This is a genomic window from Salmonella sp. NW38, from assembly GCF_051807745.1.
Taxonomy (GTDB): domain Bacteria; phylum Pseudomonadota; class Gammaproteobacteria; order Enterobacterales; family Enterobacteriaceae; genus Salmonella; species Salmonella enterica.
Window position 1 is genome coordinate 172,707 of sequence record NZ_JAMMTO010000003.1, and the last position, 115,343, is coordinate 288,049.

The window sequence follows — 115,343 nt, forward strand, 5'->3', positions numbered from 1 at the left end:
TGAGACAACGGAGCCGCTTGCGGCGACGGCCCGAAGGGCGAGCGAAGCGAGTCATCCTGCACGACCCACCAATGTAATAAGGCGCCCTAAAGGCGCTTTTTTGCTATCTGCAATATGGAAGATTCGAACCTGCAGCAGGTTTGGGTCTTGCCTGATGCGCTGCGCTTATCAGGCCTACAGACGGCACCGCTCACGTAGGCCAGATAAGACGTTACGCCGCCATCAAACACGGGCTACGTAATTATTGTGACTTTCCTTATTGAATCAGCTATCTTGTTTAGCATATAAAACAAATTAACCGATTGTGGCGTTTATTACGCTTTCATTCGGTTGTTTCGTTAAGTCAGTAAAACGAGAAACCACGATGAGCGTAATGTTTGACCCACAAGCCGCAATCTACCCGTTCCCGCCGAAACCAACGCCGTTGAACGACGATGAAAAGCAATTTTATCGTGAGAAAATCAAACGACTCCTCAGCGAACGGGATGCGGTGATGGTGGCGCACTACTACACCGATCCGGAAATTCAACAGTTGGCAGAAGAAACCGGCGGCTGTATTTCCGACTCGCTGGAAATGGCCCGTTTCGGCGCGAAGCACGCCGCATCCACGTTACTGGTAGCGGGCGTACGGTTTATGGGGGAAACCGCCAAAATCCTCAGCCCGGAAAAAACCATTCTTATGCCTACCCTGGCGGCGGAATGTTCGCTGGATTTAGGCTGCCCAATAGACGAATTTAGCGCTTTTTGTGATGCGCATCCTGACAGAACCGTAGTGGTCTATGCTAACACCTCGGCTGCTGTTAAAGCGCGTGCGGACTGGGTTGTGACCTCCAGTATCGCCGTAGAACTGATTGAGCATCTGGATAGTTTGGGGGAAAAAATTATCTGGGCGCCGGACAGACACCTGGGGAATTACGTGCAAAAACAGACCGGGGCCGATGTACTGTGTTGGCAAGGGGCGTGTATCGTGCATGACGAGTTTAAAACCCAGGCGTTGACCCGTTTAAAAAAAATCTATCCCGATGCCGCTCTTCTGGTTCACCCTGAATCGCCGCAGTCCATTGTCGAAATGGCCGATGCGGTGGGCTCCACCAGTCAGCTTATTAAGGCGGCAAAAACGCTGCCGCACAGACAGCTTATCGTGGCGACCGATCGCGGCATCTTCTACAAAATGCAGCAGGCGGTGCCTGAAAAAGAGCTGCTTGAAGCGCCCACGGCTGGCGAGGGGGCGACCTGCCGTAGCTGCGCGCACTGTCCGTGGATGGCGATGAATGGCCTGAAAACCATTGCTGAAGGGCTGGAGCAGGGAGGCGCGGCGCATGAAATACAGGTTGATGCGGCGCTACGCGAGGGCGCATTACTGCCCCTCAACCGAATGCTGGATTTTGCGACTACACTTCGGGCGTAAAGACGGAAATCTTTGGGGGAGAGAATGGATTTTTTTAGTACGCACAACATACTGATTCATATTCCGATTGGCGCTGGCGGGTACGATCTCTCGTGGATCGAAGCGGTAGGGACCATCGCCGGCCTGCTCTGTATTTGGCTTGCCAGTCTGGAGAAGATCAGCAACTACTTTTTTGGACTGGTTAACGTCACCCTGTTTGCGATTATTTTCTTTCAGATCCAGCTTTATGCCAGCCTGTTGCTGCAACTCTTTTTCTTTGCCGCCAATATTTATGGCTGGTATGCGTGGTCGCGGCAAACAAAGGATAATCAAGCCGAGCTTAAAATCCGCTGGCTGCCGTTGCCAAAAGCAATGGCATGGCTGGCGATATGTGTGATAGCTATCGGTTTGATGACGCGATATATCGATCCCGTATTCGCCGTCCTGACGCGCGTGGCCGTCGCCATTATGCAGATGCTGGGGTTACAGGTGACAATGCCCGTACTGCAACCGGACGCTTTCCCGTTCTGGGACTCTTGCATGATGGTGCTGTCTATCGCGGCGATGATTCTGATGACACGCAAATATGTCGAAAACTGGCTCCTGTGGGTGATAATCAACGTGATCAGTGTGGTGATTTTTGCTTTGCAGGGCGTCTATGCGATGTCGCTGGAATATCTGATCCTGACATTTATCGCCGTGAACGGTAGCCGCCTGTGGATAAACAGCGCGCGGGAGCGAGGATCGCGCGCTCTTTCCCGTTAATGGTGATGAACATGCCCGGATGGCGTCTGATTCAGATGACAGTCCGGGCCGTGGCACACTTGATACTCCATTTGAATCGTAGCGTGCGCAATATGGTATTCGTGCATCAGGAAATCCTGGATACGTTCCAGCAGCGCATCATGGTCGTGTGGCGGAATGACCTGAGCGTGCAATGTCATGACCGGTTTTTCGCCGACCATCCAGACATGCACATGGTGTACGTTGCGGACTTCGGGGATTTCCCGGCTTAAATGGCGCTGTAAGGCATTAATATCCAGTGAAACCGGCGCGCCTTCCAGCAATTCGTTGACGCTATCTTTTAACAAACGCCAGGCGCTGCGTAACACCAGTACCGAAACCAGAATAGAGAGAATCGGGTCCGCTGGCGTCCAGCCCGTCCAGATAATGATCAGCGCGGCGACTATTGCGCCGACGGAACCCAGCAAATCGCCCATCACATGTAGCGCGGCAGCGCGCACGTTCAGGTTTTTTTCATCGCTTCCCCGATGGAGAATCCAGAACGCAAACAGGTTCGCCAGCAGACCCGCGACCGCAATCACCATCATCAGATTACCCGCCACCGGACGTGGCGTGTAAAAGCGCTCTATCGCTTCCCAGACAATGAGAAGGGTAATGACCACCAACGCAATGGCATTCACAAAGGCCGCCAGTGTGGTGAGTCTTAGCCAGCCAAAAGTGTGGCGAACAGTCGGGGGGCGACGGGAAAATTGAACCGCCAGCAGCGCAAAGAGAAGGGCCGCCGCGTCGGTGAGCATATGTCCCGCATCCGCCAACAACGCCAGAGAGCCGGAGAGTATCCCGCCCACCACCTCAAGGAGCATAAATCCGGCAGTGACGATAAAGGCGAAAAGCAGGCGACGAGCATTATTATCTTTCGGCAGGTGTGAATCGGCATGAGAGTGTGAGTGCGCCATAACGTCATTCCTTTGTTATTCTCATCAATACTGTAGACATCATACTGATTTTTCGCTGACAAAATAAAAAGGAGAGCGAAAGCTCTCCCGTTATCAGACTTTTTTCTGCATTACTGTGTGGTACCGTCGGTTTTGGTATTCACGTCATTATTGACGCCATTACCGGTTTCCACTTTTTTATTAATATCCGGGCAGCGACCGTCTTTACACATGGTATTTTTATGCTCTTCATCCTTGGTCATTCCGTCATGATTCATGGTTGAACCGTCTGGATGCTGCATCGTGCTGTTAGTATTGCCGTTGGTATTGATGTCGTTGTTATTCACATCATTCGGCGCTACATTCTGGCGGGCGTCCGGGGCAACCTGACCGGCATTTGCCGCCGAGTTCGCCTGGCCATTACTGGATTGCGCGTTAGATTCAGCAGCTAACGCTGCGCCGCTGGCAAGGCCGAGGGTAGCGGTGAGTAAAAGCGTAGTCAGTTTTGTCATTTTCATAAGATGCTCCTGTTATGGTGGATATGTCGGATAACCTCTTCCAACAGTGCACGTGTCAGTCAAATCCTCAAATAAGGGATAAAAAGCGTTCGCCGCCGCGGGTTAACGCAGCAGAGAATCTTGCAATAATTCATAAACAGAGTGGTTACAGTTAAAAAGTGTAGGTTAGATCCCATTTTTCGCTACATTTGTGCGTTTTTTTCCTGAATTCCAGGATTATTCCGTTCAAAGTGTAAAAGCCCGTTTACACTATTTAATTGAAGAGATAGATTGGAGGGATTGCATTCATTGGGATAAGTACGGCAACACTGGAATAAACATGAATTATCAGAACGACGATTTACGCATTAAAGAAATCAACGAGTTATTACCTCCGGTCGCGCTGCTGGAAAAGTTTCCCGCCACGGAAAATGCAGCAAATACCGTTGCTCACGCGCGCAAAGCCATCCATAAAATTCTCAAAGGCAATGACGATCGTCTGCTGGTGGTGATCGGTCCTTGTTCAATTCATGATCCGGCAGCGGCGAAAGAGTATGCCGCCCGTTTGCTGGCGCTACGTGATGAGCTTCAAGGCGAGCTTGAAATTGTCATGCGCGTCTATTTTGAGAAACCGCGTACCACCGTCGGCTGGAAAGGGCTGATTAACGATCCGCACATGGATAACAGCTTCCAGATTAACGACGGTCTGCGTATTGCGCGCAAACTGCTGCTGGATATTAACGACAGCGGCCTGCCTGCCGCCGGCGAATTCCTCGATATGATCACGCCGCAATATCTGGCCGATCTGATGAGCTGGGGTGCCATTGGCGCGCGGACTACTGAATCCCAGGTTCATCGCGAACTGGCGTCTGGCCTCTCTTGTCCGGTCGGTTTTAAAAATGGTACTGATGGCACGATTAAAGTCGCCATTGACGCCATCAACGCCGCCGGCGCGCCGCATTGCTTCCTCTCCGTCACTAAATGGGGTCATTCGGCGATTGTGAATACCAGCGGCAACGGCGACTGCCATATCATTCTGCGCGGCGGTAAAGCGCCAAACTATAGTGCGCAACATGTTGCTGAGGTGAAAGAAGGCCTCACCAAAGCGGGACTGACGCCGCAGGTCATGATCGATTTCAGCCATGCCAACTCCTGTAAGCAATTTCAAAAGCAGATGGAGGTTTGCGCCGATGTCTGCCAGCAGATAGCGGGCGGTGAAAAAGCGATTATTGGCGTGATGGTAGAGAGTCATCTGGTAGAAGGAAACCAGAGTCTGGAAAGCGGTCAGCCGCTGACCTACGGTAAAAGCATTACTGACGCCTGTATTGGCTGGGAAGATACCGATGCGCTGCTTCGTCAGTTGTCGGCAGCGGTAAAAGCCCGTCGTGGTTAATCTTCATTACGTCTTAAACCGGCCCGTAAGGCCGGTTTTTTATTTGGAAACCGGTGAGATAGGCCACCGTGTCATCAATCGAAATATAAATAAATATATAACGAAATAATTCGGCGCTATAATTCTCCTCTGATTAATAACGTAGCCCGAACCATGACCTGTCAGGACAAATCACTTTTAGCCCCCGCTCTCGCTTCCACGCCCGTCATTCCGCGCTATCGCCAGCTCATACGCAAACGGGCCGTGCTCATGTTAGCTATTGCGCTGGCGATGATGGCTTCACTGATGGTGGATGTAACCTGTGGGTCTTCTGGTTTACCGCTCAGTGCGCTGTGGCAGGCCCTTTTCCAGCCGGAAAAGGTGAATGCGGGCATACACGTTATTGTCTGGGATATTCGTTTACCCTATGCCCTGATGGCGCTGCTGGTAGGCATGGCGTTAGGGTTAGCGGGCGCCGAAATGCAAACCATTTTAAATAATCCGCTGGCGACGCCGTTTACCCTTGGCGTATCGTCCGCGGCGGCTTTTGGCGCTGCGCTGGCGATTGTGTTGGGGATCGGTATTCCCGGTATTCCAGCCACTTGGTTTATCCCGGCCAATGCGTTCATCTTTGCACTTTTATCCGCGTTACTATTGGACGGTATTACCCGTTGGACAGGCGTCGCCGCATCCGGAGTGGTGTTGTTCGGCATTGCGCTGGTATTCACCTTTAACGCGTTGGTCGCCATTATGCAGTTTGTGGCTGATGAAGATACGCTGCAGGGGCTGGTATTCTGGACGATGGGGAGCCTGGTCCGTGCGTCGTGGGAAAAATTGGGCGTACTGGCCGTGGTGTTTATTGCTGTGCTTTTTTGCGCGTTACGAAGCGCCTGGCAACTCACGGCATTACGTCTGGGCGAAGAGAGGGCGATGAGCTTTGGGATTCATGTCCGCCGTTTACGCCTGCTGTCATTGTTGCGTATCAGCTTGTTATCAGCGCTGACGGTAGCTTTCGTCGGGCCGATTGGTTTTATTGGTCTCGTTGCACCGCACATTGCGCGAATACTTTTGGGGGAAGATCACCGTTTCTACCTTCCGGGCAGCGTGCTGATAGGCGGGCTGGTGTTATCGCTGGCCTCTATTGCGGCGAAAAATAGTGTTCCGGGCGTCATGGTGCCGGTGGGGATTGTCACCTCGCTGGTCGGGGTTCCGTTCTTTTTAAGCATTGTATTGCGACATCGGGGGAGTCTCTGATGCGCGGGTTAATGCTCCGCTCATTTAGCGCCGGCTATTCCACTCAGCCGGTTATTACAGATCTCAACGTTCCCTTACTGCCGCGCGGGAAAATTACCATTTTGCTGGGGCCGAACGGCTGTGGTAAATCGACGTTACTACGTTCGCTGGCCGGGCTGAATAACGCCGACGGCGAGGCGCTGCTTGATGGCGAAGATCTCATGTCGTTATCGTTTGCCGAGCGGGCGCAGAAAGTTGTGTTTTTGCCGCAGTCATTACCGCAGGGCGTACATCTGCATGTTCTGGAGTCGATTATCGTGGTACTGCGGGCATCAGGCGGCAGAGACAATGCGCAGGGCAGATCGCAGATACTGGCTATCCTTGAGCAATTGGGCATAACGCATCTGGCGTTGCAGTATCTCGACCAGCTTTCCGGCGGTCAGCGGCAGTTAGTGGGTCTGGCGCAATCACTGATTCGTCGCCCTGAACTTCTGTTGCTGGATGAGCCGCTCAGTGCGCTGGATTTAAACTATCAGTTTCACGTAATGGATCTCGTGCGTCGGGATACCCAGGCGCAAAATAGGGTGACTATAGTCGTGGCGCATGACATTAATATTGCACTGCGTCATGGTGACCATGTACTGATGCTAAAAGACGGCAGGCTGGTCGCCAGCGGCGCGCCGGAGACGGTGATTACTGCGGAGCGTCTGGCTGAAGTGTACCGGGTACGAGGACGCGTGGAGCGCTGTTCGCAGGGGAAATTGCAGGTGGTGCTGGACGGCGTGATCGCTGTTTAAGACGTATTGCCTGATGGCGCTGCGCTTATCCGGCCTACCCATTGCTCGTAGGCCGGATAAGGCAGTTATACCGCTATCCGGCAAAGGTGATTACTTCGCTTTACCCTGATTCGCCACGGCAGCCGCTTTCGCAGCGATCTCGTCAGCGTTGCCCAGATAGTAATGTTTGATCGGCTTGAAGTTTTCGTCGAACTCATACACCAGCGGCACGCCGGTCGGGATGTTTAACTCAAGAATCTCATCTTCACTCATGTTATCCAGGTATTTCACCAGCGCACGCAATGAGTTACCGTGAGCGGCGATGATCACGCGCTCACCGCTCTTCATACGCGGCAGGATGGTGTCGTTCCAGTAAGGAATAACGCGGTCGATGGTCAGCGCCAGACTTTCGGTCAACGGCAGCTCTTTCTCGCTCAGTTTGGCATAACGTGGATCGTGACCCGGATAACGCTCATCATCTTTGGTCAGTTCCGGCGGCGTCACGGCAAAACCGCGGCGCCACTGTTTAACCTGCTCGTCACCATATTTTTCTGCCGTTTCCGCTTTATTCAGCCCCTGCAACGCGCCATAGTGACGTTCATTGAGTTTCCAGGATTTTTCCACCGGCAGCCACGCCTGATCCAGTTCATCCAGTACGTTCCACAGCGTATGGATAGCGCGTTTCAGTACGGAAGTGTAGGCAAAATCAAAGCTGAAACCTTCTTCTTTTAGCAGTTTACCCGCTGCTTTTGCTTCGCTTACGCCTTTTTCAGACAGGTCAACATCATACCAGCCGGTGAAACGGTTCTCTTTGTTCCATTGACTTTCACCGTGACGTACCAGAACCAGCTTAGTTACAGCCATACTCTCACTCCTATAAATCATATGTAATGATAATAATTCTCATTATATTGCCGCGAGATGTTGGCGGCAATGCTTACGCATAACCATAGCGAAAATAGTGGCGCAGTGTAAGGTTCTTGTGAACTCAGAGTTGCGATTTTGTCTTTAAGTGGTGGAGGTTTGAGCAGGGCAATGGCGCGTAGGCCCGATAAGCTTGCGTCATCGGGCATGTAGCGGCATATCGTTAGAACGGAATAAACTGATACTCGGTCAGGCTGGCGTACTCCTCGCCAGGGCGAAGGATACAGTCAGGCTGCGGCCATTCAGGATGATTCGGACTGTCCGGCAGCAGTTCGCTTTCCAGCGCCAGCCCTTGCCAGTCGGCATAAGGTTCCGGTCCGCGGGAAGGTGTACCCGCCAGATAATTGCCGGAATAAAACTGTAGCGCCGGGGCGGTGGTGTAAACCATCATTTGTAGCTTTCCATCCTGTGACCACAGACGGGCCGCCGGCTTTTTGCCATCACCCTGCGTCTGTAGCAGGAAAGCATGATCGTAGCCTTTAACCTTGCGCTGATCGTCATCGGCGAGAAATTCACTGGCAATGACTTTTGGCATCCGGAAGTCAAACGAGGTATTGGCTACCGATTTTAGTCCCTGGCGTGGAATACCGGATTCATCTACCGGCAGATACTCATCCGCCAGAATTTGCAGCTTATGTTGGCGCACGTCGGTCCGATCGCCGTCCAGATTAAAATAGACGTGGTTGGTCAAATTCACCGGACAGGGTTTATCGACCGTCGCCCGGTAGGTGATGGAGATTCTATTGTCATCGGTCAGACGATATTGCGCCGTGGCGCAAAGATGGCCGGGAAAGCCCTGGTCGCCGTCATCAGAGGTGAGGGCGAATAATACCTGGCGATCGTTCTGGTTCACAATTTGCCAGCGGCGCTTGTCAAAGCCTTCCGGTCCGCCGTGTAGCTGGTTCTCGCCCTGGCTTGGGCTTAACTGTACGGTTTCGCCGGCAAACGTATAGCGGCTATTGGCGATACGGTTCGCGTAACGGCCAATAGAGGCGCCGAGGAACGACGTCTGTTCAGGGTAGTGTTCCGGGCTGGCGCAGCCCAGTAATGCTTCCCGAACGCTGCCGTCAGACAGCGGAATACGGGCGGAAAGAAGAGTGGCTCCCCAGTCCATCAGCGTTACCACCATCCCTGCGCTGTTGCGCAGGGTTAGCAGGCGGTACGGTTGACCATCGGGGGCCAGTGCGGGCGTTTCATTTAGCACTGTCCTGCTCCTTGTGACGGTTTGCATACATAAAAGGTTTCTTTGATTCCGGTTTTCGCTTCGTACTGTTGCGCAACGGCCTGCTGCACAGCGGGAACCAGATCTTCCGGGATCAGCGCGACAACACAGCCGCCAAAGCCGCCGCCGGTCATGCGCACGCCGCCTCGATCGCCGATGGTCGCTTTGACAATGTCTACCAGCGTGTCTATCTGCGGGACGGTAATTTCGAAATCATCGCGCATTGAGGCATGGGACTCCGCCATCAGTTGGCCCATACGTTGCAAATCACCTTTCTCCAGCGCGCTTGCCGCTTCAACGGTGCGCGCATTTTCGCTCAATACATGGCGAACGCGTTTTGCGACTACCGGGTCCAGTTCGCTGGCAACGGCATTGAACGCCTCAAGGCTGACATCGCGCAGGGCCGGCTGCTGGAAGAAACGGGCGCCGGTTTCGCACTGTTCACGGCGGGTATTATACTCGCTGCCCACCAGAGTGCGCTTAAAGTTACTGTTGATGATCACCACGGCGACACCTTTCGGCATGGAAACCGCTTTGGCGCCGAGCGTACGGCAATCAATCAGCAGCGCATGATCTTTTTTGCCGAGCGCAGAGATGAGCTGATCCATAATGCCGCAGTTACAGCCGACAAACTGGTTCTCGGCCTCTTGTCCGTTGAGCGCAATTTGCGCGCCGTCCAGCGGCAGGTGATAAAGCTGCTGGAAGACGGTGCCCACCGCCACTTCCAGCGAGGCGGAGGAGCTTAACCCGGCACCCTGCGGCACATTGCCGCTGATGACCATATCCACGCCGCCAAACGCGTTGTTACGCTGTTGCAGATGTTTCACTACGCCGCGCACATAGTTAGACCACTGCTGGCTATCGTGGGTCACGATCGGCGCATCCAGTGAAAATTCGTCCACCTGATTGTCGTAATCGGCGGCAATCACCCGTACGGTACGATCGTCGCGCGGCGCACAGCTAATTACGGTCTGGTAATCGATAGCGCAGGGCAGAACAAAACCATCATTGTAATCAGTGTGCTCGCCGATCAGATTGACGCGGCCTGGCGCCTGAATCGTGTGGGTGGCAGGGTAGCCGAAAATTTCAGCAAACAGCGCGCGCGTTTTCTCTTTCAGATTCATTTTTATACTCCGGATTCGCGAAAATGGATGTCGCTGACCGCGCGCAGGCGTTCAGCCGCTTGTTCTGCGGTTAAATCACGCTGGGTTTCCGCCAGCATTTCATAGCCGACCATAAATTTGCGGACGGTCGCAGAGCGCAGCAGCGGCGGATAAAAGTGCGCGTGCAACTGCCAGTGTGCGTTTTCTTCACCGTTAAACGGCGCGCCGTGCCAGCCCATTGAGTAGGGGAAGGAACACTGGAACAGGTTATCATAACGACTGGTCAGCTTTTTCAACGCCAGCGCCAGAGAGTCGCGCTGCTCGTCGTTTAAATCGGTAATGCGCAGGACATGCGTTTTGGGTAACAGTAGCGTTTCGAACGGCCACGCCGCCCAGTAAGGCACCACCGCCAGCCAGTGTTCGGTTTCGACCACGGTGCGGCTGCCGTCCGCCAGTTCCCGCTGGACATAATCCACCAGCATTGGCGAGCGCTGCTCGGCGAAGTAGGCTTTTTGTAAACGATCTTCGCGTTCGGCCTCATTCGGCAGGAAGCTGTTGGCCCAGACCTGTCCATGTGGATGCGGGTTCGAACAGCCCATCGCTGCGCCTTTATTTTCAAAGACCTGCACCCACGGATAGGTTTTGCCTAACTCGGCGGTCTGCGTCTGCCAGGTTCTGACGATTTCCGTCAGCGCGGGCAGGCTCAACTCCGGCAGCGTTTTACTGTGATCGGGAGAAAAGCAGATCACGCGGCTGGTGCCGCGCGCGCTCTGGCAGCGCATCAGCGGATCGTGGCTGTCCGGCGCATCCGGCGTGTCGGCCATTAGCGCCGCGAAATCGTTAGTAAAGACGTAAGTCCCTTTGTAATCGGGATTTTTATCGCCGGTGACACGCGTATTGCCCGCACACAGGAAGCAGTCCGGATCGTGGGCCGGCAGCATTTGCTGAGACGGCGTTTCCTGCGCCCCCTGCCAGGGGCGTTTTGCGCGATGCGGCGAAACCAGAACCCACTGGCCGGTAAGCGGGTTATAACGGCGATGCGGATGATCGATGGGATTAAATGGGGTCATAACAACGTCCTTAATCTGGGTATCCCTGCGGATGGCGTGACTGCCAGTGCCAGGTGTCCTGCGCCATTTCGTCAAGCGTGCGGGTGACGCGCCAGTTCAGCTCGCGATCGGCTTTGCTGGCATCCGCCCAATACGCCGGGAGATCGCCGTCGCGACGCGGCGCGAAGTGGTAATTAATGGGTTTACCGCAGGCTTTACTAAAGGCGTTGACCACATCCAGGACGCTACTGCCGACACCCGCGCCGAGGTTATAAATATGTACGCCGGATTTGTCCGCCAGTTTTTCCATCGCCACGACGTGCCCGTCGGCTAAGTCCATAACGTGAATGTAATCGCGTACGCCGGTGCCATCCTCGGTCGGGTAATCGTTGCCGAAAACGGCGAGCGATTCGCGACGACCCACTGCGACCTGGGCGATATAGGGCATCAGGTTATTCGGAATACCTTGCGGATCTTCTCCCATGTCGCCCGACGGGTGCGCGCCGACCGGGTTGAAATAACGCAGCAGCGCAATACTCCACTCCGGCTGGGCTTTTTGCAGATCGGTGAGGATCTGTTCTACCATCAATTTACTTTTGCCGTAGGGGCTTTGCGGCGTGCCGGTAGGAAAACTTTCGACGTAAGGAATTTTGGGCTGATCGCCATAAACGGTGGCGGAGGAGCTAAAAATAAGGTTTTTAACGTTGGCCGCACGCATGGCGCTGACCAACCGTAGCGTACCGTTGACGTTGTTGTCATAGTACTCCAGCGGCCTGGCGACCGATTCGCCGACGGCTTTCAGGCCGGCAAAGTGAATCACGGTATCAATCGCGTGATCGTGCAGAATTTCGGTTATAAGCGCTTCGTTGCGAATATCGCCTTCGACAAAGGTCGGGTGCTTACCGCCCAGACGTTCAATAACGGGCAGCACGCTGCGCTTGCTGTTGCAGAGGTTATCGAGGATGACGACGTCATGACCATTTTGCAGCAATTGTACGCAGGTATGACTTCCAATGTAACCGCTACCACCTGTAACCAATACTCTCATAATTCGCTCCGTTAAGCCTATGGTATGGAATAACCATAGCATAACAAAGATGCGAAAAGTGTGACATGTAATAAATTAGTGGAATCGTTTACACACTGGTGATTTTACGCATTTATATCAATTAAATGATTACAAATCATCTGGCTTGAGAATGCTTCTGCTTTTTATCCGAAAAAAAGGCGCGTTACGCGCCTGGGAATGAAACGGACGGGGCAGGAGCTGTCAGTCTTTTTTACGTGAGAGTAGCTTCCTGGCGAGCGCCCCGACAGCGACGACGCCGATGGCGGTCACTTTCCAGAATTTAAGTAACGCGATACCGAGCATAGCAAGCAGTCCTACTTTCTTGGCCGCGATACCGCCAATCAGCGCGGCGAGCCCATACTCCGCTATTTTGTCCGTTGATTCGTTGAAGTCAGCGTAGCGTTGTCCAGAGTTGAATTTGACGGAACTGAGAATTCTTTTCGCCAGAGGGATTTCATGGTCAACAGAACCTCTGTCGGTCACCAGATTTAAAGAAAAATAGCCTTCACGTCCCAGCAGATAGGTGTTGTAGTTCACGCCTTGTTCATTCAGTGGTTCGTTGGTGCCGATATCCTGGATGGCGGCGGACCAGATCAGACGATGATTGGTTGCATCGTAGGTAGGCTTCTCGATCCAGCCAATAATTTCTATCGGCTCAATGCCTTTTGCAATACGATCTTTATTCGCTTCTTTTGTTCCTTTACGCAGGTTATCCATTAATTCATCGGCATCCCAATTTTTTGCATCATCATCTTTTACATAACCAGAATCATCATATTCGATAGAAATAAATCCATTCATTTCCTTTTTAAATACGAGACCGTAAAAATATTCATCGTCAACATAGTTACCAATTTCACGCATAAATACCGCCGCTTCTTTTGCGGGTATCCAGGTAAATCCTTCCGGCAGATTAAGCGTGGCTTTATCACCTAAACTAATTTTTGTCGGACCCGCAACGGCGGCGCGACTCATGCCTTCAACAGCGACCTCAACGGCGGTTTTACGCGCTTCCTGCGCAGCGGTCGGCTTTTGCTCAGCATAACTGCCGGGGCAAAATAACATGGCTGCCAGTAAAAATAGTATTATTTGTGGAAAACGAAAAGCCATAATGAATCCCTTATATTCACATACGACATCATTGTCGAAAATTACAGGATTATTATGACAATGAGGCGGTCAGCGATTCAAGAGATAGTAAGCTTATCGACCGTTATTATTATTCTTAATAAAAGGAGAGTGGTTCCAGAATGGCGCGCGGCGCCATTCTGATAATACATTTAATTATTGCATCGTCCGGAAACATACTTATAACGTTCGCCCTCTGGTACAAATTCCAGTCGGTGGGTAATACAGGCAGGCGCATCCTCTGCATGATGGGAAACGAACAGCAGTTGGGTCTCTCCCTGGCGAATTAATACATCCACAAAACGGCGTACCAGTTGGCGATTCAGCGGATCCAACCCTTGCAGCGGCTCATCCAGAATCAACACTGTCGGATGTTTAACCAGCGCGCGCACGATCAGCGCCAGCCGCTGCTGTCCCCAGGAGAGACTGTGGAAGGGGGCATCCGCCGTACGCTTATCGATTCCCAGAATATCCAGCCACTGTTGCGCCAGTTTTCGTTGCCTGTCTGAAACGGCCTGGTAAATGCCGATAGAATCGAAAAAGCCGGAGAGAATGACATTGCGCACCGTGGTACTGACGCGGTAATCCAGATGTAAACTGCTGCTGACGTAGCCGATATGTTTTTTGATATCCCAGATTGTTTCGCCGCTTCCTCGCCGCCGCCCGAACAGCGTGAGATCGTTGCTGTAGCCTTGCGGATGATCGCCAGTAATAAGGCTAAGCAACGTAGACTTACCCGCTCCGTTAGGACCGACGATCTGCCAGTGTTCGCCCGGATTGACTCGCCAGCTTAGGTGGTGGAGGATAGGGCGATCGTTATACGAGACTACGCCATCGTTAAGTACGATCCGTGGTTCGCCATCGGGTAACGCATGGCGGGCGGAAGGTTCGTCCGGTTCGGGTAATTGTACGTCGGTCAGACGCTCGCTGTGCGCGAGTTGAGCGACCAACGCCCGTTGCAGCAACTCTGCCGTCGTTCCGGTCTCCGCCAGCGTACAGTCGGCAAGCACGCCGGCAAACTGCACGAAGTCCGGGATTTCATCAAAACGGTTGAGTACCAGCGCCAGGGTCATACCCGCCTGGTTCAACGCCGTCAGGCGTTGCGCCAGTTGTTGACGGGCGGTCACGTCAAGCCCGTCGAACGGTTCATCAAGGATCAATAACTCCGGCTCAGACATCAGCGCCTGACACAGCAGCGCTTTTCGCGTCTCGCCGGTAGAAAGGTATTTAAAACGCCTGTTGAGTAAAGCGGAAATGCCGAACTGCTGCGCCAGCATCGCACAGCGGGCAGGATGGTGAACTTCATCCTGAATAATTTCCGCGGTAGTGCGCCCGGTATCGTCTTCGCCAGGACTGAGCATATCGGTGTTATTACGTTGCCACTCATCGCTGACCAGCTTTTGCAATTGTTCAAAGGACAGACGAGTAATGCGGGTAAACCGACACTGGCGCTCGCCTGTTAATAACGGCAGTTCACCCGCCAGCGCGCGGGCGAGCGCCGACTTCCCGCTCCCGTTAGCCCCAACGAATGCCCAGCTATCGCCCGCATTGAGCGTCAGCGAATCCAGATGAAGTGTTTTTGTATCGCTCAGACGAAACGTGCCTTGCGAAATTTGCAACGATGACATTTTGCATCCCATTTTTTGCAGCGATGAATGACAGGGATACGTCTTTCGGCAACGGATGTCAATGTGCTTAGCACAACGTTGCAATAATCACTCTGTCCGCATTAAACCAGGCAATCACGTCATCGCCTTCCTTTAACGTGGCGGCATCTGAAGTCGGTATCGTGGCGCACAGCGTCTGGCCGTCCGGCAGCGCCATCAACACTTCACACTGTTCCGCGCCGCGCTCGATATGGCTGATCGTTCCCGACAACTGATTGTCAGCGGCGCGCGCAACGGCTGCATCCCGGGTAATGCCAACCCACGGCGCTTTTAGCAGGATCAGCACTTCTTTACCTTCCTCCAGGCCGAGACGCTCGCCGCTTTGCGCCGTCAGCGCGACTTTAAGCCGCGTTTTGCCGTCGGCCAGCAGCACATCGACATGCTGTTGCACCTGATCGCGATCGCGGGCGGTAATGGTGCCGAACCACTGATTTCGGGCGCTGGTTTGCAGTGAAAAGCGGGAAATAGCGGCCAGCAGACTGTCAAGCGGCAGGGCGTCATCGTCGCTTAACACATCGAACGCTTTTTGCTGAATTTGGCCCAGCAAATCGTAAAGCTGGATCAGACGCTGACCATAGCGGGTTAATACCGCGCCGCCGCCGCCTTTGCCGCCCGTTGCGCGTTCAACCAGCATATGTTCACTAAGCTGGTTCATGTCGTTTATCGCATCCCAGGCGCTCTTATAGCTGATTCCCGCGTCTTTCGCGCCCTGACTAATCGAGCCGGAAAGCGCAATGTGTTTCAGCAGAGAGATACGTCGGGGATCGGCAAAAAGCTTTTGCTGAAGTTTCAGGGTAAGAAGGATTTCGGCCTGCATAACCAGCTCCTGGTAAAAAGACTATTGTGACTGAAAAGCGCGTCAGCGCAAAGCCGACCGCACAAAAGGGGAGTGCTTTTCTGTGTGATGCGGTTAAAATACAAAAAGGACTATATCTGGAGTTGCCCATGTTAGAGTTATTAAAAAGTCTGGTATTCGCCGTCATCATGGTACCGGTAGTGATGGCCATCATCCTCGGTCTGATTTACGGTCTGGGTGAGGTGTTCAACATTTTTTCCGGTATCGGTCAGAAAGACCAGTCCAGACAGAACCGCTGATTTCCCCAAACGCCCGCTCAGTCGGGCGTTTTTGTTACTCAAGATCCTGCTTTTCCTGCCGATATTTTCTGTGTTTAATCGTTAATGGGTATGAATAACCGCTGGGAAACCCCTGAGATTATCGTTATATTGTCGTTTACATAACGAAACGCACAAGGAGTTACAGATGGCGCATTCCTGGTTACGCCTGGTCGCAGGGGCGACATTATCTTTCGTCATCGCTGGTCATGCGCTGGCGGATGAAGGCAAGATCACCGTATTTGCCGCCGCGTCGCTAACGAACGCGATGCAAGACATTGCGGCAGAATATAAAAAAGAGAAAAATGTGGATGTGGTCTCCTCATTCGCCTCCTCTTCAACGCTGGCGCGCCAGATAGAAGCGGGCGCGCCGGCGGATCTGTTCATCTCTGCTGACCAGAAATGGATGGATTACGCAGCCGATAAAAAAGCGGTGGATACCACGACGCGCGAAACATTGCTTGGCAATAGCCTGGTGGTGGTGGCGCCGAAAGCCAGCGAGCAAAAACCGTTTACCATCGACAACAAAACGGACTGGATTCGTCTGCTGAACGGCGGACGTCTGGCAGTGGGCGATCCGCAACACGTACCGGCGGGAATTTATGCCAAAGAAGCGCTGCAAAAGTTGGGCGCATGGCAAACGCTTGAACCGAAACTGGCGCCGGGCGAGGATGTGCGCGGCGCGTTGGCGCTGGTCGAACGTAACGAAGCGCCTTTGGGCATTGTATACGGTTCTGATGCGGTCGCCAGCAAGGGGGTCAACGTGGTGGCGACGTTCCCGGAAGATTCACATAAAAAAGTGGAATACCCCATCGCTATCGTGGAGGGGCATAAAAATGCGACCGTCAGCGCGTTCTATGATTACCTGAAAGGACCGCAGGCCTCGGCAATCTTTAAACGTTATGGATTTACGACGAAGTAATGATACTGACCGATCCAGAATGGCAGGCTGTCCTTCTTAGCCTGAAAGTGTCTTCCCTGGCCGTGCTGTTTAGCCTGCCGTTTGGGATCTTTTTTGCCTGGTTACTGGTGCGATGCCGGTTTCCGGGCAAAGCCTTACTTGATAGCGTCCTGCATCTGCCGCTGGTGCTGCCGCCGGTGGTGGTCGGCTATCTGCTGTTGGTGTCGATGGGGCGACGCGGGTTTATTGGCCAGTGGCTGTATGACTGGTTCGGTCTCACGTTTGCCTTTAGCTGGCGCGGCGCCGTGCTGGCGGCGGCGGTGATGTCCTTCCCGCTGATGGTGCGGGCCATTCGGCTGGCGCTGGAGGGGGTGGATATCAAGCTTGAACAGGCCGCCAGAACGCTGGGCGCCGGGCGCTGGCGCGTTTTCCTGACTATCACCTTACCGCTTACCCTGCCGGGCATTATTGTCGGTACGGTGCTGGCGTTTGCCCGTTCGCTTGGCGAATTTGGCGCGACCATTACCTTTGTTTCCAATATTCCGGGCGAAACCCGCACCATACCTTCCGCCATGTATACCTTGATCCAGACGCCGGGCGGGGAGAGCGCGGCGGCGAGGCTGTGCGTGATTTCGATTGTATTAGCGCTGATTTCGCTGTTGATTTCTGAATGGCTGGCGCGGATTAGCCGTGAACGGACGGGGCGCTAACCATGCTGGAGCTTAATTTTTCCCAGACGCTGGGAACGCACTGTTTAACCCTCAACGAAACGCTGCCAGCCAGTGGGATCACGGCTATCTTTGGCGTCTCCGGCGCGGGAAAAACCTCGCTGATTAATGCCATCAGCGGTTTGACTCGCCCGCAAAAAGGACGCATCGCGCTGAATGGCCGGGTGTTGCATGACGCGGAAAACGGTATCTGTTTAACGCCGGAAAAGCGCCGCATCGGTTATGTTTTCCAGGATGCGCGCCTGTTCCCCCATTACAAAGTACGCGGCAATTTGCGCTACGGCATGGCGAAAAGCATGACCGGTCAGTTTGATAAGCTGGTGTCGCTGCTGGGAATTGAAGCGTTGCTTGATCGCCTGCCGGGGAGCTTGTCCGGCGGAGAAAAACAGCGCGTAGCGATAGGCCGGGCATTGCTCACTGCCCCGGAGTTGCTGCTGTTGGACGAACCGTTGGCCTCGCTGGATATCCCGCGAAAACGCGAATTACTGCCGTACCTGCAACGGCTGGCGCGAGAAATCAATATTCCCATGCTGTATGTCAGCCATTCTCTCGATGAAATTCTCCACCTGGCGGATAAAGTCATGGTGCTGGAGGATGGACAGGTTAAAGCGTTTGGCCCGCTGGAGGAGGTCTGGGGAAGCAGCGTTATGCACCCGTGGCTGCCGAAAGAGCAACAGAGCAGTATTCTGAAAGTCAGCGTGCTGGAGCATCACCCGCATTATGCCATGACCGCCCTGGCGCTTGGCGACCAGCACCTGTGGGTAAATAAACTCAATCAGCCGCTGCAATCCACACTGCGTATTCGTATACAGGCGTCGGATGTCTCGCTGGTACTACAGCCGCCGCAGCAGACCAGTATCCGCAACGTATTGCGGGCAAAAGTGGCAAATTGCTATGACGATAACGGACAGGTGGAAGTCCAGCTTGAGATAGGCGGCAGAACGCTGTGGGCGCGAATCAGCCCGTGGGCCAGGGATGAGCTGAATATCAAGCCTGGCCTGTGGCTTTACGCGCAGGTGAAAAGCGTTTCTATCACCGCCTGACTATAGCAGGTGGGTGTAAATAAATTTGGCGATGCTATCGGTAGTGTTATCGCCGATCACAACGTCAGCGCGCGCTTTCACCGTCTCATCGGCGTTGCCCATCGCAACGCCGGTGCCTGCCGCCTCCAGCATACTGATGTCGTTGTAGTTATCGCCGAAAGCGATCACATTTTTCATTGACCCTCCCTGCGCTTCTATCCACTGGGTAAGGCGCTTGCCTTTACTGTTGCCTTTGCGCGCGATATCCACCTGATCGTGCCATGACCATTCGCACTCCAGATCAAGCGCTTGTTCAACATGCTGACCGAACCGCTGTAGCCTGGGAATATCTTCATCGGTAAGCGCAAACTTCCACACGGCATTCACGTCGCGCGCCGCCTGCGCTAACGAAGAAACCTGTGTAAAGGTCGGACGTTGCTCCGGCGGCAAGGTCTGCGCCCACCGGGAGGTACGCACGACGTGACCGGTTGGGTGTTCGTAAAGCATAGCGTCATCAACATACATCAGGCCGTGAATCTGATGCTCATCCAGTAAATCAATCAACTGCAACGCCTTATCCACGGGCATAGGATCGGCATCCAGGACAGTTTTAGCTTGATAATCATACAAATAGGTGCCGTTGCAGCAAATAGCAGGTGTTTCCAGCGCCAGCGCCTGATAAAAAGGATGAATAGCAACGTGATGGCGACCAGTGACAATGATAAGTTGAAAACCCGCCTCTTTGGCGCGTGATAGCGCGTCAAGCGAGGAGGGGAGTAAGGTTTTATGCGGGGTTAATAATGTTCCGTCTAAATCGAGGGCAATCACGCGTGCAGTCATAATTTTTTCCAGATTAAGAGTAATAATTCCGTCTGTCGGCATGGTACACCGGGACGGTAAGCAGACAAAATTCTGCGTCTGAATTCAGCATTCGCCGTCAAAAGCGACTACGTTAAGCTGTGTCCTGTTATTGCAGCTACATGCCATATGCAAAGGAGTATTCATGAAACAAACAGTCTATACCGCCAGCCCTGAGAGCCAGCAAATTCACGTCTGGAGCCTGAACCACGAAGGGACGCTGACGCTGGTGCAGGTCGTGGATGTGCCCGGTCAGGTTCAGCCGATGGTGGTCAGTCCGGATAAACGCTACCTCTATGTCGGCGTGCGCCCGGAGTTTCGTGTCCTGGCGTATCGTATTGCGCCAGATGATGGCGCGCTGACGTTTGCCGCCGAATCCGCCCTGCCGGGTAGCCCGACCCATATTTCTACCGATCATCATGGTCGTTTTGTCTTTGTCGGATCGTATAACGCCGGTAATGTCAGCGTGACGCGCTTACAGGATGGCCTGCCGGTTGAGCTGGTGGATGTGGTGGAAGGGCTGGACGGCTGCCACTCGGCAAATATTACGCCTGATAACCGTACCCTGTGGGTGCCTGCGCTAAAACAGGATCGCATTTGTCTGTTTACGCTAAGCGATGACGGCCATCTGGTGGCCCAGGAGCCGGCGGAAGTAAATACAGTCGAAGGGGCAGGCCCGCGTCATATGGTCTTCCACCCGAATCGACAATATGCGTATTGCGTCAATGAACTGAACAGTTCGGTGGATGTCTGGCAGCTTAAAAATCCGCATGGTGAGATAGAGTGCGTACAAACCCTGGATATGATGCCCGCCGATTTTTCCGATACCCGCTGGGCGGCGGATATTCATATTACGCCGGATGGACGGCATTTGTATGCCTGTGACCGCACCGCCAGTCTGATTACCGTCTTTAGTGTCTCCGAAGACGGCAGCGTACTGAGCGTTGAAGGCTTCCAGCCGACGGAAGCCCAACCGCGCGGCTTTAATATCGACAATAGCGGGAAATACCTGATTGCTGCGGGTCAAAAATCACATCATATCGCGGTCTATGAAATTACGGGCACTCAGGGGTTGCTGACGGAAAAAGGCCGTTATGCCGTCGGCCAGGGGCCGATGTGGGTTGTGGTGAACGCGTACTAAAGCGCTGTGTGCCGGAGGGCGGCGGGATGCCTGATTAATTTCAATAAACATCGCTTGCAGTAAAACCACGGGCCGCCACATCTGCTGCGGCGGCCCGTTTATAAGCCTGAACCGGAACGGCGATTACTGCTTAGGTTCCGCCACCACTTTACTGCCTACACCGCGGTTGTTGTATTCCCACATGCGGTTGTAGTTAGTGTCGTTCAGATTACGCTGCACCTCGTCTTTGTCATCCACGGTTCCCGTATTTCCGGCAAACGGACGTTTCGAGATGACCGCGTCGGCCCACGGTTTGGCAACGTTGAAGCCCTCGTTAATCACGCTGTCGCGGATCACTACCTGACCGTTGGTGTTGGCGTCGACATCCAGCGAGCGGCCAAGCTGCGCAACGCCATCGCCGGAGGCGTTAAAGCGGCTGTTGATCGCCAAAAAGCCATAGTAAATATTGGACAGCGTCGCCGGGGCGAAAACGTAGGCTTCCTGCTGTGTGCGGGAGTTGACGACCTGGAAGTTGGTGTTATCGAACACCACGGCGCCGCGTCCGGAAACCATGTCCACATCGCCTTCAATATAGCTGTTCGTCACCAGCGTACGTGGCTGGCGATCGGTTTGCAGACGGTTCTGCACGCCGCTGTTGGTCACAAAGAAGGTGTTCTGGCGGCCAAGGATATTGACCTTGTTAATCTGGACTTTGTCGCCATCGGTACGCAACGCCACCGCCGGATGGTTTCCGGCATCGACGCTGTCGCCCAGCGTGTTCTCGATGGTCAGATTTTGTAGCTGCAGACCGTTATTCTGCGACCAGAACGCGGCAGAACACATTACACCGATCGTCGCGGCGTGTTTGCTTTGGCAGTTATCGAACATATACCAAGCGGGTTTACCAGGCATATATTTCCCGCCGGGATTCACCGCGCGGCGCCAGTCAGCGACACTCATTTCACCATCAATCGCCATCCCAATTTTCACATCGATCGGTTTTTCACCGGTCCCGTACAGGGTCAGACTTCCCGGCGCGGCGGGAACATACACGGTCCCCTGATAGTCGCCCGGCATAATAGCAATGTACTGGCGTTTGTTCGTGCGTTTAACCATTGCCGCATCGACCGCGGCCTGAATCGAGGTGTGCGTAACGCCTGGCGTACCTGCCGGCCCCACCACAAAGTCAGGCTGTGCGGGCAGGGTAATCGGCGACGGCGACCACGGGGCGGTATTCGGCGTCAGGGAGGCAAAATAGTGCGCCGCAACGAAGTTTTTCGCTTCATTTGCCGACAGAATGGGGCGCGAGGCGGTGCCAGGCGCGGTTTGATCGGAAGGGATCTGATCGGGTGGCGTAGAGCTACAGGCGCTCAGCGTCACGCCAAAAGCCAGTGCCAGCGCCAGACGGGAAACCGATAATGTATTCACAGGTTGCTCCGGGCTTGAAAAAGTTAAATGACATCCATTGAAGCCTGCTTTTTTATACTAAGTTGAACGAAACGGGAAGGCGAAAAGGTAAAAAGTTCCTTTTCAGGCTGGAAACACCTGTAGCATCAGATAGTTTTATCACAATTAAGCAACAACTTTCGCGCTTTGAGTTGACAACCCGGAGCAGAAAGAAAATAAATGTCTATACAACTCATGACAGGCAAGAGAGCGACAGGAATGCGGCAACTTTTACCGGGCGATACTGTCTGGCGAAACATCAGGCTGGCGACAATGGACCCGCAGCGGCAAGCCCCGTACGGGCTGGTGGATAACCAGGCGCTGATTGTACGCGGAGGGCATATTTGCGATATCGTGCCAGAGACGCAGCTTCCTGTCAGCGGGGACAATATCCATGATATGCAGGGACGACTGGTAACCCCGGGACTTATCGATTGCCACACGCATCTGGTGTTTGCCGGTAACCGCGCCGCAGAGTGGGAACAGCGGCTTAACGGCGCGTCATACCAGCATATTAGCGCTCAGGGTGGCGGCATTAACGCGACGGTATCAGCAACCCGCGCCTGTGCAGAAGAGACGCTCTACCTGCTGGCGCGCGAACGCATGATGCGCCTTGCCAGCGAAGGCGTTACGCTGCTGGAGATTAAATCCGGCTATGGTCTGGAGCTGGCGACAGAAGAAAAGCTGTTGCGCGTCGCTGCAAAACTTGCCGCCGAAAACGCTATCGACATTAGCCCCACGCTACTTGCCGCTCATGCTACGCCAGCGGAGTATCGTGACGACCCGGACGGCTACATCACTCTGGTCTGCGAGACGATGATTCCGCAGCTCTGGCAAAAAGGGTTATTTGATGCGGTAGACCTCTTTTGCGAGAGCGTCGGCTTTAATGTGGCGCAGAGTGAGCGCGTATTGCAGACGGCGAAGGCGTTAGGTATTCCCGTTAAAGGCCATGTTGAGCAGCTTTCGCTGTTGGGCGGCGCGCAGCTGGTGAGTCGTTATCAGGGTTTATCGGCGGATCATATCGAATATCTTGATGAAGCGGGCGTCGCGGCGATGCGTGACGGCGGTACTGTCGGCGTGTTGTTGCCCGGCGCGTTTTATTTTCTGCGCGAGACGCAGCGCCCGCCGGTCGAACTGCTGCGCCGCTATCAGGTGCCTGTCGCCGTCGCCAGCGATTTCAATCCCGGCACCAGCCCGTTTTGCAGTTTGCATCTGGCGATGAATATGGCCTGCGTACAGTTTGGTCTGACGCCGGAAGAGGCATGGGCGGGCGTTACTCGCCATGCCGCTCGCGCGCTGGGAAGACAGGCGACGCATGGGCAGATCAGGGCCGGCTACCGGGCGGATTTTGTGGTATGGGATGCTGAACAGCCGGTAGAGATAGTGTATGAGCCGGGGCGTAACCCTTTATATCAGCGGGTATACAGAGGAAAAATCTCATGACGCAATGGTATCCGGCTTCTCCGGCGCTTTGGCAGGGGCGCGATGACAGTATAGAAGCGCCGGATGCGCGGCGTCTGTTTCAGACCGTCACGCGCAGCGAGACCTTTTCCCCCGAAAACTGGCAGCAAAAGATCGCGTTAATGGGATTTGCCTGCGACGAGGGGGTAAAACGCAATGCAGGGCGTCCCGGCGCGGCAGGCGCCCCGGACGCGTTGCGTAAAGCGCTGGCGAATATGGCCAGCCACCAGGGACATGAACGGCTGGTGGATTTAGGCAATTGGGTTGCGCCGACGCCCGATCTGGAAGGCGCGCAGCAGGCCTTGCGCGATGCGGTAAGCCGCTGCCTGCGGGCCGGGATGCGCACGCTGGTGTTGGGCGGCGGGCATGAAACCGCGTTTGGACACGGCGCGGGGGTGCTGGACGTGTTTGCGCAGGAAAGCGTAGGGATCATTAATCTTGATGCGCATCTGGATCTCCGTCAGACCGACCGGGCAACATCCGGTACGCCGTTTCGTCAACTGGCGCAGCTATGCGACGCGCAGAGCCGCGCGTTTCATTATGCCTGTTTCGGCGTGAGCCGTGCGGCCAATACGCAGGCGTTGTGGCGGGAAACGCAGTGGCGGAATGTTACCGTGGTGGAGGATCTGGACTGCCATGACGCGCTGGCGCAGATGACGCAGTTTATCGACAAGGTGGATAAAATTTATCTGACTATCGATCTCGACGTATTGCCTGTCTGGGAAATGCCGGCCGTCTCCGCTCCCGCAGCGCTGGGCGTGCCACTGATACAGGTTCTGCGTTTAATTGAGCCGGTTTGCCGCAGCGGAAAATTACAGGCGGCGGATCTGGTTGAATTTAATCCACGCTTTGATGAAGATGGCGCAGCGGCGCGCGTGGCGGCGCGGCTTGGCTGGCAAATCGCGCACTGGTGGCGTTAATCTGTCATCCGGAAAACACTATCCGCATAAGGAAGGCTTCACGCATGTATTCATCCCGCTCCCGTTCTGCGCCTGCGCCTTTTTACGAAACGGTGAAACAGGACATCTGTAAAAAAATAGCCGACGGCGTCTGGCAGCCGCACGATCGCATTCCGTCGGAAGCTGAACTGGTCGCGCAGTATGGCTTTAGCCGAATGACCATCAACCGGGCGCTGCGTGAGCTGACGGATGAAGGGTGGCTGGTGCGTTTACAGGGCGTGGGGACGTTTGTCGCCGAACCAAAAGGCCAGTCCGCGCTGTTTGAAGTCCGCAGTATCGCCGAGGAGATTGCCGCCCGCCGTCATCAGCATCGTTGTGAGGTGCTCACGCTGGAGCGCGTGCGGGCAAACGCCATCCAGGCCAGCGCTCTCAACGTCAATGAGAGCGATGTCATTTTCCATTCCATCATGGTGCATTATGAAAACGATCTGCCGGTACAAATTGAAGATCGCTGCGTGAATGCGGATATTGCCGTGGATTATCTGACGCAGGATTACCGTCAGACCACGCCGCACGCTTATTTGTCGCGGATCGCGCCGCTAACGGAAGGGGAACATATTGTGGAGGCGGTGCGCGCCACGGCGCAAGAGTGCGCGTGGTTAACTATCAAAGAGCATGAGCCTTGTCTGCTCATTCGTCGTACAACCTGGTCCGCGTCGCGGATTGTTTCTCACGCCCGCTTACTTTTCCCCGGGTCGCGCTACCGGCTACAGGGACGATTTATCTCCTGAGCGGACTGCTGCCGGAAAACGTGATTGCTGACACAATATAACAAAATTGTATTATTTTTGTTAATTCTATTCTTGTGCTTACTTGTATAGACAAGTATATGTCTGATTCTTATCTGTGGGTCTGCGGCGGTGCCTGATAGTGGCGTTTTAGCGTTATTTGGCGATGGCAGATCGATAATAATGAGGAGTCATTGCTATGCCTGAAAGCAAGTATCGTCAGCAGACTATCCGCGCGCCCAGAGGCACGGTATTAACGGCGAAAAGCTGGCTGACAGAAGCCCCGCTGCGGATGTTAATGAATAATCTCGATCCTGACGTGGCGGAAAATCCGCATGAGCTGGTGGTCTACGGCGGGATTGGTCGCGCCGCGCGCAACTGGGAATGCTATGACGCTATTGTTGATGCGCTCACCCGGCTGGAGGCGGACGAAACGTTGCTTATTCAGTCTGGCAAACCGGTCGGCGTATTTAAAACGCACGACAACGCGCCGCGGGTATTAATCGCCAACTCCAACCTGGTTCCCCACTGGGCGACATGGGAACATTTTAACGAACTGGATGCGAAAGGGCTGGCGATGTACGGTCAGATGACGGCCGGAAGCTGGATCTATATCGGCAGCCAGGGAATCGTGCAGGGAACATACGAAACCTTTGTCGAGGCGGGGCGTCAGCACTATAACGGCACGCTGGCGGGACGCTGGGTGCTGACCGCCGGGCTGGGCGGCATGGGCGGCGCGCAACCGCTAGCCGCGACGCTGGCCGGAGCGTGTTCGCTGACGATTGAATGCCAGCAAAGCCGTATCGATTTTCGTCTGCGTACTCGCTACGTGGATGAGCAGGCCGCCACGCTGGATGACGCGTTGGCCCGCATTACGCGCTACACCCGCGAGGGGAAAGCCGTGTCCGTCGCCCTGTGCGCGAACGCGGCGGATATCCTGCCGGAACTGGTTAATCGCGGCGTGCGCCCGGACCTGGTGACCGATCAGACCAGCGCCCACGATCCGCTACATGGCTATTTACCCTCCGGCTGGCGCTGGGAGGAGTATCAGAAAAACGCGCAATCCGATCCCCACGGGACGATGCAGGCAGCGAAACGTTCCATGGCGGCGCATGTTCGGGCGATGCTGGCGTTCAGTCAAATGGGCGTGCCGACCTTTGACTATGGCAACAATATTCGCCAGATGGCGAAAGAGATGGGGGTGGAAAACGCCTTTGATTTTCCGGGATTTGTGCCAGCCTATATTCGTCCGCTGTTCTGTCGTGGCATCGGGCCGTTTCGCTGGGTGGCGCTGTCCGGCGATCCGCAGGATATCTATAAAACCGATGCCAAAGTCAAAGAGATAGTGGCTGAGGATAAACATCTGCATCACTGGCTGGATATGGCGCGCGAGCGCATTCATTTTCAGGGGCTACCGGCGCGTATCTGCTGGGTAGGTCTGGAGTGGCGGCAAAAACTGGGGCTGGCGTTCAACGAAATGGTGCGTTGCGGTGAGGTATCCGCGCCTATTGTGATTGGCCGCGATCACCTGGATTCCGGTTCTGTCGCCAGCCCTAACCGTGAAACCGAAGCGATGCGCGACGGTTCCGACGCGGTTTCCGACTGGCCGCTGTTAAATGCGTTGCTGAATACCGCCAGCGGGGCGACATGGGTATCGCTCCATCATGGCGGCGGGGTGGGGATGGGGTTTTCGCAACACGCCGGTATGGTGATTGTCTGTGATGGCACTGACGAGGCCGCCGCGCGTATTCGCCGCGTGTTACACAACGATCCGGCGACGGGCGTCATGCGCCATGCCGATGCCGGATATGATCTCGCGGTGGAATGCGCTGTTGAGCAAGGTCTGAATTTACCGATGGTTGCGGCGACGCAGGGGAAAGGCTGATATGAACACCATAACACTCACTCCGGGGCAGTTAAGCCTCTCTCAACTGTACGATGTCTGGCGTCATCCGGTACAGCTTCGGCTGGACGCCAGCGCCATTGACGGCATTAACGCCAGCGTCGCGTGCGTCAATGATATCGTTGCCGAAGGGCGTACCGCCTACGGCATCAACACCGGTTTCGGCCTGCTGGCGCAGACGCGCATCGCTGATGAAGACTTGCAAAATCTACAGCGATCGTTGGTGCTGTCTCACGCCGCGGGCGTAGGCGACCCACTGGATGACGCGATGGTGCGTCTGATCATGGTATTGAAAATCAATAGTCTGGCGCGCGGGTTTTCCGGGATTCGGTTGAGCGTGATAGAAGCGCTCATCGCTCTGGTGAATGCCGGCGTGTATCCGCTGATTCCGGCAAAAGGGTCGGTTGGCGCGTCGGGCGACTTAGCGCCGCTGGCGCATCTGTCGCTGACGCTGCTTGGCGAAGGAAAAGCGCGCTGGCAGGGCGAATGGCTTCCGGCGCAGACGGCGCTAAAAAAGGCCGGACTGGAGCCTGTCGCGCTGGCGGCCAAAGAGGGGCTGGCGCTGCTTAACGGCACCCAGGCGTCGACGGCCTTCGCGCTGCGTGGTTTGTTTGAGGCACAGGAGTTATTTGCCTCCGCCGTTGTCTGCGGCGCGCTGACTACCGAAGCCGTACTAGGATCGCGCCGTCCTTTTGATGCGCGCATTCATGCCGCGCGCGGACAACAGGGGCAAATTGACGTCGCGCGGTTGTTCCGGCATCTGCTGACCGATACCAGCGCCATTGCTGAATCACATCACCACTGTCATAAAGTTCAGGACCCGTATTCCCTTCGCTGCCAGCCGCAGGTAATGGGCGCTTGTCTGACCCAGTTACGTCAGACGAAAGAGGTACTGCTGGCTGAGGCCAACGCGGTGTCCGATAATCCGCTGGTCTTTGCCGATGCGGGGGAGGTGATCTCCGGCGGTAACTTCCATGCTGAACCGGTTGCCATGGCGGCGGATAATCTGGCGCTGGCGATAGCGGAAATCGGCGCGCTATCGGAGCGGCGCATTGCGCTGATGATGGATAAACATATGTCGCAGTTACCGCCGTTTCTGGTGAAAAATGGCGGCGTTAATTCCGGTTTTATGATTGCCCAGGTCACCGCCGCAGCGCTCGCCAGCGAGAATAAAGCGCTGGCGCACCCGCACAGCGTGGATAGCCTGCCGACCTCGGCGAATCAGGAAGATCATGTCTCAATGGCCCCGGCGGCAGGACGGCGACTCTGGGAAATGGCGGCGAATACCCGCGGCATCATTGCCGTGGAGTGGCTGGCTGCCTGTCAGGGGATAGATTTACGGGAAGGGTTAACCTCCAGCCCGTTACTGGAACAGGCGCGGCAGACACTACGCGAGCGGGTGGCGCACTATACGCAGGATCGTTTTTTCGCACCCGATATTGAGTGTGCGACGGCGCTGCTGGCGCAAGGCGCATTACAGCGTCTGGTGCCGGACTTTATGTGAATGCTGCCGGATGGCGAGGCGCGTATTCGGCTTACCCAACCCGTTGGCAGGATAAGACGTTTACGCCGCCATCCGGCACAGCGTTTAACTGAACATCGCCGTGATCGAGGCGCTGGCGAGCGAATGGAAATGCACGTTAAAGCCGACCATCGCGCCGCTGGCGTCTTCATCAACCTCAAGACGCTCGACGTCCAGCGCGTGAACCGTAAAGATATAGCGGTGCGTTTCCCCTTTAGGCGGCGCCGCGCCGCCGTAGCCCGCTTTACCGAAATCGGTACGCGTCTGAATGACGCCGTCTGGTACGGCCACCAGGCCTGAGCCGAACCCCTGGGTCAGTACGCGCGTATCCGCCGGGAGGTTCACCACCACCCAGTGCCACCAGCCGGAGCCGGTCGGCGCGTCGGGATCGTAACAGGTCACGACAAAACTTTTGGTGCCCATCGGCACGTCGTCCCAGGCCAGATGCGGCGAAATATTATCGCCATCATAGCCCATACCGTTAAAAACGTGGCGATGAGGAAGTTTATCTCCATCGCGCAAATCGTTGCTGATAAGTTTCATGCGCTCTCCTTTTGACTCACCAGAAGTGTAGCCAGAAGCAGCATCGCTTACCGCTGATTAATGGCTAAAAAATGTTTCATTGTGTACCGCGTCATTGACCGCCTGGGTCAAACAGCGCAGTTGATCCGGACGAATAATGTAGGGCGGCATCAGGTAGATTAGCTTGCCGAACGGCCTGATCCAGACGCCTTGCCCGACGAAGAAGCGTTGAAGCGCCGCCATATTGACCGGATGCGTGGTTTCAACCACCCCAATCGCGCCCAACACCCGCACATCCGCCACCCAGGGAGAACTTTGCGCGGGGGCTAACTCAGCGTGTAACTGAGACTCGATAGACGCCACCTGCTGACGCCATTCGCCGCTTTCCAGCAGCGTCAGGCTGGCGCAAGCGACGGCGCAGGCCAGCGGATTCCCCATAAACGTCGGGCCATGCATAAAACACCCCGCCTCGCCGTTGCTAATAGTCTCTGCAACCTGGCGTGTCGTGAGCGTTGCCGAGAGGGTCATGGTGCCGCCGGTTAAGGCTTTGCCGAGACACAGAATATCCGGCGCGATCCCGGCGTGCTCGCAGGCGAACAGTTTGCCGGTACGGCCAAACCCGGTGGCTATTTCATCGGCAATCAGCAGAATGCCTTCGCGATCGCACATGTTACGAATACGCCTGAGCCATTGTGAATGATATATGCGCATCCCGCCCGCGCCCTGAACGATAGGTTCCAGAATCACGGCGGCGATTTCATGGCGATGCGCGGCCATCAGGCGGGCAAATGGCGCGATGTCGCTTTCATCCCATTCGCCATCCATCCGGCTTTGCGGCGCCGGCGCGAACAGATTTTCCGGCAGATAGCCTTTCCACAAGCTGTGCATGGAGTTATCCGGATCGCACACCGACATCGCGCCGAACGTGTCGCCATGATAACCGTGGCGAAACGTCAGAAAACGCTGACGCGATTCGCCCCGCGCCTGCCAGTACTGCAGCGCCATCTTCATGGCCACTTCTACCGACACCGAACCGGAGTCGGCCAGAAAGACACACTCCAGCTGCTCAGGCGTTATCGCGACCAGCTTACGGCACAGATTCACCGCAGGTTGATGGGTTATGCCGCCGAACATGACATGCGACATGGCGTCAATTTGCGCTTTCATCGCCGCGTTCAATTGCGGGTGGTTATAACCATGAATGGCCGCCCACCAGGAGGACATCCCCTCAATCAGGCGTTCGCCCGAGGCGAGAACCAACTCGCAGCCTTCGGCCCGCTCAACGGGATATACCGGCAGCGGCGAGGTCATGGAAGTGTAAGGATGCCAAATATGGCGTTTATCGAAGGCCAGATCGTCCGTTGTCATAATCGACTTGTAAACAAAATTAAAAAGATTTAGGTTTACGAGTCTACACCATATCAAAAACAAACAACATATTTTGGAGAAGCCCGATGGCTCGCCACCCACGCTGGACACTGTCGCAAGTAACCGAATTATTTGAAAAACCACTGCTGGAATTGCTGTTTGAAGCGCAGCAAATTCATCGCCAGCATTTCGATCCGCAGCAGGTACAGGTTAGTACGCTGCTGTCCATCAAAACCGGCGCCTGCCCGGAGGATTGTAAATACTGCCCGCAGAGCTCGCGCTATAAAACCGGGCTGGAAGCCGAGCGTTTAATGGAAGTGGAGCAGGTACTGGACTCCGCCCGTAAAGCGAAAAACGCCGGTTCGACCCGCTTCTGTATGGGGGCGGCCTGGAAGAATCCGCATGAACGCGATATGCCTTATCTGGAGCAGATTGTACAGGGCGTCAAAGCGATGGGGCTGGAAACCTGTATGACGCTCGGTATGTTGAACGAGAGCCAGGCGCAGCGTCTGGCTAACGCCGGGCTGGATTACTACAACCACAACCTCGATACCTCGCCGGAGTTTTACGGCAATATCATCACTACCCGTACCTATCAGGAGCGCCTCGACACGCTGGAAAAAGTCCGTGAAGCAGGGATTAAAGTGTGCTCCGGCGGCATTGTGGGTCTGGGCGAAACGGTTACCGATCGCGCCGGACTGTTGTTGCAGTTGGCGAACCTGCCGACACCGCCGGAAAGCGTGCCAATCAACATGCTGGTGAAGGTGAAAGGCACACCGCTTGCGGATAACGATGACGTGGATGCGTTTGATTTTATTCGTACTATCGCCGTGGCGCGCATCATGATGCCGACTTCATACGTGCGTCTTTCCGCAGGACGTGAACAGATGAACGAGCAGACCCAGGCGATGTGCTTTATGGCCGGGGCGAACTCGATTTTCTATGGCTGCAAATTGTTAACTACGCCAAATCCGGCAGAGGACAAGGATCTGCAGTTATTCCGTAAGCTGGGGCTGAATCCGCAGCAGACCAGAGTGCTGGCGGGCGATAACGAGCAGCAGCAACGTCTGGAGCAGACGCTGATGACGCCTGACACCGATGATTATTACAACGCGGCAGCCTTATGAGTTGGCAACAACGCGTCGACGATGCGCTGACGGCGCGTCGGGCGACGGATACGTTGCGCCGCCGCTATGTGGTGTCGCAGGGCGCCGGACGCTGGCTGGTAGCGAACGGGCGACAGTATCTTAACTTCTCCAGCAATGATTACCTCGGCTTAAGTCAACACCCGCAGATTATTCGCGCCTGGCAACAGGCAGCGATGCGTTTTGGCGTCGGCAGCGGCGGGTCGGGTCATATCAGCGGTTATTCCGTGGCGCACCGGGCGTTAGAGGAGGAACTGGCGCAATGGTTAGGATATCCGCGCGCGCTACTGTTTATCTCTGGCTTTGCGGCGAATCAGGCGGTCATTACCGCCTTAATGAAAAAAAATGACCGGATTGTGGCCGACAGGTTGAGTCATGCTTCCCTGCTGGAGGCCGCCAATCTGAGTCCGGCGCAGCTTCGCCGCTTTATCCATAACGATACGCAGCATCTGTCGCGTTTACTGCAATCGCCCTGCGTGGGTCAGCAACTGGTGGTGACAGAAGGTGTATACAGCATGGACGGCGACAGCGCGCCGCTGGCGGAAATCCAGCACATTGCCCGCAGGCATCATGCCTGGCTGTTGGTTGATGATGCGCACGGCATCGGCGTGACTGGCGATGAGGGGCGGGGCACCTGCTGGCAACGGGGGGTGAAGCCTGAGTTGCTGGTGGTGACTTTCGGTAAGGGGTTTGGCGTCAGCGGCGCAGCGGTGCTCTGCTCGGAAAGCGTCGCGGATTATCTGCTGCAATTTGCCCGCCATCTGGTTTACAGCACCAGTATGCCGCCCGCCCAGGCGCAGGCGTTAAGCGCCTCGCTGGCGGTGATCCGTAGCGATGAAGGTGGTGAACGGCGCGAAAAACTCGCCGCTCTGGTTCAGCGCTTTCGGGCCGGCGTTAACGCGTCCCGATTTACGCTACTGAATGCCCATAGCGCCATCCAGCCGTTAATCTTGGGCGATAACAGCCGTGCATTGCGCCTGGCGGAGGCGCTACGTCAACAAGGATGCTGGGCGACGGCGATTCGTCCGCCGACGGTGCCTGTCGGTACGGCGCGCCTGCGCTTAACGTTAACGCAGGCGCATGAAGCGTGCGATATAGACCGTCTGCTGGAGGTGCTGCATGGCGCAGGTGAATAAGCAGGCTATTGCGGCGGCGTTTGGCCGGGCCGCATCGCAATATGAACAACACGCCTCTTTGCAGCAACACAGCGCGGATGCGCTGCTGACGCTGTTGGCAGGCCGCCAGTTTGCCAGTGTGTTGGACGCAGGCTGCGGCCCTGGACGTATGAGTCGTTACTGGCGAGAGCGGGGGAGCGAAGTGACCGCCCTGGATCTTTCGCTGGCGATGCTGCAACAGGCGCGCGATCGTCAGGCGGCGCATCACTATTTGCTGGCGGATATCGAAGCGATTCCCCATGACGCCGAAGTTTTTGACCTGGCCTGGAGCAACCTGGCGGTCCAGTGGTGCGGCGATTTACGTGATGCGTTGAGCGAGTTGTATCGGGTTGTACGGCCCGGCGGCGTGGTGGCGTTTACCACCTTGTGCCAGGGGTCGTTGCCGGAGCTGCGTCAGGCATGGCAGGCCGTCGATAATCGCGCTCACGCGAATAGCTTTTTGCCGGAAGAGGCAATTGACCACGCGCTGCGCGGCTGGCGGGCGTCTCGTCATACTCAGGCGATGACATTGTGGTTTGAGGATGCCCTGAGCGCGATGCGCTCGCTTAAAGGCATTGGCGCCACCCATCTTCATGAAGGGCGGGAGTCGGATGTATTAACCCGCGCCCGGCTTAGACAGATTCAACTGGCATGGCCGCAGCGGCAGGGGAAATATCCGCTGACGTACCATCTTTTTATGGGAGTGATTGAACGTGACTAAACGCTATTTTGTGACCGGTACTGATACTGAAGTCGGTAAAACGGTTGCCAGTTGCGCCTTATTGCAGGCCGCAACGCAGTTAGGTTATCAAACCGTAGGCTATAAGCCCGTCGCTTCCGGCAGCGAAATGACAACCGACGGGCTACGCAATAGCGATGCCCTGGCCTTGCAGCGTAACAGCAGCCTGCCGCAACCTTATTCCGCTATCAATCCTTATACTTTTGCCGAGCCTACCTCTCCCCACATCGTTAGCGCCGACGAAGGCCGGGCGATAGACGCGGCGGTGTTATCACGCGGATTGCGAACGCTGGAGGCGCAGGCAGACTGGGTGTTGACAGAAGGGGCGGGCGGCTGGTTTACACCGCTCTCTGCCACGCTGACGTTTGCCGACTGGGTACAGACGGAACAGCTGCCGGTGATTCTGGTTGTTGGCGTCAAGCTGGGCTGTATTAATCACGCCATGCTGACGGCGCTGGCGGTAGAACAGGCCGGATTACCACTTGTCGGATGGATAGCCAACGACATACAGCCGCCGGGCGCGCGTCATGGTGAATATCTCGCGACGCTTCGCCGCGTCATACCGGCCCCGCTGTTAGGGGAAATCCCGTGGCTGGGCGTTTCTCCATCGCAGGCGGCGACAGGACAGTATCTGGACCTCAGCCCCCTGGAACGCGCCTGACCGCGCTTAAAAACCGCCTTCTTGCAGGATCAGACGATCCTGCTGTTCTTTCGCCAGACCCTCCTGACGTCGCCATGCTAAAAATGTGCAAAATGTGAGCGTCTACGCCTCAATTTTTCCCTTCTCGTTAGCCAATAATCTGCCAAAAATAGCGATAATTTTTTTTTATCGCCCGGCGAAAACGTCAAGGGCTGATTTTGCCAGGCGGCAGGGGATACGGGCTGGAAGCAGTTATCCACTATTCCTGTGGATAACCTTGTGTATTAGAGTTAGAAAACACAACGTAAGCGAGAGGCGACGCGGCCTGCGACTAAATTGGCGCGAAAGACGGCTTGAGAAAATATCCCTTTTCAGACAGCAAGTTATATAAAATCAATGGTTGTAAAGGAAGGGGGATACGTTGACATAAAACTTTCATCATCCGACTTGACAAATGTTAAAAAAGACTCTGGTCTGGGGATAACCAGCACACTGCTGGAATTTTACCCCGCGACTGTCTATGTTTTACCTCTAAATAGCGTGGGGTATCTGCCGATAGCCATTATACACTGAAGTGTTACTGTTTTTTCATCCAGTATTTTTTATTGGCAATATTCACCGTCGAGAGTAAAATTACACCCCTGCCCGCTCACTCCTTCAGGTAGCCGCTCATGAGTAAACCGTTCAAACTGAATTCCGCTTTTAAACCTTCTGGCGATCAGCCGGACGCTATACGTCGTCTGGAAGAGGGGCTGGAGGACGGGCTGGCGCATCAGACGTTATTGGGCGTGACCGGCTCCGGGAAGACATTCACCATCGCCAACGTCATTGCGGACTTGCAGCGGCCAACGATGGTGCTTGCGCCCAATAAAACCCTGGCGGCGCAGCTCTACGGCGAAATGAAAGAGTTTTTCCCGGAAAACGCGGTGGAGTATTTCGTCTCCTACTATGACTACTATCAACCGGAAGCGTATGTGCCAAGTTCGGATACGTTTATCGAAAAAGACGCTTCGGTAAACGAACATATTGAGCAAATGCGGTTGTCGGCAACGAAAGCGTTGCTTGAGCGACGCGATGTCGTGGTGGTGGCTTCCGTGTCCGCGATTTACGGTCTGGGCGATCCGGATCTCTACCTGAAAATGATGCTGCATCTGACGGTGGGAATGCTGATTGACCAGCGCGCGATTTTGCGTCGGCTGGCGGAATTGCAATACACCCGTAACGATCAAGCTTTTCAGCGTGGTACCTTTCGCGTGCGCGGCGAAGTGATCGACATCTTCCCGGCTGAATCTGACGATATCGCGCTACGCGTTGAGCTGTTTGATGAAGAAGTGGAACGCCTGTCGCTGTTCGACCCGTTAACCGGGCAGGTAGAGTCAACGGTGCCACGTTATACCATCTATCCCAAAACGCACTACGTGACGCCGCGCGAGCGTATTCTGCAGGCGATGGAAGAGATAAAAGATGAGCTGGCGGACAGGCGTAAAGTCTTGCTGGCAAATAATAAGCTGCTTGAAGAGCAGCGATTAAGCCAGCGCACGCAGTTCGATTTAGAGATGATGAACGAGCTGGGCTACTGCTCAGGCATTGAAAACTATTCCCGCTTTCTGTCGGGCCGCGGGCCGGGCGAACCGCCGCCAACCTTGTTCGATTATCTGCCCGCCGACGGACTGCTGGTGGTGGATGAGTCTCATGTCACCATCCCGCAGATAGGCGGCATGTATCGCGGCGACCGGGCGCGCAAAGAGACGCTGGTCGAGTATGGCTTCCGTCTGCCTTCGGCGCTGGATAACCGTCCGCTGAAGTTTGAGGAGTTTGAAGCCTTAGCGCCGCAAACTATCTATGTTTCCGCCACGCCCGGCAACTATGAGCTGGAAAAATCTGGTGATGAGGTGGTGGATCAGGTCGTGCGACCGACCGGGCTGCTGGACCCGATTATTGAAGTGCGTCCGGTGGCGACCCAGGTGGACGATCTGCTGTCCGAAATTCGTCAGCGTGCGGCCATTAATGAGCGTGTCCTTGTCACTACGCTTACCAAACGGATGGCGGAAGATTTGACCGAATATCTGGAAGAACACGGCGAGCGCGTGCGTTACCTGCACTCAGATATTGATACCGTGGAGCGCATGGAAATCATCCGCGATTTGCGTCTGGGCGAGTTTGACGTTCTGGTGGGGATTAACCTGCTGCGCGAAGGGCTGGATATGCCGGAAGTCTCGCTGGTGGCGATTCTGGACGCCGATAAAGAGGGCTTCCTGCGCTCCGAGCGCTCCCTGATTCAGACCATAGGACGCGCGGCGCGTAACGTTAATGGTAAAGCGATTCTGTATGGCGATAAAATCACGCCGTCGATGGCGAAGGCGATTGGCGAAACCGAGCGACGTCGCGAGAAGCAGCAGAAGTACAACGAAGAGCACGGTATCACTCCGCAGGGGCTGAATAAAAAAGTGGTCGACATCCTGGCGCTGGGGCAGAACATTGCGAAAACCAAAGCGAAGGGGAAAGGCAAGGGCCGTTCTACGGCAAAAGCCGGAATTGTCGAACTGGATATGACGCCGAAAGCGTTGCAGCAGAAAATTCATGAACTGGAAGGGCAAATGATGCAGCACGCGCAAAATCTGGAGTTTGAAGAAGCCGCGCAAATTCGCGACCAGTTGCACCAGTTACGCGAGTTGTTTATCGCGGCGTCCTGACAATGTGTCGATCGGCAGCGAGTCATCGTTACCATGGCTCGCTTTTGAGAATTTCAGTGCAATAGTAAGGGCTAAGTCAGTCAGGAATGAAAAACAGTGACAGGCTTTGACTAACGGGATTGTCGAAAAACTCAAAACATCAATGGGGTAGCTAGTTTAATCACAACTGAAGAAAATTAGCGTTGAGGCTGAACCCAACGCTAATTTTCCCTCTCTCCTCGGCTATGAAAAAAAACGCCCCGTATTATCGGTATAGCTATCCTTATGATCGTCATTTTAATCTTATGTGAGTTCGTTGAAAGCGTGTCATGGCAACAGATTACATCATTCTACTTAAAAAAGAGGTGATGGAAGCGCGAGCATTTATAAGTCAAGCGCTGCAAATACTGAATGATTTGTCCGAAATAATGATGACTATGACCTCTTGTTTAAAGTTGAGAATATCCTTATCTGTTACTTTAGGTTACGTTCAGATCAGGTAGGGAAAATATGTTTAATATTACTAATATACAATCTACGGCAAGGCATCAAAGTATTAGCAATGAGGCATCAACAGAGGTGCCTTTAAAAGAAGAGATATGGAATAAAATAAGTGCCTTTTTCTCTTCAGAACATCAGGTTGAAGCACAAAGCTGCATCGCTTATCTTTGTCATCCACCTGAAACCGCCTCGCCAGAAGAGATCAAAAGCAAGTTTGAATGTTTGAGGGAGTTAGCCTTCCCGGCGTATGCGGATAATATTCAGAGTAATAGAGGGGGGACAGACCAATACTGTATTTTGAATGAAAATAGTCAGGAAATTCTGTCTATAATTTTTAATACAGAGGGCTATACCGTTGAGGGAGGGGGAAAGTCAGTCACCTATACCCGTGTAACAGAAAGCGAGCAGGCGAGTAGCGCTTCCGGCTCCAAAGTTGCTGTGAATTATGAGTTAATCTGGTCTGAGTGGGTAAAAGAGGCACCAGCGGAAGAGGCAGCAAATCGTGAAGAAGCCGTACAACGGATGCGTGACTGCCTGAAAAATAATAAGACGGAACTCCGTCTGAAAATATTAGGACTTACCACTATACCCGCCTGTATTCCTGAGCAGATAACTACTCTGACACTCGATAACAATGAACTGAAAAGTTTGCCGGAAAATTTACAGGGAAATATAAAGACCCTGTATGCCAGCAGTAATCGGCTAACCAGTATCCCTGCCACGTTACCGGATACCATACAGAAAATGGAGCTGAGCATTAACCGTATTACTGAATTACCGGAACGTTTGCCTTCAGCGCTTCAATCGCTGGATCTTTTCCATAATAAAATTAGTTCTTTACCTGAAAATCTACCTGAGGAACTTCGGTACCTGAGCGTTTATGATAACCGCATAAGGACACTGCCAGAACATCTTCCGTCAGGGATTACCCATTTGAATGTGCAGAGTAATTCGTTAACCGCTCTGCCTGAAACATTGCCGCCGGGCCTGAAGAATCTGGAGGCCGGCGAAAATGCCTTAACCAGTCTGCCCGCATCGTTACCACCAGAATTACAGTTCCTGGATGTAAGTAAAAATCAGATTACTGTTCTGCCTGAAACACTACCTCCCACGATAACAACGCTGGACGTTTCCCGTAACGCATTGAGTAATCTACCGGAAAACCTCCCGGCGGCATTACAAATAATGCAGGCCTCTCGCAATCGCCTGGTCCGTCTCCCGGAGTCGTTACCCCATTTTCGTGGTGAAGGACCTCAACCTACAAGAATAATCGTAGAACGTAATCCTTTTTCAGAACGAACAATACAGAATATGCAGCGGCTAATGTCCTCTGTGGGTTATCAGGGACCCCGGGTATTGTTTGCCATGGGCGACTTTTCAATTGTTCGGGTAACTCGACCACTGCATCAAGCTGTCCGGGGGTGGCTAACCAATCTCGAGGAGGAAGACGTCAACCAATGGCGGGCGTTTGAGACGGAAGTAAACGCGGCAGCCTTCAGCATGTTTCTGGATCGTCTTGGCGATACGCAGAACACCCGACATTCGGATTTTAAGGAGCAAGTCTCCGCCTGGCTAATGCGCCTGGCTGATGATAGCACACTAAGAGAAACCGCATTTATTATAGCGATGGATGCAACGATAAGCTGTGAAGATCGGGTCACACTGGCATACCACCAAATGCAGGAAGCGACGTTGGTTCATGATGCTGAAAGAGGCGTCTTTGATAGCCACTTAGCGGAACTGATTATGGCGGGGCGTGAAATCTTTCGGCTGGAGCAAATAGAATCGCTCGCGAGAGAAAAGGTAAAACGGCTGTTTTTTATTGACGAAATCGAAGTATTTCTGGGTTTTCAGAATCAGTTACGAGAGTCGCTGTCGCTGACAACAATGACCCAGGATATGCGATTTTATAACGTTTCGGGTATCACTGAGTCTGACCTTGACGAGGCGGAATTAAGGATAAAAATTGCTGAAAATAGGGATTTTCACAAATGGTTTGCGCTGTGGGGGCCGTGGCATAAAGTGCTGGAGCGTATAGCGCCAGAAGAGTGGCGTGAAATGATGGCTAAAAGGGCTGAGTATATTGAAACGGATGAGTATCAGAGCCGGGTCAATGCTGAACTGGAAGCGTTAGGAATAGCGGGTGATCCTGACGCAGAGCGCATGGCTGGGATGCGGATAATGGAAGAGATCAATCAGACCCACTTTACTGGGATCATGGAGAATATATTGCTGAAAAAAGAGGTGAGCTCGCTCATGAGCGCCTACTGGCGATAGCTGAACGCAGTTTATCAGAAGGGGGAGAGAGCCTGTTTACCCTTCGGTGTAAACAGGCATCTGATAAGCGCAGCGTCGTCGGTAAACGGGCTTAACCCAACGCCTGTAGCGCTTTTTCCAGCGCATTGTGTAGTAACTGACGATCGTGGCGATAGGGGATATCGCTGGCCTCCAGCACTTCCTGAATCACCACCCGATCGTTCACCGCACTGACGTCAACTTGCGGTCCAACCACCACTGCGTCAATGACTTTTTTGCCAATATATTGCTCCATCATCGCCAGCTTATCGACCAGCGTTAAACTGGCGGCGGGCAGACTCAGTTCGCGGCCCAGATTGCCGATATACACCATTGGCGCCGGGGTGCGCCGCAGCGCCTGCGCCAGTTCATCAAGCAGCAGGCAAGGCATCAGGCTGGTATAAAAACTGCCAGGGCCAATCAGAATCAGATCCGCGTCATTAATGGCCTGTACCGCTTCCCGCGTCGCCGGAACGTTTGGCGTTAACATGATCTCCTGCGGCGGCGTCGCTAACTGATCGATATTCACCTCGCCATAAATCTCATGCCCCTGATCGTCAATCGCCATCAGATCTACCGGTAGCTCCGACATCGGGATCAGCTGCGCGTCCACTTTAAGCAGATTACGAATTAAATTAATCGCTTCCAGAGGCCGCACGCTCAGGTGATCTAACGCCTTTAACATCAAATTTCCGAGGTTATGACCAGAAAGTTCGCCATTACCGCCAAAACGATACTCAAACATAGCGGATGCGACGCTGGGTTCGGTTATTAACTGATTCAGACAGTTGCGCATATCGCCCCAGGCGATTCCGCCTTCCGAGCGGCGAATACGGCCAGTTGACCCCCCGTTATCTGTGGTAGTCACAATGCCGGTCAGGCGCGAACCTAATGAAGAAAGCGAGGAGAGGACGCGTCCTAATCCATGCCCTCCGCCGAGGGCAACGACACGATCAAGGTCAGCCAGCGTACGATTGCGCATAAAAATTCCTGAAGTCAAATAAGCAGCGCTACAGTAGCGCAAGTCGCGGGTTTTCAGCAATTAGCCGACCGGCTAAAAGACAATTAATTATTCCCGACTACCCCTTTATAGCGAGGGCGTTACCACGGCTAAATGATATATATCAATGTAAAAGTGTGATTTTCACGTATTCTGTCGCTAAATAGCACGATCATATCGCTATGTATATGTTTATATAGCGAAAGCGTGATGGCGAAATTGTCATTTACACGCTAGTATCGGCGTAACCACAGTAAACACTCTAGCCTCTGCACCTGGGTCATTTTTGATATGGTGCTTTGGCCGTGACAACGTTTAACGTTTGCCACCAGGGCGCAGGAAGAAATGACTCCGCCTCCCGTATTTGGAAAGGTGTACATGGCTTCACAACTTACCGATGCTTTCGCGCGTAAGTTTTACTACTTGCGTTTGTCGATTACCGATGTGTGCAACTTTCGTTGCACCTACTGTCTGCCGGATGGCTACAAACCTGGCGGCGTCACTAACAACGGTTTCCTTACCGTCGATGAAATTCGTCGCGTTACGCGCGCTTTTGCCAGTCTTGGCACGGAAAAGGTGCGTCTTACCGGCGGCGAGCCTTCATTACGCCGCGATTTTACCGACATCATTGCCGCCGTGGGTGAAAATGATGCTATTCGCCAGATCGCGGTGACCACTAACGGTTATCGACTGGCGCGCGATGCCGCGAACTGGCGCGAAGCGGGGCTGACGGGCGTCAATGTTAGCGTGGATAGTCTGGATGCGCGTCAGTTCCATGCGATTACCGGTCAGGACAAATTCCGCCAGGTGATGGCGGGCATCGATGCCGCCTTTGACGCCGGTTTCGAAAAGGTGAAAGTCAACACCGTGCTGATGCGCGACGTGAATCACCATCAGTTGGATACCTTCCTTGCCTGGATTCAGCCTCGCCCCATTCAGCTACGCTTCATTGAACTTATGGAGACGGGCGAGGGGAGCGATCTCTTCCGCAAACATCATATTTCGGGTCAGGTATTACGCGACGAGCTGATTAAGCGCGGTTGGATCCACCAGCTCCGCCAGCGCAGCGATGGCCCGGCGCAGGTTTTTTGTCACCCCGATTACGCCGGTGAGATCGGCCTCATTATGCCGTATGAAAAAGATTTCTGCGCCACCTGTAATCGCCTGCGTGTTTCGTCTGTCGGTAAGCTGCATTTATGTCTGTTTGGCGACGGCGGCGTAAGTTTACGCGACCTGTTACAGGATGATGCGCAGCAATACGCGCTTGAGGAACGTATTTCCGACGCGTTGCGGGAGAAAAAGCAGACCCATTTCCTTCACCAGAGCAATACTGGTATTACGCAAAATTTATCTTACATTGGCGGTTAATCCTTAATAAGGAGATTTCAGATGAGTCAGGTCAGCGCTGAATTTATCCCGACCCGCATCGCTATTCTTACTGTTTCCAGCCGACGCGGCGAAGAAGACGACACCTCCGGTCATTATCTGCGTGATTCGGCGCAGGAGGCCGGGCATGAAGTGGTGGCGAAAGCCATCGTTAAAGAGAACCGTTACGCGATTCGCGCCCAGGTTTCCGCCTGGATCGCCAGTGATGAGGTGCAGGTCGTATTGATAACTGGTGGGACCGGTTTGACCGAAGGCGATCAGGCGCCGGAAGCGCTGTTGCCGCTGTTCGATCGTGAAGTGGAAGGATTTGGCGAAGTGTTTCGCATGCTCTCGTTTGAAGAGATCGGCACCGCAACTCTGCAGTCGCGCGCGGTAGCTGGCGTGGCGAATAACACCTTGATTTTCGCCATGCCGGGCTCCACAAAAGCGTGCAGAACCGCATGGGAGAATATCATTGCGCCGCAGTTGGATGCCCGTACACGCCCATGTAATTTTCACCCTCATTTAAAGAAATAACGATGTCGCAATTAACCCATATAAACGCCGCAGGCGAAGCGCACATGGTGGACGTTTCCGCGAAAGCGGAAACCGTTCGTGAAGCACGGGCGGAAGCATTCGTTACCATGCGTAGTGAAACGCTGGCGATGATTGTTGATGGCAAACACCACAAGGGCGATGTTTTCGCGACCGCCCGTATTGCCGGTATTCAGGCCGCCAAACGCACCTGGGAGCTGATCCCGCTGTGCCACCCGCTACTGCTAAGTAAAGTGGAGATTCAGCTTCAGGCCGAGCCGGAGCATAACCGCGTGCGTATTGAGTCTCTGTGCCGTCTGACCGGTAAAACCGGCGTCGAAATGGAAGCGTTAACCGCGGCGTCCGTCGCGGCGTTAACCATCTACGACATGTGCAAAGCGGTACAAAAAGATATGGTAATTGGTCCGGTGCGCCTGCTGGCGAAAAGCGGCGGCAAATCGGGGGATTTTAAGGTAGATGCGCATGATTAAGGTGCTTTTCTTCGCCCAGGTTCGCGAGCTTACAGGAACTGACGCGCTGGAGCTTCCAGCAGATTTTTCCACCGTTGAGTCGCTGCGACAGCATCTGGCGACAAAGAGCGATCGTTGGGCGCTGGCGCTGGAAGACGGCAAGCTGTTGGCGGCGGTCAACCAGACGCTGGTAAGTTTTGACCACCCGCTGACGGCGGGCGATGAAGTGGCGTTTTTCCCGCCAGTCACGGGGGGCTAACATGCGCGAAACGCGAATTGTAGTCGGCCCTGCGCCGTTTAGCGTCGGGGAAGAATATTCCTGGCTGGCGGCGCGCGACGAAGACGGCGCGGTCGTCACCTTTACCGGAAAAGTGCGCAATCATAACCTGGGTGATAGCGTTAAGGCGCTGACGCTGGAGCATTATCCCGGCATGACTGAGAAAGCTCTGGCGGAGATCGTCGCGAAGGCGCGTTCCCGCTGGCCGCTGGGGCGGGTCACGGTGATTCATCGCGTTGGCGAATTATGGCCGGGCGATGAGATTGTGTTTGTCGGCGTCACCAGCGCGCACCGCAGTAGCGCGTTCGACGCCGGTCAGTTCATTATGGATTATCTGAAAACCCGTGCGCCGTTCTGGAAGCGTGAAGCCACGCCGGAAGGCGAACGCTGGGTCGAAGCGCGCGACAGCGACCAGCAGTCGGCGAAACGTTGGTAGCAGAATGTGATACGCTTTAGGGTATCATTTCCACACAGGAGTTCATCATGGACAGATTTCCACGATCTGATTCAATAGTGCAGGCGCGGTCCGGCCTGCAGACCTATATGGCGCAAGTGTATGGCTGGATGACGGTCGGACTGTTACTGACCGCGTTTATCGCGTGGTATGCGGCTAATACGCCAGCCGTCATGATGTTTGTCTTTTCCAGTAAGATCACCTTCTTTGGCTTAATTATTGCCCAGCTTGCGCTGGTGTTTGTTCTGTCGGGACTGGTGCATAAGCTTAGCGCCGGAATGGCGACGACGCTGTTTATGCTCTATTCGGCGCTAACCGGATTGACGTTATCCAGTATTTTTATCGTTTACACCTACTCCTCTATCGCCAGCACGTTTGTGGTGACGGGGGGAATGTTTGGCGCCATGAGCCTGTACGGGTACACCACTAAGCGCGATCTTAGCGGTTTCGGCAATATGCTGTTTATGGCGCTTATTGGTATCGTTCTGGCGTCGCTGGTCAATTTCTGGTTGAAGAGTGAAGCGCTGATGTGGGCGGTAACCTATATCGGGGTGGTGGTGTTTGTCGGTCTGACCGCCTATGACACGCAGAAACTGAAAAATATCGGCGAGCAAATAGATACCCGCGATAGCGCTAATCTGCGTAAATATTCGATTCTCGGCGCGTTAACGCTGTACCTGGACTTTATCAACCTGTTCCTGATGTTACTGCGTATTTTTGGTAATCGCCGCTAATTATAGCGATCTCTTAAAATCCTGGCCCTGCGCCAGGATTTTTTTAGGACTATATTTAGGGCGAAACAGCATAAATATCTTAGAAATGTTTTCCTGCGCTTGCCATTCTTATCACCGTGATCATGTGAAGAGTGATAAATGACAAGTGGGCCCTCTGGCTGCAATACGTATACGGCAAATAGTATTTATTCCCGCGACAATGTTATCCCTTACCTATTGGTATACTGCGTTGGGACTATGGTGTACCGCCGGCATTATATGGTTAACGTTGTATACTCATTTTTTGATAACCCACGTTCAACCTGTTGTTGTTTTGTGGATATCAGCACTTTTGCTTGGCCTGGGGTATGGGGCCGTTACCTGTCTTTCCCGCTTTGGCACTGTTGCCGTAACGTTGATATATATTGCCATCATTACGCTTACCGGCGTGTCATTAGCTTACCTTTTCTCAGGTGGCGCGACCATTTTCGTGATTGTTGGAATCATGTTTAGTCTTAATGCTTTATTTATTTTCTACCTGAATATCAGTTCTGGTCTATTCAGGCCGTTAATTTTTATGGCGGTAAGCGGGATCATCGCTGCGATAGTTGTCAATAGCCTGGTGGCCAGTAGCACTCTGGTCTGGATAGTCAGTGTGGTGACGGTATTGGTGTGGACATTGATTACAGCGCTAGAAAAATCCACGCTTCACGGTTATGCCCGCATGTTATACCACGGCGAGTTTTCATCCCTGCCTCGTTGCGCTTTACCTGGCGCGCTGACGCTTTACCTTGGCATTATTAATGCTGTGGTTACGCTGTGTCGTTATATCATTTTGATGATTCTGGAAATGCTATTATCTTTCAGGCCGTAGGCGTTGCAGGTTTTTATTCAGGTTGGTGATGATGGGTATAATGATTAAATTATGTGGCAAACAATTTTGGTTAGCGTTTTGTGAAGCTAAAGACGTCACTCGCGCCATTAAAAATGGCGGCGAGGATTTTAATAAGAAATGCCCACCAGCGCTAATTTTTCATTTCATTACCGGATTGTCATGGGAATATGAGCGGGGTCATTATTTACCGGTATGCGCTATTGCTGGCCATTATTTCCGTTACGTTGGCAACGTTCTGTACCCTGTCATCAGTATTCATGGGCGAGTTTCACGAAGTGCTCCTGCTGCTGTTTAGCTGGTCATTGCTGCTTTTTTCCCGCTTACAGATGAATACGTCTTTTTTCTCAGCATATGTTTATTTTTACCGGATAAAACGCGTTGTGCTGGAAAGCGAAAACGCGTCTGCTTAAATTTATTTCGCCATCGCCCGCTCGTTTTTCGCCCGCAGCTTCTTCGCCCGGCTCTCCAGGATCAGATAGCACACCAGCGCCAGCAACAGGGGAATAAAATAGTAAAGCACGCGGTACGCGAGCAGGGCGGCGATAATCGTGCCTTGCGACGTATGTTCGCCCGCCAGCAACGCGAGGAATACGGCCTCCAGCACGCCGATGCCTGCCGGAATATGCACGATGACGCCCGCGATACTGCTCACCAGCAGTACGCCCAGCACAAAGAAATAGTTCACATCCTGACCCATCAGCAGCCAGATGATGGCGCCCATCGCCATCCAGTTCGCGCTGGAGATCGCCATCTGCGCCAGCGCGAATTTCCATGATGGCAGCACCAGTTTCTGCCCTTTAATCGTCATATGCCGCCGCTTTGCAAAGGCGCAAAACCACAGATAGACCGCGATAATCAACAATAAAACGATACCGAGAATACGTAGCGTGCCTTCATCGATATACCAGTGGTCGGGAAGCTGGACAACGCCGAAGGTAAAAATGATGCCGCCCAGCAGAATATAGCCCAGCCAGTTAGTGGTAATGCTGAGCGAGAAAATGCGCGTGATAGTACTGCCGGGCAACCCGAGGCGAGAGTATAGTCGGTAACGCATCCCGATCCCGCCGACCCAGGTGCTGAGCGTCAGGTTAAAGGCATAGCAGACGAACGATACCAACATCACCTGTCGCTTCGCCAGTTTATGGCCGCAATAAAGCCGTCCAAGCAGGTCGTAGCAGCCGTACAGAAGATAGCTAACGATCACCAGTCCTACAGCGCTTAAAAGCGCCGTGCGGTTATAGTCGCGGATGACGGTCCAGACATCACCCCAGTCGACCTTTTTAGCATAAACCACCAGCAGAACGACGACCGCAATAAAAAACAGCCAGGTCAGCACTTTTTTAGCCAGCCGCCAGCGCGGATGCGATTTAGCCATTAGGGCTTCACTCCTGTATTTTCTGGATCAACGCGATCCTGGGTTTCCATTTCTGGCTGGGCAGGCGGGGGAACCTGCGCCAGATGCGGGGTATGCGCAGGTAGCCAGCCGACCAGCGCCGGGAAATGACGTAAAAAGTGGAACGCCAGCACGCTTTTGGTCAGGTTCCACCAGGTGCGTTTCGGCAGCATAGACTCATCGACCTGCTTACAATCGTTCACGATGATGCCTTGTAAATTATCGCGCAGGGTCTGGTTAAAAGTACGATCGTGAATGATCAGGTTAGCTTCAAGGTTAAGCGACAGGCTGAGCGGATCGAGATTACTCGACCCTACCGTGGCCCAGTGATCGTCCATCAGCGCCACTTTGCCATGCAGCGGACGGCGTCGGTATTCATAAACCTGCACGCCGCCCTTCACCAGATAGTTATAGAGCAACCGCGCGCCGACTTTGACTATCGGCATGTCTGGTTCCCCCTGGACAATCAGTTTTACGCTCACGCCACGGCGGGCGGCTTTACGCATTGCGTGGAGCAAGCGATAGCCGGGGAAAAAATAGGCGTTAGCGATAATCACTTCACGCTTTGCCTGGGTCAGCATTTTCAGATAATGACGTTCGATATCGTCACGGTGCTCTTCGTTATCCCGCCAGACAAACAGCGCCTGCGCTTCGCCGGGGTGACGGTTTTCTTCAGCCTGGTGATGGCGCTTCCACCAGCGGCGCGCGGGGCTTTGCCCCGGCAGATTCTCGACTTCGAATTGCAGGATATCGGCCACAACAGGCCCTTCGACCCGTACCGCGTAGTCTTGTTTCGCCTGCGGGCCGTAATCCGACATATGCTCGGCGGAGTAGTTAATGCCGCCGACAAAGGCAATACGATCATCAATTACCACAATTTTGCGGTGCATTCGGCGGAAGATATTGGTTCGCAACCCCAGTAGACGCGGGCGGGGGTCGTAATAGCGAAAAATCACGCCCGCCGAGGTTAATTCGCCGACAAACGCGTCGCTGAGATCGGGAGAGCCGTAGCCGTCGAGTAATACTTCGGCTTTTACGCCGCGCTGTGCGGCTTTTAGCAGAGCGGCATGGAGTTTTTTACCCACCTCATCTTCAAACAAGATAAAGGTTTCCAGAATGATTTTTTGCTGTGCCTGAGCGATAGCCTCAAACACGGCAGGATAGAACTGGTCGCCGTTTTCCAGTAGCTGAATTTGATTACCTTCACGCCAGCCGCATTTCATAGATGGATCTCCGCGCTAAGGGGGGCATGGTCTGATAAATGTCGCCAGTTCCGCAGCGGTAGCGCCGTAGGAGAACTGGCGTTCGCATTCTTGACGTAAATACGATCGAGTCGCAGCAGCGGCATACTCACCGGGAATGTGCGCGCCGGTCGGCCATGGGCACGGGTGAATATCTCCTCCAACCCGGCCGCGTTTAACGGCGGGCCGGCCTTTTGCCGCCAGTCATTAAAGTCTCCGGCCACCAGCACCGGTTCTGATTCCGGCAAGGCATTCACCCATCCCGCCAGCATGGTTAGCTGTGCCTGGCGGTGGCTCTCCCGCAGGCCGAGATGTACGCACATGACGTGGATAGGGCGGTTGAGCATGGGCGGCGTAATGCGGCAATAGAGCACGCCGCGTTTTTCGCTACCGCCGACCGAGACGTCGCGATTTTCATAATGTTCAATGGGATAGCGAGAAAGAACCGCGTTACCGTGGTGGCCTTCCGGATAGACCGCATTGCGGCCATAGGCGAAATCGCTCCACATGGTGTCGGCCAAAAATTCATAGTGGGTAGTGTCCGGCCAGTTTTCGATATGCAGCGGATGTACTTCATGCGCGCCCATCACTTCTTGCAGACAGACGATATCGGCGCCGACCGTTCTGACGGCGTCGCGCAGCTCCGGCAGGATGAAGCGTTTATTAAAGGCGGTAAAACCTTTGTGCGTATTAATTGTGAGCACTTTGAATGAAAAATTTCGCGTGTGTTGAGTCATTTTCTTCCTGTCCGCGTCACTATCCTGATTGAAATAGTGTAGTCGTCGTCACAAAAAGATGCGGTCTTACGGAATTTTCCGTAAAGTTCGGTACTCTGAATAATGAGAGAAAAATGCTTCAGGAGAAAAGCCATGAAGTGGCAACAACGCGTTCGTGTCGCAACCGGCCTCGGTTGTTGGCAGATTATGTTGCATTTACTGGTAGTGGCGATGCTGGTAATAGGCTGGATGAGCGGCACATTAGTGCGCGTCGGCCTGGGATTATGCGTGCTTTATGGCGTGACGGTACTGCTGATGCTGGCGTTGCAGCGCCATCATGAGCAACGCTGGCGCGATGTGGCGGATGTGCTGGAAGAGCTGACTACCACCTGGTACTTCGGCACCGCGCTGATTGTCCTCTGGCTGCTATCCCGCGTATTGCAAAACAATGTCTTACTGGCTCTGGCGGGGCTGGCTATCCTGGCCGGGCCCGCCGTAGTCTCGCTACTGGCGAAAGATAAAAAGCTACATCACTTTGCGTCTAAACATCGCATACGCCGCTGAACCCGTGGTGGCCGCTATCACCAGTAGCGGCCACAAACTTCCCCAGACAATCCCCAGACTCGCATCCTTAAGATAAATTTGCTTGGTAATATCAGTAAAGTGGCGGATAGGGTTTATCCACGTCAGGTTTTGCAGCCAGACCGGCATATTTTCCACTGGCGAGACATACCCCGAGAGCAAAATCGCTGGCATCATAAAGACAAAAACGCCGATAAACGCCTGCTGTTGCGTGGCGCAAAGCGATGATATCAGTAAGCCAAAGCCTACCAGCGACAGCCCGTAAATCACCATCGTGAAATAAAACAGCGCTAACGAACCGGCGAAGGGAATTTGGTATGCCCAAATGCCGATAGCCAGCACGATCGTGGCCTGGAAGGTCGCGACTATCAGCGCCGGCACCGCTTTACCAACGAAAATCTGCCAGGTGGTGAGCGGAGAGACCAGTAGCTGATCCAGAGTGCCTTGTTCACGCTCGCGGGCGACGGACAGCGAAGTCACGATCATCACGCCGATAGTGGTGATCATGGCGATCAGCGAGGGCACCACAAACCACTTGTAGTCCAGATTCGGATTATACCAGTTGCGTACCACCAGTTCGCTATTGTTGGGCTTTGGCTTGCCGTCCATCAATGTCTGCTGATACTCCTTGACGATCTGTTGCAGATAATTGGCGGCGATTTGCGCGCTGTTGGAGTTACGTCCATCAAGAATGAGTTGCATCGGCGCTGGCTGGAAGGTATCCAGATTCCGCGAGAAATCCGCCGGGAAGCGTACCAGCAGCAGCGCTTTTTGCGTATCGATAGTCGGCTGGATCTCCTGCGGACTGTTCAGCAATAGCACATGGGTAAACGCTTTCGCGCGGGCAAAGCGCTGGGTAAGTTCTACCGAATGTTTGCCGTTATCTTCGTTGTAGATAGCGATAGTCGCGTTAGTGACTTCAAGCGTCGCGGCGAATGGAAACAGGATGACCTGAATCAGCACCGGCAGAATCAGGATCGCGCGCGTTTGCGGTTCGCGTAAAAGCGATTGCAGTTCTTTGCGAATTAATGTCCATAAGCGATGAAACATAGAACCTTCCTCATGTCGGGTGGCGCTACGCTAACCCGACCTACATGGCCCGTAGGCCCGGTAAGCATAGCGCCACCGGGCAAAATACGAGCGCCAGAGTTAATCCAGTCGTCGTTTGGTTTTTAGCCACGTCAGGCCAATAAACATCACCGCCGAGGCGATTAAAAACAGTACGTTAACGCCTAACACGACCGGAATATTGCCGGCCAGAAACAGACTTTGCAGGGTGCTAACAAAATAGCGCGCCGGAATAATATAGGTCACCGCGCGGATCACCGCAGGCATACTGTCTATCTGGAAGATAAATCCGGACAGCATAATCGATGGCAAAAAGGCGGCGTTCAGCGCCACCTGCGCGGCGTTAAACTGGTTGCGAGTGATGGTGGAAATCAACAGCCCCATCCCCAGCGTACTCAGTAAAAACAGACTGGTGATGATAAACAGAATCACCAGCGAACCGCGATACGGCACGCCGAGAATAAACACCGATACCAGCATACAGAGCAGCATCGCCAGCATACCGAGAAAGTAATAGGGAATAAGCTTACACAGCAGCAGTTCAACACGCGTCACTTCGGTTGAGAGCAGCGCCTCCATCGTGCCGCGCTCCCATTCGCGGGCAACGACCAGCGAGGTGAGGATTGCGCCAATTACCGTCATGATAATGGTCACCGCCCCGGGAATAATAAAATGCTGACTGATCGCCGCCGGGTTAAACCAGTAGCGCGTCTGGACGTCGATGAGCGGTTCAAAGGTGTCGCCGCGATCTTCCGCCCGCTGCTGTTGCCAGATTTGCCAGATGCCTTCCACATAACCCTGAACGAAGTTGGCGGTGTTTGGCTCGCTGCCGTCGGTAATCACCTGAATCGGCGCGCTGTCACCGTCGCGCGCCATTTGCTGCGCGAAATCCACCGGAATCACCACCAGTCCGCGAATGCGTCCGGCCTGCATTTTTTCAATTAATTCATGGCGATTATCGCTAATGGTCGCGTCGATATAGGGTGAACCGGTCATCGCATGAGTGAAATCCAGCGCCTCCTGGCTTTGCTGTTCAAGCAGAATCCCCACCCGCAGCTTGCTGGAGTCAAGGTTAATGCCGTAACCAAAAATAAACAGCAACAGCAGCGGGATCACCACCGCAATCAGCCAGCTACTGGGATCGCGCACGATCTGGCGCGTCTCTTTGACGCACAACGCACGCACGCGGCGCCAGGAGAGAGACTTACTCATGCGTATGCTCCTTATCCCAGTCATTGATGAGAGTGATAAAGGCCTGCTCCATCGTCGGATCGGCCTGTTGCTCATCGGCGGCCTGCGCTTTGAGATCGTCCGGCGTACCGCTGGCGATAAGCTTCCCACGATAAACCAGTCCGATGCGATCGCAATATTCCGCCTCATCCATAAAGTGGGTCGTCACCATTACCGTGACCCCTTTTTCCACCATGCTATTAATGTGCAGCCAAAATTCACGGCGGGTGAGGGGATCAACCCCGGATGTTGGTTCATCAAGGAATAAAATATCCGGTTCGTGCATCAGCGAGCAGGCCAGCGCCAGTCGCTGTTTAAAACCCAGTGGCAGCGCATCGGTGGGATGCGACGCGATGCTTTTCAGACCAAATGCTTCACTCATGCGCTGAATTTTTTCATTTTGCGCGCGGCCCCGCAAACCGTAGACGCCGGAGAAAAAACGCAGGTTCTGCTCAACCGTCAGGTTGCCGTAAAGCGAAAATTTTTGCGCCATATAGCCCAGATGCTGACGGGCTTTGCCGGAGCTGACTTTCAGATCCATATCCAGCACCAGCGCCTTGCCGGACGTCGGCACCAGCAGGCCGCACATCATTTTAAAGGTGGTTGATTTACCCGCGCCGTTCGGGCCGAGCAGGCCAAAAATCTCGCCGCGCTGTACGACGAAATTAACATGGTCCGTGGCCGCGAAATCGCCAAATTTTTTCGTCAGTTCCTGCGCTTCAATCACCGTTTCGCCGGCAGTGCCTTCAACCGTATGCAGGATTGAACCCAGCGGAGACTCCGAGGTTCCCGCTCCGCCAAGCAGATCGATAAACGCATCTTCGAAGCGCGGCGCGGTCTCATTGAGGGTGATTTCCGGCATCCCTTCGGCCTGGCGAATATCTGCTGCGGTCGCCTCTTTTTTCAGGATCAGGCGTACCGAACGTCCCTGAATCATGCCGTCGCTCACCTGCGGCAGTCTGAGCGCTCTTTGTAGCAACTTACGGTTGTTTTCCTGTGGACTGCTCATCAGAAAGCTACGACCGGCCATCGTTTGCGTCAGCGCTTTAGGTTCGCCCTGATAGAGCAGCTCGCCTTCATTCATCAGCAGCACATCGCGACACTGTTCGGCTTCATCCAGATAGGAGGTGCTCCATAAAATCAGCATCCCGTCGCCCGCCAGTTCGTGGACCATTTGCCACAACTCGCGCCGTGAAATCGGGTCAACGCCAACGCCCGGTTCATCCAACAGCAGCACTTTCGGTTCGCCGACCAGCGTACAGGCCAGCCCCAGTTTTTGCTTCATCCCGCCGGACAATTTCCCCGCCAGACGGCCAGTGAAAGGGCCGAGGGCGGTAAACTCCAACAAACGGGCAAAGGTCTTTTCCCGTATCTCGCCGGTAACGCTGCGCAAATCGGCATAGAGATTAAGGTTCTCCATGACGGTAAGATCTTCATACAGACCGAATTTCTGCGGCATATAGCCCAGAACCGCGTGCAGCTCGCTGTCGTTTTGTATCGGGTCGAAGCCTAATACGGACGCGTTGCCGCCATCGGCTTTGAGCAGGCCCGCCAGCATACGCATCAGCGTGGTTTTTCCTGCGCCGTCCGGCCCTACCAGCCCGGTGACATAACCGGAATGAATGGTACAGTCGAGCGGCGCGACGGCGGGTTTATCCATTCCCGCAAAGCGCTTCGTCAGACCGTGCAGCGTAATAACGGCCTCACTCATGCCGTGCCTCGTCATTAAATTTCACCGTGACTGGCATCCCCTGGCGTAACGCATCGTCCGCATCGGTGACGATAATGCGCAGGCGATAGACGAGATCGGTACGCAGATCCGGCGTTTCGACGGTTTTCGGCGTAAATTCCGCGGTGGGCGAAACGAAACCAATCTTGCCGTGGTAAGGTTTGTCAGGACGACCGTCGGTATACAACAGAATGTCGCGCCCCGGTTGCGTTTGACTGAGGTTGCGTTCATCGACATAGGCGCGCACCCAGACGGGGCGGGTCAGCGAGAGCGTTAATACCGTGCTGCCGGCGTTCAGCATACTGCCAGGCTCGACCGCGCGGGTGAGCAAGGTTCCGTTGGCAGGCGCGATAAGCGTGGTGTCCTGCAAATCAAGCTGCGCCTGCGCCAGTTGGGCCTTTGCCTGTTCCAGGCTGGCTTTCGCCTGGGCGATATCCTGTTCACGATTACCGGTACGGTACTGGCTCAGTTTATCCTGCGCGGACTTCAGCGTCGCCTGCGCCTGATCGCGCGATGAGCGGGCGTTTTCCAGATCGTTAGCGGAAATGGTGCGGCTTTTCCACAATCCTTGCTGGCGGTTATAAAAGTTTTGCGCGTAGTCATAGGCGGCTTGCGCCTGTCTGACGGCGGCGGCGGCCTGGGCTATCTCTTCATCGCGATAGCCTGCCAGCATCAAATCATATTGCGCCTGCGCGACCGACACGCCAGCTTTCGCCTGCATCAGCGCGTTTTCGTATGGCGCGTGATCCAGTTCGCCGAGCACCTGTCCGGCTTTGATGGCATCGCCTTCATCAACATTCAGCGACGCCAGTCTGCCGCCGACGCGAAAGCTGATATTGACGGTACGGATATCGACATTACCGTATAGCGTCAGCCCATCGTCCTGCCGACTTTGATACCACCAGGTTCCACCGGCAATCACAGCGACGATCGCTGCGATTGCCAGTCCGATAACGACAGGTTTTTTCATCAGTCCAGACTCCTTTGCGTTAAACCGTGCAGAATAAGATCGATGTGGCAGGTTACCGTCTGGTAAATCAGCTCCGCTTTTTCTTCATCAAACTGCGGCCAGCCGGTACGTAACAGAATAGTTTCTTTGCCGAGACGGAACGCCAGCACTTCGCCCAGTAAGGCATGGGTATGCAAAATCATGCGCGTATCATTGGCGTCGCAGCCGGTATAAGCGGCAACCAATCTTGTCAGATGGGTGTGCAACGGATCGATAACCTGTTCATGAACCAATTGATAGGCCGACGTGGGAGAGAGCTGCTCGCGTGAAATGAATTTGCTCAGGTTAACGGTGTCTTCCTGCGTCAGCAGCATAATCATGTTCTTGCAGGCGAGCAGAATAAGCTCGCGTATGGCGTCCCGGTCAGGGACAGGCTGGTTAAACAGACGTTCCGCTTTTTCAGCATGGGGGCGAAATTTTTCGCCAAGAAAATCGGCAATCCACTGGGCGCAGGCGAGGTATAAATCCTCTTTTGAGCCGAAATAGTAAGTAATAGCGGCAATATTTTGCCCCGCCAGCGCGGCGATATCGCGCGTGGTGGCATGGAGGCCATACTCGCCAAACTGCGCCAGCGCGGCGGCAATGAGCTGACTTTTCGCCTGCTCGCCCTTGGTGGTCGTGGTGGGAATATTCATCACACGCCCTAATTTTTAATCAATCGATTGATTAAGATTATGACTCATAATGGCACTTGTCCAGTGTGGTCGATTAATTTGTCTTTGCCACCTTCCGGGATAATTTATGCGCCGCATCACAAAAACTGCTACACTCCGCCCCTTCATGACATTGTGGTTTTTGTCATTCCAAATTTGAGCATCTCCCTGAAAACTACACCGGCAACGGTCGGGGCGGTCCGGAGTAGTTATGTCTTTTGATTCCCTGGGATTAAACCCTGATATCCTGCGCGCCATTGCCGAGCAGGGTTACCGTGAACCTACCCCTATTCAGCAACAGGCGATTCCCGCCGTGCTGGAAGGCCGCGATCTGATGGCCAGCGCCCAGACCGGAACCGGTAAAACGGCGGGTTTTACCCTGCCATTGTTGCAGCATCTGATTACCCATCAGCCGCATGCTAAAGGTCGTCGCCCGGTGCGCGCGTTGATCCTCACGCCAACCCGCGAGCTGGCGGCGCAAATTGGCGAAAACGTCAGAGATTACAGTAAATATCTCAATATTCGCTCGCTGGTGGTATTTGGCGGCGTAAGCATCAATCCGCAGATGATGAAACTGCGCGGTGGCGTGGATGTGCTGGTGGCGACGCCGGGACGTCTGCTCGACCTGGAACATCAAAATGCCGTGAAGCTGGATCAGATTGAGATTCTGGTACTGGATGAAGCCGACCGTATGCTGGATATGGGCTTCATTCACGACATTCGTCGCGTGCTGGCGAAACTGCCGGCGAAGCGTCAGAATCTGCTGTTCTCCGCCACGTTCTCCGACGACATCAAAGCGCTTGCCGAAAAGCTGTTGCGCAACCCGCTGGAAATCGAAGTGGCGCGCCGCAACACGGCCTCAGAGCAGGTAACGCAGCACGTGCACTTTGTCGATAAAAAACGCAAACGTGAACTGTTGTCGCAGATGATTGGCCAGGGCAACTGGCAGCAGGTGTTGGTCTTCACCCGCACCAAGCATGGCGCGAACCATTTGGCGGAACAGCTTAACAAAGACGGTATTCGCAGCGCGGCGATCCACGGTAATAAATCGCAGGGCGCACGTACCCGCGCGCTGGCCGATTTTAAATCCGGCGATATTCGCGTGCTGGTGGCGACGGATATTGCGGCGCGTGGTCTGGATATTGAAGAGCTGCCGCACGTGGTCAACTATGAGCTGCCGAACGTGCCGGAAGATTATGTACACCGTATTGGCCGTACCGGTCGCGCGGCGGCAACTGGCGAGGCGCTGTCGCTGGTCTGTGTTGACGAGCATAAACTGTTGCGTGATATCGAAAAATTGCTGAAAAAAGAGATCCCACGCATTACGACGCCGGGCTATGAGCCGGACCCGTCGATTAAAGCGGAGCCGATTCAGAATGGCCGTCAGCAGCGCGGCGGCGGCGGTCGTGGTCGCGGACAAAATCAGGGGGGAGCGGGGCGCAGTCAGCAGCCGCGACGTCAGGATAGCGGGGCGGCGAAGGCGAAACCAAAACCGCGCACAGGCGAGGGGAAACCCGCTGGCGACAAAGCACGTCCGCCGCGTCGCCCGCGCAGAATCACGCCTGCCCAGTAAATTTTATCCGGCAACATGCCCGGTAGCGCGACGCTTACCGGGCCTACGGACTATGCAAATACGTAGGCCGGATAAGGTGCTTGCACCGTCATCCGGCAAAATACACATCGCGTTGCGAGCCGCCTTCCAGAACCGGTAAAAAAGGTACTTCCCGCCCCTGAAATGTGACACAATAGTGGCTGTTTATACAGTACTTCAGGTTTTCTCATGGCATTGACCGCTGCGCTGAAAGCGCAAATCGCCGCCTGGTATAAGGCGCTTCAGGACCAGATTCCCGACTTTATTCCCCGTGCGCCGCAGCGGCAGATGATTGCTGACGTCGCCAGAACGCTGGCCGGGGAAGAAGGGAGACATCTGGCTATTGAAGCGCCGACCGGCGTCGGGAAAACCCTCTCCTATCTTATTCCCGGTATTGCCATTGCCCGGGAAGAGCAAAAAACACTGGTGGTCAGTACCGCTAACGTGGCGTTACAGGATCAGATCTTTAGCAAAGATTTGCCGCTGCTACGAAAAATCATCCCCGATCTGCGTTTTACCGCCGCCTTTGGCCGCGGGCGCTACGTGTGTCCGCGAAACCTGGCGGCGCTCGCCAGTAGCGAGCCTACGCAGCAGGATCTGCTCGCCTTTCTTGATGACGAACTGACGCCTAACAACCAGGAAGAGCAAAAGCGCTGCGCCAGGCTGAAAGGGGATCTTGACGGTTACAAATGGGATGGTCTGCGGGATCATACCGACATTGCTATTGACGACGATCTGTGGCGGCGATTAAGTACCGATAAAGCCAGTTGTCTGAACCGCAACTGTCACTATTACCGCGAATGTCCATTCTTTGTCGCCCGACGTGAAATACAGGAAGCGGAAGTCGTGGTGGCGAATCACGCGCTGGTAATGGCGGCGATGGAAAGTGAAGCCGTACTGCCGGAACCAAAGCATCTGCTGTTGGTACTGGATGAAGGTCATCATCTGCCCGATGTCGCTCGCGATGCGCTGGAGATGAGCGCGGAAATTACCGCCTCCTGGTATCGCTTGCAACTGGATCTGTTCAGCAAACTGGTGGCGACCTGCATGGAGCAATTTCGCCCTAAAACCACGCCGCCGTTAGCGAATCCTGAGCGACTTAACGCCCATTGCGAGGAGGTATACGAACTGATCGCCTCGCTCAATGCCATTCTTAATCTGTATATGCCCGCAGCGCAGGAGGCGGAGCACCGTTTTGCAATGGGCGAGTTGCCTGATGAGGTCATGGAAATCTGTCAGCGACTGGCGAAGCTGACCGAGACGCTGCGTGGGCTGGCGGAATCCTTTCTCAACGATCTCAGCGAAAAAACCGGGTCGCACGATATTGTGCGTTTGCATCGGGTGATTTTACAGATGAACCGGGCGCTGGGAATGTTCGAGGCGCAAAGTAAATTATGGCGGCTGGCTTCGATGGCGCAGTCTTCAGGCGCGCCGGTGTCCAAATGGGCGACGCGTGAAATACGCGAAGGGCAACTCCACGTCTGGTTCCATTGTGTCGGTATCCGCGTCAGCGATCAGCTGGAAAGATTGTTATGGCGCAGCGTACCGCACATTATTGTCACCTCGGCGACACTGCGCTCGCTCAATAGCTTTTCGCGTCTGCAGGAAATGAGCGGCTTAAAAGAAAAAGCCGGCGACCGCTTTGTGGCGCTGGATTCGCCGTTTAATCATGTGGAACAGGGGAAACTGGTGATTCCTCAAATGCGCTACGAACCCACCATTGATAACGAAGAGCAGCATATTGCCGAAATGGCAGCCTATTTTCGTGAGCAACTGGAGAGCAAAAAACATCATGGTATGCTGGTACTGTTCGCCAGCGGGCGGGCGATGCAGCGTTTTCTGGAGCATGTCGCTGATGTGCGCTTACTCCTCCTGGTCCAGGGTGACCAGCCGCGTTACCGGCTGGTGGAGCTGCACCGTAAACGGGTGGAGAGCGGCGAACGCAGCGTGCTGGTTGGGCTTCAGTCTTTTGCCGAAGGGCTGGATCTTAAAGGCGAGCTACTGACGCAGGTCCATATCCATAAAATTGCCTTCCCGCCGATCGACAGCCCGGTCGTGATCACCGAAGGCGAATGGCTAAAAAGTCTGAATCGTTATCCGTTTGAGGTACAAAGTTTACCAAGCGCGTCTTTTAATTTAATTCAGCAGGTAGGGCGATTGATCCGTAGCCACGCCTGTCGGGGAGAAGTGGTCATTTATGATAAGCGGTTGTTGACCAAAAACTACGGACAGCGTTTACTGAATGCCTTACCTGTTTTTCCGATAGAGCAGCCTGCCGTGCCAGACGTTATAGTAAAACCAAAAGCAAAACCTGCACGCCGCCGACGGCGTTAATGCTGTGAGCATACTTCAAGGAGCTTTCAATGGATTATCGCAAGATCATCAAAGAGATCGGGCGAGGTAAAAATCACGCCCGCGATCTGGATCTGGATACCGCGCGCGGTTTGTATACCCGAATGCTGAATGGCGACGTCCCCGACCTGGAGATGGGCAGTATATTGATGGCGCTGCGTATTAAAGGCGAAGGCGAAGCCGAAATGCTGGGCTTTTATGAAGCCATGCAGAATCATACCATCAAACTGACACCGCCCGCAGATAGGCCGTTGCCGGTCGTTATTCCCAGCTATAACGGCGCGCGTAAACAGGCGAATTTAACGCCGCTGCTGGCTATCCTGCTGCATAAATTGGGCTTTCCAGTCGTAGTACACGGCGTCAGCGAAGATCCGACCCGTGTACTGACGGAAACAATATTTGCGCTGATGGGGATTGTCCCCACTCTACACGGTGGACAAGCGCAGGCCAAACTGGACGGGCACCAGCCGGTGTTTATCCCGGTGAGCGCGCTCTGCCCGCCGCTGGAAAAACAGCTGGCGATGCGCTGGCGGATGGGCGTGCGCAACAGCGCGCATTCACTGGCCAAGCTGGCGACGCCATTTGCTGAGGATGCCGCGCTGCGTTTATCAAGCGTTTCTCACCCTGAATATGTCCCGCGTGTGGCGACCTTTTTTAGCCGCATCGGCGGGCGGGCTTTGCTGATGCATGGTACCGAAGGCGAAGTCTATGCCAACCCGCAACGCTGTCCGCAAATCAGCCTGATTGATAGCCGTGGTGTGCAGGTACTGCATGAGCGTCAGAGCGACACGCACGACGAGCCGCTTTTACTGCCTGCGACTAAAGATCCTGAAATCACCGCGCGCTGGATTGAGCGCTGCCTTGCCGGCCACGAGCCGGTGCCGCAATCATTAAAAACGCAAATGGCCTGTTGTCTGGTTGCGACGAGAGAGGCGGCGACGTTAGAAGACGGGCTTGCGCGCGTCGAACAGGCTTTTAGCGAATAAAAAAAGCCCGTCCAGTGACGGACGGGCAAATAAGGGTAACAAACAGGGTTAATGAGGGTTGGAGCAGTGGGTCTGTTGGCAAACAGACGAGGGTAATACCCGTCAGAATTCAAACAACAGCGATGTTACAGCCTGAAATCTGGCGGGCAGGTAAATTATTTATAAATCACCGCAGTACCGCTCATTTTGTCATTACCTACGGCGGAGGTGATGTTATAAGCGCTTGCGCCAGCAGCGGCGGCTTTTTCAGCCAGTTTAGCTTCCAGGCCATCTAGCGTGGTGGCGCCATCGGCAGACACTACGCCGATTTTATGCAGGTTTTGCGTCTGAGACGCGCTAACCGGTTCTGCGGCAAAAGCGCCAAAAGAAAGGGTGGAAAGCGCGATGGCTGCAACAGCATATTTAATGGTTTTCATGATTAATCTCTCGCAGGTTATTCTGTTTATGGGACGATGTTCCGTCGATGTGATGAGTATCACGGTTTTTTGCGAAAGATAAAATCGAATAGAATTGACGGCCTTGCTCAAAATTTTTGAATGACAAATAACATATTGATTATTAATTAATTCAACAGTGGAATTTACCGTTCTTGTCATCTGGCTTTACAGAGTCGAGGTTAACGGCACATTCTGTGACGCAGAATGCTAAAAAGCATGAGCGTAAAGGAATGGATAATACTGGTGGTTTCGGTAAAGAAAAGTCAGCGTAACTGGCTGTCTTTTGAACCTCTGCGATTATATCCTGAAAATGTTGCGTTATGTAAATCTTTCTCCTGCTGGCAGGATATGCATAACCGAACGCCCGGTACGGCTTTACGCCGCGCTTCAGGGATAGGATCGCCGCAAGATTCGCATTCATCGCGACTTTCGCCGTGGGGAAGTTCGCCGCGAGCGCGGGCAACGGCATCTTCAATGGTATTGTTGATTTGTTCATTCACTGCGTCGTCATTTGCCCAGCCGGATGCCATCACGCTCTCCTGATTTTAGGGTACCTGAGGTTAAGTGTAGCGCCGTCAGGCGAAAAAATCGCATCGCGCGATCTTTTCAGACCATGAGCAGAGCCAATGTCATTCAGATAGCCGATCAAACGAGCGAGGCGGGGAATTCGCGGTGGTATATTTACCCCGTGGCGTTATACGAGTATCTTACGCCGCTGCTAAAAGGAGAATGCCATGTCCGCCCAGAAACCGGGGTTACACCCGCGCAACCGCCATCAACACCGTTATGATCTCGCCGCACTGTGTCAGACCACGCCGGAATTGACGTCCTTTCTTATCCGCACGCCCGCAGGTGAACAGAGCGTTGATTTTGCTAATCCGCAAGCGGTAAAAGCGCTCAATAAGGCGTTGCTGGCGCATTTTTATGCCGTCACACACTGGGACATTCCGCCAGGGTTTTTATGTCCGCCGGTGCCTGGTCGTGCGGATTATATCCATCATCTGGCGGATCTGCTTGGCGAAACAACAGGGAGTATTCCGGCGCAGGCAACTATTCTGGACGTGGGCGTGGGCGCCAATTGTATTTATCCGCTTATCGGCGTTCATGAATATGGCTGGCGATTTACCGGTAGTGAAGTCAGCGACGCAGCGATGTCCAGCGCGCAGGCTATCATTCAGGCTAATACGGGGTTAAGCCGCGCCATTCGTCTGCGTCGGCAAAAAGATCCGGCGGCCATTTTTACCGGTATCATTCATAAAAATGAATTTTATGACGCAACGCTTTGTAACCCGCCTTTTCACGACTCCGCCGCCGCAGCCCGCGCGGGCAGCGAGCGTAAGCGCCGCAATTTGGGGCAGAATAAAGATGATGCGCTGAACTTTGGCGGTCAACAGCAGGAGCTATGGTGCGAAGGCGGCGAAGTCGCCTTTATTAAAAAAATGATTGCTGAAAGCCAATCCTTCCGCCGTCAGGTGTTGTGGTTTACGACGTTGGTGTCGCGCGGCGAGAATTTACCGCCGCTTTACCGGGCGTTGACGGAGGCTGGCGCGGTGAAAGTGGTGAAAAAAGAGATGGCCCAGGGGCAAAAGCAAAGCCGCTTTATTGCCTGGACCTTTATGGATGACGACCAGCGTCGCCGTTTTATCACCCGTAAACGCTAAATCGTCGGTTCGCGCGGCGGCGGCGAATCAGGCGACGGGCCGCCAGCGGGGGCGGGCAGAACCTGATACGTTTGCACCGGCGCGCGCACATTGGCCAGATCAAAATGCTTTTTCACCTGGCTATCAAGGGCAAAACGCACCGTCCACTGCTTGAGCGGTAGGGTGGTGAACGATACGCGTAAAGTAAACGCCGTGTTCGTTAAACCGACAATACCGGCGAACGTGGGTTCGCCGATAATCAGCCCGCGAATATCCTCCGTCTCCATCAGCGCCGTTACCGCGTCTTTCAGCGCCTGATTCGCTTTATCCGCATCCTCATGGCGATCCACGTCATAGTTGGCGACAACAGAGCCGATACCGCGCACAAAGTTGGCGAAAGTGGTGATCGAGGACCACGGGATAATATGGTATGCCCCGGTATCCTGCCGCACGCCGACGGAACGAATCGACATTCTTTCGACCGTCCCCGTCAGCGGGCCTATGGTGACTAAGTCGCCGGTATTCATCCCGTTTTCAAACTGAATAAAGACGCCGGTAATAATATCTTTCACCAGGGTTTGCGAACCGAAAGAGATAGCCAGACCTAACGCCCCCGCGCCAGCCAGCAATGGCGCGATATTGACGCCGATTTCCGATAACACGATCATGATGGTTATGGTACTGATAATCACTGCCAGCGCATTGCGGAACAGCGTCAGCAGCGTGCGCGTGCGGGCGCTGGGTAGCGGGCGACCATGAATATCGGAGGCCAGGCGATTCTCAATCAGACTGGCGAGAATCGTCCATCCCACGGCGGAGAAGAATAAGATTAACGCGATACGGATGAGGATATCGACCATCTTTTCCCCCGCGCCATAATGTAGCCAGTGCCAGAAATCGAATAACCCCCAGGCGTTGAGCAACAGCATAACGGCGACGCAGACGGTCAAAAAGCGTGCGACTTTTAGCGCCGAGGAGAGCCAGCCGTTAAGCCGCTTTTGTAATTCCGGGTAATTGCGCTGCGTATGGGGCGACAGGGTGATGGTTTTCGCTATCCAGCGGGTAAACATGCCGGAGATAAACGCGGCGATGCCAATAATCGCCAGACTGCGCACGGTCGCGCCCATCATAAACTTCAGGCTATTGCCTGGGTCGAATAACGAGAAGAAAAACAGCACGATAAAGTAAGCGCTGGCCAGCCAGTGCCACACCAGCGCAAAGGCGCGGATAAACAGGCTAAAAAAGGCTAATGATCGTTCCGCCAGGCTTAATAAATGTTGCGTAATCTCCGCTTTGTTTTTAAAGATCAGGTACAGCGCCCAGATGGTGATGCAGAGCATGATCGCCACATTAGCCATCGCGCCAACCTGAACATTCACCTGATTGGAAATAATCGGAACGGCAACAATCAGCCCGTAGCCAATCAAACTGCTAAGCGAACTCATACGGCGATTCCAGTAACGCGCTGTCGCATCCTGAATCGCGAATGGGCGTAATTCCGGTACATTAGGGCAAAAAATAAGCCGCAGAATCGCTTTAAAGAACTCTATCAGCGCGAAGGCATTCAGGAACAGGCTTTGCTGAAAAGCGATAGTTCGACTTCCCGCATGGAAATTATCACTGAGCATCTGACCGATAAATAAGGTGAGCGCCAGTAGCAGGAGGTCGATAATAAACGCGCCGACGATCATCGCCGGGAGCTGTAACCAGTTGCTGCGTTCACGGTTTTTCTTGCGTGCCCACAGGCCCATTTTTCGATATAACGGCAGGGCGCAAAGCCGTATCACGCTATAAAAACCAAATACCGCGACGGCCAGAAATAAAAAGTGGGTTAACGCGTTGGTGAAGGTTTGCGAGTTAAACGGCTTGTGCGGCGCATCGGTGATGTTGCGATAAAGCTGGGCGAAACGGGTAGCGAAAGCATCGCCGTACTGACGGGTAACGGTGGTGACGTTCTCCAGTACCGTTTTCTCATCTTTGGCCGCAGGCGGCGCAAGCGCTGGCGCTGGCTCGGTCGGCGGCGTGGTTGAGGCTTCGCGGAGTTGCGCTATTAATTCGTTACGTGAAGCCTCGTTCTCCAGTACGTCAGCCAGGGCCGCATAGGCCGCTTTTTTTTGTTCAGGACTGGGCTCTGGCGCTGCTTGCTGGCTGGTTGATGTCCCCGTGGTCACGCCGGGTATGGCGACCGCATGGGCAGGCGTGCCCAGTAGACAAAAAAGGATGAACAGGGTCCACCGCATGACTCCTCCAGTGAGAAAAGAGACGCAAAACACTAAGTATAGATGGCGCAGGGAAGGGAAAATGAAATGGGACTATTCCATGATGCCCTCCCTGCCGCAGGGCAGGAAGGGCGATATCTCAGGAGACGTGCTGTAAAAATTCCTGTAAACGTGGGCTTGGCGGGTTTTCGATCAACGCCTGCGGACTGCCATCTTCGGCAATACGGCCTTTATCGATGAAAATCAGCCGTGAGGCGACTTTTTCGGCAAAGCCGATTTCGTGAGTGACAATGACCATGGTCATGCCTTCTTCCGCCAGATCCTGCATGACTTTCAGCACTTCATGGCGCAGTTCAGGGTCCAGAGCGGAGGTTGGCTCGTCAAAGAGCATCATTTTCGGCTTCACGGCCAGCGCTCGGGCAATGGCGACGCGCTGTTGTTGACCGCCGGAAAGCTCGGAGGGGTAGTGGTGCGCCCGTTCCGCCAGTCCAACTTTCGCTAACAGAGCTTTCGCCTGTTTTTCCGCTTCTTCTTTCTTTACGCCGCGCACGCGCAGAGGGCCGAACATCACGTTTTCGAGCGCGGTCAGATGCGGGAACAGATAAAACTGTTGAAACACCATGCCGGCTTCCTGGCGAATCAGCCGTTCGTCTACTTTAGGATCGTTGACTTTCAGACCATCGACAATCAGATCGCCGGAGGTGATCTCTTCCAGTTTATTGATACAGCGTAATAACGTGGATTTACCCGAACCGGAAGGGCCGATAATCACAACCACTTCGCCCTGACGGATGTTTAAATCAATGTTATGCAGCACCTGGGTGGGGCCAAAGTGCTTGGAGACGTTTTTAAATTCAATCACAGGATTTTCATCCTTTTTTCAAGACGACGCAAAATAAAGCTCAGCACCAGCGTAATGATCAAATAGAAGACGGCCACGGCGCTCCAGATTTCCAGGGCACGAAAGTTACCGGCAATAATTTCCTGGCCCTGACGGGTCAGCTCGGCTACGCCGATAACAATAAACAACGAGGTGTCTTTGATGCTAATGATCCACTGGTTGCCCAGCGGCGGCAGCATACGGCGCAGAGCAAGCGGTAAAATAACATGGCGGATGGTTTCCCGGCGAGAAAGGCCCAGCGCCAGACCCGCTTCGCGAAAACCTTTGTGAATGGATAGTACTGCGCCGCGAGTAATTTCCGCGATATAAGCGCCGGAGTTAATCATAATTGTCACGACCGCTGCGCTGAACGGATCAATACGCAAATCATTAAATGCCATCGGCAGGGCAAAGTAGATAAACATGACCTGGACAACGATGGGCGTGCCGCGAATAATTTCAATGAAAACCAGGGCGATGTGGTTGGCGAACCAGCCGCCAAACGTACGGGCAAAACCTGCCGCCAGTCCAATAACCAGGCCGCCAGCCAGACCGAGGACCGAGATCCACAGGGTCATTTTAGCGCCCTCAAGTAAAAGCGGAATGGCGGGCCAGATGGCGCTCCAGTCAAACTGCATATGTCGTTCCTGTTACCGTGGTGTAAATAGTCAAATGCTCTATCCGGCGCGGAAATGGCGTGAAAGTGTCTTATCCGTCACGGAAAAGAGCTGTAGGCCCGGTGAGCGTCCTCACTACCGGGCCACAAGCCAACATCAGGTCGTTTTATTTAGGTTCTGTACCGAACCATTTTTTGTAGATTTCGTTATAGGTGCCATTCTCACGCAGCGTTTTCAGCGCGCCGTTGACTTTCTCGCGCAGTTCATCGCTGCCTTTCGGGAAGGCAACTCCGTATTGCTGTGCTTCCAGTGATTCGCCTACCGCCTTGAACTGGCCATTGCCTGCGGTTTTGATAAAGTACAGGATGTTCGGCGTATCGTGCAGAACGGCGTCTGCGCGGTTGGTGCCTAATTCCATGTACGCGTTATCAATGTTCGGGAACTGACGCAGGTCTTTGGTTTTGATATTCGCTTTCGCGTAATCCACCGACCCGGTTCCGCTCTTCACGGCAACGACTTTGCCATCGAGGTCTTTAACGCTTTTAATGTCGTTATTGTTGGCTTTCACCATCACGAGCAGACCGCTTTTGTAATAGCCATCGGAAAAGTCGATCGCTTTTTTACGCTCGTCTGTAATCGTAATACCCGCCAGCGCCAGATCGATATTTTTGGTTTGTAATGCCGGAATAATGCCGCTGAAATCCATCGGTTTCAGGGTGTAGTCCAGCTTTAGTTCTTTCGCGATAGCGTCCCACAGATCAACATCAAAACCGACGTATTTGTCGCCCTGTTTAAATTCAAACGGAACGAACGCCGTATCGGTTGCCACAACGAGTTTCTTATCCGCGGCGTGCGAAGACACCGCAAAAGCCAGGGTAAGTGCAGCCAGTGAAACTTTTAATAGAGACTTCATAGCATTTCCTTTTCTATCCACGGGGCGATCCCCTGCGAGAACATGTAGCATAATGAAAAAATCATGCCAATTATGTAACTCATTGTTTTAACAGAAGCGTGAATCATTCCTGTGCACAATAAGTCGGGCAAAACCAGTATGCCGCACCGTTTTGGGGCACTGATTTAGTGCATGAATAACAAAGTAGAGATACAGGGTCTATTTAGCGTAAAAATTGTTGTTAAAACAATCTTTAATTAACGATTGTGTGATGTAATTATTACAAATAATTCACTTTTATTGAGGGGGAGTACAAGACGTGTGCACTATTTAAGTGCAAAACCCCTGTGCCAGGCAGGGGTATAGGGATGACTTATATACCTGTGTACATCAAGTTGCAGGTGCGTTCGCTTCAGTGACCGACGGAAGTCAGGCTCCTGCGGATTCGCTGCGTTTGTACCTTCCTGCAACTCGAAGTATTCAGGGTAGAGATAGATTTATTCGATGTTGGATTCGATAAACCACAGGAATTTATCGAGGTCGCGTGATGCGGCGGTAAAGATATCGGCAGTGTCTTCATCTTTGGCTTCACCGATAGCTTTGCGAACATCATTAGCGACAACAGCGTAGCGATCGGCCAGTTCTTTTAAGTGATCCTGCACGTTATGGATGTCCAGCGGATAGCTTTTCAGTGGAGTTTTGCTGTTGATAACTTGCGTGGTGCCTAACGCCACACCGCCAAGCTGTACGGCGCGCTCGGCCATAGTATCCAGATGATCGGTCAGTGCGGTACGGAAGCCATCCAGCATCTCATGAACGGCAATAAAGTTAGCACCGCGCATGTTCCAGTGGGCCTGTTTCGTGATCAGCGACAGGTCAATGAACTGGATCACCTGACGATTAAGCAACTCAACCGTCGCTTTTTTATCGCTCTCTGATACATCGTTACGGGTATAAAGCAGATTAGACGCTTTTGTTTTTACCAGTTTAGCGGTACTCATAATCTCATATCCTCTTGATGTTTGTGTCCCAGGTAATTAACGAAAATTAGTATAGCACCGGTTTTTAACTTTGCTTTTTTGAATTTACCTATCACTTTAATAGTACAGACAAGATTTAATATTTATTTTGATTGTAAATCAATTGGTTAGGCGAGCTTGTTGTTTGTTGGGTAATAATTCTCATTTTAATGTAAAAAATGAGAAAAAATATGACAAAAAATGACGAAGTAATAGCGCGATAATAAAAGGTGAATAACGAGGTGATATTCTGCATGATTATGCACATCATGCAGAATAAGAAACTATTTTACGTCAACTTGTTTAATTTGCGGTTCGCGGCGAATCGTTAGGGTAGATCCCATTGAGGCGGCAATGATGGCGCACAGGGCCATGATTTGTATACCCGTAAGCGTTTCGCCCAGAAAAATCATCCCGGAAACGGCGGCCAGCGCGGGTTCCATGCTCATCAGCGTACCGAAGGTGCGGGTTGGTAGACGCGTCAGCGCAATCATTTCCAGTGAATAAGGCAGCGCCGTAGAAAGCACAGCGACCGCTAACCCTAAGGGAAGAATCGACCAGTGCCATAGCGCGTCGCCAGCCTGAACTGCGCCAATCGGCACGAAAATGATGGCGGCAATCAGCGAGCCTACCGCCACCGTGGCCGGACCATGTTCCGCGCCTGCTCGCTGGCCGGTAAGAATATAGACAGCCCAACAGGCGCCAGCGCCGAGCGCTAACGCGGCCCCGGTAAGATCGACGTGAGACATATCTTGCCCTAATGGCAGCAGGAACCAGAGTCCAAGCACAGCCAGTACGACCCAAATAAAATCTACCGGCCGCCGGGATGAAAACAGCGCGACCGCCAGAGGACCGGTAAATTCCAGCGCGACCGCAATACCCAACGGCACCGTCTGAATCGACAGATAGAATAGATAGTTCATCCCGCCCAGCGACAGACCATAAAACAGTAAAGGCAGCCGCTGCTCTTTGGCAAAACGCAAACGCCAGGGTTTGAAAAAGGCGATAAGGATAAGCGTTCCCAACGCCAGACGAAGCGCCGTTACGCCCGGCGCGCCGACAAGAGGAAATAACGATTTCGCCAGTGAAGCGCCACTCTGAATAGAGGACATGGCAATGAGCAAAACCAAAATGGGCAACCAGACTGGTAGTTTACGTGTTGACCCCGGCATCCTTTCTCCTGTCAAAAAATGTCAGTACGAGTAAAGGTGGCAGTGTAATGGAAATTCCCCGCGGCGGTTGAGGATTCGTTGAAAAAAAATTTCCAGGATTCCATAAAATGAACTTAAATTGATGGATAAATAGACTGTTAGTTTAGGAATAATCTGGATGAATGTATCGCGTCGCACGCGCATTATTGGTGCAATCAGCCGGAAAAGTGATGTTAATTGAATAAGATAGCGCGATATGGAAACGTTCTGTTACATGAAAGGCGCCCTTAGACACCGTGAATCGCAAAGAGTTTCCCATTAATTTTTGATATATTTAAAACTTAGGACTTACTTGAAGCACATTTGAGGTGGTTATGAAAAAAATTGCATGTCTTTCAGCACTGGCCGCTGTTCTGGCTTTTTCCGCAGGTACTGCAGTAGCTGCTACTTCTACCGTTACCGGTGGTTACGCTCAGAGCGACGCGCAGGGCGTAGCGAATAAAATGAGCGGTTTCAACCTGAAGTATCGTTACGAGCAGGACGACAACCCGCTGGGCGTAATCGGTTCCTTCACCTACACCGAAAAAGATCGTACTAACGGTGCGGGCGATTACAACAAAGGTCAGTACTACGGCATCACTGCCGGCCCGGCTTACCGTCTGAACGATTGGGCGAGCATCTACGGTGTAGTCGGTGTGGGTTACGGTAAATTCCAGACGACCGATTACCCAACCTACAAACATGACACCAGCGATTATGGCTTCTCCTATGGCGCTGGTCTGCAATTCAACCCGATGGAAAATGTTGCTCTGGACTTCTCTTACGAGCAGAGCCGTATTCGTAGCGTTGACGTTGGCACCTGGATTGCTGGCGTAGGTTACCGCTTCTAATCACGTCGGTGAAAATGAAAAATCCGCCTTTCGGGGCGGATTTTTTTTGCCTGAAACGTGCATTATTTTAGTGAAAAAATATCGCTGCCCAGATGGTTATAGTCCACTTTCTGTAATTTGAAATTGGTGATATAAACGGGCCCGGCTTTCTGCTCCGAAATAAAACGATAGCGATTTTTGATCTCTTTAGCGCTAATTCCTGTCCATTGCGAGAAAAAACTCAGGAAATCGTTCGCGGAACGGCGAGCTTTAATGATCCGATGCGCTTTACTGTCGCTGGATAGCACCATAAACGGCACCTGGAAGTTTTGCTGGAATTTGTCGTCATGCGCCAGGTACTGTACCGCTTTGCCGCGTTCTTTAAACGCCAGCCCGTGATCGGAGAAATAGACGAGCGAAAAACTGTCGCCGCTATGACGAAGCTGAGTATAGAGCTGACGGAGCAAATCGTCGGTTTGCGTCATGGTGTATAAATAACAAGACGTCTCTTTCGACTGGACAAACGTCGCGTATTTTCCCTGAGTACGGTCGCAGGCCTGGGGATGCGATCCCATTAAATGCAACACAATCAACTGCGGTTGCGTGCGTTCTGTCGCCAATACCTGCGCCGTCATGCTTAACAGCGCGTCGTCGCGAGTATTTTTATCCGCTTCAAAATCGCCGTTTTTCAGGAAATGCGCTTCATCGGCGCGTTTGGCGATACTGGCGATGGCCGTGTCGTATTCGCCGATTTGCCCCTGATTGGAAAACCACCATGTCTGAAAACCGGCGCGGTTAGCCAGCGTGACGAAGTTATCCTGATACTGCGGTTTGTTATCCACCACGCGATTGAGCGTTAAACCAAGCGATTTTTGCGTTGAGCCGCTGGCGGCGATGTAATCCATAAAGAAGTCGCCATTCACATGGCTGGCGAAGGGGGTATTATCCCAGTGGCCGCCGAAAGCGCCCATGGCATCCCGTCGCGCGCTTTCACCAATCACCACGACATAGATGTGATATCTGGGTTTCACCGCAGTAACCGTCCAGCTATCTTTTATGCCGGATAGCTGCGCCATACGGTGCTGCTCTTCAATGACTTCGTTGTTATTGACGATAACGTCTTTGGCGAAGCGAAAAACCGGATAGCCGGTATCAATAACCTTAAAAACGCCGCCCCAGGCCAGATTTTGTACCGGCGCGACGAAAAATGCCGCGACGCTAATCAGCAGGCACAGGCTGTCGAGGCTATTCCAGCGCGGCCTGACCTCTTCTTTTCGGCGGCGAAGCGCAATAATACCCAGCGCAAAAATAAAAAGTCCGGTCAGGTAGCTATACCACGGGAAGATGGTCAGGATTTCGCTCGACTCTTCCATATTGGTGGAGTGCAGTGCCAGCAGCGTATTAAAGTTCGGCGCGCCGTAAGCCTGGCCAAAGGGAAAATAGCAAGCGGCTACCAGCGAACAGATGCCGAGCAGCGCTTTTTGTCCGCGGGGCAGGTAGCGCCAGAGCAACAGCAACAGGCAGGTAAACGCCGCGGTATAAAGCAGGCTAAAGGGATAGCCGAGCGCGAGGTTAATCAGCAGCGACTGTAAAAAGTAGAGGCCCGCCCACGGGCTTACAGCCCGACGACGGGCGAGAAGTGAATCGATAAGGGTTGAATTCATATGCCACTATTGCAAAAACGCCATGTGCTAACCCTGGCGCGAAGGGTCATTACCTGCCTGATTATGCGTAAAAAAGGTATTGGGTTCGCAACGGCGAGTCGCAAAATATTCAGGGCTGCCAGAAGATAGAGCGTGCGGGTAAGAAGGTCAACCGCCGGAAAGAAAATGTTTTGCGAAGAGAATAGCAAAACCACAAAAAAACAGGGGAAATGGGCGCCATTTCCGTTGAGGATGCAAAATAAAGCGGCGTACCGCACCGCCGCGTTATTTCGTGGAAGGGTTATCCTGTTCCGGTTTGCCGTTGATCATATCGCACAACATAGAGAGCAGCATTAACCGGACTTTAAAGGGAGAGTGACTGAACACGCGTATACACCTCTTAAATTCGTTCATATAAACCTCCTGATGTTTCTATCCCATCGATCCGTGAGGGATGTCTGCATTACATACAGATATAGCACAGGCTATGTTTTATAGCTATTGCTAAAACGTTAATTTTTTGTGCCCGGACAACTCTGGTTTACAATGAGCGCTCTGTCAGCTGACGCGTTAACGCGTCACAGAAACGAGGAAGCAAAATGGGTCGTCGCGCAGGTACGCCAACAACAAAAAAAGTGACGCAATTGGTGAACGTAGAAGAACACGTTGAAGGATTTCGTCAGGTCAGAGAGGCGCATCGCCGTGAGTTGATAGACGATTACGTTGAGCTGATTTCCGATTTAATTATTGAGGTAGGGGAAGCGCGTCAGGTGGATATGGCGGCGCGGCTCGGCGTCTCCCAGCCGACTGTGGCCAAAATGCTTAAGCGCCTGGCATCGTTAGGATTTATTCAAATGATCCCCTGGCGCGGCGTTTTTCTGACGCCGGAAGGGGAGAAGCTGGCGCAGGAAAGCCGCGAGCGGCATCAAATTGTCGAAAATTTTTTACTGGTATTAGGCGTAAGCCCGGAGATCGCGCGTCGTGATGCGGAAGGGATGGAACACCATGTCAGCCAGGAGACATTGGATGCCTTTTTGGCCTTCACGCAACAGCATGGAACATCTGCAGAATGAATCTGGCCTTTTTACGGGCGCTGCGGCGTGACCGTTTTTTTCAGTTGTTGATCATTGTGGGGATGGCGTTAAGCCTGTTTGTTCCTTTTGCGCCTCGCGCCTGGCCTGGCGCGATTGACTGGCACACCATTATTACCCTCAGTGGGTTAATGTTGCTCACTAAAGGCGTTGAGCTGAGCGGCTATTTTGATGTGCTGGGACGCAAGATGACGCGCCGATTTCATACCGAGCGGCAACTGGCGATGTTCCTGGTGCTGGCTGCGGCGGCGCTGTCGACCTTTCTGACAAACGATGTCGCGCTGTTTATCGTTGTGCCGCTGACGATAACGTTAAAAAAACTGTGCGCGATTCCGGTCAACCGATTGATTATTTTTGAAGCGTTGGCGGTGAACGCCGGTTCGCTGCTGACGCCTGTCGGTAATCCGCAAAATATTCTGTTGTGGGGACGCTCCGGCTTAACCTTTGCTGAATTTAGCGGGCAAATGGCGCCGCTTGCCGTCATGATGATGCTGACGTTACTGCTCCTGTGCTGGTTTTGTTTTCCGGGTAGGGCGTTACAGTATCATACCGGTACGCGTTCGCCGCAGTGGCAGCCCCGTCTGGTGTGGAGTTGCCTGGCATTATATGTCGTTTTTCTTACCGCGCTGGAGCTCAGGCAAGAGTTATGGGGACTGGTGTTGGTGGCGGCTGGGTTTATTGTGCTGGCGCGCAGGGTGATAGTCAGCGTGGACTGGACGCTGCTGCTGGTATTTATGGCGATGTTTATTGATGTCCATCTGCTAACGCAATTGCCGGCGTTGCAGGGCGTTTTCAACCAGGTTGGCGCACTGTCTCACCTGGGACTTTGGCTAACCGCTATCGGCCTGTCGCAGGTTATCAGTAATGTGCCCAGTACCATTCTCCTGCTGAACTATGTACCGGCCTCGACGCTGCTGGCGTGGGCGGTGAATATCGGCGGGTTTGGTCTGCTGCCGGGGTCGCTGGCAAATCTTATTGCTTTACGGATGGCGAACGATCGCCGAATCTGGTGGCGATTTCATTTCTATTCGCTGCCGATGCTGGCATGGGCGGCGCTGGTGGGATATGGATTATTGCAACTGATGCCGTAAGAGAAGCCCGATAGTGTCTATCGGGCTTCGCAGGCAGAGTCTGTCAGTTCAGACGAACCGGCATCCCGGAACGATCCTGAACCGCCTGTTGTACGACGGCCTGATCAACGTCAGGCTCGTTGGTGACGGCCAGGATACTCTTATTAAGCGTGATCGGCACCGCTTCCTTACCTTCAAACTGCGCTTCCGTCGTTGACAGCGGGTTATGCACCTCAATGTAACGGCTACCGTCCGGCTCGGTGGTGGCTTTTACCGGTTCATCGATAAACTGCACGCGGGTGCCGACCGGCACATTTTCAAACAGGAATTTGATATCGTCGTTGCGTAGACGTACGCAGCCGTGGCTCACGCGAAGCCCGATGCCGAAGTTGGCGTTGGTGCCGTGAATAGCATACAGGCGACCAATGTACAGCGCGTACAGGCCCATCGGGTTATCCGGGCCCGCAGGCACGACGGCAGGCAGCGGCTCGCCGGCGGCGCGATATTCAGCGTGCATTTTTGCCGTAGGCGTCCAGGTCGGACCGGCTTTTTTACGTTCAACTTTGGTCGTCCAGTTGATAGGCGTGTCTTTACCTAACTGACCGATCCCAATCGGCAGGACGATAACGGTGTTTGTGCCTTTCGGGTAGTAATAGAGGCGCATTTCCGCGCTATTGATGATAATGCCTTCGTGTACGGTATCCGGCAGGATCAGCTGCTGCGGAATATTCAGCACGGTACCGCCCTTCGGCAGGAAGGTATCCACGCCCGGGTTGGCTTCCAGCATGTTGGACAGCCCCATCTGATACTCCGCGGCAAAATACTCCAGCGGCTGGGTATTGCCCTCCGGAACGGTGATGACCTGATTTTGCCCAATTAAACGGCTACCATCGGTAGGCAGCGGGTAAGTGACTGCTGAGGCTGTTTTACAAAAACCAACTACAGCGAAAGCCGCCGCGAAAAGCGTTGTTAATTTCATATTCATGTTATGCGAGATTCTGTGCCAAGCAGGCTAGTAGGTTGAGAATTCTGTCATGTTGGGAGCGCATTATAGGTGCATTCCAGTAAACAGGGAATTCAGATGTGTACGAAATCACGTTTTTTTCCCTTACGGTTCAGTGTAGCCCTTTGTACAGGGCGCGATCTTATTTCAGACTTGTGGCATAATAAGCGGTTTGTCACATCTTTTTTCAGGATAAGCCTGTGTTAGTTTCCAGCAACGTTACCATGCAGTTCGGCAGTAAGCCGCTGTTCGAAAACATTTCCGTCAAATTTGGCGGCGGCAACCGTTACGGCCTGATCGGCGCCAACGGTAGCGGAAAGTCCACTTTTATGAAAATCCTCGGCGGCGACCTGGAGCCGACGCTGGGCAATGTTTCCCTCGATCCGAATGAGCGCATCGGTAAGCTGCGTCAGGACCAGTTCGCTTTTGAAGCATTCACCGTACTTGATACTGTCATTATGGGGCATGGCGAATTGTGGGAAGTCAAGCAGGAGCGCGACCGTATCTACGCTTTGCCGGAAATGAGCGAAGAAGACGGCTATAAAGTCGCCGATCTGGAAGTAAAATACGGCGAGATGGACGGTTATTCCGCTGAGGCGCGTGCAGGCGAACTGCTGTTGGGGGTGGGCATCCCGCTGGAGCAGCATTACGGTCTGATGAGTGAAGTCGCGCCAGGCTGGAAATTGCGTGTGCTGCTGGCGCAGGCGTTATTCTCTAACCCGGACATCCTGTTGCTCGACGAACCGACCAACAACCTGGATATTGATACTATCCGTTGGCTGGAGCAGGTGCTGAACGAGCGCGATAGCACGATGATTATCATTTCGCACGACCGTCACTTCCTGAACATGGTTTGTACGCATATGGCGGATCTGGATTACGGCGACTTGCGCGTCTATCCGGGTAACTATGATGAGTATATGACGGCGGCGACTCAGGCGCGTGAACGTCTGTTGGCCGATAATGCGAAGAAAAAAGCGCAAATTGCCGAGCTGCAATCTTTTGTTAGCCGTTTTAGCGCCAATGCCTCTAAATCGCGTCAGGCAACGTCGCGCGCGCGGCAGATTGATAAAATCAAGCTGGAAGAGGTGAAAGCCTCCAGCCGTCAGAACCCGTTCATCCGTTTTGAGCAGGATAAAAAACTGTTCCGTAACGCTCTGGAAGTGGAAGCGCTGACGAAAGGTTTTGATAACGGTCCGCTGTTTAAAAATGTCAATTTGCTGCTCGAAGTCGGCGAGAAGCTGGCGGTACTCGGCACCAATGGCGTGGGTAAATCTACGCTGCTGAAGACGCTGGTTGGCGATCTGGACGCCGATCATGGCACCGTTAAATGGTCGGAAAACGCGCGTATTGGTTACTACGCGCAGGACCACGAATATGAATTCGAAAATGACCTGACGGTGTTTGAATGGATGAGTCAGTGGAAGCAGGAAGGCGACGACGAGCAGGCAGTGCGCAGTATTCTGGGCCGCCTGCTATTTAGCCAGGATGATATCAAAAAGCCTGCGAAAGTCCTTTCCGGTGGCGAGAAGGGCCGTATGCTTTTCGGCAAACTGATGATGCAAAAGCCGAATATCCTGATTATGGACGAACCGACTAACCACCTGGATATGGAGTCGATCGAATCGCTGAATATGGCGCTGGAGCTGTATCAGGGCACGCTGATCTTTGTTTCGCACGACCGTGAGTTCGTCAGCTCGCTGGCAACCCGCGTCATTGAAATTACGCCGGAGCGCGTGGTGGACTTCAGCGGCAGCTACGACGATTATTTGCGTAGTAAAGGGATTGAAAGCTAAACACTGACGCCCGGTGGCGCGGTGCTTACCGGGCCTACGTATCCTGGCGCGTAGGTTCGGTAAGACGGGTGCGCCCAGGCAAAGGGCACACCGCAGTTGAGCGGGCAGGGCTGTACGACCGTCAAACGTCCATACCTAATGCCCGCTTGCCGTGAATATTCAGATCGCGCAGCGTGAAGCGCCCTTCCCAGGTGGTTTCATAGTCCTCGCGCGGGAAATCGCCCGGTGATGCGCCTGTCTCCAGCGCCGCTTTCACCCTACGCGCATAGGCCAGATTTTTCTCACACATTGGCGCGGCAGGAATGTACATCACATTGCCCCAGCCCTGCTGATTTTCTACGGGGGCGACGGAGTGGATGACATCGCAATGCCACCACACGGAATCCCCGGCTTCCAGTGGCGGAATGCTGGTTAACGCCGCCATCAGTAAAGGATGCCACTGTTCAGAAATCGGCAGCACCCGGCCCGGCGCGACGCCGCATAATTCATCTTCCGGGACATCATCCAGCAGCGGGCGCAACAGAATATACGCCATCGCCTCCGGGATAGGGACGACATGAAGCAACCCCTGACCGGGCAGCATATCGGAGAGCGCGGTCCAGCCCTGGAAGGTGCGAAATACCGAGCATTTTGTGGTGTTATCCACCGTATACTCTTCAACTTCGGTACGGTGTGCCGCATTCCACGGATCGTACTGTTCGATGTTGCCGTTAAACACACTGGCGAATACCTGCTGATAGGCTGGCAGCAGCCAGCGTTCCAGCGCGCCGGAGTCGGTATGCGCTCCCAGTCCTTTGGATGTGGTGCCCGGCGGGCGGCGACGGATGCGATCCGGATAAATGATGCTGATATCCGGATTAAACCATCGCTTGCCGTCGTGCTCTACCTGCCACAGACGGTTGAGGAACGACTGCGCCAGCGCCATCTCTTCACTTTGGCGGGCCTGCATTTGCGCCTGCGACCAGTAGACAGGATAGATTTCAGGCCGGGAGGCGCTCAGCGTACCGAAAAAATTATCCCCCGGTCCTTTATACACCTCGTCAAAATGGTTCTTGTCCAGATAGTCGAGCATCGACTGGTCCCACTCCAGCGCCTGTTCGCGTGGAAAATGACCTTTAATCACCGCGCACCCGCGGCGCTTAACCTCGGCGCGGGTGGCATCGCTAATGTTGCCCATCGCCAGTTCGCTAAAAGGGATAATTGGCCATATCGGCTGTCCCTGCGCCTTCAGATCGTTAATTTCCGCCACCCGGGCTGCTATGGTGGCGCTCAAACGGTCGAACACCGCCTGTACGTCGCCGATTTGCGCGCGTAGCGCCTGCTTCATCTGACGAATGGCCGCTTTTGGGTCGGCGGGCAGCGTTTCGTGGGTAAAAGGAGTCGTCATATCAACCTCATCATCTTTCGTTCGAAAGTAAAATTAGTTACATGTGATACTTTAAGTTAAAATAAGGTTAATGCAAGTTTAAAATATTGCAGGGGAACACAAAGAGGGAAGCGAGAGGAAAACGTAAGGTGGCCAGGACGCCTTAATGTCTTATGCGGCTATTCCTTTCGTTCAGCCACTTTTCATTCGAAATAAATTTGTGGTTCTGCTCACATTGTTATTAAAATGTTTCTGGTCGCAGTTACAGCCAGGAGCTTAAGTATGACCGTTAACGTTGTCGTTACCGATATGGACGGCACTTTTCTCGACGATGCCAAGCAGTACGATCGTGTACGCTTCATGGCGCAATACCAGGAACTGAAAAAACGTAATATCGAATTTGTGGTCGCTAGCGGTAATCAGTACTACCAGTTGATCTCCTTCTTCCCCGAGCTGAAAGACGAAATTTCCTTCGTCGCAGAAAATGGCGCGCTGGTGTATGAACATGGCAAACAGTTGTTTCACGGGGAGCTAACCCGGCATGAATCGCGTATTGTGATTGGCGAACTGCTGAAGGATAAGCAGCTTAATTTTGTCGCCTGCGGTCTGAAAAGCGCTTATGTCAGCAAAAACGCTCCCGAGACTTTCGTGGCGCTGATGGCCAAACATTATCACCGCCTGCAGCCGGTAAACGATTATCACGACATTGACGATATCCTGTTTAAGTTCTCCCTGAATTTGCCCGATGAACAAATTCCGCTGGTTATCGACAAACTGCACGTATCTCTGGATGGCATCATGAAGCCCGTCACCAGCGGCTTCGGTTTTATCGACCTGATTATCCCGGGACTGCATAAAGCGAATGGCATTAGTCGTCTGTTAAAGCGCTGGAACAGGTCGCCACAGAATGTCGTCGCCATTGGCGACAGCGGTAATGATGCGGAAATGTTGAAAATGGCGCATTACTCTTTTGCCATGGGCAATGCTGCAGACAATATCAAAGCGCTTTCACGCTATCACACTGATGATAATAACCATCAAGGCGCGCTCAACGTCATTCAGGCCGTGCTTGACGGCACCGATCCCTTCTGATTAACAGGCCTGCGCAGGCCTGTTAAGCGTAGCGCCATCAGGCAATTCGGACATATTGCCGATGGCGCCAGGGCAAATTACAGCATATGTTCGGTACGGGCGATGATATCGTCCTGCGCATCCGGCGACAGCGCGGTGAAGAAGGCGGAGTAGCCTGCCACACGCACGACCAGATCGCGGTACTGGTCCGGATGTTTTTTCGCATCCAGCAGCGTTTCGCGTGACACGATGTTGTACTGAATATGCCAGCCTTTATGCACCTCAAAGAACGTCCGTAGCAGAACCATCAGTTTCTGTTTGTCGGATTCGTTTTCCAGCGTCGTTGGGTTCAGTTTCTGGTTGAGCAGCACGCCGCCGAGAATGGAACCGGTAGGTAATTTGCCTACGGAACCAATCACCGCCGTCGGGCCGAGATGATCCGTACCCGATGCAGGGCTTGCGCCTTCCGCCAGCGGCGTATGCGCTTTGCGACCATCCGGGGTAGCCATAGTCGCGGCGCCAAATGGCACGTTTGCTGAGATAGAGGACGTACCGGCGTAATAGTTGCCGCCCACAGGGCCACGACCGTAGCGCGGGTTATGGTACTGCTTCAGCTCATCAATATAGGTCTGATAAGCGCGCGCCAGCAGGGTATCGACACTGTCATCGTCGTTGCCGTACTTCGGCGCGCCGTTAATCAGACGCTGGCGCAACTGCTCGTGAGTCAGACCGTCGAAGTCATCGGCCAGCGCGGCGGCAAGCTGCTGTTGACCGATAACGCCCTGTTCGAAGACCAGTTTTTTCACGGCGGCGAGGCTGTTGCCCAGGTTGGCGATACCGACCTGCAGACCGGATACCCAGTCATATTTCGCGCCGCCTTGCTTGATACTTTTCGCTCGCTCAATACAGTCATCTACCAGCGCTGAGCAGAGAATATCGTGGACATTCTCTTCCAGCATGGTGTCGACCACATACTCAATTTCGATCGATTTGCGCGTGTAGTAGCGAATTTGGGTATCCCAGGCGGCCATCACTTCGTCAAAATTGTTAAAGTTGCCTGCGGAGAGCGCCTTTTCCTGCGGCAGAAATACTTTGCCGCTGGTGGCGTCGCGACCGCCTTCCAGCGCCGCCAGCATGACGCGGGCGAAGTTAATAAAGCTCATGCCGGTGCAGCGATAACCCCATTTCCCGCCGACGGCGGTTTCGATACAGCCGATCGCCGCGTAATCGTAAGCGTCCTGCGGTTCGATCCCCAACTTGATAAATTCCGGGATGACGATTTCATCATTGTTAAACGCCGGCATCCCAAAGCCGCAGCGGATGACCTGGACGCAGGCGTCAAGGAAATCGTTACTCATTCCGGCGTGATAACGCACACTGAGGTTGGGCTGGGTAGAACGCAGACGTCCACAGGACTCCAGAATGGCGTAAGACAGCGGATTCACTGCGTCCACTGGCTGACCGTTGATGAGATTCTGACCGCCAATGGTGACGTTTTGATACAGCGGGCTGCCCGCGGAAGCTTTAGAGTGCGAACCGGAACGGATCTTGTTTACTTCCAGTAGTTTCAGCCAGCAGCTGTGCAGCAGTTCAATGGCGTGCTCACGATCCAGCGTCTGGTTTAGTTCGACATCGCGACGATAATAGGGATAAAGATACTGGTCCATACGACCAAATGACACCGAGTGCCCGTTAGACTCAATTTGTAGAATCAGTTGAATGAAGTAGCACAATTGCAGTGCTTGCCAGAAGGTCTGCGGCGGTTGGTGGGCGATCACCTCGCAGTTTTCCGCGATGGTAAGTAGCTCTTTACGACGGCTTTCACGGGACTCTTCGCCTGCCATCTGGCGCGCCAGCGCGGCAAAGCGCGTGATGTGCTGGCTTACCGCGTCCAGCACTATATCAATCGCCTTCAGGAACTGCTCGCCATGCAGATCTTCCAGCACGGTCAGGTTGATGCGTGAGCGGCGCTCGGCGACTTTATCGCGCAGGCCATCAAGCCCTTTTTCCAGCAGTAGCGGGAAGTTCACCGCCAGGTGCGCGTCACCGGAAGTCATATTGCCTTCGGCTTTGATAATGCCAGTCGCCAGAAGCCCTTTTTGTTCATCGGTAAACATGCCGTAGCAGCGATCCTGGACGGTTTGACCGCGCCACCACGGACAGACGTCGTGCAGAATACGTTTGTTTTCTTCACTTACGGAAAAACCTGCGCCGGGCCGGTCCGCCAGGTCGTCGATCTCTTTTTCAATCCACGAGACGGTATATTCCGGGAAAATCGGCGCGGCCCGGACTTCACTTGCCTGGTTGCCGACGATCAGTTCATCGTGTTTTATCCAGATAGTGCGTTCCGCCAGGTGATGGGCCAGCGCCAGCGCGCGGCGTACCGGAATCGGTTTATCCAGATGCTGCTGGTACATTTCGGTATAATGCTGTGCGCGTTCGGTACAGACCGGCGGTTTCACGATATGTACCAGCGCGGTTTTGTGCGCCTTAATGCGGTCACTGAGCGTGTCCAGTTTCAGTTGGGTCATGATAATTATCCTCGTAGGGTCGCGGTTAAACCTTTTTGGCAGGCGTACTTCTGGGCAAAATCAAGTAACGCCGGCGCATCCAGTGGTTTATCCGGGGCATGATAGGGCTGACTGAGTAAGTGGTATTTATTGATGCCCAGCGTGTGGTAGGGCAGAAAATGAATTTCCCCGACGTGCAGTTCGTCGGCGGCAAAGTCGGTAATGGCTTTAATGGCCTCCTCATCGGCATTAAATCCCTGAATCAGCGGGACGCGAATCACCATTTTTTTGCCCGCGGCGGCGAGTTTCCTGAGATTTTCCAGCACCCGCGAGGCGCTGCCATCGGTCCACCGCTTAAACGGCCCGTCGGCGACATGCTTCAAATCAGCCAGAAACAGATCGATATAAGGCAGTGAGGGCGCAATGTATTTCCATGGGACATGCAGACAGGTCTCAACCGCAGTATGAATACCGGCGTCATGGCTGGCTTTAAACAGCTCTGCCGCCAGCTCCGGCTGCATAAACGGTTCGCCGCCGGAAAGCGTAAGACCGCCGCCGCTGCGATCGTAAAAAGGTTTATCGCGTAGTACCGTCGCCATGATCTCATCCACGCTTTTTATTTCGCCGCACACGGTTAACGCCTGTGTGGGGCAGCAATGCGCCAGGACGGAAAAATGGGCGTCGGTCAGTTTCTCGCGATGGATGAGCAGGCCGTTTAGCGCGCGCTCAATGACGTCCGGCGCGGCTTGCGCGCACAGGTCGCATCCTTCGAGACACAGCCGCGCGTCGTATAACAGATCCTGAGCGCGGGCGCGGCTTTCCGGGTTCTGGCACCAGCGACAGCCCAACGAACAGCCTTTGAAAAATACTACGGTACGGATACCGGGGCCATCGTGGGTAGAATAGCGCTGAATATTGAAGATCATAAACGGCCTCTCTTATTTCATATAAAGATTAAATTACTTTCGAATGAAAGTTATCTTGATGTGCGTCAACGAATGGAGAGGTTCTGATAAAGAGGCGTTAAGTGAGGTACAACATCACGGTTTGAGGCTGTGATATGGCGTTTAAGATGATTCCGCGCTGCTTGAGCCGATCGTCAGTCGGAGCTTGGGTAAGCTGGCTTTGCGTCTGATGACAGTAATTATCTGTTGATACAGCACGGCCATAAACCGTGCTTCGGTATGTTTATCCGTAAAGTGACTACTGACCGCAGACCTCACAGCCGGGGTTGCGCATCAACTTCATTTCGCGGAACTGACAGGTCATCGCATCGTACATGACGATTTTTCCGCTGGCAGGCTGACCGTAATGCGCCAGCAGCTTAATGGCCTCCATTGCCTGTAGCGAACCGATCACGCCAATCAGCGGCGCCATCACCCCTGCCTCTACGCAGGTCAGAGCGTTTTCGCCAAACAGACGGCTCAGGCAGCGGTAACAGGGTTCGTTTTCCCGATACGTAAAGACGGTAACTTGTCCTTCCATACGAATTGCCGCGCCGGAGATTAGCGGCACTTTCGCGGTATAGCACCCGGCGTTAAGTTGATTACGTACGCTAACGTTATCGGTACAGTCCAGTACCAGCGAATGCCCGGCAATCAGGCTGGTCATGGCGTCGTCGTCCAGCCGCGCGTTAACGGGCGTAATGGTAATATGCGGGTTGATTCGCGCCAGCGCGTCGCGGGCGGACTCTACCTTTGGCTGCCCGACCGTGGCGTCGCTGTGCAAGGTTTGACGCTGGAGATTGGAAACGGAAACGGTATCAAAATCGAGTAGCGTCAGTTGCCCGACGCCAGCGCCGGCCAGATACTGCGTTGCCGCGCAGCCGAGTCCGCCCAGCCCGACCACTAATACCCGCGCATCTTTTAACGCTTCCTGCCCTTCAAAATCGAAGCCGCGCAGAATAATTTGTCGGTTATAGCGCAGCATCTCCTGGTCGCTAAGTTCCGCCATTACAGGCCTCCGAACAGAGCATTAAACGGCTCGACTTCCACCCATTCTCCCGGCTCAACATTGCCGCGTTCACGCTCCAGCACAATAAAGCAGTTGCCCAGACTAAACGAGCTGAAAATATGTGAACCCTGGTGCCCGGTGGTCGTGACCTCCAGTTCGCCGTTGGCGCTACGTTGCAGGATGCCGCGCTGGAAATCGAGACGCCCCGGCGTTTTCTTCAGGCGAGATGCTGTGCGTACACGCTGGCGCGGCGGTACAGCGCTTGCCGTGTTGCCGCCAAGCTTCGCCAGTAAAGGCTGAACCAGTTGATAAAAAGTGAGCGCCGCAGAGACTGGATTCCCCGGCAGGCCACAGAACCAGCTATTACTGAGTTTGCCGAAGGCAAACGGTTTGCCTGGCTTGATAGCCAGCTTCCAGAAGGCGATTTCGCCCAACTCCTCAAGGATGGTTTTGGTATAGTCCGCTTCACCAACCGAGACGCCGCCGGAGCTTATCACTACATCGGCCTGGCTGTCGGCGTCGATAAACGCGGCGCGAAGCTTACCGGGATCGTCAGGAATAATGCCTAAATTGATCACTTCGCAGCCAAGCTGTTGCAGCATCAAATGTATAGTTAGACGGTTAGTGTCATAAATTTGCCCCGCCTCCAACGGCTGGCCCGGAAGCTGGAGCTCGTCGCCGGTCGAGAACAGCGCTACGCGCACTTTACGTACAACCTGCGCATCGGCAATTCCCAGCGACGCCAGCACCGGCAGTTCGGCAGTAGTCAGGCGCGTACCGGCCGGAAAGACCACCGCATCCTGGCGAATATCCTCGCCGCGGCGGCGGATGTTTTGTCCGCAACGAACATCGGCGGTAAAACGCACGCCATCATCGGTTTGTTCCGTCTGCTCTTGCATGACTACCGCCTCGCAACCTGCCGGCACCGGGGCGCCGGTCATAATGCGAATGCAGGTTCCCGCAGGCCACTCTCCCTGGTAAGGCTGACCGGCAAATGCTTTGCCGACGACGGGCAGCGGCTTATCGGCGGACAAATCCGCCACACGTACCGCATAACCATCCATAGCTGAATTATCAAAGCCGGGAACATCGAGGGGAGAAACGATATCGGTCGCCAGGATGCGGCCAAAGCAGTTCACCAGCGGCAACGTTTCTACGGCGGTGAGCGGGGTAATACGTGAAAGCATCTGGGTCAGCGCCGTTTCAAGCGGCATCAATCCGGCGGAAAATTCCATGAACATACTCCTGCGAGGCAAAATCGAATCCGGCTATTATGTCAGAAAACAGTGGCGGGCAGTATGCTACCTCGGTCTTAGAGACGGCCTTGCGCCTTTACATACCTTACGCATCTTTCTATATTCAAAAATCGAATGAATAACTCACAACAATTCTGATAGTTATAGTAAAAGTTGTGTGCCACCGTTAATGGACCCTAAAAATGAATAAAGCAGTGATTGCGATTCACGGCGGCGCAGGCGCGATTGCTCGCGCGCAAATGAGCCATGAGCAGGAGCTACGCTATATCCAGGCGCTGTCAGAGATTGTCGAAAGCGGGCAAAAGATGCTGGAAGCAGGTGACAGCGCGCTTGATGTAGTGACGGAAGCGGTGCGCCTGCTGGAAGCGTGTCCGCTCTTCAATGCGGGTATCGGCGCGGTCTATACCCGAGACGGGACTCATGAACTGGATGCCTGCGTGATGGACGGCAATACCCTGAAAGCCGGAGCCGTCGCGGGCGTGAGTCATGTTCGCCATCCTGTGCTCGCCGCCAGACTGGTGATGGAGCGCAGCCCGCATGTACTCATGGTGGGGGAAGGGGCGGAAAACTTTGCCTTTTCACAGGGGATGGCGCGCGTTTCGCCGGATATCTTTTCCACCCCGGCGCGTTACGAGCAATTGCTGGCGGCGCGTGCGGCGGGCGAAATGGCGCTCGATCACAGCGGCGCGCCGCTGGACGAAACGAAAAAAATGGGTACAGTCGGCGCGGTGGCGCGGGATAAATTCGGCAATCTGGCGGCGGCAACGTCTACCGGTGGGATGACCAATAAATTGCCCGGGCGCGTCGGCGACAGCCCGCTGGTCGGCGCCGGGTGTTATGCCAACAACGCCAGCGTCGCCGTTTCCTGTACCGGAACGGGAGAGGTCTTTATTCGCACGCTCGCGGCTTACGATATCGCCGCATTGATGGAATATGGCGGACTCAGCCTTGCCGATGCCTGTGAGCGCGTGGTGATGGAAAAATTACCGGCGCTGGGCGGCAGCGGTGGATTAATCGCCGTTGATCACGAAGGTAATGTCGCGTTGCCGTTTAACAGCGAAGGGATGTATCGCGCCTGGGGATATGCCGGGGATACCCCTACCACAGGAATTTACCGGGAATAAGGAGCCGCAGGTGCCGCACAGCGATGAACTGGATAGCCGCGATGTTCTGTCCGTCAGTGGCCTGAATATCGCGTTTCACCACGAAGGGCAACAGATAGACGCCGTGCGTAATGTGTCATTACGCCTGAAGCGTGGAGAGACTCTGGCGATTGTCGGCGAGTCGGGATCGGGAAAATCGGTGACGGCGCTGGCGTTAATGCGGCTGATTGAGCAGTCGGGCGCGAACGTGCGCTGCGGCGAAATGCTGTTGCGTCGGCGTAATCGCCAGGTGATTGAGCTGTCTGAGCAGAGTGACGCGCAGATGCGGCGTGTGCGCGGCGCGGATATCGCCATGATTTTCCAGGAGCCAATGACCTCGCTCAACCCGGTATTTACCGTTGGCGAGCAAATTGCCGAATCTATTCGTTTGCATCAGGGCGCCAGCCACGAAGAGGCGCTGGCGGAAGCGAAACGTATGCTCGATCAGGTACGGATCCCGGAGTCGCAGGCGATTTTATCGCGTTATCCGCATCAGCTTTCCGGCGGGATGCGCCAGCGAGTCATGATCGCGATGGCGCTATCCTGCCGTCCGGCGGTATTGATTGCCGATGAACCCACCACGGCGCTGGATGTCACTATCCAGGCGCAAATTCTGCAACTTATCAAAGTGTTGCAGCAAGAGATGTCGATGGGTGTGATTTTTATCACCCACGACATGGGCGTCGTGGCGGATATTGCCGATCGCGTGCTGGTGATGTATCAGGGCGAGGCCGTGGAAACCGGCAGCGTAGAGCAGATTTTCCATGCGCCGACGCATCCTTATACCCAAACGTTACTGGCCGCCGTCCCTCAGCTTGGCGCGATGCGCGGCCACTCGCTGCCACGCCGTTTCCCGTTGATTTCCGCTGACGAACCGGCCCTTTATGAATCGCAGATTGAGCAAGATACGGTGGTGGAAGGCGAACCTATTCTCCAGGTTCGGGGGCTGGTGACGCGATTCCCGCTGCGTAGCGGTCTCTTTAACCGCGTTACGCGTGAAGTTCATGCCGTTGAGAATATCAGTTTCGATCTCTGGCCCGGCGAAACGCTATCGCTGGTGGGCGAGTCCGGTAGCGGAAAATCGACGACCGGACGCGCGCTGCTGCGGTTGGTTGAATCCCGGCAGGGGGAGATTATCTTTAACGGACAGCGCATTGACACGCTGTCTGCGGGTAAACTCCAGCCGTTGCGCCGCGATATTCAATGTATTTTCCAGGACCCTTACGCCTCGCTCGACCCGCGCCAGACCGTGGGGTATTCCATTATGGAACCTTTACGGATTCATGGCCTGGGGCAGGGGGACGCTGCGGCAAAGCGCGTGGCCTGGTTGCTTGAGCGTGTCGGATTACGTCCTGAACATGCCTGGCGTTATCCGCATGAGTTTTCCGGTGGTCAACGTCAGCGCATCTGCATTGCTCGCGCGCTGGCATTGAATCCTAAAGTGATTATTGCTGATGAGGCTGTCTCCGCGCTGGATGTTTCCGTTCGCGGGCAGATCATTAATTTATTGCTCGATTTACAACGGGAAATGGGGATCGCCTACCTGTTTATTTCGCATGATATGGCGGTCGTGGAGCGAATTAGCCATCGCGTGGCGGTGATGTATCTTGGTCAAATTGTTGAGATGGGGCCGCGGCGCGCCGTTTTTGAAAATCCGCAGCATCCTTATACGCGTAAATTGATGGCGGCGGTGCCGGTTGCCGATCCCTCCAGACACCGGCCGCGGCGCGTTCTGCTATCAGATGATATACCCAGCAATATTCATAAACGTGGCGAAGAGACGCCCGCCGTTTCATTACAGTTGGTCGGGCCGGGACATTATGTTGCGCGGCCGCTGCAGGATAATGCGCTCTCGCGCTTATAACATTTAGACAGGCAGGGTTTCAGGAGAACAACATGACGCAATTTATTACGCATAAATGGCTGGCGGCGCTGGGACTGGCCTCATCCATTGCGGCTTTTCCGGCCCTGGCGGCCAAAGATGTGGTGGTGGCGGTAGGGTCTAATTTCACCACGCTCGATCCGTATGACGCCAACGATACGCTCTCGCAGGCGGTGGCGAAGTCATTTTATCAGGGGCTGTTTGGCCTGGATAAAGACATGAAGGTAAAAAACGTCCTGGCGAAAGGCTATACCGTTTCTGATGACGGTCTGACCTACACCATTACCCTACGGCAGGGGGTGAAATTTCAGGACGGCGCGGATTTTGATGCGGCGGCGGTGAAAGCGAATCTCGATCGCGCCAGCAATCCGGATAACCACCTCAAGCGTTATAACCTGTATAAAAATATCGCAAAAACGGAGGTTGTCGACCCGGCAACGGTAAAAATTACCCTGAAACAGCCGTTCTCCGCTTTCATTAATATTCTGGCGCACCCGGCGACGGCGATGATCTCGCCGCAAGCGCTGGAAAAATATGGCAAGGATATTGGTTTTCATCCGGTCGGTACCGGTCCATACCAGCTTGAAACCTGGAATCAGACCGACTTTGTCAAAGTGAAAAAGTTCGCCGGTTACTGGCAGCAGGGCTTACCCAAGCTGGATTCTATTACCTGGCGTCCGGTTACTGACAACAATACCCGCGCGGCGATGCTGCAAACCGGCGAAGCGCAATTTGCTTTTCCTATCCCTTATGAGCAGGCCGCGTTACTGGCGAAAAATAAAAACCTCGAACTGGTCGCCAGCCCGTCTATTATGCAGCGTTACATCAGTATGAATGTGACGCAGAAGCCGTTTGATAATCCTAAGGTGCGTGAGGCGTTGAATTACGCTATCAATCGTCAGGCGCTGGTTAAAGTAGCGTTTGCCGGATACGCCACGCCGGCGACGGGCGTGGTGCCGCCGTCGATAGCCTATGCGCAAAGCTATCAGCCGTGGCCCTATGATCCGGCTAAAGCGCGCGAACTGTTGAAAGAGGCGGGGTATCCAGACGGTTTCAGTACCACGCTGTGGTCATCGCACAACCATAGCACCGCGCAAAAAGTGTTGCAGTTTACCCAACAGCAACTGGCGCAGATTGGCATTAAAGCCCGGATAACCGCGATGGACGCTGGCCAGCGCGCCGCGGAAGTTGAGGGCAAAGGGCAAAAAGAGAGCGGCGTGCGAATGTTCTATACCGGCTGGTCGGCGTCGACGGGCGAAGCTGACTGGGCGTTATCGCCGCTCTTCGCATCACAAAACTGGCCGCCGACGCAGTTTAATACCGCTTTTTACAGCAACAAGCAGGTCGACAGCGATTTGGCGGCGGCCTTAAAGACCAACGATCCGCAGGAGAAAACACGATTATACAAAGAGGCGCAGGATATTATCTGGAAAGAGTCGCCCTGGATACCGTTGGTGGTGGAGAAATTGGTTTCTGCGCACAGTAAAAATTTGACCGGTTTCTGGATTATGCCGGATACCGGTTTCATCTTTGACGATGCGGATTTGAAGTAAGTAATGCGATGGGGCTGGATGGCGCGCGCGTTGTCCGCCATCCGGTAAAAGGTTCGTGTGATGCTTAACTATGTTCTCAAGCGCCTGCTGGGATTAATTCCTACGCTGTTGATTGTGGCAGTGCTGGTGTTTTTATTTGTTCATTTGTTGCCCGGCGACCCGGCGCGGCTGATAGCCGGACCGGAAGCCGACGCGCAGGTGATCGCGCTGGTTCGTCAGCAACTGGGGCTTGATCAGCCGCTTCATGTCCAGTTTTGGCATTACATCACCCATGTTTTACAAGGCGATTTCGGTACGTCAATGGTTTCCCGCCGCCCGGTTTCTGAGGAGATCGCCAGCCGCTTTTTGCCGACGCTGTGGCTGACGATAACCAGTATGATATGGGCGGTTCTGTTTGGCATGGCGATCGGCATCGCCGCCGCCGTGTGGCGTAATCGCTGGCCTGACCGGGTAGGAATGACGCTTGCCGTGACCGGCATTTCTTTCCCGGCTTTTGCGCTGGGAATGTTGTTAATGCAGATTTTTTCCGTGGATCTGGGCTGGCTACCGACCGTGGGGGCGGATAGCTGGCAACATTATATTTTACCCTCCCTGACGCTTGGCGCGGCGGTGGCATCCGTCATGGCGCGTTTTACGCGCTCCTCGTTTGTCGATGTCCTGAGCGAGGATTACATGAGGACCGCGCGGGCGAAAGGCGTCAGTGAAACGTGGGTGGTGTTAAAACATGGCCTGCGCAATGCGATGATCCCGGTCGTCACCATGATGGGACTGCAATTTGGCTTTCTGCTTGGCGGATCGATCGTCGTCGAAAAAGTGTTTAACTGGCCGGGGCTTGGGCGGTTACTGGTCGACTCCGTCGACATGCGCGACTACCCCGTGATTCAGGCGGAAGTGCTGCTGTTTTCTCTGGAATTTATTCTTATCAACTTAGTGGTGGATGTCCTCTATGCCGCCATTAATCCGGCTATCAGGTATAAGTAAGGATGCGATTATTTAACTGGCGCCGTCAGGCGATTTTACATGTTATGCCGGTGGTAAAACCCGACCAGATACGCACGCCATGGCGGGAGTTCTGGCGTCGTTTTCGCCGCCAGCATGTCGCGTTGGTCGCCGGGGGATTCGTACTGGCGTTAATTCTGGTGGCGATTTTTGCCCGTTGGCTGACGCCCTACGATGCGGAAAACTATTTTGACTACGATAGCCTGAACAATGGCCCCTCTTTGCAGCACTGGTTTGGCGTTGACTCGCTGGGAAGAGACATCTTTAGCCGGGTTCTCGTTGGGGCGCAGATCTCACTGGCGGCGGGCGTGTTCGCGGTATTTATCGGTGCGATAATTGGCACGGTGTTGGGATTGCTGGCGGGATATTATGAAGGCTGGTGGGATCGTTTTATTATGCGTATTTGCGATGTGCTGTTCGCCTTCCCCGGCATTTTGCTGGCGATTGCCGTTGTGGCGGTGTTAGGCAGCGGTATTGCTAATGTGATCGTTGCGGTAGCGATTTTCTCTATTCCGGCGTTTGCACGTCTGGTGCGCGGAAATACCCTGGTCTTAAAACAGCAGACGTTTATTGAGTCTGCCCGCAGTATCGGCGCCAGCGACACGACGATTTTGTTTAGCCATATCTTGCCGGGAACGGTCTCGTCAATTGTGGTTTTCTTTACGATGCGTATCGGTACGTCAATTATTTCCGCGGCAAGCCTGTCATTTCTCGGATTAGGCGCGCAGCCGCCAACGCCGGAGTGGGGAGCGATGCTCAATGAAGCGCGGGCGGATATGGTCATCGCGCCGCACGTAGCGCTCTTCCCGGCGGTGGCGATTTTCCTGACTGTGCTGGCGTTTAACCTGTTAGGCGACGGGTTGCGCGATGCGCTGGACCCGAAGATTAAGGGGTAAGCCAGCCCGGTGGCGTTGACGCCTGGCGGGCCTGGAACGGGCTCGTCAGGCGGGATAACACATCCGGCACCCGCGCCGGGAGAGGTGGCGTTAAACCCGACTGCCCCACAAATCATATTCGTCGGCGTTTTCCACTTTCACGCGCACGATATCGCCCGGCTTGACGTTGGTTTCGCCGTTCAAATAGACCGCGCCGTCAATTTCCGGCGCATCCGCCATGCTACGCCCGATAGCGCCTTCTTCGTCAACCTCATCGACGATCACCAGAATTTCGCGGCCCACTTTTTCCTGCAAGCGCTCAGCGGAGATTTGCTGTTGCAGTTGCATAAAGCGGTTCCAGCGTTCTTCTTTCACCTCTTCCGTCACCTGATCCGGCAGCTCATTCGCGCCTGCGCCTTCCACCGGGCTGTACTTGAAGCAGCCTACACGATCGAGGCGCGCCTCTTTCAGGAAGTCGAGCAGCATCTGGAAGTCTTCTTCCGTTTCGCCGGGGAAGCCGACAATAAAGGTGGAGCGTAGGGTCAGTTCCGGGCAGATTTCGCGCCACTGCTTAATGCGCGCCAGCTGGCGGTCAACGGAACCGGGACGTTTCATCAGTTTAAGAATCCGCGGGCTGGCATGTTGCAGCGGAATGTCCAGATAAGGCAGGATTTTGCCTTCCGCCATTAGCGGAATCACATCATCAACGTGTGGGTAGGGGTAGACGTAGTGCAGACGTGTCCAGACGCCCAGTTTTGATAACTGCTCGCACAGGCTCACCATACTGGTTTTCACCGGTTCGCCATTATGGAATCCGGTGCGGTGCTTCACATCTACGCCGTAGGCGGAGGTATCTTGCGAAATCACCAGAATCTCTTTGACCCCGGCATCAACCAGACGTTTCGCTTCGCTTAATACGTCGCCAATCGGACGGCTGACCAGATCCCCGCGCATCGACGGGATGATGCAGAACGTGCAGCGGTGATTACAGCCTTCAGAAATTTTCAGATACGCATAATGGCGCGGCGTCAGTTTTACACCCTGTTCCGGTACGAGGCTTAAAAATGGATTGTGCTTCGGCTTCGGTACGTAATGATGTACGTGCTGCAGAACTTGCTCATAGCTATGCGGCCCGGTGATTTCCAGTACTTTCGGATGCACTTCGCGGATCTGATCTTCTTTTGCGCCCAGGCAGCCGGTGACGATTACCTTACCGTTTTCGTTCAGCGCTTCGCCAATGGCTTCCAGCGACTCTTGTACCGCGCTGTCAATAAAGCCACAGGTATTAACGATAACCATATCCGCATCGTCATAGCGTGGCACAACGTCATAGCCTTCGGTACGCAGCTCAGTCAGGATGCGTTCCGAATCAACGAGGTTTTTCGGACAGCCCAGGGAAACGAAGCCGATCTTTGGCTGGTGGGTTACATTACTCATAGCTTAAAAAGTGTTCATTTATTGGAATGGTCAGGGCAGGGATTCTACAGATATCCGAACAAAAATTGTATCGCAATCTCATCAGGAGCGGCGGCATCAACCGTTGTGGTTGTCAGCAAAAGGTGAAAAAGGGCAATTCTAAGAAAATTCTTGATCTCTGACACCCCTTTGTCTAAAAAACGACCATACTATTAAGTTGAACCCTGGTAGAAAAGAGGAGGAAAAAAGGTATGGTCGTTGACAGACTGAGAACCGATCTTCTCAACAAGCTGATAAACGCGCGTATCGATCTTGCCGCTTATCTGCAATTGCGAAAAGCGAAGGGGTATATGTCAGTCAGCGAAAGTGACACTCTGCGTGACAATTTTTTTGAACTGAATCGCGAGCTCCACGATCACGCTTTACGGCAGGGACTGCATCTCGATCAGGAAGAGTGGAACGCGCTGCGCCGTGCCGAAGGCGCGCTTGCAGCCGCCGCCGTTTGTTTAATGAGCGGACACCATGATTGTCCGACCTTTATTGCCGTCAACGCAGATAAACTTGAAAACTGTCTGACAACTTTGACGCTGAGTATTCAGAGTCTGAAAGCACATTCACCGCTTACACAGGTCTGAATAAGGGGGAGGCGACTCCTGAGGAATCCCCAGCAAACCAGGACAGGCATAGTGTTATGTGATCTAATTGATTGCGCTAACACTTTCAAGGAAATCATCACTATGCCTGCTCGTTCATTATGCCAAAAATCCTTTAAAAATATACTGGAGCCTTTGCACCTTTACCGCCGTCAATCTCTGATTGAGGCTACCAGTGTAGTGATTAACGGTGCATCTCTTACACTTATTCAGTATTGGGCGTGATTTGTCAGGAGTAGCATCGGTCAGGCACAAGATAAAACGTATCGATCGACTTCGGGGAAAGTCTCACTTGCAGAATGAAGTTTCAGATACTTTTTCAGCGTGTTACTAAAAAATCACGGAGGGAATGACCCGGGTTGTCATGCTCTCCTATATTCCAGCCTGTTCTCCGCCAAAGGTGACTAAATTCGGTTCACCAGACAATCGTTGATGTTCTTAGGGAACGGTATAGTCGAATTCACTCCTGAAACAGGTACGGAATGTCGGCCGTTTACTATTCTGAAACGTTATTTATATCAAATAATTAAATTTTATTTTTATCTTTGTTATTGTAACAATAAATTACATGTTTCTTTCTGTTATCAGCGAACCTGAACCAATTTTAATGGGGGGTTAGATAAAAGCTAATTCAGAAAATTATTTTTTTAAGATATATTGAATTATCAGATGCTCCATTCAAATGAGAGACGAGAATGCAAACGTTAGAACGGTTTTTTCTTTTCGTTACGGGGGACCAACCTGAACGATTTGAAAAAGCAAATAGCAGTTGGGCTGATAGCGTAATCCTTGATTTAGAAAATGCGGTGTCATCTGAGAAAAAAATAATTGCCAGAGAAAATGCTCTGAATTTCATGAGTAATGATGAAAAAGTACTGATTGCTGTACGTGCAAAAATTGTAATAACTTCACGCCTGGCTGGATCATATCCTTCTGTTGACGGTATCACAACTGAATTTATGAAAAACGAGTTGACAATACAAAATGCTATTCACTCCTGTAAAATGGGGTTCAGTGGCAAGGTATGTATTCACCCTCCACAAATTTCACATGTAAACAGAGCATTCAGCTATTTAAAACAAGAAATCGAGTGGGTTCCCCAGATTATGCGACTGGCTCAATATCCCCATGGAGCGTTCAGTCATGAAGGGCAAATGGTGGATAAACCGTTACTGGAAAAAGCAAAAAGGATTTTGGCTCATAGCATTTAGTAAATATATGAAGGAGTCACCAATGAAAGCTTTAGTTTGTGTAAAACAAGTTGTCGATCATAACGTTAGAATTAGAATAAAGCAAGATCATTCTGATGTTGATATTTCTGATTCAAAACTCAGTATCAATCCATTTGATGAAATTGCAGTTGAAGAAGCAGTACGTTTAAAAGAACGGGGATTAATCAGTGAGATTGTTGTAGTGTCTATAGGAAACACAGGTGTAGGGGATGTATTGCGTACAGCACTGGCAGCAGGGGCAGACAGGGCAATACACATATTAACAAAAAACTCTCTTACACCACTAATTGTGGCCAAAACTATCACCGCTATTACCCGGAATGAAAAACCCGATATTATATTATTAGGCAAGCAAGCTATTGACGATGATTGTAATCAGGTAGGCCAAATGCTGGCAGCATTACTCGATCTTCCCCAAGCCACTAATGTTAGTGAAATTACTATTTCTGATAATTCATTAACTGCTGTTCGTGAGGTTGATGGAGGATTAGAAACGTTAAATTTATCCCTGCCTGCAGTACTCACTACAGATCTACGTCTGAATACACCGAGGAATATCAGCTTGCCGAATGTTATTAAAGCCAAAAAGAAACCTGTTAAGGAGATAGATTTCGATTCACTTGGTATTAACCCGTCATCCAGATTGACTATTATTAAAGTTGATGAGCCAGCAAGAAGGAAAGCAGGCATAATCGTTCCAGATATTAACACGCTGCTAGATAAATTAAAAAACGAAGAAAAAGTAATTTAAGGAGAAAAATATGGCTTCTTTAGTTATTGCTGAACATAACGGCAATACTCTTTTACCTTCAACACTCAGTACTATCACTACGGCAAAAGCCATTAATAGTGATATAGATATACTTATGTTAGGATATGGTATAGAAAGTATTGCAGTTAAAGCCAGTCATATTCAGGGGATATCCACTGTATTTGTTGCTGACAGCCCACTATTCGAACACCTTCTGGCAGAGAATGTGGAAAAACAGATCAGCTATTTTTTGAATAGTGGGAAAAATCATTATCAGTCCATTCTTTTTCCTGCAAGCTCTTTTGGAAAAAACTGTGCGCCACGCTTAGCAGCAAAACTTGATGTATCTCAGATTAGTGATATTACGCGTGTCATTGATCAACATACCTTTGAACGTCCAATCTATGCGGGTAACGCTATTGCCACAGTACACAGTGATGATGAATATAAAGTGATAACTGTTCGTCCTACCTCATTTGCGGCTGCGGCTGCGGTTGCGGAAGATGAGGGAAAAGCCCCCATTGAATTTACAGAGGTTGTTCTTGGTTCAGATCAGGTAAAATTTATTAGCCAACATGTTAATAAAAGTAACCGTCCAGACTTACAATCCGCCAGAGTTGTAGTATCAGGTGGACGAGGAGTAGGAAGTGCACAGGCATTCAAAGAACTTGTTGATAACCTGGCAGATAAATTAGGCGCTGCCGTGGGGGCAAGCCGGGCTGCTGTAGATGCTGGTTATGCACCAAATGATTATCAGATTGGCCAGACCGGAAAAATCGTTGCGCCTCAACTTTATATTGCTCTGGGAATTTCTGGCGCCATACAACATCTTGCCGGGATGAAAGAGTCAGGCGTCATTGTCGCTATTAATAAGGATCCTGACGCTCCTATCTTTTCTATTGCGGATTATGGTTTGGTAGCTGATATTTTCAAAGCTGTACCTGAACTTATCGATAAATTATAAATCATATTTTTTCCTCCTTAAAGGTAACTTTTATGCAATATACCGATATTCAAATTTGGCAGCCTGGCATTCTGCGCAACACCGATTATCTTAACCCCGGTCCCGCTAAGCTGCTGGCCGCCACTCTGGATAAAGACATCAAAATCTTTAAAGAGGGGGGCGTTCTGCCAGAATTATGGCACTGGCTCTATTTTCTTCCTGTCGACCGCCAGTCAGATCTATCTGCTGATGGTCATCCGATAAAAGGTCATTTTCTACCCCCTGTTGGCGCTGGTTTATTGAGGAAAAAATTATGAAAAGTATTGAAAAGGATAAATATCAGGATATTCGTGATGCGGTTCGTTCATTATGTAGTGAATTTGATGATAAATATCACCGTAAGATAGATGAAGCAAAAGCCTATCCTGAAGAGTTTGTTAATAAACTAACCAAAGCTGGTTGGCTGGCTGCGCTCATCCCGGAGGAATTTGGAGGGTCAGGGCTTGGTTTAACTGAAGCATCTATTATCATGGAAGAGATCAATAGATCGGGTGGAAACTCTGGAGCCTGCCATGGTCAGATGTATAACATGAATACGTTGTTACGTCATGGATCCGATAAACAGAAAGAATTCTGGCTGCCACGGATAGCTACTGGTGAATGGCGCCTGCAGTCGATGGGCGTCACAGAACCCACAGCAGGTACAGATACCACCAGAATTAAAACTACAGCTGTAAAAAGAGAAGACCGGTATGTGATAAACGGACAAAAAGTCTGGATTTCACGTGTTCAACATTCAGACTGGATGATTCTTCTGGTTCGAACTACTCCGCTTGCAAATGTAAAACGTAAATCCGAAGGGATGTCTATTTTCATGGTTGATATTAAAGAAGCTATGAAAAATGGAATGACAGTACGACCTATTCCCAATATGGTCAATCATGAAACCAACGAGCTCTTTTTTGACAACCTGGAAATTCCCGAAGAAAATCTTATTGGTGAAGAGGGTATGGGTTTTCATTACATACTTGATGGTTTAAATGCAGAGCGTACCTTGATTGCGGCAGAATGTATAGGCGATGGATATTGGTTTATGGATCGTGTTACCCGCTATACCTGCGAGCGTGAGGTTTTTGGTCGTCCCATTGGTCAGAACCAGGGGGTGCAGTTTCCTATTGCAGAAGCATTTATTGCAGTGGAAGCGGCTAATCTGATGCGTTTTAAAGCGTGCGAGCTTTTTGATCAGCATCTTGATTGTGGAGCACAGGCTAATATGGCGAAATACCTTGCTGCGAAAGCCAGCTGGGAAGCAGCCAATGCCTGCTTGCAATTTCATGGTGGATATGGTTTTGCCTGTGAGTATGATATCGAACGAAAGTTTAGAGAAACACGTTTATATCAGGTTGCTCCCATATCTACCAACCTGATCCTGAGCTATATCGCTGAGCATGTGCTGGAGATGCCACGTTCATTCTGATGTCAAATCAATTGGAAAAATATTATGAAACAGTTACCTCTGTCCGGAGTCATTATAGTCTCGATTGAACATGTCATTGCCGCTCCCTTCTGTACCCGACAGTTGGCTGATTATTTCTCGCGGGTAACTATAATAGAATGCCAAGAAAATAGGGACTTTTCCTGCAATTATGATGAACGGCTTAAAAATGATTTGTGTATATTATTTTTCATCTGAGGGAGAAAGCTAAATATAAATGTTATGGAATGCTTCATCATCACCGACATTTTTTTAATAGTTGATAACTGGCTATATAGTCTTATAGGCACCTTTTTCTAAGGTTGAACATTCCTATACCATTTCATCTGTTTTATCACTATGATATTTATTTCATTGGTTACAATATGAATGCAATTTTATTTACATAATATAGCTGTTCCTACGGTGCTGAAAAATTAAGGAGTTAATAATGAACGATACACTTTCTAATACCCAGCAATCACGTGAGACAATAGAATGTGATGTTCTTATTGTGGGAGCAGGACCCGCCGGATTATCTGCAGCTCTTAAACTTAAATTACAGGCAAATGACGCAGGAAAAGAACTGTCCATTATCGTCCTTGATAAAGGAGCTGAGCCTGGTTCTCATATTCTCAGTGGGGCAGTCATGGATCCCCGAGCGCTGAATGAACTAATTCCTGATTGGCAGGAAAGAGGCGCACCCATTAAACAGCCTGTTACTCAGGATAAATTACTGTTACTGACGAATGAAAAATGTATTAATTTGCCGGATGCATTGATTCCTGATAATTTTCGCAACCATGGAAACTTTATCGTAAGCCTCGGTAATCTCATTAAATGGCTCGCCGGTCAGGCAGAAACGTCAGGCGTGGATATTTATGCAGGCTTTTCGGCAACTGAGATACTGTATGATCAGGATACTAACATTATCGGTGTAGTAACTGGTGATATGGGACGTCATCGGGATGGCAGCAAGAAAGAGGGGTTCCAGAGTGGAATAGAAATTCTGGCAAAATATACAATTTTTGCCGAAGGGGCCCGCGGTAGTCTGGCTAAAGAACTGATCAAAAAATTTCATCTTGATACAGGCAAAGCACCCCAGAGTTTTAGCATAGGCATAAAAGAGTTGTGGGAGGTTCCATCAGACCAGTCCCACCCGGGGCTTGTAATTCACACCACAGGTTGGCCTCTGGATAAAGAGTCGTTTGGGGGTGGGTTTCTCTATCATCTTAATGATAATAAAATTGCACTAGGTTTGGTTGTGGGACTTGATTATTCAAATCCCTGGTTAAGCCCTTTTCAGGAAATGCAGCGCCTGAAAACACACCCTTCTATACGCAAATACATTGACCGGGGTAAGCGTATTGGTTATGGCGCAAGAGCAATCAATAACGGCGGGGTTGCGTCTATGCCTGATCCCTGTTTACCTGGTGGTCTGCTGATTGGTTGTAATGCCGGTACGCTCAATGCAAGTAGAATCAAGGGCATCCATACAGCTATCAAAAGTGGCATGATAGCGGCTGACGCTATATTTAATGCTTTGCTGGACAACAGGAAAAACGACATACTGACAGAATATCAAACATTACTGCGACAGAGCTGGCTTTGGCAGGAACTGGAAAATGGTAGTAATTTCAAACCCTGGTTTAAAAAAGGGCGTGTGATAGGTTTTATCATGACTGGCATTGAGCATTGGCTGCTTCCCCGAATGGGTATAAAAAAAATCCCCTGGCGTGTAAAAAATAACCGACCGGACAATATCACTCTGCAACCGGCCAACAAAAGCCAGAAAAAACTGTACGACAAACCTGACGGTAAACTGACGTTTGATATTTTGTCATCCGTCTATCTCAGTAACACCTGGCATGATGACGACCAGCCAGTACATTTGAAAATCAGTGATCAGAATATCCCTATATCCATTAATCTGGATATTTATGGTGGCCCCGAAGAACGATATTGCCCTGCCGGAGTATATGAATTTTTACAGGATAGTGAAACACAAAACATGCGTCTGCAAATAAATTCACAGAACTGTATTCACTGTAAAGTTTGTGACATTAAAGATCCTAAACAAAATATAACCTGGACTACGCCTGAAGGTGGCAACGGACCAAATTATACAGGGATGTAACGCTATCACTCAGTCTGAGCTGTGAGCATAGTAACCAGTTTTTGTGTGAAGCCGGGTAATTTGCCAAAGCTTCTGGCGCAGATTTGTAATTTTCTTAATGACCAAAATTCATCAAGATCAATAATCGAAAATTCATGCAACTGACGCAAACGGGATGCAGCAGAGTGAGGCATTATACCAATGCCCACTTTTGCTTCAACCATACGGCAAAATGTTTCAAAGTTGCCGACCTGTATTCTAATTTTCAGTTTAGATGGTACTAGTTCTGCCTTTTTTCGGATAAATTCAAACATTCCTGTCCCTTCAGGCAGGCTGATTTGTTCATATTGAATTAATTCATGAAAGGTCACGCTTTTTCTGTCAGCAAAGGGATGGTCTGTCGCGGTGATAAGCACTAGCCTATCAGTACGGAACGGCAGTATTTCAAGATTATCTGTTGTAATATTACCAGCAACAATTCCGAGATCAGTTTTCCCCTCAATAACAGAACGTACAATTTCCGGACTTGGATACTCCCTGAAATCAATATTCACATCGTTATATAGTGTAAGGAAATGGCTCAACAATGGGGGGAGATACTCTGCAATAGCAGTTATACTGGAAAATATTCTGACATGTCCTTTGATGCCTTTAACATGCTCCTGCATATCGCTACGTAACATTTCCATCTGATTCACAATAAGGCTGGCGTGGTGTTTAAATGTTTCACCAGCAGAGGATAACGTTATCCCCTTGCTACTACGATACAGCAATCTCAGATTGATACTCTGTTCAAGATTACGTATACGCACGCTACCAGATGCGGCAGACATGTAAGTTTTTTCCGCTCCACGTGTTAAGCTCCCTTCTTCACTGATAGCAAGGAATAATTTTAAATCTTTTATATCAAAGTGCATCGTTGTGGCTCATAATTAACGTATAATACAGTGTGCTGCTTTTTTATAGACTCAGTCAGACTGAGTATTTCGGCCTATCCGAATTCCTGTCACGTCGAGATAACTACAAAATGTAGGCTGACGGTGTCACCGCCCTACCATGATCCGGGGCGGATCTGGTAGGACGCTGGTGACCGCTGACAGGGGGTCAGGTCAGACATATTGTCGGAACCGTTGTAACGTAGATGCTAATACCTGCTCCCCGTGGTCATCAGGTTAACCCGTTTACAGCGGTTTTTTCAGCCCCGGCAGATTTATCATAAACTGATCACCGTAAATATGTGGAATCAGCCAAGTAAAGAACAGATTGGCAAACGCCACCACAAACAATGATACGCCTCCATAGGTCAATAAAGCGCATACAAGAATAATCATCGGCATGGCTTTGTTCTGGCCCACCATACAGGTCACAGCACTGACAATTGAGTAGTAAAAACCAGCAAATTCAATCAGCTTGCCAAATACTGCACCCAGCAGAAAGACAGGAAAATAAAGTTTTACAAAACCGATCAACTTATCCATAAATATATCACTGAAAACCGGGGCGACCGTCACTGGACGGGTGAACAGAACTGCGCCAAGTGCTACCAGCGGAGCAAAAAGGATCACACTGTAACCACGATAAGCGACCAGCATCAGTAATGAATACATTCATTGTCTTATCTCGCTTGCATGACTACCCATTTTATCCATGTTATGCAACAGCTTGTGTCATATTTTTCTGATCTCCATTTTAGATCAGACAGGCTATTACTCAGGGATTCCGGCGCGAAGAATGGAACATACTCTAAAAAGTACTCGGCGGATTCAAGTCGGTATCACTCCGTTAATAATCTTTATTCTCGACCCGCTGCATGTTGATTTTACGGTTAAACGCCGTTCTCTTATTCATCGCAGGAGTAAACCATCATGACATGCAGTGAAATCCCCAGAAAACGATCATGTATTCAATCGGTGATTATCGTTTCGAATACCGACTTTTATCGCAGGATTTATGATGGTTAAAGTCGATGTGAAATGCCCGTTTTGCGCGCAAACGGCATCCGTTAAAAAGTATGGTCCGGGGAGTGCAGGGTACCAGCATTACCGCTGTCAGGCATGTTGCCGCAGCTTTCAGGTCGACTATGAATACCGCGCCTGTCAGCCCGGCATGAAAGAGCAGGTTGTTGATCTTGCCATGTACAATGCCGGTATTCGTAATCCGCAGGGGCTGGCCATCAATCCCTGGAGCGGCGCGCTATGGCTGCATGAACACGGTCCGCGCGGCGGCGATGAAATTAACATCCCGGAAAAAGGCAAAAATTATGGCTGGCCGCTGGCCACATGGGGCGTCAACTATAGTGGTCTGAAAGTGCCGGAAGCCAAAGGTGAAATTGTCGAGGGAACGGAGCAACCGGTTTACTACTGGAAGGATTCTCCGGCGATCAGCGGGATGGCTTTTTATGCCAGCGACGTTTTTGCGCCGTGGCGGCACAAACTGTTTATCGGCGCGCTAAAAGATAAAGAGGTCATTGTGATGCGCGTCGATGGCAATACGGTGACGGAAGAAGGCCGTATTCTGGGTGACAGAAAGCAGCGTGTTCGGGATGTGCGTGTCGGACCTGACGGCTACTTATATGTGTTAACCGATGAGTCCGACGGGCAGTTACTCAAGGTAAGTCCTGCAGCCACGCGTTAGGTCACCGGGATCATCACCACTTTGCGAAACGCTGGGCGCTCGGTAAGCTGCTGATACCAGCGCTCCAGATTCGGGCGCGGCGTCCATTTCAGACCCACGTTCAACAAGTTATAGACGAAAGGCGCAATAGCGATATCACCGGTGCCAAAGTTATCTCCGGAGAACCACGGCTGGTGGGCCAGAGCATCATCAAGAAGCGCAAACAGGCTGTCACACTTTTCGATACCAGCTTCAATTGCCGCCTGGTCGCGTTTTTCCGGCGGGGTTCTGACCAGACCCATCAGGATCACGCGGTGCGCCGGGCTTAACGTTTGATTCGCCCAGTCCATCCATTTTTCGCCCTCCGCACGCCGCGCCGGATTATCAACCCATAGCCGGTTCTGGCCGTATTGCGCCGCCAGATAGCGGACAATGGCATTGGATTCCCACAATAACAGGTCGGTTTCATCATCTTTAAGCAGCGGCACCAGCCCATTAGGATTCATCGCCAGATAGTCGGCATCCTGGTTAACGCCGAATTTTCCGCCTGCCAGAATTTGATCGTATGGCAGTTCCAGCTCTTCAAGCGTCCACAACACTTTTTTAACATTAGTCGAGTTGTTCCGGCCCCACAGCGTAATCATATTAACCCCTTCTGTTTTATCAGGATGATGACAGTAATCGGCCTACCGTGAGATAAACCTAACATTTACACAATGGTCTGTAAAAAAATCGTTATGAAGGAAGCGTAACGGGATGTTATTGCATAAACTTTAAAAACTTTACCAAGTTACGGTTTCTTTAACGTCGTGAGTGCGTTATTACTCACCGCACTTATTACACGGTGGTGTGACGTGTGTTTTTGGAATGGATACTCGGGTGGTACTATGACGCAATACGCTTCTTCCCTTCGTAGCCTCGCGGCAGGTTCGGTTCTCTTATTCCTTTTCGCTTCGCCTGTAAAGGCAGAGGAACAAACGATCGCGCCGCCGGGCGTTGATGCGCGAGCCTGGATCTTAATGGATTACGCCAGCGGTAAAGTACTGGCGGAAGGCAATGCCGATGAGAAACTCGACCCTGCCAGTTTGACAAAAATTATGACCAGCTACGTGGTGGGCCAGGCGCTGAAGGCAGGGAAAATCAAGCTGACCGATATGGTGACGGTGGGCAAAGATGCCTGGGCGACGGGGAACCCGGCGCTACGTGGGTCGTCGGTGATGTTTCTGAAGCCAGGCGATCAGGTGTCGGTTGCGGATCTTAATAAAGGCATCATCATTCAGTCAGGTAATGATGCCTGTATCGCGCTTGCCGACTACGTCGCCGGAAGCCAGGAGTCCTTTATCGGCCTGATGAACGCCTATGCGAAACGACTGGGGTTAACGAATACAACCTTCCAGACGGTACACGGTCTTGATGCGCCAGGGCAGTTCAGTACCGCTCGCGATATGGCGTTGCTCGGCAAGGCCTTGATTCACGATGTGCCTGACGAATACGCCATTCATAAAGAGAAAGAATTTACTTTTAATAATATTCGTCAACCGAACCGCAACCGCCTGTTGTGGAGCACCAATCTGCATGTCGACGGCATGAAAACGGGGACAACGGCTGGCGCAGGGTATAACCTTGTCGCCTCCGCCACCCAGGGCGATATGCGCCTGATCTCTGTCGTGCTGGGGGCGAAAACGGACCGTATTCGTTTTAATGAGTCAGAAAAACTGTTGACCTGGGGTTTCCGCTTCTTTGAAACGGTCACGCCGATTAAACCTGACGCGACATTCGTGACGCAACGGGTCTGGTTTGGCGATAAGCCTGAGGTCAATTTGGGGGCGGGCGATGCGGGGTCTGTGACGATTCCGCGTGGGCAGCTTAAAAACCTGAAGGCCAGCTTTACGTTGAACGAACCACAGCTCACGGCGCCGTTGAAGAAAGGGCAGGTTGTCGGCACCATCGATTTCCAGCTTAACGGAAAATCCATTGAGCAACGCCCGTTAATGGTGATGGAAAACGTCGAGGAGGGGGGATTTTTCAGCCGGATGTGGGATTTTGTGCTGATGAAACTCCATCAGTGGTTTGGCAGTTGGTTCTCGTAAAATAACCCCGTTGCCGGGTGCGCGTCGCATCCGGCAACGGGCGGTTAATACATCAGAGTAATTTGTTGCGCTTTAGCGTAGGCCACAAAGGCCTCATCGGGACGGCGGTCGCTGATAATCGTATCAAAGCGTGATAGTTCCCCCATCCGCGCCGGACGTACCTTGCCGAATTTACTGTGATCCACCACCAGTACATGGCTCTGTGCCATTGTCATGGCCCAATGTTTTACCGGCAGCTCTTCCAGATTAAAGCAGGTAGCGCCTTTACTGGTATGAACGCCGGCGGCGGAATAAAACGCGATATCCGGACAAATATTGTTTAACGTTTCATGGAAATCAAGCGGTTTGAAAATGGCGTTGCTGGCGTGAAACTCCCCGCCGCTGAGGATGGCGCGGCAATGGGGTTTGTCCTGCAGCGCCAGAAAGGTATTAAGTGAATAGCACACCGCCGTAAAGGGAAGGTCATTATCAATGGCTTCAATGATCCACGGCGTGGTGGTGCCACAGTCAATAAATACCGTCTGATGCGCTTGTACCAGGCCCGCAGCCAACTGAGCGGCTCGGCGTTTTTCTTCCACCAGACGAGATTTTTGATCGCTTAACAGATAATGACTGGCGCTGCGGGGCTCCAGTACGATATAGCCGCCCAGCAACACGACAGGCGCGCTTTTATGGTTCAGGTCGCGACGAATGGTCATTTCAGAGACGCCCAACAGGGTCGCGGCTTCTTTAAGGTGAAGTTTATCGCTGCGTTTTAAGGCCTGCAGCAATTGACCAATACGCTCGTCGCGTCGCGTTTCCATAGTTCCCCTGGAGAGTTAAATAAGCGCTCCGCACCATACAGAGCGCTTAATATTACTCTTTTTTTCGCTGTTTAGTCACGTACCCAGCCTTTTCGAATGGGCAACGCGAAACAGAAACGGTAACAACGTTGCAGCGCCTGGTAGAGCGGCGCGCCGTACCATTGCCAGATCAGCTGTGCGCTCAGGCAGCCAAGCATCGCTACCAGCAGCGCGCCAATCATATCTAACGGCCAGTGTACGCCGAGATAGACGCGCGACCAGGCGATGGTAATAGCTATCGCCATCATCACGATGCCTGACCAGAGGCGGTGCCAGAACAAAAACGCCAGCGCAAAGGTAAAAATCACCGTACCGTGATCGCTGGGGAACGAGTCATCGGCGGCATGATGCAGGAAGTTATAGCCGATATGATCGACAAACGGACGGTCGTGCGGGAAAAGGTGTCCCATTGTCCAGGAGACCGCCAGACTGATAATCAGCGCGATGCCGATTTTAACGATCAGCTGACGCTGGGCGCAGACCCGATCGCGGGGACCCCACAGCCAGAGTACCACGGCTAAGAGCGGGACGATGTTGATGACATCTTTGGCGATAAAGATAGCGAGCGAAATTGTCCACTGCGCGGAATCAGGCGTGGCGTTAATAAAATAAAACAGCGAGTTGTTAAGGTTTTCCAGCATAACATCCAGGCTCGGAGCAATGAAATCAAAAGGGATAGCCAGCTCATCCCCGTGCAAACTGAGCATAAATGCAGCGTAACAGGGAGGAAAAGCAGTATTGTCTTATTTGGCGGCAACATGAAGAGATTTAAGACAATGGCATAAAATAATGTCGATGATAACGGCGCAAACTTAAATTAACCTTAAAGTACGCAAGCGCTAAGTGGCTTTCTGTAAAAATGTGCGCTATTTCCCTTGCAGCCTCATAATTCGCTATCTCAGTTCCCCGACTTTCATTACACTCTGCGCGGTTTTTATTGGCGAAGAGATGGTATGCAGAATCGTTTACAATCAGGCGGCAGGCTGGGACGTCAGGCGTTGCTTTTTCCTCTCTGTCTGGTGCTGTACGAATTTTCTACTTATATTGGCAACGACATGATCCAGCCGGGTATGCTGGCGGTGGTTGAGCAGTATCAGGCGGGCCTGGACTGGGTTCCGACATCCATGACCGCTTATCTGGCGGGCGGTATGTTCTTACAGTGGCTGCTTGGCCCGTTGTCTGACCGGATTGGCCGTCGTCCCGTGATGCTGGCGGGCGTCGTGTGGTTTATTGTCACCTGCCTGGCGACGTTACTGGCGAAAAACATCGAACAATTTACCTTCCTGCGTTTTTTGCAAGGGATTAGCCTGTGTTTTATCGGCGCTGTAGGGTATGCCGCGATTCAGGAATCCTTTGAGGAGGCGGTGTGTATAAAAATTACCGCGCTGATGGCGAACGTGGCGTTAATCGCGCCGCTACTGGGACCACTGGTTGGGGCGGCATGGGTGCATGTTCTGCCGTGGGAGGGGATGTTTATTTTATTTGCCGCACTGGCCGCTATCGCCTTTTTCGGGCTACAGCGCGCAATGCCGGAGACCGCCACGCGGCGGGGCGAAACGTTGTCATTTAAGGCGCTGGGCCGGGATTATCGGCTGGTGATAAAAAACCGGCGGTTCGTCGCAGGGGCGTTAGCGCTGGGATTTGTCAGCCTGCCGCTGTTGGCCTGGATTGCGCAGTCGCCAATTATCATCATTAGCGGCGAACAGCTCAGCAGCTATGAATATGGTCTGCTACAGGTGCCCGTTTTTGGCGCGCTCATTGCCGGTAATCTGGTGTTGGCGCGTTTAACCTCCCGACGTACGGTTCGCTCGCTGATCGTGATGGGCGGCTGGCCTATCGTCGCGGGGCTGATCATCGCCGCGGCGGCGACGGTGGTTTCATCCCATGCTTATTTATGGATGACGGCGGGATTAAGCGTATACGCTTTTGGCATTGGGCTGGCGAATGCCGGACTGGTGCGTTTGACGCTCTTTTCCAGCGATATGAGTAAAGGAACGGTCTCGGCGGCGATGGGAATGCTACAAATGCTGATTTTTACCGTTGGCATTGAAGTCAGTAAACACGCCTGGTTAAGCGGCGGCAATGGGCTATTTAGCCTGTTTAATCTGGCAAACGGTATTCTTTGGCTACTGCTGATGCTGGTCTTCTTAAAAGATAAGCGGACGGGGAATTTGCAAACAGTCTGAGAGAGCGGCTACGCCTGATAAGCTTTCTGTTATCAGGCATAGAGAGGCATCCGCTAGATGTTAAACGGCGGCTCGTTGTTTAATACGCTGTCGATGATATCCAGCACGCCTTCCTGGTTGTTCGATCCGGCGCGGTATTTCGCCGCCGCCGCGACCGCCTCGCTGGCGTGCGACATGGCAAAACTAAACCCGGCCTGACGCAGCATCTCAATATCGTTGCCGCCGTCGCCGAATACCACCACTTCACTATCATGAATGCCCCAGCGCTGCTGTAACAGACGCAGGCCGTTGGCTTTATGCACGCCGGGAATAATTAAATCAATACTGCCATAGCCGGTATGAACGGGGACCATGATATCGCCAATGGCGTCGTGCAGCGCCGCCTGTACTTCCGGTATCCGTTCATCGGTAATATTAAGGCCGAATTTGAAAAAGACATCGTTGATATTATTAAAATTATCCACAAACTCCAGACGATGATAATACATTGCCGCAACGGCTTTTAACGCATCGTTATACCGTTTCAGCGTGTAGGCGCTGTTTTTTCCACAGGCGATAATCTCCACATCGGCGCGTGTGAGCAGGTGTTCGACAACCGTCTGGAAGTCGGCTTTTGTCAGCTCGCCGTTAAAAATATCCTCTCCTTCGCTGACCACCCAGCCGCCGTTTTCCGCGACAAAAGCGATTTCGTGCGCAATTTCCGGAAAGAAGGAGATTAACTGGTAATACTGGTTGCCGCTGGCCACGACAAAGCGAATGCCTTGCCGCTTCATGTGTTGGTACTGCGCCATAAACCGGTCACGGTTATAGGTTTTTTGATCGCTCAGAAAAGTGCCGTCCATGTCGACGGCGATTAATTTGATACTCATGCGTTATGCTCCATCACCGGTTGCGGAGTCGATACAGGTTTGGCGACGGCCTTCGCCACCAGCGCCGCCAGAATAACCAGCGCCAGCACAACCATCATGGCGCTGCGTAATCCATAGTGCTCTCCCAGATAGCCCAACAGCGGCGGCCCGACCAAAAACGCCAGATAGCCGGTCGTGGCGACAACGCTCACGCGCGTCGGCGCGTCGGGACCGGTATCGCTGGCGGCGGAAATGGTCAGCGGGAAGCCGAGCGAAGCGCCTAAGCCCCAAAGAATGACCGAGACGCCGGCAACCCAGTCGCTATCGACAAAAATAATCAGACCAATGCCCAGCGCTCCCATCAACGCGCTGGCGCGAACAACCGTCACCCGGCTATAGCGGTCAATAAACCAGCCGCCGGTAAAGCGGCCAACGGTCATACCTAGCGTGAAACCGGCGTAGATCAGAGAGCCGGAGGTTGGGCTAAAACCGTGTCCGTCTACCATCAGTAGCGGCAGCCAGTCATTCGCAGAGCCTTCGGCGAATGCCATTGCCAGCACCACCACGCCAATAAGCAAAAGCTGGATGTCCCGATAAAAAGGTAATCCTTTTTCCTGAAGGTGAGCATCTTCCGATGCGTTTTTACCCGTACCGTCAGGGATCGCCCGAATGGCGATAAAAATGGGCGCGATCGCCACGGCAGCCGCGAGGATGATATGGATGTTAGCCGGGACGCTTAATGCGGTTAACGCCATGCCGACACCAGCGCCCGCCAGCGTGCCGAAACTGTAGAAACCATGCATCATCGGCAGAACGGTTTTATTCAGCTCGCGTTCGACCGCCGCGCCTTCGACATTAATCGCCACTTCGGCGGCGCCAAAACTGGCGCCGAAAACGGCTAATCCAAGGGCAAAAATCAGCGGCGAGGCGCACCACAGCGCGACGCTAAGAATAACCATCCCGGTTACTGCGCAGGTCATCGTCGTGCGAATAACCTTTCGGGTGCCAAATCGTTTCACCAGCCAGGCGGAACAAAGAATACCGCTCATTGAACCGATAGAAAGCCCGAATAAGACCGCCCCCATTTCCGCGGTAGAGACGGAAAGAATATCCCGAATAGCAGGCGTTCGGGTTGCCCAGGAGGCCATCAGCAGTCCGGGTAAAAAGAAGAACATAAACAGCGCCCAGGTACGGCGTTTTAAGGCGTTACGTGAGGAGAGGACGGTCATAGCGTCAGGCCAGAAAATAGAAGCGAGAGGTAAACATTAGCAAGCTTGTGTACATTTGTACATATCGTCGTCATACTTCGTTGTGCAGACAGTTTTTACTGTCTATTTTTTCAGCGTAAGCGGCAGGTTACTATAGCCTGCATCCTGAATGAGATGTGGAACTCATCATGAAAGAAAATGCCGTAAGACGCGCCAATGATCCTAAGCGACGGGAAAAAATAATTCAGGCCACACTGGAAGCGGTAAAGACCTATGGCGTTCATGCCGTGACGCACCGGAAAATCGCCGCTATCGCTCAGGTGCCGCTTGGCTCGATGACCTACTATTTTGCCGGTATGGATGCGTTATTGAGTGAAGCTTTTACACTTTTCACCGAGAACATGTCGCATCAATACCAGGACTTTTTTGCGCAGGTGACGGATGCGGAGGGGGCGTGCCAGGCGATAACGGAAATGATTTACGGCTCGCAGGTTACGACGCCGGATAATATGGCGTTAATGTATCAGTTATATGCCTATGCCAGCGATAAGCCAGCGTTAAAAATAGTCATGCAAAACTGGATGCAACGTAGCCAAAATACGCTGGCGCAGTGGTTTGACGCGCAGACCGCCCGCGCGCTGGATGCGTTTATCGAGGGGATGACGTTGCATTTTGTGACGGATCGAACGCCGCTGGCGCGTGAAGCGATTTTACAGATGGTAAAGCGAATCGCCGGAGAGTCAATGTCGTGTCACTCTGCGTCGGGCAACAAAAAACCCACCAACCTTGAACCGAAATGGCGGGGTTGATGGGCTCCACAAAATGGGGACATCAAAGAAAAGCAGTGGCAATAGGTATGACTGATGCTTTAACGAAAAGTTCGACCTATTGGCAAAATTTTTTCACTTAAAGGCAAACTTCAGTTTTATCCTAACCCCGGCCAGATGATGACAATAAGCGTCCCCGCCAGCGTTAGCAGAACGTTGGCGATGGCGTAAGTCCCCGCATAACCCAGCGCTGGAATATTGCTGCGCGCCGTATCGCTAATGATTTCCATCGCCGGGGCGCAGGTACGCGCGCCCATCATGGCGCCAAACAGCAGCGCCCGGTTCATGCGCAGCACATAAGCGCCAAACAAGAAGCAGATCACCACCGGTACCAGGCTGACGACAAGCCCGGCGATCAGCATTTGTCCGCCGACCGCGCCCAGACCGTTGCTGATACCGCTGCCGGCGCTTAAACCAACGCCTGCCATAAATACCATCAAGCCGAATTCTTTCACCATGTTAAGCGCGCCCTGCGGAATATAACCAAAGGTAGGATGGTTAGCGCGCAGGAAACCGAGCATGATCCCGGCGAACAGCAATCCGGCCGCGTTGCCGATGCCGAAACTAAAATTGCTGAACTGGAAGGTAATCATCCCGATCATTAACCCGATGATAAAAAAAGCGCAGAAGGCGAGCAGGTCCGTCACCTGGCTATGGATCGAAATAAAACCAATGCGATCGGCGATGGTTTTTACGCGTCTGGCGTCGCCGCTCACCTGTAACACGTCGCCTTTATTCAGCACGACGTTATCGTCGATAGGCATTTCGATCTGGCTGCGGATGACGCGGTTAAGGAAGCAGCCATGATCGGTCAGCTTGAGCTGAGCGAGGCGGCGACCGACCGCATTGTGGTTTTTCACCACAATTTCTTCCGTCACGATGCGCATATCAAGCAGATCGCGATCAAACACTTCCTTACCATTACGGAAGCTGGGATCGAGCCTGGCGTGCGCGTCCGGATAGCCGACCAGCGCAATCTCATCGCCCATTTGCAGCACCGCATCGCCATCCGGGTTCGCCAGAATACCGTTACGGCGAATACGTTCGATATAGCAGCCTGTCTGACGGTAAATACCCAGCTCGCGCAGGTTTTTGCCGTCAGTCCAGGCCACCAGCTCCGGGCCAACCCGATAGGCGCGGATAACCGGCAAATAAACCTTGCGATTAGCATCGGTATCCAGACCGCGCTCGCGAGCAATTTGCTGGGCGCTGGTTTGCAAATCCTGATGCTGTAGTTTAGGCAAGTAGCGCGCGCCCACGATCAGACTGACCAAGCCAATCAGATAGGTCAGGGCATAGCCCAGGCTCAGATTATCAAGAGCGGAGGAGAGTTGGGTGCTGGCGATGCCGGAATGTCGCAGGGTATCGCCTGCGCCAACCAGCACGGGCGTGGATGTCATTGAGCCGGCCAGCATACCGGCCGTCAGGCCGATATCCCAGCCGAATAGCTTACCAAGGCCTAAGGCGATTAGCAGAGCGCTACCGACCATGACCAGGGCAAGCATCAGATAATTTTTACCGTCGCGAAAAAAAATCGAAAAAAAGTTGGGGCCAGCCTCGACGCCGACACAAAAAATAAACAGCATAAATCCCAGATTTAGCGCGTCGGTGTTAATACTGAAGTGTTGCTGCCCTAATAATAGAGAGACCACTAAAACGCCAATGGAATTACCAAGTTGGACTGAACCCAGACGTAACTTGCCAAGACACAGGCCAAGAGCCAGGACCACAAATAATAACAGGATGTAATTCCCATTTAACAAATCTGCGACGTTTATATTCACGGAGACTAACTTCTTGTTTACGAGTAAGCTGTTGAAAGAAATGGTAATTTACGCTACTGTTTTTATCATGAATTAAGGGTGCAATCGTATTGCATACAGCATCCAAATAAAAACAACACAACAATATATCCTGCTAGTTTAATCTTATTGCGTACTAACGGCTATAAGAATCGTGCAGGTGTGTTTTTGGCATGGAATGCCACATGACTTTATCTGACTGGATGCCTCACGGCGGAAAGCGTGTTCGATAGAGAGTGTCAGGAGGAACGATTGAAACATAAACACGGGTGGGCAAGCGTTGTCTGCTGCTTTGTACTCTTTATTGTGGTGTGTCTTTCATTAACTATGCATGTACAAGGCGCTTTTCGCGCGGCAGGGCATCCTGAGATTGGACTGTTATTTTTTACGTTGCCTGGTGCGGTGGCCAGTTTTTGTTCTCACCGACGCGAGGTGATCCGACCGCTGATCGGGGCGATGCTGGCGGCGCCGTTTTGCCTGGTGTTAATGCGCGTGGTATTTATGCCTACCCGATCGTTTTGGCAAGAACTGGCGTGGTTATTTAGCGCCGTATTCTGGTGTGCGTTAGGCGCGCTCTGTTATTTGTTTATTAGCAGCCTGTTTAGCCACCGGCGAAAAAAACGCCGGTAGCGCCCTCCGGTAGAGGGCGTTGCCAGAGCAATCAGGCGAAAAGATTCAGATTTTCTTTTGCCCATGCTTCAAAATCTGTACAGCCGCCGATATGTTTTTGATCGACAAAAATCTGCGGTACGGTTTCTACAGGTTTACCTACGGTTTTTTCCAAATCCGCTTTAGTAATGCCTTCGGCATGGATATCAATATAGCGGTAGTTGAAATCGTCGCGTTCTTTGCTCAGTTTTTCCGCCAACTCTTTTGCACGCACGCAATAAGGGCACCCTGGGCGGCCAAAAATAACAGTAAACATATCTCTCCTCGAACATAAAGCCAGACGGCGAACAGGTGTTATCATGCCGCGATTTACGGCAGATGAAAAGCAGGTTACGCCTGTTCCTTTGATAACCCAGGGCTATATCTGTTAAGCACGCCGGACCAGAACGTTCTACACTGTGCGTCAGTTTACCGGGAGGCTTGATATGCGCACGATTGGCGTGTTACCCAAAAGCGTACTGATACTGGAATACCTCGGTATGATTTTGCTGGCGCTTGCTCTGCTATCGCTTAATCATTACCTTACGCTGCCCGCGCCGTTCAATACGCCGCTGGCTGGCGTATTGATGGTTTTCCTGGGCGTCGTGTTGATCCTCCCCGCCGCGGTGGCGATGATGTGGCGTATTGCGCAGTTACTGGCGCCGCAGTTGATGAAACGTCCACCCGACATTTCTTCCCGTTCAGATAGAGAAAAGCATAATGAGTCCGACCATTGAACTTCTTTGTGGCCATCGTTCTATTCGCCATTTCACCGATGAACCCGTGACTGACGCGCAGCGAGAGGCCATTATTGCCGCCGCGCGCAGCACGTCCAGTTCCAGTTTTTTACAGTGCAGCTCTATTATCCGTATTACCGATCGGGCGCTGCGCGAGGCGTTAGTGCCCCTGACGGGCGGGCAAAAGCATGTGGCGCAGGCCGCTGAGTTCTGGGTATTTTGCGCCGATTTTAATCGTCATTTGCAGATCTGCCCTGACGCGCAGTTGGGGCTTGCCGAACAACTGCTGCTCGGTGTCGTCGATACGGCGATGATGGGGCAAAATGCGCTGACGGCGGCGGAATCACTGGGGTTAGGCGGCGTGTATATCGGCGGCATTCGTAACAATATTGAATCTGTTACCGAACTGTTAAAATTGCCGAAGCATGTATTGCCGCTCTTTGGCCTGTGTTTGGGATGGCCTGCGGATAATCCGGATCTGAAACCGCGCCTGCCTGCAGAGCTTGTGGTTCATGAGAACCAGTATCAACCGCTTGATGAAAAGCTGCTGGCGCGCTATGACGAGCAGTTGGCTGAGTATTATCTGACCCGAGGCAGTAATACGCGACGCGATACCTGGAGCGATCATATCCGTCGCACCCTGATTAAAGAAAATCGCCCATTTATCCTTGAATATTTGCATAAACAGGGCTGGGCGACGCGCTAAAACCTGCGGGCCAGTGTATGATACGCGGGCTTTTCAGGGTTTTCAGCGAGGTGCAGGGTGAAAATTGCCATATTGTCCAGGGATGGAACGCTCTATTCTTGCAAACGTCTGCGCGAAGCGGCGATGCGGCGCGGCCATCTGGTCGAGATACTCGATCCTCTTTCCTGCTATATGAATATTAATCCGGCTGCGTCGTCGATCCATTACAAGGGGCGTCGTCTGCCCCATTATGACGCCGTTATTCCCCGTATTGGTTCGGCCATTACCTTTTATGGTACCGCTGCGCTACGTCAGTTTGAGCTACTGGGTAGCTATCCGCTGAATGAATCCGTCGCCATTACCCGCGCGCGCGATAAGCTGCGATCGCTACAACTTCTGGCGCGCCAGGGGATCGATCTTCCCATTACCGGGATCGCCCATTCTCCGGATGACACCAGCGATCTTATTAAGATGGTTGGCGGGGCGCCGCTGGTCGTGAAGCTGGTAGAAGGCACGCAAGGGATCGGCGTGGTATTGGCGGAGACGCGTCAGGCTGCTGAAAGCGTTATTGATGCGTTTCGGGGGCTGAATGCCCATATTTTGGTTCAGGAATACATTGCCGAAGCTAAAGGATGCGATATTCGTTGTCTGGTCGTCGGCAATGAGGTTGTGGCGGCGATTGAGCGGTGCGCGAAAGCCGGTGATTTTCGCTCCAATCTTCATCGTGGCGGGGTGGCCAGCATCGCGACGATCACGCCCCGTGAACGGGATATCGCCATCAAAGCCGCACAGACGCTGGGGCTGGATGTGGCGGGTGTCGATATTTTACGCGCCGCGCGCGGGCCGCTGGTGATGGAGGTGAATGCCTCGCCGGGACTGGAAGGTATCGAAAAGACTACGGGCGTGGATATCGCGGGGCGAATGATTCAGTGGATAGAACGTCACGCTACGCCTGAATTTTGCCTTAAAATCGGCGGCTAATCGCAATCGTGGATTCCGCCGTAGTACGAAGCACGCTTTTTGCGTAAGCTGTGCCGGTAATTTTTCATCGTCATCGTAAGAGGTAGCACATTATTATGATATCACTGGTCGTTCCCACTCTGGATACGTTGCGTCAATGGCTCGACGACCTGGGCATGAATTTCTTCGAATGTGATACCTGCCAGGCGCTGCATTT

General features: G+C 52.9%; 108 protein-coding genes, 4 pseudogenes and 1 riboswitch (1 of these 113 only partly in view). Of the genes and pseudogenes, 63 read left to right on the forward strand and 49 right to left on the reverse strand.

All coding sequences use genetic code 11. The annotated features are described in order from the left end of the window. Positions 1-364 precede the first annotated feature (364 nt). Both nadA and pnuC read left to right on the forward strand, forming a co-directional pair. On the forward strand, positions 365-1,408 hold the full coding sequence (gene nadA / locus NA624_RS07095) for a quinolinate synthase NadA (protein ID WP_000115352.1): 1,044 nt from the start codon (positions 365-367) through the stop codon (positions 1,406-1,408). A 24-nt stretch (positions 1,409-1,432) separates the two neighbouring features. Beyond that, complete coding sequence (pnuC, locus tag NA624_RS07100; protein ID WP_000345365.1) at positions 1,433-2,152, forward strand: nicotinamide riboside transporter PnuC; 720 nt, start codon at positions 1,433-1,435, stop codon at positions 2,150-2,152. On the opposite strand, the gene zitB is transcribed toward pnuC, so the two are convergent. Continuing rightward, a complete protein-coding gene (gene zitB / locus NA624_RS07105) occupies positions 2,149-3,087 on the reverse strand; it encodes a CDF family zinc transporter ZitB (RefSeq protein ID WP_000951250.1) in 939 nt (312 codons plus the stop codon). The genes pnuC and zitB overlap by 4 nt on opposite strands. 110 nt (positions 3,088-3,197) lie before the next feature. Then, complete coding sequence (locus NA624_RS07110) at positions 3,198-3,584, reverse strand: YbgS-like family protein (RefSeq protein WP_000784380.1); 387 nt, start codon at positions 3,582-3,584, stop codon at positions 3,198-3,200. Between the two features lie 319 nt (positions 3,585-3,903). Here NA624_RS07110 and aroG point away from each other — a divergent pair, with 319 nt between their 5' ends. The 3 genes from aroG to NA624_RS07125 all read left to right on the forward strand — a co-directional run bounded on the left by aroG (position 3,904) and on the right by NA624_RS07125 (position 6,965). Then, positions 3,904-4,956, forward strand: coding sequence for a 3-deoxy-7-phosphoheptulonate synthase AroG (gene aroG, locus NA624_RS07115; RefSeq protein WP_001109234.1), 1,053 nt, complete (start codon positions 3,904-3,906; stop codon positions 4,954-4,956). 153 nt (positions 4,957-5,109) lie between these two features. Beyond that, positions 5,110-6,189 carry a FecCD family ABC transporter permease gene (locus tag NA624_RS07120; RefSeq protein ID WP_000128335.1) on the forward strand — a complete coding sequence of 360 codons (1,080 nt, stop codon included), beginning with the start codon at positions 5,110-5,112 and terminating at the stop codon, positions 6,187-6,189. After that, on the forward strand, positions 6,189-6,965 hold the full coding sequence (locus NA624_RS07125) for an ABC transporter ATP-binding protein (protein WP_001214719.1): 777 nt from the start codon (positions 6,189-6,191) through the stop codon (positions 6,963-6,965). Before NA624_RS07120 ends, NA624_RS07125 begins: the two co-directional genes overlap by 1 nt. A 90-nt stretch (positions 6,966-7,055) precedes the next feature. Here the strand turns inward: NA624_RS07125 and gpmA are convergent, their stop codons facing one another. The 8 genes from gpmA to modE all read right to left on the reverse strand — a co-directional run bounded on the left by gpmA (position 7,056) and on the right by modE (position 15,923). Next, complete coding sequence (gene gpmA / locus NA624_RS07130) at positions 7,056-7,808, reverse strand: 2,3-diphosphoglycerate-dependent phosphoglycerate mutase (RefSeq protein WP_000301554.1); 753 nt, start codon at positions 7,806-7,808, stop codon at positions 7,056-7,058. 223 nt (positions 7,809-8,031) lie between these two features. Then, positions 8,032-9,072, reverse strand: coding sequence for a galactose-1-epimerase (gene galM / locus NA624_RS07135; protein ID WP_000931428.1), 1,041 nt, complete (start codon positions 9,070-9,072; stop codon positions 8,032-8,034). Beyond that, the gene (gene galK / locus NA624_RS07140) at positions 9,066-10,214 is read right to left on the reverse strand and encodes a galactokinase (RefSeq protein ID WP_001049366.1); all 1,149 of its coding nucleotides are present in this window, start codon (positions 10,212-10,214) and stop codon (positions 9,066-9,068) included. The genes galM and galK overlap by 7 nt, the downstream gene beginning before the upstream one ends. 2 nt (positions 10,215-10,216) lie before the next feature. After that, positions 10,217-11,263 carry a galactose-1-phosphate uridylyltransferase gene (gene galT / locus NA624_RS07145; protein ID WP_000187471.1) on the reverse strand — a complete coding sequence of 349 codons (1,047 nt, stop codon included), beginning with the start codon at positions 11,261-11,263 and terminating at the stop codon, positions 10,217-10,219. Between the two features lie 10 nt (positions 11,264-11,273). Then, positions 11,274-12,290 (reverse strand): UDP-glucose 4-epimerase GalE, encoded by a 1,017-nt coding sequence (gene galE, locus NA624_RS07150; RefSeq protein ID WP_001265465.1) that lies wholly within the window; start codon positions 12,288-12,290, stop codon positions 11,274-11,276. Positions 12,291-12,512: 222 nt separating this feature from the next. Continuing rightward, on the reverse strand, positions 12,513-13,421 hold the full coding sequence (locus NA624_RS07155) for a DUF2167 domain-containing protein (protein WP_000885520.1): 909 nt from the start codon (positions 13,419-13,421) through the stop codon (positions 12,513-12,515). A gap of 170 nt (positions 13,422-13,591) precedes the next feature. After that, positions 13,592-15,067 carry a molybdate ABC transporter ATP-binding protein ModF gene (modF, locus tag NA624_RS07160; protein WP_000096943.1) on the reverse strand — a complete coding sequence of 492 codons (1,476 nt, stop codon included), beginning with the start codon at positions 15,065-15,067 and terminating at the stop codon, positions 13,592-13,594. A gap of 67 nt (positions 15,068-15,134) precedes the next feature. Further along, positions 15,135-15,923, reverse strand: a complete 789-nt coding sequence (gene modE / locus NA624_RS07165) for a molybdenum-dependent transcriptional regulator (RefSeq protein ID WP_001147418.1) — start codon at positions 15,921-15,923, stop codon at positions 15,135-15,137. 128 nt (positions 15,924-16,051) lie between these two features. Between modE and NA624_RS07170 the strand changes: the two genes are divergently transcribed. The 4 genes from NA624_RS07170 to modC all read left to right on the forward strand — a co-directional run bounded on the left by NA624_RS07170 (position 16,052) and on the right by modC (position 18,891). Further along, entirely contained in the window at positions 16,052-16,201 is a 150-nt protein-coding gene (locus NA624_RS07170; RefSeq protein ID WP_000891513.1) for an AcrZ family multidrug efflux pump-associated protein, read from the forward strand. A 166-nt stretch (positions 16,202-16,367) separates the two neighbouring features. Beyond that, positions 16,368-17,141: a molybdate ABC transporter substrate-binding protein gene (gene modA / locus NA624_RS07175; RefSeq protein WP_000951416.1), complete on the forward strand. Its 774-nt coding sequence runs from the start codon at positions 16,368-16,370 to the stop codon at positions 17,139-17,141. Continuing rightward, entirely contained in the window at positions 17,141-17,830 is a 690-nt protein-coding gene (gene modB / locus NA624_RS07180) for a molybdate ABC transporter permease subunit (RefSeq protein WP_000604026.1), read from the forward strand. Before modA ends, modB begins: the two co-directional genes overlap by 1 nt. A 2-nt stretch (positions 17,831-17,832) precedes the next feature. Further along, positions 17,833-18,891, forward strand: a complete 1,059-nt coding sequence (gene modC, locus NA624_RS07185) for a molybdenum ABC transporter ATP-binding protein ModC (protein WP_000891710.1) — start codon at positions 17,833-17,835, stop codon at positions 18,889-18,891. Here the strand turns inward: modC and NA624_RS07190 are convergent, their stop codons facing one another. Next, positions 18,892-19,710 carry a pyridoxal phosphatase gene (locus NA624_RS07190; protein WP_001562537.1) on the reverse strand — a complete coding sequence of 273 codons (819 nt, stop codon included), beginning with the start codon at positions 19,708-19,710 and terminating at the stop codon, positions 18,892-18,894. Between the two features lie 163 nt (positions 19,711-19,873). Here NA624_RS07190 and pgl point away from each other — a divergent pair, with 163 nt between their 5' ends. Then, entirely contained in the window at positions 19,874-20,869 is a 996-nt protein-coding gene (pgl, locus tag NA624_RS07195) for a 6-phosphogluconolactonase (protein WP_000815468.1), read from the forward strand. Between the two features lie 123 nt (positions 20,870-20,992). Here pgl and NA624_RS07200 read toward each other — a convergent pair whose 3' ends face one another. After that, on the reverse strand, positions 20,993-22,276 hold the full coding sequence (locus tag NA624_RS07200; protein WP_001094762.1) for a putative acyl-CoA thioester hydrolase: 1,284 nt from the start codon (positions 22,274-22,276) through the stop codon (positions 20,993-20,995). A 237-nt stretch (positions 22,277-22,513) separates the two neighbouring features. On the opposite strand from NA624_RS07200, the gene hutI reads away from it, so the two are divergent. The 5 genes from hutI to hutH all read left to right on the forward strand — a co-directional run bounded on the left by hutI (position 22,514) and on the right by hutH (position 28,849). Further along, entirely contained in the window at positions 22,514-23,737 is a 1,224-nt protein-coding gene (hutI, locus tag NA624_RS07205; RefSeq protein WP_001249491.1) for an imidazolonepropionase, read from the forward strand. Next, the gene (gene hutG / locus NA624_RS07210) at positions 23,734-24,675 is read left to right on the forward strand and encodes a formimidoylglutamase (RefSeq protein WP_000195685.1); all 942 of its coding nucleotides are present in this window, start codon (positions 23,734-23,736) and stop codon (positions 24,673-24,675) included. The genes hutI and hutG overlap by 4 nt, the downstream gene beginning before the upstream one ends. 44 nt (positions 24,676-24,719) lie before the next feature. Next, a complete protein-coding gene (locus tag NA624_RS07215; RefSeq protein WP_000287407.1) occupies positions 24,720-25,445 on the forward strand; it encodes a histidine utilization repressor in 726 nt (241 codons plus the stop codon). A gap of 196 nt (positions 25,446-25,641) precedes the next feature. Further along, positions 25,642-27,327: a urocanate hydratase gene (gene hutU, locus NA624_RS07220; protein WP_001115217.1), complete on the forward strand. Its 1,686-nt coding sequence runs from the start codon at positions 25,642-25,644 to the stop codon at positions 27,325-27,327. Between the two features lies 1 nt (position 27,328). Then, complete coding sequence (gene hutH, locus NA624_RS07225; RefSeq protein ID WP_001092486.1) at positions 27,329-28,849, forward strand: histidine ammonia-lyase; 1,521 nt, start codon at positions 27,329-27,331, stop codon at positions 28,847-28,849. A gap of 84 nt (positions 28,850-28,933) precedes the next feature. Here hutH and NA624_RS07230 read toward each other — a convergent pair whose 3' ends face one another. Together NA624_RS07230 and bioA are read right to left on the reverse strand one after the other, a co-directional pair. Then, positions 28,934-29,410, reverse strand: coding sequence for a kinase inhibitor (locus tag NA624_RS07230; RefSeq protein WP_000767407.1), 477 nt, complete (start codon positions 29,408-29,410; stop codon positions 28,934-28,936). Between the two features lie 57 nt (positions 29,411-29,467). Next, a complete protein-coding gene (bioA, locus tag NA624_RS07235) occupies positions 29,468-30,757 on the reverse strand; it encodes an adenosylmethionine--8-amino-7-oxononanoate transaminase (protein ID WP_000205510.1) in 1,290 nt (429 codons plus the stop codon). A gap of 86 nt (positions 30,758-30,843) precedes the next feature. Here bioA and bioB point away from each other — a divergent pair, with 86 nt between their 5' ends. The 7 genes from bioB to slrP all read left to right on the forward strand — a co-directional run bounded on the left by bioB (position 30,844) and on the right by slrP (position 39,885). Then, positions 30,844-31,884, forward strand: a complete 1,041-nt coding sequence (bioB, locus tag NA624_RS07240) for a biotin synthase BioB (RefSeq protein WP_000090727.1) — start codon at positions 30,844-30,846, stop codon at positions 31,882-31,884. Next, a complete protein-coding gene (gene bioF, locus NA624_RS07245) occupies positions 31,881-33,038 on the forward strand; it encodes an 8-amino-7-oxononanoate synthase (RefSeq protein ID WP_000118934.1) in 1,158 nt (385 codons plus the stop codon). Before bioB ends, bioF begins: the two co-directional genes overlap by 4 nt. Continuing rightward, complete coding sequence (gene bioC / locus NA624_RS07250; RefSeq protein ID WP_000079904.1) at positions 33,022-33,777, forward strand: malonyl-ACP O-methyltransferase BioC; 756 nt, start codon at positions 33,022-33,024, stop codon at positions 33,775-33,777. The genes bioF and bioC overlap by 17 nt, the downstream gene beginning before the upstream one ends. Continuing rightward, on the forward strand, positions 33,770-34,456 hold the full coding sequence (gene bioD, locus NA624_RS07255) for a dethiobiotin synthase (protein ID WP_000167222.1): 687 nt from the start codon (positions 33,770-33,772) through the stop codon (positions 34,454-34,456). Before bioC ends, bioD begins: the two co-directional genes overlap by 8 nt. Positions 34,457-35,106: 650 nt before the next feature. After that, a complete protein-coding gene (gene uvrB, locus NA624_RS07260; protein WP_000042502.1) occupies positions 35,107-37,128 on the forward strand; it encodes an excinuclease ABC subunit UvrB in 2,022 nt (673 codons plus the stop codon). A gap of 308 nt (positions 37,129-37,436) precedes the next feature. Beyond that, complete coding sequence (locus tag NA624_RS07265) at positions 37,437-37,610, forward strand: hypothetical protein (RefSeq protein ID WP_001563585.1); 174 nt, start codon at positions 37,437-37,439, stop codon at positions 37,608-37,610. A 7-nt stretch (positions 37,611-37,617) separates the two neighbouring features. After that, complete coding sequence (slrP, locus tag NA624_RS07270; protein ID WP_000482006.1) at positions 37,618-39,885, forward strand: SPI-1 type III secretion system effector E3 ubiquitin transferase SlrP; 2,268 nt, start codon at positions 37,618-37,620, stop codon at positions 39,883-39,885. A gap of 91 nt (positions 39,886-39,976) precedes the next feature. On the opposite strand, the gene yvcK is transcribed toward slrP, so the two are convergent. Beyond that, complete coding sequence (gene yvcK / locus NA624_RS07275) at positions 39,977-40,885, reverse strand: uridine diphosphate-N-acetylglucosamine-binding protein YvcK (RefSeq protein WP_001246032.1); 909 nt, start codon at positions 40,883-40,885, stop codon at positions 39,977-39,979. Between the two features lie 264 nt (positions 40,886-41,149). Beyond that, positions 41,150-41,294: riboswitch (molybdenum cofactor riboswitch) on the forward strand. Between yvcK and moaA the strand changes: the two genes are divergently transcribed. The 9 genes and pseudogenes from moaA to NA624_RS07320 all read left to right on the forward strand — a co-directional run. Then, entirely contained in the window at positions 41,282-42,271 is a 990-nt protein-coding gene (gene moaA / locus NA624_RS07280; RefSeq protein ID WP_000168180.1) for a GTP 3',8-cyclase MoaA, read from the forward strand. It overlaps the preceding riboswitch by 13 nt. A 21-nt stretch (positions 42,272-42,292) precedes the next feature. Then, positions 42,293-42,805: a molybdenum cofactor biosynthesis protein B gene (moaB, locus tag NA624_RS07285; protein ID WP_000084604.1), complete on the forward strand. Its 513-nt coding sequence runs from the start codon at positions 42,293-42,295 to the stop codon at positions 42,803-42,805. A 2-nt stretch (positions 42,806-42,807) separates the two neighbouring features. Continuing rightward, positions 42,808-43,293 (forward strand): cyclic pyranopterin monophosphate synthase MoaC, encoded by a 486-nt coding sequence (moaC, locus tag NA624_RS07290; protein ID WP_000080894.1) that lies wholly within the window; start codon positions 42,808-42,810, stop codon positions 43,291-43,293. Then, the gene (gene moaD / locus NA624_RS07295) at positions 43,286-43,531 is read left to right on the forward strand and encodes a molybdopterin synthase sulfur carrier subunit (protein WP_000598599.1); all 246 of its coding nucleotides are present in this window, start codon (positions 43,286-43,288) and stop codon (positions 43,529-43,531) included. Before moaC ends, moaD begins: the two co-directional genes overlap by 8 nt. Before the next feature lies 1 nt (position 43,532). After that, complete coding sequence (moaE, locus tag NA624_RS07300) at positions 43,533-43,985, forward strand: molybdopterin synthase catalytic subunit MoaE (protein ID WP_001209386.1); 453 nt, start codon at positions 43,533-43,535, stop codon at positions 43,983-43,985. 47 nt (positions 43,986-44,032) lie between these two features. Then, on the forward strand, positions 44,033-44,737 hold the full coding sequence (locus tag NA624_RS07305) for a Bax inhibitor-1/YccA family protein (RefSeq protein WP_000373611.1): 705 nt from the start codon (positions 44,033-44,035) through the stop codon (positions 44,735-44,737). 145 nt (positions 44,738-44,882) lie between these two features. Next, positions 44,883-45,590, forward strand: a complete 708-nt coding sequence (locus NA624_RS07310; RefSeq protein WP_000529074.1) for a Bax inhibitor-1 family protein — start codon at positions 44,883-44,885, stop codon at positions 45,588-45,590. A gap of 22 nt (positions 45,591-45,612) precedes the next feature. Then, positions 45,613-45,846 (forward strand): annotated as a pseudogene (locus NA624_RS07315) (hypothetical protein); the annotation flags it as partial. Continuing rightward, positions 45,773-46,021 (forward strand): annotated as a pseudogene (locus NA624_RS07320) (hypothetical protein); the annotation flags it as partial. The pseudogenes NA624_RS07315 and NA624_RS07320, both read left to right, overlap by 74 nt. Before the next feature lie 2 nt (positions 46,022-46,023). Here NA624_RS07320 and NA624_RS07325 read toward each other — a convergent pair. From NA624_RS07325 to NA624_RS07335, 3 genes are read right to left on the reverse strand one after another with little or no spacing between them, the layout of a single operon-like run. Continuing rightward, a complete protein-coding gene (locus NA624_RS07325; RefSeq protein WP_001129824.1) occupies positions 46,024-46,986 on the reverse strand; it encodes a lysylphosphatidylglycerol synthase transmembrane domain-containing protein in 963 nt (320 codons plus the stop codon). After that, positions 46,986-48,227 carry a cardiolipin synthase ClsB gene (clsB, locus tag NA624_RS07330; RefSeq protein WP_000649639.1) on the reverse strand — a complete coding sequence of 414 codons (1,242 nt, stop codon included), beginning with the start codon at positions 48,225-48,227 and terminating at the stop codon, positions 46,986-46,988. The genes NA624_RS07325 and clsB overlap by 1 nt, the downstream gene beginning before the upstream one ends. Further along, complete coding sequence (locus NA624_RS07335; RefSeq protein WP_000192039.1) at positions 48,224-48,982, reverse strand: endonuclease/exonuclease/phosphatase family protein; 759 nt, start codon at positions 48,980-48,982, stop codon at positions 48,224-48,226. Before NA624_RS07335 ends, clsB begins: the two co-directional genes overlap by 4 nt. A gap of 132 nt (positions 48,983-49,114) precedes the next feature. Between NA624_RS07335 and NA624_RS07340 the strand changes: the two genes are divergently transcribed. After that, positions 49,115-49,525 (forward strand): YbhQ family protein, encoded by a 411-nt coding sequence (locus NA624_RS07340; RefSeq protein ID WP_000871970.1) that lies wholly within the window; start codon positions 49,115-49,117, stop codon positions 49,523-49,525. Here the strand turns inward: NA624_RS07340 and NA624_RS07345 are convergent. From NA624_RS07345 to cecR, 5 genes are all read right to left on the reverse strand, one after another. Further along, positions 49,487-50,593 carry an ABC transporter permease gene (locus NA624_RS07345; RefSeq protein WP_000469050.1) on the reverse strand — a complete coding sequence of 369 codons (1,107 nt, stop codon included), beginning with the start codon at positions 50,591-50,593 and terminating at the stop codon, positions 49,487-49,489. The genes NA624_RS07340 and NA624_RS07345 overlap by 39 nt on opposite strands. Positions 50,594-50,692: 99 nt before the next feature. Then, on the reverse strand, positions 50,693-51,823 hold the full coding sequence (locus NA624_RS07350; protein WP_000045765.1) for an ABC transporter permease: 1,131 nt from the start codon (positions 51,821-51,823) through the stop codon (positions 50,693-50,695). Beyond that, a complete protein-coding gene (locus NA624_RS07355; RefSeq protein ID WP_001287612.1) occupies positions 51,816-53,552 on the reverse strand; it encodes an ATP-binding cassette domain-containing protein in 1,737 nt (578 codons plus the stop codon). Before NA624_RS07355 ends, NA624_RS07350 begins: the two co-directional genes overlap by 8 nt. Further along, positions 53,545-54,540 (reverse strand): secretion protein HlyD, encoded by a 996-nt coding sequence (gene hlyD / locus NA624_RS07360; RefSeq protein ID WP_000743431.1) that lies wholly within the window; start codon positions 54,538-54,540, stop codon positions 53,545-53,547. The genes NA624_RS07355 and hlyD overlap by 8 nt, the downstream gene beginning before the upstream one ends. Then, positions 54,540-55,214, reverse strand: a complete 675-nt coding sequence (cecR, locus tag NA624_RS07365; RefSeq protein WP_001025252.1) for a transcriptional regulator CecR — start codon at positions 55,212-55,214, stop codon at positions 54,540-54,542. Before cecR ends, hlyD begins: the two co-directional genes overlap by 1 nt. 229 nt (positions 55,215-55,443) lie before the next feature. Here cecR and rhlE point away from each other — a divergent pair, with 229 nt between their 5' ends. The 3 genes from rhlE (at position 55,444) to ybiB (ending at position 60,161) form a co-directional block, all read left to right on the forward strand. Beyond that, positions 55,444-56,805, forward strand: a complete 1,362-nt coding sequence (gene rhlE, locus NA624_RS07370) for an ATP-dependent RNA helicase RhlE (protein WP_000007065.1) — start codon at positions 55,444-55,446, stop codon at positions 56,803-56,805. Positions 56,806-57,012: 207 nt separating this feature from the next. Next, complete coding sequence (gene dinG, locus NA624_RS07375) at positions 57,013-59,157, forward strand: ATP-dependent DNA helicase DinG (RefSeq protein WP_001218630.1); 2,145 nt, start codon at positions 57,013-57,015, stop codon at positions 59,155-59,157. A 29-nt stretch (positions 59,158-59,186) separates the two neighbouring features. Beyond that, on the forward strand, positions 59,187-60,161 hold the full coding sequence (gene ybiB / locus NA624_RS07380; RefSeq protein ID WP_000386492.1) for a DNA-binding protein YbiB: 975 nt from the start codon (positions 59,187-59,189) through the stop codon (positions 60,159-60,161). Positions 60,162-60,316: 155 nt separating this feature from the next. Here the strand turns inward: ybiB and ybiJ are convergent, their stop codons facing one another. Beyond that, positions 60,317-60,577: a DUF1471 family protein YbiJ gene (gene ybiJ / locus NA624_RS07385; RefSeq protein WP_000849089.1), complete on the reverse strand. Its 261-nt coding sequence runs from the start codon at positions 60,575-60,577 to the stop codon at positions 60,317-60,319. Between the two features lie 284 nt (positions 60,578-60,861). Then, positions 60,862-61,128: a DksA/TraR family C4-type zinc finger protein gene (locus NA624_RS07390; RefSeq protein ID WP_000146332.1), complete on the reverse strand. Its 267-nt coding sequence runs from the start codon at positions 61,126-61,128 to the stop codon at positions 60,862-60,864. 204 nt (positions 61,129-61,332) lie between these two features. Between NA624_RS07390 and rlmF the strand changes: the two genes are divergently transcribed. Beyond that, positions 61,333-62,259, forward strand: a complete 927-nt coding sequence (gene rlmF, locus NA624_RS07395) for a 23S rRNA (adenine(1618)-N(6))-methyltransferase RlmF (RefSeq protein ID WP_001275962.1) — start codon at positions 61,333-61,335, stop codon at positions 62,257-62,259. Here rlmF and ybiO read toward each other — a convergent pair. The 6 genes from ybiO to rhtA all read right to left on the reverse strand — a co-directional run bounded on the left by ybiO (position 62,256) and on the right by rhtA (position 69,037). Next, entirely contained in the window at positions 62,256-64,478 is a 2,223-nt protein-coding gene (gene ybiO, locus NA624_RS07400; RefSeq protein ID WP_001267728.1) for a mechanosensitive channel protein, read from the reverse strand. The genes rlmF and ybiO overlap by 4 nt on opposite strands. A gap of 118 nt (positions 64,479-64,596) precedes the next feature. Further along, positions 64,597-65,319, reverse strand: coding sequence for a glutamine ABC transporter ATP-binding protein GlnQ (gene glnQ / locus NA624_RS07405; protein WP_000569093.1), 723 nt, complete (start codon positions 65,317-65,319; stop codon positions 64,597-64,599). Then, positions 65,316-65,975, reverse strand: a complete 660-nt coding sequence (gene glnP / locus NA624_RS07410) for a glutamine ABC transporter permease GlnP (RefSeq protein WP_001159075.1) — start codon at positions 65,973-65,975, stop codon at positions 65,316-65,318. The genes glnQ and glnP overlap by 4 nt, the downstream gene beginning before the upstream one ends. A gap of 145 nt (positions 65,976-66,120) precedes the next feature. Further along, positions 66,121-66,867 (reverse strand): glutamine ABC transporter substrate-binding protein GlnH, encoded by a 747-nt coding sequence (glnH, locus tag NA624_RS07415; RefSeq protein WP_000838671.1) that lies wholly within the window; start codon positions 66,865-66,867, stop codon positions 66,121-66,123. A 476-nt stretch (positions 66,868-67,343) separates the two neighbouring features. Next, positions 67,344-67,847, reverse strand: a complete 504-nt coding sequence (gene dps / locus NA624_RS07420; protein ID WP_000100805.1) for a DNA starvation/stationary phase protection protein Dps — start codon at positions 67,845-67,847, stop codon at positions 67,344-67,346. A 302-nt stretch (positions 67,848-68,149) separates the two neighbouring features. After that, positions 68,150-69,037, reverse strand: coding sequence for a threonine/homoserine exporter RhtA (gene rhtA, locus NA624_RS07425; protein ID WP_001119555.1), 888 nt, complete (start codon positions 69,035-69,037; stop codon positions 68,150-68,152). A 353-nt stretch (positions 69,038-69,390) separates the two neighbouring features. Between rhtA and ompX the strand changes: the two genes are divergently transcribed. Then, a complete protein-coding gene (ompX, locus tag NA624_RS07430; protein ID WP_000716763.1) occupies positions 69,391-69,906 on the forward strand; it encodes an outer membrane protein OmpX in 516 nt (171 codons plus the stop codon). Between the two features lie 62 nt (positions 69,907-69,968). Here the strand turns inward: ompX and NA624_RS07435 are convergent, their stop codons facing one another. Beyond that, entirely contained in the window at positions 69,969-71,549 is a 1,581-nt protein-coding gene (locus NA624_RS07435) for a phosphoethanolamine transferase (RefSeq protein ID WP_001089325.1), read from the reverse strand. A 264-nt stretch (positions 71,550-71,813) separates the two neighbouring features. After that, complete coding sequence (gene mntS, locus NA624_RS07440; protein WP_001001755.1) at positions 71,814-71,942, reverse strand: manganase accumulation protein MntS; 129 nt, start codon at positions 71,940-71,942, stop codon at positions 71,814-71,816. Positions 71,943-72,127: 185 nt separating this feature from the next. Here mntS and mntR point away from each other — a divergent pair, with 185 nt between their 5' ends. Both mntR and NA624_RS07450 read left to right on the forward strand, forming a co-directional pair. Beyond that, a complete protein-coding gene (gene mntR, locus NA624_RS07445) occupies positions 72,128-72,601 on the forward strand; it encodes a manganese-binding transcriptional regulator MntR (RefSeq protein WP_000533542.1) in 474 nt (157 codons plus the stop codon). Beyond that, positions 72,598-73,710 (forward strand): anion transporter, encoded by a 1,113-nt coding sequence (locus NA624_RS07450; RefSeq protein ID WP_001046521.1) that lies wholly within the window; start codon positions 72,598-72,600, stop codon positions 73,708-73,710. The genes mntR and NA624_RS07450 overlap by 4 nt, the downstream gene beginning before the upstream one ends. Before the next feature lie 43 nt (positions 73,711-73,753). Here NA624_RS07450 and ldtB read toward each other — a convergent pair whose 3' ends face one another. Then, positions 73,754-74,674 carry a L,D-transpeptidase gene (ldtB, locus tag NA624_RS07455; protein ID WP_001056401.1) on the reverse strand — a complete coding sequence of 307 codons (921 nt, stop codon included), beginning with the start codon at positions 74,672-74,674 and terminating at the stop codon, positions 73,754-73,756. A gap of 218 nt (positions 74,675-74,892) precedes the next feature. On the opposite strand from ldtB, the gene NA624_RS07460 reads away from it, so the two are divergent. Next, on the forward strand, positions 74,893-76,488 hold the full coding sequence (locus NA624_RS07460) for an ABC-F family ATPase (protein ID WP_000961435.1): 1,596 nt from the start codon (positions 74,893-74,895) through the stop codon (positions 76,486-76,488). A 121-nt stretch (positions 76,489-76,609) separates the two neighbouring features. Here NA624_RS07460 and NA624_RS07465 read toward each other — a convergent pair whose 3' ends face one another. Continuing rightward, positions 76,610-77,875, reverse strand: a complete 1,266-nt coding sequence (locus NA624_RS07465) for a DUF1479 domain-containing protein (protein ID WP_439040254.1) — start codon at positions 77,873-77,875, stop codon at positions 76,610-76,612. A 261-nt stretch (positions 77,876-78,136) separates the two neighbouring features. Here NA624_RS07465 and NA624_RS07470 point away from each other — a divergent pair, with 261 nt between their 5' ends. Next, positions 78,137-78,946, forward strand: a complete 810-nt coding sequence (locus NA624_RS07470) for a Cof-type HAD-IIB family hydrolase (RefSeq protein ID WP_000217910.1) — start codon at positions 78,137-78,139, stop codon at positions 78,944-78,946. A 77-nt stretch (positions 78,947-79,023) separates the two neighbouring features. Here NA624_RS07470 and NA624_RS07475 read toward each other — a convergent pair whose 3' ends face one another. From NA624_RS07475 to moeA, 4 genes are all read right to left on the reverse strand, one after another. Then, on the reverse strand, positions 79,024-81,456 hold the full coding sequence (locus tag NA624_RS07475) for a glycyl radical protein (RefSeq protein WP_000192667.1): 2,433 nt from the start codon (positions 81,454-81,456) through the stop codon (positions 79,024-79,026). 5 nt (positions 81,457-81,461) lie between these two features. Then, a complete protein-coding gene (locus NA624_RS07480; RefSeq protein ID WP_000576939.1) occupies positions 81,462-82,361 on the reverse strand; it encodes a glycyl-radical enzyme activating protein in 900 nt (299 codons plus the stop codon). A 277-nt stretch (positions 82,362-82,638) separates the two neighbouring features. Further along, complete coding sequence (moeB, locus tag NA624_RS07485) at positions 82,639-83,388, reverse strand: molybdopterin-synthase adenylyltransferase MoeB (protein ID WP_000829280.1); 750 nt, start codon at positions 83,386-83,388, stop codon at positions 82,639-82,641. Continuing rightward, entirely contained in the window at positions 83,388-84,623 is a 1,236-nt protein-coding gene (gene moeA, locus NA624_RS07490; RefSeq protein ID WP_000395804.1) for a molybdopterin molybdotransferase MoeA, read from the reverse strand. The genes moeB and moeA overlap by 1 nt, the downstream gene beginning before the upstream one ends. 203 nt (positions 84,624-84,826) lie before the next feature. Here moeA and iaaA point away from each other — a divergent pair, with 203 nt between their 5' ends. From iaaA to gsiD, 5 genes are read left to right on the forward strand one after another with little or no spacing between them, the layout of a single operon-like run. Then, positions 84,827-85,768 (forward strand): beta-aspartyl-peptidase, encoded by a 942-nt coding sequence (gene iaaA, locus NA624_RS07495; RefSeq protein WP_001030503.1) that lies wholly within the window; start codon positions 84,827-84,829, stop codon positions 85,766-85,768. Between the two features lie 10 nt (positions 85,769-85,778). Next, positions 85,779-87,650: a glutathione ABC transporter ATP-binding protein GsiA gene (gsiA, locus tag NA624_RS07500; protein ID WP_001120575.1), complete on the forward strand. Its 1,872-nt coding sequence runs from the start codon at positions 85,779-85,781 to the stop codon at positions 87,648-87,650. A 32-nt stretch (positions 87,651-87,682) separates the two neighbouring features. After that, on the forward strand, positions 87,683-89,221 hold the full coding sequence (gene gsiB, locus NA624_RS07505) for a glutathione ABC transporter substrate-binding protein GsiB (RefSeq protein WP_439040255.1): 1,539 nt from the start codon (positions 87,683-87,685) through the stop codon (positions 89,219-89,221). Positions 89,222-89,281: 60 nt separating this feature from the next. Further along, positions 89,282-90,202 carry a glutathione ABC transporter permease GsiC gene (gene gsiC, locus NA624_RS07510; protein ID WP_000936066.1) on the forward strand — a complete coding sequence of 307 codons (921 nt, stop codon included), beginning with the start codon at positions 89,282-89,284 and terminating at the stop codon, positions 90,200-90,202. Positions 90,203-90,204: 2 nt separating this feature from the next. Continuing rightward, entirely contained in the window at positions 90,205-91,116 is a 912-nt protein-coding gene (gsiD, locus tag NA624_RS07515) for a glutathione ABC transporter permease GsiD (RefSeq protein ID WP_439040256.1), read from the forward strand. 90 nt (positions 91,117-91,206) lie between these two features. On the opposite strand, the gene rimO is transcribed toward gsiD, so the two are convergent. Continuing rightward, positions 91,207-92,532 (reverse strand): 30S ribosomal protein S12 methylthiotransferase RimO, encoded by a 1,326-nt coding sequence (gene rimO, locus NA624_RS07520; RefSeq protein WP_000073320.1) that lies wholly within the window; start codon positions 92,530-92,532, stop codon positions 91,207-91,209. Positions 92,533-92,762: 230 nt separating this feature from the next. Here rimO and bssR point away from each other — a divergent pair, with 230 nt between their 5' ends. The 8 genes and pseudogenes from bssR (at position 92,763) to NA624_RS07560 (ending at position 99,701) form a co-directional block, all read left to right on the forward strand. Further along, complete coding sequence (gene bssR, locus NA624_RS07525) at positions 92,763-93,146, forward strand: biofilm formation regulator BssR (protein ID WP_000259651.1); 384 nt, start codon at positions 92,763-92,765, stop codon at positions 93,144-93,146. Between the two features lie 102 nt (positions 93,147-93,248). Then, a pseudogene (locus tag NA624_RS07530) lies at positions 93,249-93,534 on the forward strand (IS4-like element ISEc60 family transposase); the annotation flags it as partial. Between the two features lie 325 nt (positions 93,535-93,859). Further along, positions 93,860-94,375, forward strand: coding sequence for an STM0854 family CoA ester lyase (locus NA624_RS07535; protein WP_001542583.1), 516 nt, complete (start codon positions 93,860-93,862; stop codon positions 94,373-94,375). A 22-nt stretch (positions 94,376-94,397) separates the two neighbouring features. After that, positions 94,398-95,147: an electron transfer flavoprotein subunit beta/FixA family protein gene (locus NA624_RS07540; RefSeq protein WP_001542584.1), complete on the forward strand. Its 750-nt coding sequence runs from the start codon at positions 94,398-94,400 to the stop codon at positions 95,145-95,147. Between the two features lie 10 nt (positions 95,148-95,157). Further along, positions 95,158-96,111, forward strand: a complete 954-nt coding sequence (locus tag NA624_RS07545; protein ID WP_000157778.1) for an electron transfer flavoprotein subunit alpha/FixB family protein — start codon at positions 95,158-95,160, stop codon at positions 96,109-96,111. 32 nt (positions 96,112-96,143) lie between these two features. Then, positions 96,144-96,407 (forward strand): hypothetical protein, encoded by a 264-nt coding sequence (locus tag NA624_RS07550; RefSeq protein WP_001528824.1) that lies wholly within the window; start codon positions 96,144-96,146, stop codon positions 96,405-96,407. Continuing rightward, the gene (locus NA624_RS07555) at positions 96,404-97,567 is read left to right on the forward strand and encodes an acyl-CoA dehydrogenase family protein (protein ID WP_000835387.1); all 1,164 of its coding nucleotides are present in this window, start codon (positions 96,404-96,406) and stop codon (positions 97,565-97,567) included. Before NA624_RS07550 ends, NA624_RS07555 begins: the two co-directional genes overlap by 4 nt. A 448-nt stretch (positions 97,568-98,015) precedes the next feature. Continuing rightward, a complete protein-coding gene (locus tag NA624_RS07560) occupies positions 98,016-99,701 on the forward strand; it encodes an electron transfer flavoprotein-ubiquinone oxidoreductase (RefSeq protein ID WP_117150320.1) in 1,686 nt (561 codons plus the stop codon). 5 nt (positions 99,702-99,706) lie between these two features. On the opposite strand, the gene NA624_RS07565 is transcribed toward NA624_RS07560, so the two are convergent. Then, on the reverse strand, positions 99,707-100,597 hold the full coding sequence (locus NA624_RS07565) for a LysR family transcriptional regulator (RefSeq protein ID WP_000545332.1): 891 nt from the start codon (positions 100,595-100,597) through the stop codon (positions 99,707-99,709). Between the two features lie 264 nt (positions 100,598-100,861). Continuing rightward, positions 100,862-101,287, reverse strand: a complete 426-nt coding sequence (locus tag NA624_RS07570; protein WP_000287110.1) for a GntP family permease — start codon at positions 101,285-101,287, stop codon at positions 100,862-100,864. A gap of 493 nt (positions 101,288-101,780) precedes the next feature. Here NA624_RS07570 and NA624_RS07575 point away from each other — a divergent pair. Next, positions 101,781-102,314 (forward strand): annotated as a pseudogene (locus NA624_RS07575) (PQQ-dependent sugar dehydrogenase); the annotation flags it as partial. Here NA624_RS07575 and NA624_RS07580 read toward each other — a convergent pair. After that, positions 102,311-102,937, reverse strand: a complete 627-nt coding sequence (locus tag NA624_RS07580; RefSeq protein ID WP_000631907.1) for a glutathione S-transferase family protein — start codon at positions 102,935-102,937, stop codon at positions 102,311-102,313. The pseudogene NA624_RS07575 and the gene NA624_RS07580 overlap by 4 nt on opposite strands. Positions 102,938-103,180: 243 nt before the next feature. On the opposite strand from NA624_RS07580, the gene dacC reads away from it, so the two are divergent. Next, positions 103,181-104,383 (forward strand): serine-type D-Ala-D-Ala carboxypeptidase, encoded by a 1,203-nt coding sequence (gene dacC / locus NA624_RS07585; protein WP_000195710.1) that lies wholly within the window; start codon positions 103,181-103,183, stop codon positions 104,381-104,383. Positions 104,384-104,427: 44 nt separating this feature from the next. Here dacC and deoR read toward each other — a convergent pair whose 3' ends face one another. After that, entirely contained in the window at positions 104,428-105,186 is a 759-nt protein-coding gene (gene deoR, locus NA624_RS07590) for a DNA-binding transcriptional repressor DeoR (RefSeq protein WP_000450106.1), read from the reverse strand. A 71-nt stretch (positions 105,187-105,257) separates the two neighbouring features. Continuing rightward, positions 105,258-105,866, reverse strand: a complete 609-nt coding sequence (gene ybjG / locus NA624_RS07595) for an undecaprenyl-diphosphate phosphatase (RefSeq protein WP_001531378.1) — start codon at positions 105,864-105,866, stop codon at positions 105,258-105,260. 312 nt (positions 105,867-106,178) lie between these two features. Between ybjG and NA624_RS07600 the strand changes: the two genes are divergently transcribed. Then, a complete protein-coding gene (locus NA624_RS07600) occupies positions 106,179-107,411 on the forward strand; it encodes an MFS transporter (protein WP_001181284.1) in 1,233 nt (410 codons plus the stop codon). Positions 107,412-107,464: 53 nt separating this feature from the next. On the opposite strand, the gene NA624_RS07605 is transcribed toward NA624_RS07600, so the two are convergent. Both NA624_RS07605 and NA624_RS07610 read right to left on the reverse strand, forming a co-directional pair. Beyond that, positions 107,465-108,280, reverse strand: a complete 816-nt coding sequence (locus NA624_RS07605; protein ID WP_000023541.1) for a Cof-type HAD-IIB family hydrolase — start codon at positions 108,278-108,280, stop codon at positions 107,465-107,467. Next, on the reverse strand, positions 108,277-109,488 hold the full coding sequence (locus NA624_RS07610; protein ID WP_000217430.1) for an MFS transporter: 1,212 nt from the start codon (positions 109,486-109,488) through the stop codon (positions 108,277-108,279). Before NA624_RS07610 ends, NA624_RS07605 begins: the two co-directional genes overlap by 4 nt. Positions 109,489-109,655: 167 nt before the next feature. On the opposite strand from NA624_RS07610, the gene NA624_RS07615 reads away from it, so the two are divergent. After that, positions 109,656-110,276 (forward strand): TetR/AcrR family transcriptional regulator, encoded by a 621-nt coding sequence (locus tag NA624_RS07615; protein WP_000661867.1) that lies wholly within the window; start codon positions 109,656-109,658, stop codon positions 110,274-110,276. Positions 110,277-110,392: 116 nt separating this feature from the next. Here NA624_RS07615 and NA624_RS07620 read toward each other — a convergent pair whose 3' ends face one another. After that, positions 110,393-112,078 (reverse strand): aspartate:alanine antiporter, encoded by a 1,686-nt coding sequence (locus NA624_RS07620; protein WP_001024853.1) that lies wholly within the window; start codon positions 112,076-112,078, stop codon positions 110,393-110,395. 270 nt (positions 112,079-112,348) lie between these two features. Here NA624_RS07620 and NA624_RS07625 point away from each other — a divergent pair, with 270 nt between their 5' ends. Further along, positions 112,349-112,726, forward strand: a complete 378-nt coding sequence (locus tag NA624_RS07625; RefSeq protein WP_000680850.1) for an inner membrane protein YbjM — start codon at positions 112,349-112,351, stop codon at positions 112,724-112,726. Between the two features lie 31 nt (positions 112,727-112,757). Here NA624_RS07625 and NA624_RS07630 read toward each other — a convergent pair whose 3' ends face one another. Beyond that, complete coding sequence (locus tag NA624_RS07630; protein ID WP_000495513.1) at positions 112,758-113,021, reverse strand: GrxA family glutaredoxin; 264 nt, start codon at positions 113,019-113,021, stop codon at positions 112,758-112,760. A gap of 169 nt (positions 113,022-113,190) precedes the next feature. On the opposite strand from NA624_RS07630, the gene NA624_RS07635 reads away from it, so the two are divergent. The 4 genes from NA624_RS07635 to NA624_RS07650 all read left to right on the forward strand — a co-directional run. Further along, the gene (locus NA624_RS07635) at positions 113,191-113,481 is read left to right on the forward strand and encodes a YbjC family protein (RefSeq protein ID WP_001259137.1); all 291 of its coding nucleotides are present in this window, start codon (positions 113,191-113,193) and stop codon (positions 113,479-113,481) included. After that, positions 113,465-114,187 (forward strand): nitroreductase NfsA, encoded by a 723-nt coding sequence (gene nfsA / locus NA624_RS07640; RefSeq protein WP_000075300.1) that lies wholly within the window; start codon positions 113,465-113,467, stop codon positions 114,185-114,187. The genes NA624_RS07635 and nfsA overlap by 17 nt, the downstream gene beginning before the upstream one ends. A 57-nt stretch (positions 114,188-114,244) precedes the next feature. Then, positions 114,245-115,147: a 30S ribosomal protein S6--L-glutamate ligase gene (rimK, locus tag NA624_RS07645; RefSeq protein WP_000684366.1), complete on the forward strand. Its 903-nt coding sequence runs from the start codon at positions 114,245-114,247 to the stop codon at positions 115,145-115,147. Positions 115,148-115,242: 95 nt separating this feature from the next. Further along, positions 115,243-115,343: the start of a YbjN domain-containing protein gene (locus NA624_RS07650; RefSeq protein ID WP_000624810.1), read on the forward strand. 376 nt of this gene lie beyond the right edge of the window; the window shows 101 of its 477 coding nt (coding positions 1-101); it begins with the start codon at positions 115,243-115,245; its stop codon lies off the right edge, out of view.

Excerpts from the sequence above, each read along its gene's own strand:
- nadA (WP_000115352.1), top strand. The coding sequence starts at position 365 with ATGAGCGTAATGTTTGACCCACAAGCCGCAATCTACCCGTTCCCGCCG.
- pnuC (WP_000345365.1), top strand. The coding sequence starts at position 1,433 with ATGGATTTTTTTAGTACGCACAACATACTGATTCATATTCCGATTGGC.
- zitB (WP_000951250.1), bottom strand. The coding sequence starts at position 3,087 with ATGGCGCACTCACACTCTCATGCCGATTCACACCTGCCGAAAGATAAT.
- NA624_RS07110 (WP_000784380.1), bottom strand. The coding sequence starts at position 3,584 with ATGAAAATGACAAAACTGACTACGCTTTTACTCACCGCTACCCTCGGC.
- aroG (WP_001109234.1), top strand. The coding sequence starts at position 3,904 with ATGAATTATCAGAACGACGATTTACGCATTAAAGAAATCAACGAGTTA.
- NA624_RS07120 (WP_000128335.1), top strand. The coding sequence starts at position 5,110 with ATGACCTGTCAGGACAAATCACTTTTAGCCCCCGCTCTCGCTTCCACG.
- NA624_RS07125 (WP_001214719.1), top strand. The coding sequence starts at position 6,189 with ATGCGCGGGTTAATGCTCCGCTCATTTAGCGCCGGCTATTCCACTCAG.
- gpmA (WP_000301554.1), bottom strand. The coding sequence starts at position 7,808 with ATGGCTGTAACTAAGCTGGTTCTGGTACGTCACGGTGAAAGTCAATGG.
- galK (WP_001049366.1), bottom strand. The coding sequence starts at position 10,214 with ATGAATCTGAAAGAGAAAACGCGCGCGCTGTTTGCTGAAATTTTCGGC.
- galT (WP_000187471.1), bottom strand. The coding sequence starts at position 11,263 with ATGACCCCATTTAATCCCATCGATCATCCGCATCGCCGTTATAACCCG.
- galE (WP_001265465.1), bottom strand. The coding sequence starts at position 12,290 with ATGAGAGTATTGGTTACAGGTGGTAGCGGTTACATTGGAAGTCATACC.
- NA624_RS07155 (WP_000885520.1), bottom strand. The coding sequence starts at position 13,421 with ATGGCTTTTCGTTTTCCACAAATAATACTATTTTTACTGGCAGCCATG.
- modF (WP_000096943.1), bottom strand. The coding sequence starts at position 15,067 with ATGTCATCGTTGCAAATTTCGCAAGGCACGTTTCGTCTGAGCGATACA.
- modE (WP_001147418.1), bottom strand. The coding sequence starts at position 15,923 with ATGCAGGCCGAAATCCTTCTTACCCTGAAACTTCAGCAAAAGCTTTTT.
- NA624_RS07170 (WP_000891513.1), top strand. The coding sequence starts at position 16,052 with ATGTTAGAGTTATTAAAAAGTCTGGTATTCGCCGTCATCATGGTACCG.
- modA (WP_000951416.1), top strand. The coding sequence starts at position 16,368 with ATGGCGCATTCCTGGTTACGCCTGGTCGCAGGGGCGACATTATCTTTC.
- modB (WP_000604026.1), top strand. The coding sequence starts at position 17,141 with ATGATACTGACCGATCCAGAATGGCAGGCTGTCCTTCTTAGCCTGAAA.
- modC (WP_000891710.1), top strand. The coding sequence starts at position 17,833 with ATGCTGGAGCTTAATTTTTCCCAGACGCTGGGAACGCACTGTTTAACC.
- NA624_RS07190 (WP_001562537.1), bottom strand. The coding sequence starts at position 19,710 with ATGACTGCACGCGTGATTGCCCTCGATTTAGACGGAACATTATTAACC.
- pgl (WP_000815468.1), top strand. The coding sequence starts at position 19,874 with ATGAAACAAACAGTCTATACCGCCAGCCCTGAGAGCCAGCAAATTCAC.
- hutI (WP_001249491.1), top strand. The coding sequence starts at position 22,514 with ATGCGGCAACTTTTACCGGGCGATACTGTCTGGCGAAACATCAGGCTG.
- hutG (WP_000195685.1), top strand. The coding sequence starts at position 23,734 with ATGACGCAATGGTATCCGGCTTCTCCGGCGCTTTGGCAGGGGCGCGAT.
- NA624_RS07215 (WP_000287407.1), top strand. The coding sequence starts at position 24,720 with ATGTATTCATCCCGCTCCCGTTCTGCGCCTGCGCCTTTTTACGAAACG.
- hutU (WP_001115217.1), top strand. The coding sequence starts at position 25,642 with ATGCCTGAAAGCAAGTATCGTCAGCAGACTATCCGCGCGCCCAGAGGC.
- hutH (WP_001092486.1), top strand. The coding sequence starts at position 27,329 with ATGAACACCATAACACTCACTCCGGGGCAGTTAAGCCTCTCTCAACTG.
- NA624_RS07230 (WP_000767407.1), bottom strand. The coding sequence starts at position 29,410 with ATGAAACTTATCAGCAACGATTTGCGCGATGGAGATAAACTTCCTCAT.
- bioA (WP_000205510.1), bottom strand. The coding sequence starts at position 30,757 with ATGACAACGGACGATCTGGCCTTCGATAAACGCCATATTTGGCATCCT.
- bioB (WP_000090727.1), top strand. The coding sequence starts at position 30,844 with ATGGCTCGCCACCCACGCTGGACACTGTCGCAAGTAACCGAATTATTT.
- bioF (WP_000118934.1), top strand. The coding sequence starts at position 31,881 with ATGAGTTGGCAACAACGCGTCGACGATGCGCTGACGGCGCGTCGGGCG.
- bioC (WP_000079904.1), top strand. The coding sequence starts at position 33,022 with ATGGCGCAGGTGAATAAGCAGGCTATTGCGGCGGCGTTTGGCCGGGCC.
- uvrB (WP_000042502.1), top strand. The coding sequence starts at position 35,107 with ATGAGTAAACCGTTCAAACTGAATTCCGCTTTTAAACCTTCTGGCGAT.
- NA624_RS07265 (WP_001563585.1), top strand. The coding sequence starts at position 37,437 with ATGGCAACAGATTACATCATTCTACTTAAAAAAGAGGTGATGGAAGCG.
- slrP (WP_000482006.1), top strand. The coding sequence starts at position 37,618 with ATGTTTAATATTACTAATATACAATCTACGGCAAGGCATCAAAGTATT.
- yvcK (WP_001246032.1), bottom strand. The coding sequence starts at position 40,885 with ATGCGCAATCGTACGCTGGCTGACCTTGATCGTGTCGTTGCCCTCGGC.
- moaA (WP_000168180.1), top strand. The coding sequence starts at position 41,282 with ATGGCTTCACAACTTACCGATGCTTTCGCGCGTAAGTTTTACTACTTG.
- moaB (WP_000084604.1), top strand. The coding sequence starts at position 42,293 with ATGAGTCAGGTCAGCGCTGAATTTATCCCGACCCGCATCGCTATTCTT.
- moaC (WP_000080894.1), top strand. The coding sequence starts at position 42,808 with ATGTCGCAATTAACCCATATAAACGCCGCAGGCGAAGCGCACATGGTG.
- moaD (WP_000598599.1), top strand. The coding sequence starts at position 43,286 with ATGATTAAGGTGCTTTTCTTCGCCCAGGTTCGCGAGCTTACAGGAACT.
- moaE (WP_001209386.1), top strand. The coding sequence starts at position 43,533 with ATGCGCGAAACGCGAATTGTAGTCGGCCCTGCGCCGTTTAGCGTCGGG.
- NA624_RS07305 (WP_000373611.1), top strand. The coding sequence starts at position 44,033 with ATGGACAGATTTCCACGATCTGATTCAATAGTGCAGGCGCGGTCCGGC.
- NA624_RS07325 (WP_001129824.1), bottom strand. The coding sequence starts at position 46,986 with ATGGCTAAATCGCATCCGCGCTGGCGGCTGGCTAAAAAAGTGCTGACC.
- clsB (WP_000649639.1), bottom strand. The coding sequence starts at position 48,227 with ATGAAATGCGGCTGGCGTGAAGGTAATCAAATTCAGCTACTGGAAAAC.
- NA624_RS07335 (WP_000192039.1), bottom strand. The coding sequence starts at position 48,982 with ATGACTCAACACACGCGAAATTTTTCATTCAAAGTGCTCACAATTAAT.
- NA624_RS07340 (WP_000871970.1), top strand. The coding sequence starts at position 49,115 with ATGAAGTGGCAACAACGCGTTCGTGTCGCAACCGGCCTCGGTTGTTGG.
- NA624_RS07345 (WP_000469050.1), bottom strand. The coding sequence starts at position 50,593 with ATGTTTCATCGCTTATGGACATTAATTCGCAAAGAACTGCAATCGCTT.
- NA624_RS07350 (WP_000045765.1), bottom strand. The coding sequence starts at position 51,823 with ATGAGTAAGTCTCTCTCCTGGCGCCGCGTGCGTGCGTTGTGCGTCAAA.
- NA624_RS07355 (WP_001287612.1), bottom strand. The coding sequence starts at position 53,552 with ATGAGTGAGGCCGTTATTACGCTGCACGGTCTGACGAAGCGCTTTGCG.
- hlyD (WP_000743431.1), bottom strand. The coding sequence starts at position 54,540 with ATGAAAAAACCTGTCGTTATCGGACTGGCAATCGCAGCGATCGTCGCT.
- cecR (WP_001025252.1), bottom strand. The coding sequence starts at position 55,214 with ATGAATATTCCCACCACGACCACCAAGGGCGAGCAGGCGAAAAGTCAG.
- rhlE (WP_000007065.1), top strand. The coding sequence starts at position 55,444 with ATGTCTTTTGATTCCCTGGGATTAAACCCTGATATCCTGCGCGCCATT.
- dinG (WP_001218630.1), top strand. The coding sequence starts at position 57,013 with ATGGCATTGACCGCTGCGCTGAAAGCGCAAATCGCCGCCTGGTATAAG.
- ybiB (WP_000386492.1), top strand. The coding sequence starts at position 59,187 with ATGGATTATCGCAAGATCATCAAAGAGATCGGGCGAGGTAAAAATCAC.
- ybiJ (WP_000849089.1), bottom strand. The coding sequence starts at position 60,577 with ATGAAAACCATTAAATATGCTGTTGCAGCCATCGCGCTTTCCACCCTT.
- NA624_RS07390 (WP_000146332.1), bottom strand. The coding sequence starts at position 61,128 with ATGGCATCCGGCTGGGCAAATGACGACGCAGTGAATGAACAAATCAAC.
- rlmF (WP_001275962.1), top strand. The coding sequence starts at position 61,333 with ATGTCCGCCCAGAAACCGGGGTTACACCCGCGCAACCGCCATCAACAC.
- ybiO (WP_001267728.1), bottom strand. The coding sequence starts at position 64,478 with ATGCGGTGGACCCTGTTCATCCTTTTTTGTCTACTGGGCACGCCTGCC.
- glnP (WP_001159075.1), bottom strand. The coding sequence starts at position 65,975 with ATGCAGTTTGACTGGAGCGCCATCTGGCCCGCCATTCCGCTTTTACTT.
- glnH (WP_000838671.1), bottom strand. The coding sequence starts at position 66,867 with ATGAAGTCTCTATTAAAAGTTTCACTGGCTGCACTTACCCTGGCTTTT.
- dps (WP_000100805.1), bottom strand. The coding sequence starts at position 67,847 with ATGAGTACCGCTAAACTGGTAAAAACAAAAGCGTCTAATCTGCTTTAT.
- rhtA (WP_001119555.1), bottom strand. The coding sequence starts at position 69,037 with ATGCCGGGGTCAACACGTAAACTACCAGTCTGGTTGCCCATTTTGGTT.
- ompX (WP_000716763.1), top strand. The coding sequence starts at position 69,391 with ATGAAAAAAATTGCATGTCTTTCAGCACTGGCCGCTGTTCTGGCTTTT.
- NA624_RS07435 (WP_001089325.1), bottom strand. The coding sequence starts at position 71,549 with ATGAATTCAACCCTTATCGATTCACTTCTCGCCCGTCGTCGGGCTGTA.
- mntS (WP_001001755.1), bottom strand. The coding sequence starts at position 71,942 with ATGAACGAATTTAAGAGGTGTATACGCGTGTTCAGTCACTCTCCCTTT.
- mntR (WP_000533542.1), top strand. The coding sequence starts at position 72,128 with ATGGGTCGTCGCGCAGGTACGCCAACAACAAAAAAAGTGACGCAATTG.
- NA624_RS07450 (WP_001046521.1), top strand. The coding sequence starts at position 72,598 with ATGAATCTGGCCTTTTTACGGGCGCTGCGGCGTGACCGTTTTTTTCAG.
- ldtB (WP_001056401.1), bottom strand. The coding sequence starts at position 74,674 with ATGAATATGAAATTAACAACGCTTTTCGCGGCGGCTTTCGCTGTAGTT.
- NA624_RS07465 (WP_439040254.1), bottom strand. The coding sequence starts at position 77,875 with ATGACGACTCCTTTTACCCACGAAACGCTGCCCGCCGACCCAAAAGCG.
- NA624_RS07470 (WP_000217910.1), top strand. The coding sequence starts at position 78,137 with ATGACCGTTAACGTTGTCGTTACCGATATGGACGGCACTTTTCTCGAC.
- NA624_RS07475 (WP_000192667.1), bottom strand. The coding sequence starts at position 81,456 with ATGACCCAACTGAAACTGGACACGCTCAGTGACCGCATTAAGGCGCAC.
- NA624_RS07480 (WP_000576939.1), bottom strand. The coding sequence starts at position 82,361 with ATGATCTTCAATATTCAGCGCTATTCTACCCACGATGGCCCCGGTATC.
- moeB (WP_000829280.1), bottom strand. The coding sequence starts at position 83,388 with ATGGCGGAACTTAGCGACCAGGAGATGCTGCGCTATAACCGACAAATT.
- moeA (WP_000395804.1), bottom strand. The coding sequence starts at position 84,623 with ATGGAATTTTCCGCCGGATTGATGCCGCTTGAAACGGCGCTGACCCAG.
- iaaA (WP_001030503.1), top strand. The coding sequence starts at position 84,827 with ATGAATAAAGCAGTGATTGCGATTCACGGCGGCGCAGGCGCGATTGCT.
- gsiB (WP_439040255.1), top strand. The coding sequence starts at position 87,683 with ATGACGCAATTTATTACGCATAAATGGCTGGCGGCGCTGGGACTGGCC.
- gsiC (WP_000936066.1), top strand. The coding sequence starts at position 89,282 with ATGCTTAACTATGTTCTCAAGCGCCTGCTGGGATTAATTCCTACGCTG.
- gsiD (WP_439040256.1), top strand. The coding sequence starts at position 90,205 with ATGCGATTATTTAACTGGCGCCGTCAGGCGATTTTACATGTTATGCCG.
- rimO (WP_000073320.1), bottom strand. The coding sequence starts at position 92,532 with ATGAGTAATGTAACCCACCAGCCAAAGATCGGCTTCGTTTCCCTGGGC.
- bssR (WP_000259651.1), top strand. The coding sequence starts at position 92,763 with ATGGTCGTTGACAGACTGAGAACCGATCTTCTCAACAAGCTGATAAAC.
- NA624_RS07535 (WP_001542583.1), top strand. The coding sequence starts at position 93,860 with ATGCAAACGTTAGAACGGTTTTTTCTTTTCGTTACGGGGGACCAACCT.
- NA624_RS07540 (WP_001542584.1), top strand. The coding sequence starts at position 94,398 with ATGAAAGCTTTAGTTTGTGTAAAACAAGTTGTCGATCATAACGTTAGA.
- NA624_RS07545 (WP_000157778.1), top strand. The coding sequence starts at position 95,158 with ATGGCTTCTTTAGTTATTGCTGAACATAACGGCAATACTCTTTTACCT.
- NA624_RS07550 (WP_001528824.1), top strand. The coding sequence starts at position 96,144 with ATGCAATATACCGATATTCAAATTTGGCAGCCTGGCATTCTGCGCAAC.
- NA624_RS07555 (WP_000835387.1), top strand. The coding sequence starts at position 96,404 with ATGAAAAGTATTGAAAAGGATAAATATCAGGATATTCGTGATGCGGTT.
- NA624_RS07560 (WP_117150320.1), top strand. The coding sequence starts at position 98,016 with ATGAACGATACACTTTCTAATACCCAGCAATCACGTGAGACAATAGAA.
- NA624_RS07565 (WP_000545332.1), bottom strand. The coding sequence starts at position 100,597 with ATGCACTTTGATATAAAAGATTTAAAATTATTCCTTGCTATCAGTGAA.
- NA624_RS07570 (WP_000287110.1), bottom strand. The coding sequence starts at position 101,287 with ATGTATTCATTACTGATGCTGGTCGCTTATCGTGGTTACAGTGTGATC.
- NA624_RS07580 (WP_000631907.1), bottom strand. The coding sequence starts at position 102,937 with ATGATTACGCTGTGGGGCCGGAACAACTCGACTAATGTTAAAAAAGTG.
- dacC (WP_000195710.1), top strand. The coding sequence starts at position 103,181 with ATGACGCAATACGCTTCTTCCCTTCGTAGCCTCGCGGCAGGTTCGGTT.
- deoR (WP_000450106.1), bottom strand. The coding sequence starts at position 105,186 with ATGGAAACGCGACGCGACGAGCGTATTGGTCAATTGCTGCAGGCCTTA.
- ybjG (WP_001531378.1), bottom strand. The coding sequence starts at position 105,866 with ATGCTGGAAAACCTTAACAACTCGCTGTTTTATTTTATTAACGCCACG.
- NA624_RS07600 (WP_001181284.1), top strand. The coding sequence starts at position 106,179 with ATGCAGAATCGTTTACAATCAGGCGGCAGGCTGGGACGTCAGGCGTTG.
- NA624_RS07605 (WP_000023541.1), bottom strand. The coding sequence starts at position 108,280 with ATGAGTATCAAATTAATCGCCGTCGACATGGACGGCACTTTTCTGAGC.
- NA624_RS07610 (WP_000217430.1), bottom strand. The coding sequence starts at position 109,488 with ATGACCGTCCTCTCCTCACGTAACGCCTTAAAACGCCGTACCTGGGCG.
- NA624_RS07615 (WP_000661867.1), top strand. The coding sequence starts at position 109,656 with ATGAAAGAAAATGCCGTAAGACGCGCCAATGATCCTAAGCGACGGGAA.
- NA624_RS07630 (WP_000495513.1), bottom strand. The coding sequence starts at position 113,021 with ATGTTTACTGTTATTTTTGGCCGCCCAGGGTGCCCTTATTGCGTGCGT.
- NA624_RS07635 (WP_001259137.1), top strand. The coding sequence starts at position 113,191 with ATGCGCACGATTGGCGTGTTACCCAAAAGCGTACTGATACTGGAATAC.
- nfsA (WP_000075300.1), top strand. The coding sequence starts at position 113,465 with ATGAGTCCGACCATTGAACTTCTTTGTGGCCATCGTTCTATTCGCCAT.